Source organism: Streptomyces sp. NPDC090994, from assembly GCF_044768905.1.
GTDB lineage: Bacteria > Actinomycetota > Actinomycetes > Streptomycetales > Streptomycetaceae > Streptomyces.
Genome location: NZ_JBIVWS010000006.1, coordinates 170,300 through 284,504, shown reverse-complemented (window position 1 = coordinate 284,504; position 114,205 = coordinate 170,300). Strand labels below are relative to the sequence as shown.

At 70.2% G+C, this 114,205-nt stretch carries 101 protein-coding genes, 3 tRNA genes, 4 pseudogenes and 1 riboswitch (1 of these 109 only partly in view); of the genes and pseudogenes, 49 read left to right on the top strand and 59 right to left on the bottom strand.

What is annotated here, in order from left to right; all coding sequences use genetic code 11:
* Window positions 1-1,051: the 5' portion of a pyruvate dehydrogenase (acetyl-transferring) E1 component subunit alpha gene (pdhA, locus tag ACIQR3_RS16335; RefSeq protein ID WP_403538969.1), read on the bottom strand. It extends 152 nt beyond the left edge of the window; the window shows 1,051 of its 1,203 coding nt (coding positions 1-1,051); its start codon is at window positions 1,049-1,051; its stop codon lies beyond the left edge, outside the window.
* Window positions 1,052-1,226: 175 nt separating this feature from the next.
* Between pdhA and ACIQR3_RS16330 the strand changes: the two genes are divergently transcribed.
* On the top strand, window positions 1,227-1,934 hold the full coding sequence (locus ACIQR3_RS16330) for an Lrp/AsnC family transcriptional regulator (RefSeq protein ID WP_403538966.1): 708 nt from the start codon (window positions 1,227-1,229) through the stop codon (window positions 1,932-1,934).
* 22 nt (window positions 1,935-1,956) lie between these two features.
* Here the strand turns inward: ACIQR3_RS16330 and ACIQR3_RS16325 are convergent, their stop codons facing one another.
* A complete protein-coding gene (locus tag ACIQR3_RS16325) occupies window positions 1,957-2,547 on the bottom strand; it encodes a TetR/AcrR family transcriptional regulator (protein WP_403538963.1) in 591 nt (196 codons plus the stop codon).
* Window positions 2,544-4,130 carry a 3-hydroxyacyl-CoA dehydrogenase gene (locus ACIQR3_RS16320; RefSeq protein WP_403538961.1) on the bottom strand — a complete coding sequence of 529 codons (1,587 nt, stop codon included), beginning with the start codon at window positions 4,128-4,130 and terminating at the stop codon, window positions 2,544-2,546. The genes ACIQR3_RS16325 and ACIQR3_RS16320 overlap by 4 nt, the downstream gene beginning before the upstream one ends.
* Before the next feature lie 158 nt (window positions 4,131-4,288).
* On the opposite strand from ACIQR3_RS16320, the gene paaN reads away from it, so the two are divergent.
* The gene (gene paaN / locus ACIQR3_RS16315) at window positions 4,289-5,983 is read left to right on the top strand and encodes a phenylacetic acid degradation protein PaaN (protein WP_403538959.1); all 1,695 of its coding nucleotides are present in this window, start codon (window positions 4,289-4,291) and stop codon (window positions 5,981-5,983) included.
* Window positions 5,984-6,018: 35 nt separating this feature from the next.
* On the opposite strand, the gene ACIQR3_RS16310 is transcribed toward paaN, so the two are convergent.
* From ACIQR3_RS16310 to ACIQR3_RS16280, 7 genes are all read right to left on the bottom strand, one after another.
* Window positions 6,019-6,804, bottom strand: a complete 786-nt coding sequence (locus tag ACIQR3_RS16310) for a TrmH family RNA methyltransferase (RefSeq protein ID WP_403538956.1) — start codon at window positions 6,802-6,804, stop codon at window positions 6,019-6,021.
* Window positions 6,805-6,814: 10 nt separating this feature from the next.
* Window positions 6,815-8,053, bottom strand: coding sequence for an HTTM domain-containing protein (locus ACIQR3_RS16305; RefSeq protein WP_403538953.1), 1,239 nt, complete (start codon window positions 8,051-8,053; stop codon window positions 6,815-6,817).
* Entirely contained in the window at window positions 8,050-8,793 is a 744-nt protein-coding gene (locus tag ACIQR3_RS16300; protein ID WP_403538950.1) for a DUF5819 family protein, read from the bottom strand. Before ACIQR3_RS16300 ends, ACIQR3_RS16305 begins: the two co-directional genes overlap by 4 nt.
* 271 nt (window positions 8,794-9,064) lie before the next feature.
* Entirely contained in the window at window positions 9,065-9,394 is a 330-nt protein-coding gene (locus ACIQR3_RS16295) for a rhodanese-like domain-containing protein (protein WP_215170458.1), read from the bottom strand.
* 14 nt (window positions 9,395-9,408) lie between these two features.
* Entirely contained in the window at window positions 9,409-10,251 is an 843-nt protein-coding gene (locus ACIQR3_RS16290) for a hypothetical protein (RefSeq protein ID WP_403538947.1), read from the bottom strand.
* Window positions 10,252-10,319: 68 nt separating this feature from the next.
* On the bottom strand, window positions 10,320-11,786 hold the full coding sequence (locus ACIQR3_RS16285) for a DUF2252 domain-containing protein (protein ID WP_403538945.1): 1,467 nt from the start codon (window positions 11,784-11,786) through the stop codon (window positions 10,320-10,322).
* A gap of 226 nt (window positions 11,787-12,012) precedes the next feature.
* A tRNA-Leu gene (locus tag ACIQR3_RS16280) sits at window positions 12,013-12,099 on the bottom strand.
* A gap of 526 nt (window positions 12,100-12,625) precedes the next feature.
* On the opposite strand from ACIQR3_RS16280, the gene ACIQR3_RS16275 reads away from it, so the two are divergent.
* The 6 genes from ACIQR3_RS16275 (at window position 12,626) to pknB (ending at window position 20,825) form a co-directional block, all read left to right on the top strand.
* Window positions 12,626-13,495 carry an FhaA domain-containing protein gene (locus ACIQR3_RS16275; protein ID WP_403538942.1) on the top strand — a complete coding sequence of 290 codons (870 nt, stop codon included), beginning with the start codon at window positions 12,626-12,628 and terminating at the stop codon, window positions 13,493-13,495.
* 10 nt (window positions 13,496-13,505) lie between these two features.
* On the top strand, window positions 13,506-14,018 hold the full coding sequence (locus tag ACIQR3_RS16270) for an FHA domain-containing protein (protein WP_215170362.1): 513 nt from the start codon (window positions 13,506-13,508) through the stop codon (window positions 14,016-14,018).
* 141 nt (window positions 14,019-14,159) lie between these two features.
* Window positions 14,160-15,698: a Stp1/IreP family PP2C-type Ser/Thr phosphatase gene (locus tag ACIQR3_RS16265; protein ID WP_403539282.1), complete on the top strand. Its 1,539-nt coding sequence runs from the start codon at window positions 14,160-14,162 to the stop codon at window positions 15,696-15,698.
* A gap of 27 nt (window positions 15,699-15,725) precedes the next feature.
* A complete protein-coding gene (locus ACIQR3_RS16260; protein WP_403538938.1) occupies window positions 15,726-17,159 on the top strand; it encodes an FtsW/RodA/SpoVE family cell cycle protein in 1,434 nt (477 codons plus the stop codon).
* Window positions 17,156-18,628 (top strand): peptidoglycan D,D-transpeptidase FtsI family protein, encoded by a 1,473-nt coding sequence (locus ACIQR3_RS16255; RefSeq protein ID WP_403538935.1) that lies wholly within the window; start codon window positions 17,156-17,158, stop codon window positions 18,626-18,628. Before ACIQR3_RS16260 ends, ACIQR3_RS16255 begins: the two co-directional genes overlap by 4 nt.
* 190 nt (window positions 18,629-18,818) lie before the next feature.
* Window positions 18,819-20,825, top strand: coding sequence for a Stk1 family PASTA domain-containing Ser/Thr kinase (gene pknB / locus ACIQR3_RS16250; protein WP_403538931.1), 2,007 nt, complete (start codon window positions 18,819-18,821; stop codon window positions 20,823-20,825).
* 72 nt (window positions 20,826-20,897) lie between these two features.
* On the opposite strand, the gene ACIQR3_RS16245 is transcribed toward pknB, so the two are convergent.
* The 5 genes from ACIQR3_RS16245 to ACIQR3_RS16225 all read right to left on the bottom strand — a co-directional run bounded on the left by ACIQR3_RS16245 (window position 20,898) and on the right by ACIQR3_RS16225 (window position 24,484).
* The gene (locus ACIQR3_RS16245) at window positions 20,898-21,653 is read right to left on the bottom strand and encodes a class E sortase (RefSeq protein ID WP_403538928.1); all 756 of its coding nucleotides are present in this window, start codon (window positions 21,651-21,653) and stop codon (window positions 20,898-20,900) included.
* 13 nt (window positions 21,654-21,666) lie between these two features.
* Window positions 21,667-22,815 carry a class E sortase gene (locus ACIQR3_RS16240; protein ID WP_403538927.1) on the bottom strand — a complete coding sequence of 383 codons (1,149 nt, stop codon included), beginning with the start codon at window positions 22,813-22,815 and terminating at the stop codon, window positions 21,667-21,669.
* The gene (locus tag ACIQR3_RS16235; protein WP_215170374.1) at window positions 22,812-23,450 is read right to left on the bottom strand and encodes an aminodeoxychorismate/anthranilate synthase component II; all 639 of its coding nucleotides are present in this window, start codon (window positions 23,448-23,450) and stop codon (window positions 22,812-22,814) included. Before ACIQR3_RS16235 ends, ACIQR3_RS16240 begins: the two co-directional genes overlap by 4 nt.
* Window positions 23,447-23,608: a hypothetical protein gene (locus ACIQR3_RS16230; protein WP_019324742.1), complete on the bottom strand. Its 162-nt coding sequence runs from the start codon at window positions 23,606-23,608 to the stop codon at window positions 23,447-23,449. The genes ACIQR3_RS16235 and ACIQR3_RS16230 overlap by 4 nt, the downstream gene beginning before the upstream one ends.
* Window positions 23,609-23,704: 96 nt before the next feature.
* Window positions 23,705-24,484, bottom strand: coding sequence for a DUF881 domain-containing protein (locus ACIQR3_RS16225; protein WP_403538924.1), 780 nt, complete (start codon window positions 24,482-24,484; stop codon window positions 23,705-23,707).
* A 101-nt stretch (window positions 24,485-24,585) separates the two neighbouring features.
* On the opposite strand from ACIQR3_RS16225, the gene crgA reads away from it, so the two are divergent.
* Window positions 24,586-24,840, top strand: coding sequence for a cell division protein CrgA (gene crgA, locus ACIQR3_RS16220; protein WP_215170380.1), 255 nt, complete (start codon window positions 24,586-24,588; stop codon window positions 24,838-24,840).
* Window positions 24,841-25,096: 256 nt separating this feature from the next.
* Here crgA and ACIQR3_RS16215 read toward each other — a convergent pair whose 3' ends face one another.
* Together ACIQR3_RS16215 and ACIQR3_RS16210 are read right to left on the bottom strand one after the other, a co-directional pair.
* Window positions 25,097-25,990 (bottom strand): rhomboid family intramembrane serine protease, encoded by an 894-nt coding sequence (locus tag ACIQR3_RS16215; protein WP_403538921.1) that lies wholly within the window; start codon window positions 25,988-25,990, stop codon window positions 25,097-25,099.
* Window positions 25,991-26,141: 151 nt separating this feature from the next.
* Window positions 26,142-26,675, bottom strand: coding sequence for a peptidylprolyl isomerase (locus ACIQR3_RS16210; RefSeq protein ID WP_403538919.1), 534 nt, complete (start codon window positions 26,673-26,675; stop codon window positions 26,142-26,144).
* Between the two features lie 397 nt (window positions 26,676-27,072).
* Here ACIQR3_RS16210 and ACIQR3_RS16205 point away from each other — a divergent pair, with 397 nt between their 5' ends.
* Window positions 27,073-27,771, top strand: a complete 699-nt coding sequence (locus ACIQR3_RS16205; protein ID WP_403538917.1) for a DUF5324 family protein — start codon at window positions 27,073-27,075, stop codon at window positions 27,769-27,771.
* 99 nt (window positions 27,772-27,870) lie between these two features.
* Here the strand turns inward: ACIQR3_RS16205 and ACIQR3_RS16200 are convergent, their stop codons facing one another.
* A complete protein-coding gene (locus tag ACIQR3_RS16200) occupies window positions 27,871-28,647 on the bottom strand; it encodes an isoprenyl transferase (protein WP_215170387.1) in 777 nt (258 codons plus the stop codon).
* A 370-nt stretch (window positions 28,648-29,017) separates the two neighbouring features.
* Window positions 29,018-29,284, bottom strand: a complete 267-nt coding sequence (locus tag ACIQR3_RS16195; RefSeq protein WP_403538914.1) for a hypothetical protein — start codon at window positions 29,282-29,284, stop codon at window positions 29,018-29,020.
* Window positions 29,285-30,055: 771 nt separating this feature from the next.
* Between ACIQR3_RS16195 and ACIQR3_RS16190 the strand changes: the two are divergent.
* From ACIQR3_RS16190 to ACIQR3_RS16175, 4 genes and pseudogenes are all read left to right on the top strand, one after another.
* Window positions 30,056-31,021 (top strand): annotated as a pseudogene (locus ACIQR3_RS16190) (NAD(P)-dependent oxidoreductase); the annotation flags it as partial.
* Window positions 31,002-31,235: pseudogene (locus tag ACIQR3_RS16185) on the top strand (SidA/IucD/PvdA family monooxygenase); the annotation flags it as partial. The pseudogenes ACIQR3_RS16190 and ACIQR3_RS16185, both read left to right, overlap by 20 nt.
* Before the next feature lie 159 nt (window positions 31,236-31,394).
* A pseudogene (locus ACIQR3_RS16180) lies at window positions 31,395-31,574 on the top strand (transposase); the annotation flags it as partial.
* A 14-nt stretch (window positions 31,575-31,588) separates the two neighbouring features.
* Complete coding sequence (locus ACIQR3_RS16175; RefSeq protein ID WP_403539297.1) at window positions 31,589-31,762, top strand: hypothetical protein; 174 nt, start codon at window positions 31,589-31,591, stop codon at window positions 31,760-31,762.
* A gap of 42 nt (window positions 31,763-31,804) precedes the next feature.
* Here the strand turns inward: ACIQR3_RS16175 and ACIQR3_RS16170 are convergent, their stop codons facing one another.
* Window positions 31,805-32,845: a LuxR C-terminal-related transcriptional regulator gene (locus ACIQR3_RS16170; protein WP_403538911.1), complete on the bottom strand. Its 1,041-nt coding sequence runs from the start codon at window positions 32,843-32,845 to the stop codon at window positions 31,805-31,807.
* A gap of 142 nt (window positions 32,846-32,987) precedes the next feature.
* Here ACIQR3_RS16170 and ACIQR3_RS16165 point away from each other — a divergent pair, with 142 nt between their 5' ends.
* From ACIQR3_RS16165 to ACIQR3_RS16155, 3 genes are all read left to right on the top strand, one after another.
* Window positions 32,988-33,614: a LysE family translocator gene (locus ACIQR3_RS16165; protein WP_403538908.1), complete on the top strand. Its 627-nt coding sequence runs from the start codon at window positions 32,988-32,990 to the stop codon at window positions 33,612-33,614.
* A 137-nt stretch (window positions 33,615-33,751) separates the two neighbouring features.
* Window positions 33,752-35,098, top strand: a complete 1,347-nt coding sequence (gene lysA, locus ACIQR3_RS16160) for a diaminopimelate decarboxylase (protein ID WP_403538906.1) — start codon at window positions 33,752-33,754, stop codon at window positions 35,096-35,098.
* A gap of 60 nt (window positions 35,099-35,158) precedes the next feature.
* Window positions 35,159-36,319, top strand: a complete 1,161-nt coding sequence (locus tag ACIQR3_RS16155; RefSeq protein WP_403538903.1) for a PLP-dependent transferase — start codon at window positions 35,159-35,161, stop codon at window positions 36,317-36,319.
* A gap of 359 nt (window positions 36,320-36,678) precedes the next feature.
* Here ACIQR3_RS16155 and ACIQR3_RS16150 read toward each other — a convergent pair.
* Together ACIQR3_RS16150 and ACIQR3_RS16145 are read right to left on the bottom strand one after the other, a co-directional pair.
* A pseudogene (locus ACIQR3_RS16150) lies at window positions 36,679-36,972 on the bottom strand (Scr1 family TA system antitoxin-like transcriptional regulator); the annotation flags it as partial.
* 435 nt (window positions 36,973-37,407) lie between these two features.
* Window positions 37,408-37,480: transfer RNA gene (locus ACIQR3_RS16145), tRNA-Ala, on the bottom strand.
* Between the two features lie 183 nt (window positions 37,481-37,663).
* Here ACIQR3_RS16145 and ACIQR3_RS16140 point away from each other — a divergent pair.
* Complete coding sequence (locus tag ACIQR3_RS16140) at window positions 37,664-38,212, top strand: DNA-binding protein (RefSeq protein WP_215170393.1); 549 nt, start codon at window positions 37,664-37,666, stop codon at window positions 38,210-38,212.
* A 99-nt stretch (window positions 38,213-38,311) separates the two neighbouring features.
* Window positions 38,312-39,655 (top strand): protein kinase, encoded by a 1,344-nt coding sequence (locus ACIQR3_RS16135; protein ID WP_403538901.1) that lies wholly within the window; start codon window positions 38,312-38,314, stop codon window positions 39,653-39,655.
* A gap of 17 nt (window positions 39,656-39,672) precedes the next feature.
* Here ACIQR3_RS16135 and ACIQR3_RS16130 read toward each other — a convergent pair whose 3' ends face one another.
* Window positions 39,673-41,082 carry a hypothetical protein gene (locus ACIQR3_RS16130; RefSeq protein ID WP_403538899.1) on the bottom strand — a complete coding sequence of 470 codons (1,410 nt, stop codon included), beginning with the start codon at window positions 41,080-41,082 and terminating at the stop codon, window positions 39,673-39,675.
* A 230-nt stretch (window positions 41,083-41,312) separates the two neighbouring features.
* Window positions 41,313-41,441 carry a DLW-39 family protein gene (locus ACIQR3_RS16125; protein WP_003999697.1) on the bottom strand — a complete coding sequence of 43 codons (129 nt, stop codon included), beginning with the start codon at window positions 41,439-41,441 and terminating at the stop codon, window positions 41,313-41,315.
* Between the two features lie 337 nt (window positions 41,442-41,778).
* Between ACIQR3_RS16125 and ACIQR3_RS16120 the strand changes: the two genes are divergently transcribed.
* Window positions 41,779-42,153: a DUF6344 domain-containing protein gene (locus ACIQR3_RS16120; RefSeq protein ID WP_403538898.1), complete on the top strand. Its 375-nt coding sequence runs from the start codon at window positions 41,779-41,781 to the stop codon at window positions 42,151-42,153.
* A 94-nt stretch (window positions 42,154-42,247) separates the two neighbouring features.
* On the opposite strand, the gene ACIQR3_RS16115 is transcribed toward ACIQR3_RS16120, so the two are convergent.
* Complete coding sequence (locus ACIQR3_RS16115; protein ID WP_403538896.1) at window positions 42,248-42,442, bottom strand: ferredoxin; 195 nt, start codon at window positions 42,440-42,442, stop codon at window positions 42,248-42,250.
* A 128-nt stretch (window positions 42,443-42,570) separates the two neighbouring features.
* Here ACIQR3_RS16115 and ACIQR3_RS16110 point away from each other — a divergent pair, with 128 nt between their 5' ends.
* Window positions 42,571-43,332: a glycosyltransferase family 2 protein gene (locus tag ACIQR3_RS16110; protein WP_403538893.1), complete on the top strand. Its 762-nt coding sequence runs from the start codon at window positions 42,571-42,573 to the stop codon at window positions 43,330-43,332.
* 4 nt (window positions 43,333-43,336) lie between these two features.
* Here ACIQR3_RS16110 and ACIQR3_RS16105 read toward each other — a convergent pair whose 3' ends face one another.
* Window positions 43,337-44,284, bottom strand: coding sequence for an FkbM family methyltransferase (locus tag ACIQR3_RS16105; RefSeq protein ID WP_403538891.1), 948 nt, complete (start codon window positions 44,282-44,284; stop codon window positions 43,337-43,339).
* 323 nt (window positions 44,285-44,607) lie between these two features.
* On the opposite strand from ACIQR3_RS16105, the gene ACIQR3_RS16100 reads away from it, so the two are divergent.
* Window positions 44,608-48,807 carry a hypothetical protein gene (locus ACIQR3_RS16100; protein WP_403538889.1) on the top strand — a complete coding sequence of 1,400 codons (4,200 nt, stop codon included), beginning with the start codon at window positions 44,608-44,610 and terminating at the stop codon, window positions 48,805-48,807.
* A 179-nt stretch (window positions 48,808-48,986) separates the two neighbouring features.
* Window positions 48,987-49,334 (top strand): DUF1330 domain-containing protein, encoded by a 348-nt coding sequence (locus ACIQR3_RS16095; protein ID WP_403538887.1) that lies wholly within the window; start codon window positions 48,987-48,989, stop codon window positions 49,332-49,334.
* Window positions 49,335-49,394: 60 nt separating this feature from the next.
* Here the strand turns inward: ACIQR3_RS16095 and ACIQR3_RS16090 are convergent, their stop codons facing one another.
* A complete protein-coding gene (locus ACIQR3_RS16090; RefSeq protein WP_403538884.1) occupies window positions 49,395-49,631 on the bottom strand; it encodes a winged helix-turn-helix domain-containing protein in 237 nt (78 codons plus the stop codon).
* Between the two features lie 151 nt (window positions 49,632-49,782).
* Here ACIQR3_RS16090 and ACIQR3_RS16085 point away from each other — a divergent pair, with 151 nt between their 5' ends.
* Complete coding sequence (locus tag ACIQR3_RS16085; RefSeq protein ID WP_403538882.1) at window positions 49,783-50,001, top strand: hypothetical protein; 219 nt, start codon at window positions 49,783-49,785, stop codon at window positions 49,999-50,001.
* 71 nt (window positions 50,002-50,072) lie between these two features.
* Here ACIQR3_RS16085 and ACIQR3_RS16080 read toward each other — a convergent pair.
* The 9 genes from ACIQR3_RS16080 to dnaA form a co-directional block, all read right to left on the bottom strand.
* Window positions 50,073-50,146 (bottom strand) — tRNA-Ile (locus ACIQR3_RS16080).
* 88 nt (window positions 50,147-50,234) lie between these two features.
* A complete protein-coding gene (locus ACIQR3_RS16075) occupies window positions 50,235-50,999 on the bottom strand; it encodes a DUF3566 domain-containing protein (protein ID WP_403538881.1) in 765 nt (254 codons plus the stop codon).
* 18 nt (window positions 51,000-51,017) lie between these two features.
* Window positions 51,018-53,612, bottom strand: a complete 2,595-nt coding sequence (gyrA, locus tag ACIQR3_RS16070; RefSeq protein WP_403538878.1) for a DNA gyrase subunit A — start codon at window positions 53,610-53,612, stop codon at window positions 51,018-51,020.
* Window positions 53,613-53,655: 43 nt separating this feature from the next.
* On the bottom strand, window positions 53,656-55,707 hold the full coding sequence (gene gyrB, locus ACIQR3_RS16065) for a DNA topoisomerase (ATP-hydrolyzing) subunit B (RefSeq protein WP_403538877.1): 2,052 nt from the start codon (window positions 55,705-55,707) through the stop codon (window positions 53,656-53,658).
* Between the two features lie 430 nt (window positions 55,708-56,137).
* Window positions 56,138-56,707, bottom strand: coding sequence for a DUF721 domain-containing protein (locus ACIQR3_RS16060; protein ID WP_403538874.1), 570 nt, complete (start codon window positions 56,705-56,707; stop codon window positions 56,138-56,140).
* Window positions 56,704-57,825, bottom strand: a complete 1,122-nt coding sequence (gene recF / locus ACIQR3_RS16055) for a DNA replication/repair protein RecF (RefSeq protein WP_403538871.1) — start codon at window positions 57,823-57,825, stop codon at window positions 56,704-56,706. The genes ACIQR3_RS16060 and recF overlap by 4 nt, the downstream gene beginning before the upstream one ends.
* 34 nt (window positions 57,826-57,859) lie before the next feature.
* Entirely contained in the window at window positions 57,860-58,735 is an 876-nt protein-coding gene (gene gnd / locus ACIQR3_RS16050; RefSeq protein ID WP_403538868.1) for a phosphogluconate dehydrogenase (NAD(+)-dependent, decarboxylating), read from the bottom strand.
* 170 nt (window positions 58,736-58,905) lie between these two features.
* Window positions 58,906-60,036, bottom strand: coding sequence for a DNA polymerase III subunit beta (gene dnaN, locus ACIQR3_RS16045; protein WP_215170424.1), 1,131 nt, complete (start codon window positions 60,034-60,036; stop codon window positions 58,906-58,908).
* Window positions 60,037-60,938: 902 nt separating this feature from the next.
* Entirely contained in the window at window positions 60,939-62,906 is a 1,968-nt protein-coding gene (gene dnaA / locus ACIQR3_RS16040; protein ID WP_403539279.1) for a chromosomal replication initiator protein DnaA, read from the bottom strand.
* A 426-nt stretch (window positions 62,907-63,332) separates the two neighbouring features.
* Between dnaA and rpmH the strand changes: the two genes are divergently transcribed.
* From rpmH to ACIQR3_RS15995, 9 genes are all read left to right on the top strand, one after another.
* Entirely contained in the window at window positions 63,333-63,470 is a 138-nt protein-coding gene (gene rpmH / locus ACIQR3_RS16035) for a 50S ribosomal protein L34 (RefSeq protein ID WP_003949374.1), read from the top strand.
* A 21-nt stretch (window positions 63,471-63,491) separates the two neighbouring features.
* Window positions 63,492-63,863 (top strand): ribonuclease P protein component, encoded by a 372-nt coding sequence (gene rnpA, locus ACIQR3_RS16030; RefSeq protein WP_403538864.1) that lies wholly within the window; start codon window positions 63,492-63,494, stop codon window positions 63,861-63,863.
* Window positions 63,860-64,234, top strand: a complete 375-nt coding sequence (gene yidD / locus ACIQR3_RS16025; protein WP_215170429.1) for a membrane protein insertion efficiency factor YidD — start codon at window positions 63,860-63,862, stop codon at window positions 64,232-64,234. The genes rnpA and yidD overlap by 4 nt, the downstream gene beginning before the upstream one ends.
* A gap of 3 nt (window positions 64,235-64,237) precedes the next feature.
* Entirely contained in the window at window positions 64,238-65,575 is a 1,338-nt protein-coding gene (yidC, locus tag ACIQR3_RS16020) for a membrane protein insertase YidC (protein ID WP_403538861.1), read from the top strand.
* A 15-nt stretch (window positions 65,576-65,590) separates the two neighbouring features.
* The gene (locus ACIQR3_RS16015; RefSeq protein ID WP_215170433.1) at window positions 65,591-66,103 is read left to right on the top strand and encodes a R3H domain-containing nucleic acid-binding protein; all 513 of its coding nucleotides are present in this window, start codon (window positions 65,591-65,593) and stop codon (window positions 66,101-66,103) included.
* Window positions 66,104-66,242: 139 nt separating this feature from the next.
* Complete coding sequence (rsmG, locus tag ACIQR3_RS16010) at window positions 66,243-66,962, top strand: 16S rRNA (guanine(527)-N(7))-methyltransferase RsmG (protein WP_403538858.1); 720 nt, start codon at window positions 66,243-66,245, stop codon at window positions 66,960-66,962.
* Window positions 66,963-67,312: 350 nt separating this feature from the next.
* A complete protein-coding gene (locus tag ACIQR3_RS16005) occupies window positions 67,313-68,386 on the top strand; it encodes a ParA family protein (protein WP_403539277.1) in 1,074 nt (357 codons plus the stop codon).
* On the top strand, window positions 68,383-69,495 hold the full coding sequence (locus ACIQR3_RS16000) for a ParB/RepB/Spo0J family partition protein (RefSeq protein WP_403538856.1): 1,113 nt from the start codon (window positions 68,383-68,385) through the stop codon (window positions 69,493-69,495). Before ACIQR3_RS16005 ends, ACIQR3_RS16000 begins: the two co-directional genes overlap by 4 nt.
* A gap of 331 nt (window positions 69,496-69,826) precedes the next feature.
* Window positions 69,827-70,444, top strand: a complete 618-nt coding sequence (locus ACIQR3_RS15995) for a GNAT family N-acetyltransferase (RefSeq protein WP_403538854.1) — start codon at window positions 69,827-69,829, stop codon at window positions 70,442-70,444.
* Window positions 70,445-70,501: 57 nt separating this feature from the next.
* Here ACIQR3_RS15995 and trxA read toward each other — a convergent pair whose 3' ends face one another.
* From trxA to ACIQR3_RS15960, 7 genes are all read right to left on the bottom strand, one after another.
* Entirely contained in the window at window positions 70,502-70,840 is a 339-nt protein-coding gene (gene trxA, locus ACIQR3_RS15990) for a thioredoxin (RefSeq protein ID WP_403538852.1), read from the bottom strand.
* A gap of 38 nt (window positions 70,841-70,878) precedes the next feature.
* Window positions 70,879-71,847, bottom strand: a complete 969-nt coding sequence (gene trxB, locus ACIQR3_RS15985; RefSeq protein WP_403538850.1) for a thioredoxin-disulfide reductase — start codon at window positions 71,845-71,847, stop codon at window positions 70,879-70,881.
* Between the two features lie 211 nt (window positions 71,848-72,058).
* A complete protein-coding gene (locus tag ACIQR3_RS15980) occupies window positions 72,059-72,961 on the bottom strand; it encodes an anti-sigma factor family protein (protein ID WP_403539275.1) in 903 nt (300 codons plus the stop codon).
* Window positions 72,962-72,978: 17 nt separating this feature from the next.
* Window positions 72,979-73,674: an RNA polymerase sigma factor SigM gene (sigM, locus tag ACIQR3_RS15975; protein WP_403538847.1), complete on the bottom strand. Its 696-nt coding sequence runs from the start codon at window positions 73,672-73,674 to the stop codon at window positions 72,979-72,981.
* A 27-nt stretch (window positions 73,675-73,701) separates the two neighbouring features.
* Complete coding sequence (locus ACIQR3_RS15970; protein ID WP_403538843.1) at window positions 73,702-75,408, bottom strand: serine/threonine protein kinase; 1,707 nt, start codon at window positions 75,406-75,408, stop codon at window positions 73,702-73,704.
* A gap of 137 nt (window positions 75,409-75,545) precedes the next feature.
* Window positions 75,546-77,990, bottom strand: a complete 2,445-nt coding sequence (gene murJ / locus ACIQR3_RS15965) for a murein biosynthesis integral membrane protein MurJ (protein ID WP_403538841.1) — start codon at window positions 77,988-77,990, stop codon at window positions 75,546-75,548.
* A 43-nt stretch (window positions 77,991-78,033) separates the two neighbouring features.
* Window positions 78,034-80,433 carry a DUF6049 family protein gene (locus tag ACIQR3_RS15960; RefSeq protein ID WP_403538838.1) on the bottom strand — a complete coding sequence of 800 codons (2,400 nt, stop codon included), beginning with the start codon at window positions 80,431-80,433 and terminating at the stop codon, window positions 78,034-78,036.
* Between the two features lie 226 nt (window positions 80,434-80,659).
* Between ACIQR3_RS15960 and ACIQR3_RS15955 the strand changes: the two genes are divergently transcribed.
* Window positions 80,660-82,129: a CCA tRNA nucleotidyltransferase gene (locus ACIQR3_RS15955; protein WP_403538836.1), complete on the top strand. Its 1,470-nt coding sequence runs from the start codon at window positions 80,660-80,662 to the stop codon at window positions 82,127-82,129.
* Window positions 82,130-82,242: 113 nt separating this feature from the next.
* On the opposite strand, the gene ACIQR3_RS15950 is transcribed toward ACIQR3_RS15955, so the two are convergent.
* The 3 genes from ACIQR3_RS15950 to ACIQR3_RS15940 all read right to left on the bottom strand — a co-directional run bounded on the left by ACIQR3_RS15950 (window position 82,243) and on the right by ACIQR3_RS15940 (window position 85,388).
* Entirely contained in the window at window positions 82,243-83,505 is a 1,263-nt protein-coding gene (locus tag ACIQR3_RS15950) for an MFS transporter (RefSeq protein ID WP_403538834.1), read from the bottom strand.
* Window positions 83,506-83,583: 78 nt separating this feature from the next.
* Complete coding sequence (locus ACIQR3_RS15945; RefSeq protein ID WP_403538832.1) at window positions 83,584-84,666, bottom strand: inositol-3-phosphate synthase; 1,083 nt, start codon at window positions 84,664-84,666, stop codon at window positions 83,584-83,586.
* 44 nt (window positions 84,667-84,710) lie between these two features.
* Complete coding sequence (locus tag ACIQR3_RS15940) at window positions 84,711-85,388, bottom strand: helix-turn-helix transcriptional regulator (RefSeq protein WP_403538829.1); 678 nt, start codon at window positions 85,386-85,388, stop codon at window positions 84,711-84,713.
* A gap of 362 nt (window positions 85,389-85,750) precedes the next feature.
* On the opposite strand from ACIQR3_RS15940, the gene ACIQR3_RS15935 reads away from it, so the two are divergent.
* The gene (locus ACIQR3_RS15935) at window positions 85,751-88,417 is read left to right on the top strand and encodes a transglycosylase domain-containing protein (RefSeq protein WP_403538827.1); all 2,667 of its coding nucleotides are present in this window, start codon (window positions 85,751-85,753) and stop codon (window positions 88,415-88,417) included.
* Window positions 88,418-88,546: 129 nt separating this feature from the next.
* The gene (locus tag ACIQR3_RS15930; protein ID WP_403538824.1) at window positions 88,547-90,043 is read left to right on the top strand and encodes a glycosyltransferase family 87 protein; all 1,497 of its coding nucleotides are present in this window, start codon (window positions 88,547-88,549) and stop codon (window positions 90,041-90,043) included.
* Window positions 90,044-90,243: 200 nt separating this feature from the next.
* Here ACIQR3_RS15930 and ACIQR3_RS15925 read toward each other — a convergent pair whose 3' ends face one another.
* The 3 genes from ACIQR3_RS15925 to ACIQR3_RS15915 all read right to left on the bottom strand — a co-directional run bounded on the left by ACIQR3_RS15925 (window position 90,244) and on the right by ACIQR3_RS15915 (window position 92,945).
* The gene (locus ACIQR3_RS15925; protein WP_215169689.1) at window positions 90,244-91,275 is read right to left on the bottom strand and encodes an alanine racemase; all 1,032 of its coding nucleotides are present in this window, start codon (window positions 91,273-91,275) and stop codon (window positions 90,244-90,246) included.
* Window positions 91,276-91,332: 57 nt separating this feature from the next.
* Window positions 91,333-92,454, bottom strand: coding sequence for a peptidoglycan bridge formation glycyltransferase FemX (femX, locus tag ACIQR3_RS15920; protein WP_215169687.1), 1,122 nt, complete (start codon window positions 92,452-92,454; stop codon window positions 91,333-91,335).
* A 176-nt stretch (window positions 92,455-92,630) separates the two neighbouring features.
* A complete protein-coding gene (locus ACIQR3_RS15915; RefSeq protein ID WP_403538820.1) occupies window positions 92,631-92,945 on the bottom strand; it encodes a hypothetical protein in 315 nt (104 codons plus the stop codon).
* A 277-nt stretch (window positions 92,946-93,222) separates the two neighbouring features.
* Here ACIQR3_RS15915 and rpsF point away from each other — a divergent pair, with 277 nt between their 5' ends.
* The 4 genes from rpsF to rplI all read left to right on the top strand — a co-directional run bounded on the left by rpsF (window position 93,223) and on the right by rplI (window position 94,952).
* Window positions 93,223-93,513 carry a 30S ribosomal protein S6 gene (rpsF, locus tag ACIQR3_RS15910; RefSeq protein WP_215169684.1) on the top strand — a complete coding sequence of 97 codons (291 nt, stop codon included), beginning with the start codon at window positions 93,223-93,225 and terminating at the stop codon, window positions 93,511-93,513.
* Window positions 93,514-93,587: 74 nt separating this feature from the next.
* The gene (locus ACIQR3_RS15905; protein ID WP_403538818.1) at window positions 93,588-94,178 is read left to right on the top strand and encodes a single-stranded DNA-binding protein; all 591 of its coding nucleotides are present in this window, start codon (window positions 93,588-93,590) and stop codon (window positions 94,176-94,178) included.
* A 72-nt stretch (window positions 94,179-94,250) separates the two neighbouring features.
* Window positions 94,251-94,487 (top strand): 30S ribosomal protein S18, encoded by a 237-nt coding sequence (gene rpsR, locus ACIQR3_RS15900; RefSeq protein WP_003949403.1) that lies wholly within the window; start codon window positions 94,251-94,253, stop codon window positions 94,485-94,487.
* 18 nt (window positions 94,488-94,505) lie between these two features.
* Window positions 94,506-94,952, top strand: a complete 447-nt coding sequence (gene rplI, locus ACIQR3_RS15895) for a 50S ribosomal protein L9 (RefSeq protein ID WP_215169674.1) — start codon at window positions 94,506-94,508, stop codon at window positions 94,950-94,952.
* A gap of 142 nt (window positions 94,953-95,094) precedes the next feature.
* On the opposite strand, the gene ACIQR3_RS15890 is transcribed toward rplI, so the two are convergent.
* Entirely contained in the window at window positions 95,095-96,432 is a 1,338-nt protein-coding gene (locus tag ACIQR3_RS15890; protein WP_403538815.1) for an MATE family efflux transporter, read from the bottom strand.
* Between the two features lie 459 nt (window positions 96,433-96,891).
* Between ACIQR3_RS15890 and dnaB the strand changes: the two genes are divergently transcribed.
* Window positions 96,892-98,370 (top strand): replicative DNA helicase, encoded by a 1,479-nt coding sequence (gene dnaB, locus ACIQR3_RS15885; protein WP_403538812.1) that lies wholly within the window; start codon window positions 96,892-96,894, stop codon window positions 98,368-98,370.
* Window positions 98,371-98,446: 76 nt separating this feature from the next.
* Window positions 98,447-99,832 (top strand): serine hydrolase domain-containing protein, encoded by a 1,386-nt coding sequence (locus ACIQR3_RS15880; protein ID WP_403538809.1) that lies wholly within the window; start codon window positions 98,447-98,449, stop codon window positions 99,830-99,832.
* A 62-nt stretch (window positions 99,833-99,894) separates the two neighbouring features.
* Here the strand turns inward: ACIQR3_RS15880 and ACIQR3_RS15875 are convergent, their stop codons facing one another.
* Both ACIQR3_RS15875 and ACIQR3_RS15870 read right to left on the bottom strand, forming a co-directional pair.
* Complete coding sequence (locus ACIQR3_RS15875; RefSeq protein ID WP_403538806.1) at window positions 99,895-100,347, bottom strand: GNAT family N-acetyltransferase; 453 nt, start codon at window positions 100,345-100,347, stop codon at window positions 99,895-99,897.
* Window positions 100,348-100,400: 53 nt separating this feature from the next.
* Complete coding sequence (locus ACIQR3_RS15870) at window positions 100,401-100,865, bottom strand: MarR family winged helix-turn-helix transcriptional regulator (RefSeq protein ID WP_403538802.1); 465 nt, start codon at window positions 100,863-100,865, stop codon at window positions 100,401-100,403.
* A 139-nt stretch (window positions 100,866-101,004) separates the two neighbouring features.
* On the opposite strand from ACIQR3_RS15870, the gene ACIQR3_RS15865 reads away from it, so the two are divergent.
* Together ACIQR3_RS15865 and ACIQR3_RS15860 are read left to right on the top strand one after the other, a co-directional pair.
* Window positions 101,005-102,213: an MFS transporter gene (locus ACIQR3_RS15865; RefSeq protein ID WP_403538799.1), complete on the top strand. Its 1,209-nt coding sequence runs from the start codon at window positions 101,005-101,007 to the stop codon at window positions 102,211-102,213.
* A 106-nt stretch (window positions 102,214-102,319) separates the two neighbouring features.
* Entirely contained in the window at window positions 102,320-102,742 is a 423-nt protein-coding gene (locus tag ACIQR3_RS15860; protein ID WP_403538796.1) for a heme-binding protein, read from the top strand.
* A gap of 9 nt (window positions 102,743-102,751) precedes the next feature.
* On the opposite strand, the gene ACIQR3_RS15855 is transcribed toward ACIQR3_RS15860, so the two are convergent.
* The 6 genes from ACIQR3_RS15855 to ACIQR3_RS15830 form a co-directional block, all read right to left on the bottom strand.
* Window positions 102,752-103,624: a GNAT family N-acetyltransferase gene (locus ACIQR3_RS15855; RefSeq protein WP_403538794.1), complete on the bottom strand. Its 873-nt coding sequence runs from the start codon at window positions 103,622-103,624 to the stop codon at window positions 102,752-102,754.
* A gap of 231 nt (window positions 103,625-103,855) precedes the next feature.
* Window positions 103,856-104,338: an NUDIX domain-containing protein gene (locus ACIQR3_RS15850; protein WP_403538791.1), complete on the bottom strand. Its 483-nt coding sequence runs from the start codon at window positions 104,336-104,338 to the stop codon at window positions 103,856-103,858.
* Window positions 104,339-104,401: 63 nt separating this feature from the next.
* Window positions 104,402-105,307: a LysR family transcriptional regulator gene (locus ACIQR3_RS15845; protein WP_403538789.1), complete on the bottom strand. Its 906-nt coding sequence runs from the start codon at window positions 105,305-105,307 to the stop codon at window positions 104,402-104,404.
* A gap of 231 nt (window positions 105,308-105,538) precedes the next feature.
* On the bottom strand, window positions 105,539-106,714 hold the full coding sequence (locus ACIQR3_RS15840) for a cystathionine gamma-lyase (protein ID WP_403538787.1): 1,176 nt from the start codon (window positions 106,712-106,714) through the stop codon (window positions 105,539-105,541).
* Complete coding sequence (locus tag ACIQR3_RS15835; protein WP_403538784.1) at window positions 106,711-107,205, bottom strand: low molecular weight protein-tyrosine-phosphatase; 495 nt, start codon at window positions 107,203-107,205, stop codon at window positions 106,711-106,713. The genes ACIQR3_RS15840 and ACIQR3_RS15835 overlap by 4 nt, the downstream gene beginning before the upstream one ends.
* A 4-nt stretch (window positions 107,206-107,209) precedes the next feature.
* The gene (locus tag ACIQR3_RS15830) at window positions 107,210-107,587 is read right to left on the bottom strand and encodes a phage holin family protein (protein WP_215169649.1); all 378 of its coding nucleotides are present in this window, start codon (window positions 107,585-107,587) and stop codon (window positions 107,210-107,212) included.
* Between the two features lie 59 nt (window positions 107,588-107,646).
* On the opposite strand from ACIQR3_RS15830, the gene ACIQR3_RS15825 reads away from it, so the two are divergent.
* From ACIQR3_RS15825 to ACIQR3_RS15810, 4 genes are all read left to right on the top strand, one after another.
* On the top strand, window positions 107,647-107,964 hold the full coding sequence (locus ACIQR3_RS15825; RefSeq protein ID WP_403538781.1) for a cupin domain-containing protein: 318 nt from the start codon (window positions 107,647-107,649) through the stop codon (window positions 107,962-107,964).
* Between the two features lie 176 nt (window positions 107,965-108,140).
* Window positions 108,141-108,353: a DUF5326 family protein gene (locus ACIQR3_RS15820; RefSeq protein WP_403538779.1), complete on the top strand. Its 213-nt coding sequence runs from the start codon at window positions 108,141-108,143 to the stop codon at window positions 108,351-108,353.
* Window positions 108,354-108,665: 312 nt separating this feature from the next.
* A complete protein-coding gene (locus ACIQR3_RS15815) occupies window positions 108,666-109,391 on the top strand; it encodes an IclR family transcriptional regulator (protein ID WP_403539272.1) in 726 nt (241 codons plus the stop codon).
* Between the two features lie 98 nt (window positions 109,392-109,489).
* A complete protein-coding gene (locus tag ACIQR3_RS15810; RefSeq protein ID WP_215169640.1) occupies window positions 109,490-109,927 on the top strand; it encodes an SsgA family sporulation/cell division regulator in 438 nt (145 codons plus the stop codon).
* Between the two features lie 246 nt (window positions 109,928-110,173).
* Here the strand turns inward: ACIQR3_RS15810 and ACIQR3_RS15805 are convergent, their stop codons facing one another.
* On the bottom strand, window positions 110,174-111,889 hold the full coding sequence (locus ACIQR3_RS15805; protein ID WP_403538776.1) for a YibE/F family protein: 1,716 nt from the start codon (window positions 111,887-111,889) through the stop codon (window positions 110,174-110,176).
* A 72-nt stretch (window positions 111,890-111,961) separates the two neighbouring features.
* Window positions 111,962-112,151, top strand: a riboswitch (TPP riboswitch).
* Between ACIQR3_RS15805 and thiC the strand changes: the two genes are divergently transcribed.
* The gene (gene thiC / locus ACIQR3_RS15800) at window positions 112,144-113,991 is read left to right on the top strand and encodes a phosphomethylpyrimidine synthase ThiC (RefSeq protein ID WP_403538773.1); all 1,848 of its coding nucleotides are present in this window, start codon (window positions 112,144-112,146) and stop codon (window positions 113,989-113,991) included. It overlaps the preceding riboswitch by 8 nt.
* Window positions 113,992-114,205 lie beyond the last annotated feature (214 nt).

Below are 114,205 nucleotides of genomic sequence, written 5' to 3'. Positions count from 1 at the left end.
AGACGTGGGCGAACAGGTCCATGGGGTCCGGCCGCGGGTCCTGGTGCATCCGGGCGCGCAGGCCGGCGGCGAGCGCCTCGGCGTCCTCGCGGGCGGCCCGGACGGTGTCCTCGTCGAGCAGTCCGCGCCGGGTCAGCTCGCGCTCCAGGAGGTCGACGGGGTCGTGCCCGCGCCAGGTGGCGACCTCGGCGTCGCCGCGGTAGCGGGTCGCGTCGTCGGCGTTGGTGTGGGCGTCCAAGCGGTACGTGATCGCCTCCACCAGGACCGGGCCGCCGCCCTCGCGCGCGTGCCGTACGGCGTCGGAGAGTACCTCGTGGACGGCTGCGGCGTCGTTGCCGTCGACCAGGCGGCCGGGCATGCCGTAGCCGACGGCCTTGTGGGCCAGCGACGGGGCCGCGGTCTGCTTGGCGAGCGGGACGGAGATCGCGAAGCCGTTGTTCTGGACGAGGAAGACGACGGGCGCGCGCTGCACGGCGGCGAAGTTCAGCGCCTCGTGGAAGTCGCCCTCGCTGGTGCCGCCGTCGCCGACCATGGCGAGCGCGACCACGTCGTCGCCCTTGAGGCGGGCGGCGTGCGCGAGGCCGACGGCGTGCGGGAGCTGGGTGGCGAGCGGCGTGGAGAGCGGGGCGACCCGGTGCTCGTAGGGGTCGTAGCCGGTGTGCCAGTCGCCGCGCAGCAGCGTGAGCGCCTGGACGGGGTCGACGCCGCGGGCGATGACGGCGAGCGTGTCGCGGTAGCTGGGGAAGAGCCAGTCGCGGTCCTGGAGCACCAGCGCGGCGGCGATCTCGCAGGCCTCCTGCCCCGTGCTGGAGGGGTAGACGGCGAGCCGGCCCTGCTTGGTGAGGGCCGTGGCCTGCGCGTTGTACCGCCGGCCGGCCACCAGCCAGGTGTGCAGGGTCCGCAGCAGCCCGGGGTCGGTCCGGTCGGCCGCGTCGGTGCCGAGGACGCGGTACGGCTCGGCGTCGGGCAGCAGCGGCGCGGGGTCCGTGCGGGGCTGCCAGGCGGGCGGCGGAGCGGGCCGGTACGCGCCCCGCTGCTCCGTGACCGTCATGACGGCACCTCCTCGTGGGAGTGGTTCGCGGCACCGCCACGGGTGTGACGGGTCTCACCTACCGATTGTTCGGTCGCCGGCACATTTTGGCTACAGCGGCCCCGGGGCTGTGGACAAACGGTTCTGCACAGCCTGAGATGGACGCAGTACGTCCATGGTAGAGAGGCGGGGGCAGATGGCAGCTGAACAAATGGCCGATCTCCCGGAGGACACCCCCGGCCCGGACCGTCCCGGCCCGGACACCCCCGCCACGACCGCCTCCGCCCGGGACGCCGCCACCACCGCGATCCCCGCCCGGCGGGACGCCAACGCCACAGCCACCCCCGCCACGACGCCCCCCACGCGCGACCCCGCCCCCACAACCACCCCCACCCCCACAACCACCCCCAACCCCGCCCGCGACACCACCCGCGACCCCGCCCCGCCGCCCCCGCGCCCCCTGGACGCCATCGACCAGGACATCCTGCGCATCCTCCAGGCCGACGGCCGCGCCTCGATACGGTCGGTCGCCGAACGGGTCCACGTCTCGCGGGCCAACGCCTACGCGCGGATCAACCGGCTCGTCGAGGACGGCGTCATCCGCGGTTTCAGCGCCCGCGTCGACCACGAACGCGCCGGTCAGGGCACATCGGCGTACATCACCCTGAAGATCGTGCAGAACACCTGGCGCGCGGTGCGCGAACAGCTCCGCGAGCTGCCCGGGGCCGCCCACATCGCCCTGGTGGGCGGTGACTTCGACGTCCTGCTGCTGGTGCACACGCCCGACAACAGGGCCCTGCGCGAGCTGGTCCTGACCCGTATCCAGGCGATCCCCCAGGTGCTCAGCACCCGCACCCTGCTGGTCTTCGAGGAACAGGACCTGGAGCCCCGCCCCCGCCCCTGACCCGGCGCACGGCGCACGGCGGTCACCGCACCTCCCGCAGCCCCCCGAACACCAGCCGCACCACCGCGTCGGCGACCTCGCGCTCGCCCGCGCCCCGCCCGTCGGGCCGGTACCACTCGACGATCGAGTTGATCATCCCGAAGACCAGCCGGGTCGCCAGCCGTCCGTCCAAGTCGTCCCGTATGTCCCCCTCGGTCGCCGCCGCCTTCAGCAGTTCGGCGACCCGGTGGTCGAAGTCGCGCCGCCGCTCCAGCGCCCACCGCTCGGTGGCGGTGTTGCCGCGCACCCGCAGCAGCAGCGTCACGTAGGGCAGCTCGGCTATGAGCACCTCGACCATGCGCCGTACGACGTGCTCCAGCCGCCCGGCGGCGGGCCCCACGCGCGCGTGCTCCTCGTCGAGGATGCCGAAGAGACCGTCCAGGGCCCGGCTGACCGCCCGGCGCAGCAGCTCCTCCTTGCCGGAGACGTGGTGGTAGATCGACGACTTGGAGATGCCGGCCGCCTTGGACAGGTGCTCCATGGAGGTGCCGTCGTAGCCGCGGTCGTTGAAGACCCGCACCGCGACGGAGAGCAGGCTCTCCGGGGTGTACGTGTCGCGCTTGGCGGTGGTCATGAGGGGCGGTCCTCCCGCTGGTCGGAGGCGTGGGCGTGCAGGTACAGCGCCAGGGACGGCGCGCAGCGGCCGGAGGGGTCGCGCAGGTGCAGTGCGGAGAGCAGGTCGTGCGCCCAGCGCGGGCCGAGCGAGCGCTCCCACTCGAAGGGCCCGGCGGGGTAGTTGACGCCCAGCCGCATGGCCGTGTCGACGTCCTCCGCGGTGGCCACGCCCTTCGCGACCGCCTCGTGGGCCAGGTCGATGATCCGCGCCACGGTACGCGCGACGATCATGCCGGGGACGTCCCCGATGACGCTGACCTTCTTGCCGAGGGCCTGGAAGAGGCCGGTGGCCTCCCGCAGGGTCGCGGGCCGGGTGCCCGGGCCGGTGGAGAGGGCGACCCGGGTGGCCCGGCGGTAGTCGAGGGCGAGGTCGAAGCGGACGGCGTCGCCGGACTCCGCGCAGGTCCGTCCGTCGGCCAGGCGCAGGTCACCGCCGCCGGGCAGGACCAGCCGCGCGCCGCCCGGCTCCCCGCCCTCCCGCACCTCGGCGCCCGCCTCCCGCACGTCGTCGATGCCCGCCTCGCGCACCTCGGCGCCCGCCTCCCGCACCTCGATGCCCGCCTCCCGCACCATCGCGACCAGCTCGGCGGCCGGACCGCCCAGGTCGCCGTGCACGACGAGGTACGGGGGCGGGCCGGCCGGTGCGGCGGTGTGCGGCTCGGGCCGCTCGGCGCCGTCCCGATAGTCGTACCAGCCCCGTCCGCTCTTGCGGCCCAGGCGGCCGGACTCGACCAGGCGGCGCTGGGCGAGCGACGGGGCGAAGCGCGCGTCCTGGAAGAAGGACCGCCACACGGAGTGCGTGACGGACTCGTTGACGTCCTGCCCGATCAGGTCGGTCAGTTCGAAGGCGCCCATCCGGAAGCCGCCGCACTCGCGCAGCACCGCGTCGACGGTGGCCGGGTCGGCGCCCCGCGACTCGTACACGGCGAACGCCTCGGTGTAGAAGGGCCGGGCGATCCGGTTGACGAGGAAGCCCGGGGTGTCGGCGCAGGCGACCGGCGTCTTGCCCCAGGCGCGGGCGGTGTCGTACGCGCGCGTGGCGGACGACCCGTCGGTGGCGGACCCGGAGACCACCTCCACCAGCGGCAGCAGCGGCGCCGGGTTGAAGAAGTGCAGGCCGACGAGACGGCCCGGCACGCGCAGGGCGCCGCCGATGGCGGTGACGGACAGGGAGGAGGTGTTGGTGGCGAACAGACAGTCGTCGCCGACGACGTCCTCCAGGGCGCGCAGCAGCTCCTGCTTGACCTCCAGCCGCTCCACCACCGCCTCCGCCACCAGCGCGCAGCCGCCCAGCCCGGCCAGGTCCTCGACGGCCGCCAGCCGGCTGCGGGCCGCGTCCCGCTCACCCACCGTGAGCCGCTCTTTCTCCACCAGCCGGCCGAGCCGGGCGCCGATCGCGCCGACCGCTTCCCGGGCCCGCCCGGGAACGGTGTCGTACAGCCGTACGGGATGGCCCGCCACCAGTGCGACCTGGGCGATGCCCTGGCCCATGGTGCCGGCGCCGACGACGGCCACGGGGCTGTTGAGGTCGAGTGCTGTCATGGGCGCGATCCTCCCGCACGCGGTTGTCCACAGATGCGGCGGACCCCCTTGTCCCGACCGATCGTTCGGTTACTCTAGCCCTGTCCGGCTGTTCCCGCCCAGGTTTCGCCCAGGCCGCGGACTCGACGAGGAGCCCGCAGACGAGGAGTTGGTCCCGCATGCCCGCCGAACTCGACGCTCAGACCCTGATCGCCAGGCACCGGCCCACCCTCGACCAGGCCCTGGAAGCGATCCGCACGCGCGCGTACTGGTCCCCGCACCCCGAGCACCCCAAGGCGTACGGGGAGAACGGCAGCCTCGACCCGGCAGCGGGCAAGGCCGCCTTCGACGCCCTGCTCGGCACCCGCCTCGACCTCGGCCAGCCCGGCACCGACGCCTGGGTGGGCGGCGAGGTCTCCCCGTACGGCATCGAGCTGGGCGTCACCTACCCGCACGCCGACATCGACGTACTGCTGCCCGCCATGACGGCCGGACAGGCGGCCTGGCGGGACGCGGGCGCCGAAGCGCGCGCCGCGGTCTGCCTGGAGATCCTCAAGCGGATCAGCGACCGGTCGCACGAGTTCGCGCACGCGGTGATGCACACCTCCGGCCAGGCGTACCTGATGGCGTTCCAGGCGGGCGGCCCGCACGCGCAGGACCGCGGCCTGGAGGCGGTGGCCTACGCCTACGCGGAGCAGACCCGCGTGCCCGCCGCCGCGGAGTGGACCAAGCCCCAGGGCAAGCGCGACCCGCTGACGCTCACCAAGAGCTTCACCGCCGTCCCGCGCGGCATCGGCCTGGTCGTCGGCTGCAACACCTTCCCGACGTGGAACGGCTATCCGGGCCTGTTCGCCTCCCTCGCCACCGGCAACGCGGTCCTCGTCAAACCGCACCCGCGCGCGGTGCTGCCGCTCGCCCTCACCGTGGCCGCCGCCCGCGAGGTGCTCACCGCGGCCGGTTTCGACGCGAACCTGGTCGCGCTGGCCGCCGAGGCCCCCGGCGAGGGCCTGGCCAAGACCCTCGCCACCCGCCCCGAGATCCGGATCATCGACTACACCGGCTCCACCGCCTTCGGCGACTGGCTGGAGACCCACGCCCGCCAGGCCCAGGTCTTCACCGAGAAGGCCGGCGTCAACGCGGTCGTCGTCGAGTCCACCGACGACTACCGCGGCATGCTCGCCAACCTCGCCTTCTCCCTCTCCCTCTACAGCGGGCAGATGTGCACCACCCCGCAGAACCTGCTGATCCCCCGCGACGGCATCCGCACCGACCAGGGCCCCAAGTCCTACGACGAGGTGACCGCCGACCTCGCCGCCGCCGTCGACGGCCTCCTCGGCGACGACGCGCGGGCGAACGCGCTGCTCGGCGCGATCGTCAACCCGGACGTCAAGGCCCGCCTGGAGGCCGCCGCCCAGCTCGGCGAAGTCGCCCTCGCCTCCCGCGCGGTGCCCCACCCCGACTTCCCCGACGCCGTCGTCCGCACCCCGGTGATCGTCAAGCTGGACGGCGCGCGCAAGCACTGGGACGAAGCGGCGTACCTGAGCGAGTGCTTCGGCCCGGTCTCCTTCGCGGTAGCCGTCGACTCGGCGGCCGAGGCCACCGAACTGCTGCGCCGGGGCATCCGGGAGAAGGGCGCCATGACCGTCGGCGCCTACACCACCGACCCCGAGGTCGAGCGCACGGTCGAGCAGGTCTGCCTGGAGGAGGCCGCGCAGCTCTCCCTCAACCTCACCGGCGGGGTGTACGTCAACCAGACGGCCGCCTTCTCCGACCTCCACGGCTCGGGCGGCAACCCGGCGGCCAACGCGGCCCTCACGGACGGCGCGTTCGTCGCGAACCGCTTCCGGATCATCGAGGTGCGCCGGCCGTCCTAGGACATGGGCCTAGGACATGGGCCTGGGACATGGGCCTAGGACAGCTGCCCCGCGCTCCAGTGGTACAGCGTCATCGCCACGCTGGTCGCGAGGTTGTAGCTGGAGACCTGGGGACGCATCGGCAGCGCCACCAGGTGATCGGCCCGCGCCCGCAGCTCGCCGGACAGACCGCTGCGTTCGGACCCGAAGGCGAGCAGCGCGTCGTCGGGGAGCTTCAGCCCGCGGATGTCCTCGCCCTCCGGGTCCAGCGCGAACACCGGGCCCGGTGGCAGGTCGGGTACGGCCAGCCGCTCCACGACGGTCGCGAAGTGCAGCCCAGCCCCGCCGCGCACCACGGTGGGGTGCCAGGGGTCGAGGGTGCCCGTGGTGACCACGCCGGTCGCCCCGGACCCGGCGGCCAGCCGGATCACCGCCCCCGCGTTGCCGAGGTTGCGCGGGTTGTCGAGGACCACGACGGGCGCCGTGCGCGGGGTGTGCGCCAGCCGCCGCAGGGCCGCCTCCCGCGCGGGACGTACCGCCAGGGCGGCCACGGCGGTGGGGTGCGGACGCGGCACGAGCGAGGCGTACGCCGCCGGCGTGACCTCGGCGAGCAGGCCGGCCAGCCGCTCCCGTACGTCCGGAGCCAGCTCGTCGGCGAGCGCGAGCGCCGCTTCCCGGTCGGCGGTGACCGCCACCGGGACCTCCGCTCCGAAGCGCAGCGCGTGCTTGAGGGCGTGGAAGCCGTCGAGCAGGACACAGCCGCCGGCGAGACGACGCCAGGCACGCAGGGGGTCGCCGGTCGTCGGGACTGTCGGGCCGGTCGAGCCGGTCGGGTCGGACATGCGCCGAAGCCTACGTGCCCACGCGCGTCGGTCCGGCGTCCTCCGGAACGCGCTGGGCCGGCACCACCGCGCTCCCGCCCCGGCGCCGCACCAGCCGCCCGAGCCGCGTCCGCCCCCGCACCCGCCCCCGCGTCCGCGCCGCCGCCCCGCCCAGCCGCCGCAGGAACGCCGTCGGCAGGAACACCGCGTCGGTCACGATCATCGCCAGGGAGAAGAACGGCAGCCCGAGCACCACGGCGATCACCGCGTGCTCAACCATCATGGCGGCCAGCAGCACGTTCTTGACCCGCCGGTTGAACAGCGTGAACGGGAACGCGACCTGCACGATGACCGTTCCGTAGGTGATGAGCATCACCAGGGTGCCGCTGGCCGCCAGCGGGCCGGCGAGCTGCGGCCAGGGCGAGAAGTACTCCAGTTGCAGGGGGTAGTAGACGGCGGTGCCGTCCTGCCAGCGCGAGCCCTGCACCTTGTACCAGCCGGCGGTCGCGTAGATCAGACACGCCTCCGCCATGATCACCAGAAGCGCCCCGTTGTGCACGATGTTGGCGATCACGTCGAGCAGGATGCGCGGCTCACCGCCGGTCGCCCACCGCCCCACGGCCCACCACAGCGCCTGGCCCAGCCACACACCCCACAGCAGCGCCGGCACCAGCCACTCGGCACCGCCGAACCGGCCCGCCGGCGTCACCACGGCCAGCACCAGCCCGAGCCCGGCCCACAGCACCACCCCGGTCCGGTCCGCGGCCCGCTCCCCGCGCGCCCGCGCCTGTGCCACCCGCCGCGCCCGGCGCGCGTCCAGCGACCACACCTGCCCGCAGCGCGTGAAGACGAGGTAGACGCTCATCAGGTGCAGCACGTTGTCGCCGCCGTCACCGACGAAGACGCTGCGGTTCTGCAGCGACAGCACCCCGGCCATGAACAGCACCGACACGGTCCGGGTCCGCCATCCCAGCACCAGCAGGACGCTCGCCAGCACCGACAGCCCGTAGACCGCCTCGAACCACAGCCGGCCGTCGGACCACATCAGCGCCGTGAACGCGCCGTTGTCCGCGGTCAGCTGCCGGGCGAGGCCCCAGCTCCACGGCCCGTCGGGCCCGTACAGCTCATGGCGGTGCGGGAGCTCCCGCAGCAGGAACAGCAGCCAGGTGGCGCCGAACCCGATCCGGATCACCGCCGTCTGGTACGGGCCGAGGGCGGCCTCGGTGACCCGGGCGATGCCCCGGGAGACCGCCAGGGCGACGCGGTTCACGCCACGCCCCCTTCCGCCTCGCGGCGGGGCACCGGCCACCAGGGCAGTTCACGCCGCTCGGCCCGGTCGGATACCCGCTCGCCGCTCCAGTCCGGCGGCGGCACCGCGCGGGTCAGCGAGCGGTACTGCACCAGGTCCAGGACCTCGCCCGGCCGGGCCGCACCCGCCCGGTCCAGGCGCAGCACGGCGATGCGCCGCAGATACGTCTCGGACAGCGCCCCGCGCAGCCCCACCGGGCGGTCGTCGGAGTCATGGGTGGCGACGTAGAAGTCCCAGGCGCGGCGCAGCTCGTTCTGCTGGGTGTGGCTCGGCAGCGGGTTGCCGTCGATGGCCCGGCCGTCCGCCGCGGACAGGTCGTACCAGCCGGTGGTGCGGACCCCGCCGTCCGCCGTGCTCAGCTCGGCGCGGACCTGGACGGAGATGTTCTGCTGGAGCGGATTGGGCGCGAACAGCTTCCAGTTCTGCTCGAACTCCGGGTAGATCCACTCCTCGATCACCTCGCCGTGCTGCTTGGTGACCGTGTTGGACGGGGCGACGTGCAGGAACGTCATGCCGAGGTGGACCGAGACCACGGCGGCGACGACCGCCAGCGCGAGGGCCGCGCCGACCTGGTAGCGCGGCGAGAGCCCGGCGACCCCGGTACGGACGGCGTCCCCGGTACGGACAGCGTCCCCGGTACGGACAGCGTCGCCGTCGGCCGGTCCGTGCCGGGCATCGGGCCCCGTGTCGTACGCGTCCATCCAGCCCCCGCTCCCGCATCCGGCGTCCGTCGTCGCGCGCCCCTCTCGGCGGGACGCGCACGCGAACGGTACTCAGCGGGAAGCGCACCCCGCAGCCGTACGGACCCGGAAGCCCAACGGAAGCCGAACCGGAAGCCGACCCGCACCCGCCCCGGAACGAACCCGGAAACCACCCGCACCCGCCCCGGAACCAACCCGGAAACCACCCGCACCCGCCCCGGAACCAACCCGGAAGCCGACCCTCACCCACCCCGGAGCAGGACGGCCGCCCTCAGATCACGTGCCCCGGCTCGCCCGAGTCCGTCACCACCGGACGGCCCGCCGCGGCCCACACCTGCATGCCGCCGTCGACGTTCACCGCGTCGATGCCCTGCTGCGCCAGATACATGGTGACCTGCGCCGACCGCCCGCCGGACCGGCAGATCACATGGACCCGCCCGCCCTCGGGCGCCGCCTCGGCCAGCTCCCCGTACCGGGCGACGAACTCGCTGATCGGGATGTGCAGTGCCCCTTCGGCGTGACCCGCCCGCCACTCGTCGTCCTCGCGGACGTCCAGCAGGAAGTCGTCGTCCTTCAGGTCCGTGACCTCGACCGTGGGCACACCAGCTCCGAAACTCATGCTCCGACGCTACCGGAACCCGCGTCCGGCGCGGCCTGCCCCAGCAGCGCGGCCAGCTCCGCCTCCCGCTCGGCCACCTGCGCGGTCAGCTGCTCGGCGATCTCCTCCAGCAGCTTGTCGGGATCGTCCGGGGCCAGCCGCAGCATCCCGCCGATCGCGCTCTGCTCCAGCTCGTTCGCGACCCGCGTGAGCAGTTCCTTGCGCTCGGCCAGCCACTCCAGCCGGGCGTACAGCTCCTCGGCGGGACTCGGACCCCGCTCCTCCTTCGGCCCCGCGTCCCACTCCTCGGCCAGCCGCCGCAGCTCGGCCGCGTCACCGCGGGCGTAGGCGGCGTTGACCCGGGTGATGAACTCCTCGCGCCGGGCCCGCTCGCCCTCCTCCTGCGCCAGGTCGGGGTGGGCCCGGCGGGCCAGCTCGCGGTAGAGCTTGCGGGCCTCCTCGCTGGGCCGCACCCGCTGCGGGGGCCGTACCTCCTGCCCGGTGAGCATCGCCGTGGCCTCCGGGAACAGCCCGTCCCCGTCCATCCAGCCGTGCAGCAGTTCCTCGACCCCCGGCAGCGGCATCAGCCGGGCCCGCGCCTCGTGGGCGAGCCGCTGGTCCTCCGCGTCACCGCTGCGCGCGGCCTTCGCCTCCAGGATCCGCGCCTCCAGCTCGTCGAGGCGGGCGTAGACCGGGCCGAGCCGCTGGTGGTGCAGCCGGGAGAAGTTGTCGACCTCCACCCGGAAGGTCTCCACCGCGATCTCGTACTCGATGAGCGCCTGCTCGGCGGCCCGTACGGCCTTCTCCAGCCGTTCCTCGGGCCGCGCGGCACCGCTTTGCTCAGCTTCCGGGGTCGTCACACGCCCACCCTAGGCCCTGCCCCGGCCGGGCGGGGTCCGCCCCCGCGCCCGGCCACCCGGCACGGCTCTCACACCCCCGGCTCGGCGGCGACCCGTCCCGCCCGCACCGCCGCCACCAGCTCCGCGTGGTCGGCCTCCGTGCGGTCGGCGTAGGCGACGGCGAACGCGGCCACCGCCTCGTCCAGCTCCTCGTTCTTGCCGCAGTACCCGGCCACCCGGCGCGGGTCGGCGCTGTGCGCGTGGGCGCGGGCCAGCAGCGCGCCGGTCATCCGCGCGTAGTCGTCGACCTGGTCGGCGGCGAGCGCGGTCGCGTCCACGCTGCCCTTGCGGTTGCGGAACTGCCGTACCTGGAACGGCCGTCCGTCCACCGTCGTCCAGCCCAGCAGGATGTCGCTGACGACCTGCATCCGCTTCTGCCCCAGCACCACCCGCCGCCCCTCGTGGACCGCTTTGGGCACCTCGAAGCCGGCCGCCGCCAGATGCGGCACCAGCGCGGAGGGCCGGGCCTCCTTGACCTGGAGCACCAGCGGCTCGCCCCGGTGGTCGAGGAGCAGCACCACGTACGACCGGGTCCCGACGCTGCCCGTGCCGACCACCCGGAACGCCACGTCGTGCACCGCGTACCGGGCCAGCAGCGGAAGCCGGTCCTCCGGCAGCGTCGTCAGGTACTCCTCCAGCGCCGCCGCCACCATCGCCGCCTCCGCGTCCGGCACCCGCCGCAGCACCGGCGGGGCGTCCACGAACCGCCGCCCGCCGTCCTCGGTCGCCTCGGTCGACCGGGCCGCGAACCTCCCGCTGGTGTTGTGCCGCGCCTTCTCCGCGACCCGCTCCAGCGTGCCCAGCAGATCGTGGGCGTCGGTGTGGGAGACCAGCGCCTCGTCGGCGATGGCGTTCCAGGCGTCCAGCACGGGCAGCCGGGCCAGCAGCCGCATCGTGCGCCGGTACGCGCCCGCCGCGTCCCACGCGGCCCGCCGGCAGGTGTCCTCGTCGGCCCCGGTCTCCCGCCCCGCCAGCACCAGCGACGCCGCCAGCCGCTTCAGGTCCCACTCCCAGGGTCCGTGGACCGTCTCGTCGAAGTCGTTCAGGTCGATGACCAGCCCGCCCCGGGCGTCGCCGTACAGGCCGAAGTTGGCCGCGTGCGCGTCTCCGCAGATCTGCGCCAGGATCCGGGTCATCGGCGTCCGCGCCAGGTCGTGGGCCATCAGACCGGCCGCGCCGCGCAGGAACGCGAAGGGGGTGGCCGCCATGCGCCCCACCCGTATCGGGGTCAGTTCCGGTATGCGGCCCCGGCTGGACTCCTCGACCGCGCGCACCGCGTCGGGCCGCCCGGCGTCCAGGTCGAGCGTCGCGTGCGCGGACCGCGGCACGATCCGCCGCAGCGCCTTCCCCTCGGCCTTCGCGGCACCGCCCCAGTCACCGGCCCCGCCCCCGCTCCCGGCCCCGCTCTCGGCCCGGGAACCACCCCCGGAGCACCGGGCGAACCCCGGCACGACCGGTATCCGCCCCCCATCCGTCCCGGCCGACAGCCCGGTCATCCGGTCGCCTCCCTCGCCCGTACGTCGCGGCCCGTACGCCCTGCTCCGGCGCACGCCCGCGCACCGCCCGCACACCGCCGGCGACGCGCCTCGAAGCTACCCCCCGCCCCGCCCGGCCGGCGCCCGCGCACTGAGACCTTCCTCACAGCGGCACGGACACACGGAGAACGCACGGGAACGCACAACGCGGAAGCCCCGTAGGTCCGAGACCTACGGGGCTTCCGTCTGGTGCGCGAGGGGGGAGTTGAACCCCCACGCCCTTGCGGGCACTGGAACCTGAATCCAGCGCGTCTGCCTATTCCGCCACCCGCGCATTGGGTGTGTCCTCCGGCTCCTTGCCCCGTTTCCCGCGGCCCGGCGCCTTCCGACATGCAGAACATTAGCACGCTGGCCGGGGTGGATTCACATCCCTTTCCCGGCCCCCGTCGCCACCCCCGGGGCACGTCCCGGCGGGAAGCCGTTCACGTATCAACCTCGTACCGGTCCGGCCCGTCCCCCTGTGCGCGGGCCGGGTCCACAGCCCGGTGCGGGACACTGGTCGTCGAGCGGCTCTACGATCCTGGGCAGGAGTACGCGCGACAGCGCGTCCCGCGGCGTTCGAAGAGGAGCTCCAGCGGGAACTCCGAGAGGCAGTCGACACCCTTCGACCGGGCCGCAAGGGGGAACCAGCCGATCGACCCGCGCGTGGATACGATCAGTAAGCAGTACCAGGTAGGCAGTACGCAGGTAAGCGGTACGCGAGCAGGCAGTACGCCGGCAGGCAGTACGCAGGACAGCAGTACGCAAGGCAGCAGTACGCAGGGCAGTGAACAGGACGGCAGCGACGGAGGAGGTGCCCCATGGGAGTCCTGAAGAAGTTCGAGCAGCGTCTCGAAGGTCTGGTCAACGGCACCTTCGCGAAGGTCTTCAAGTCCGAGGTACAGCCCGTGGAGATCGCGGGCGCGCTGCAGCGCGAGTGCGACAACAACGCGACCATCTGGAACCGCGACCGCACGGTCGTCCCCAATGACTTCATCGTGGAGCTGAGCACGCCCGACTTCGAGCGCCTCAGCCCCTACTCCGGACAGCTCGGCGACGAACTGGCCGGAATGGTGCGCGACTACGCCAAGCAGCAGCGCTACACCTTCATGGGACCGATCAAGGTCAACCTGGAGAAGGCGGACGACCTCGACACCGGCCTGTACCGGGTCCGCAGCCGCACCCTCGCCTCCTCCACCTCGCAGGCCCCGGCCTCGCCCGCGGCACCCCCCGCGCCCCCGGCCGGCCGCCCCGGCGGCTACGGCTACCCGCCCGCCGCGGCACCCGCCCCGGCCCCGCCGATGCCGGCCGCGCCGCCGCCCGGCGCCCGCGGCGGCTACGGCTACCCGCCGCCCGCGAGCGCCCCCCGGCCACCGGCCGCACCGGCGCCCGCCCCCGCACCCGGCGGACGCACCCGCCACTGGATCGAGATCAACGGTGCCCGGCATCAGATCTCCCGCGCGACGCTCGTGCTGGGCCGCAGCACCGAGGCCGATGTGCGGATCGACGACCCCGGCGTGAGCCGGCGGCACTGCGAGATCCGGACCGGAACGCCCTCGGTGATCCAGGATCTCGGCTCCACCAACGGCATCGTGGTGGACGGGCAGCACACCACCCGCGCTACGCTCCGCGACGGTTCGCGGATCGTCGTGGGCAGTACCACCGTTATCTACAGGCAAGCCGAAGGGTGATCCGGGGGCAATGTCAGAGCTGACCCTCACGGTCATGCGGCTGGGTTTTCTCGCCGTACTGTGGCTGTTCGTGATCGTGGCCGTGCAGGTCATCCGCAGCGACCTGTTCGGTACGCGCGTCACCCAGCGCGGGTCGCGCCGGGACGCCGGGCGGGACCGGCAGCAGGCCGCACGACAGGCGCCCGCACCGCAGCGCCAGCAGCCGAGCGGCGGCCGCGGCCGCCGCAACGCTCCCACCAAACTGGTGGTGACCGAGGGCACCCTCGCGGGCACCACCGTGGCCCTCCAGGGCCAGACCATCACACTCGGCCGGGCACACGACTCGACGATCGTGCTGGACGACGACTACGCCTCCAGCCGCCATGCCAGGATCTACCCGGACCGCGACGGCCAGTGGATCGTCGAGGACCTCGGCTCCACCAACGGCACGTACCTGGACAGGTCCCGGCTGACGACGCCCACGCCCATCGCACCGGGCGCGCCGATCCGCATCGGCAAGACCGTCATCGAGCTGCGGAAGTAGTGCTACACCAATGAATGAGCGCGAGCGGAGCGAGCACGCGGCGGCGGCCGGCACCCCGGGCCCCGGCGCGCTCCCGACCGGAGGGTGGGCAGTGTGGCTCGACACGACCGGCTGTACCCGGAGCCGACGGGCGAGGTGCGCATGAGTCTGTCACTGCGCTTCGCCGCCGGATCGCACAAGGGCATGATCCGGGAGGGCAACGAGGACTCCGGTTACGCCGGTCCGCGCCTGCTCGCCATCGCCGACGGCATGGGCGGCCAGGCCGCCGGCGAGGTCGCCTCCTCCGAGGTGATCTCCACCATCGTCGCCCTCGACGACGACGTGCCCGGCTCCGACATCCTCACCTCGCTCGGCACCGCCGTGCAGCGCGCCAACGACCAGCTGCGGCAGATGGTCGAGGAGGACCCCAGCCTCGAAGGCATGGGCACCACGCTGACCGCCCTGCTGTGGACGGGCCAGCGGCTCGGCATGGTGCACGTCGGCGACTCCCGCGCCTACCTGCTGCGGGACGGCGTACTGACCCAGATCACCCAGGACCACACCTGGGTGCAGCGCCTCGTCGACGAGGGCCGCATCACCGAGGAGGAGGCCGGGACGCACCCCCAGCGCTCCCTGCTGATGCGCGCGCTGGGCAGCGGCGACCACGTCGAACCCGACCTGTCCATCCGCGAGGTGCGGGCCGGCGACCGCTACCTGATCTGCTCCGACGGGCTCTCCGGCGTCGTCTCCCACCAGACGATGGAGGACACCCTCGCCAGCTACCAGGGCCCCCAGGAGACCGTGCAGGAGCTGATCCAGCTCGCCCTGCGCGGCGGCGGCCCCGACAACATCACCGTGATCATCGCCGACGTCCTCGACCTGGACACCGGCGACACCCTCTCCGGGCAGCTCTCCGACACCCCGGTCGTGGTCGGCGCCGTCGCCGAGAACCAGGCGCAGTTCGGCGACAACGGCATCATGCAGACCCCGGCGGGACGGGCCTCCGGGCTCGGCCGCCGAGGAGCCGGGGGCGGCGGCGAGTTCGGCCCGCCCGGCAGCGGCGACACCACCGGCTACATCTCCGCCGACGGCCTCGACTACGGCGACGACGACTTCACCAAGCCGCGCAAGAGCCGCCGCTGGCTGAAGAGATCCTTCTACTCCGTCCTCGCCCTCGCCGTCATCGGCGGCGGACTCTACGGCGGCTACCGCTGGACCCAGACCCAGTACTACGTGGGCACCAACGACGACCACGTCGCCCTCTACCGGGGCATCAGCCAGGACCTGGCCTGGGTGTCGCTGTCGAAGGTGGAGAAGGACCACCCCGAGATCGAACTCAAGTACCTGCCGCCGTACCAGCTGAAGTCGGTCGAGGAGACCATCGCCGAGGGCGACCTCAGCGACGCCCGGCGGAAGATCGACGAACTGGCCGTACAGGCCTCCGCCTGCCAGAAGCAGGCCGAACGGCGCACCACGCAGAACGAGAGCAACGCGAAGACGGGCGAGGGCGAGGCCGGGGGCACCGGAACCGACCCTGTCTCCCTCACGTCCAAGGCGAGCCCGACGCCCACCGCGTCGGCCTCGTCCGGGGCCGCCGAGACGCCCGATCCGTCCCCGTCCACCACCGCACCCACCCCCGATGCCGGCCCCACCCTCTCGGAGGAAGAGCAGAAGGTCGTCTCGCGGTGCGGTGAGCAGTAGGCAAGCCGTGAGAGGCCCTGTCACACGATGAGCAGTACTTCCAACTCGCCGACGCACCACACGTCCACGATCGGCGCCATCGGAGCGCCGAGCCGGCGCAACACCGAGCTGGCGCTGCTGGTCTTCGCCGTGGTCATCCCGGTCTTCGCCTACGCCAACGTGGGCCTCGCCATCAACGACGAGGTCCCCGCCGGGCTGCTGAGCTACGGCCTGGGCCTCGGTCTGCTGGCCGCCGTGGGCCACCTCGTGGTGCGCAAGTTCGCCCCGTACGCGGACCCCCTGCTGCTGCCCCTGGCCACGCTCCTCAACGGCCTGGGACTCGTCGCCATCTGGCGCCTGGACCAGTCCGACCTGCTCCAGTCCATCGAGCAGGCCGGCACCGCCGCGCCCCGGCAGCTGATGTACACCGCGATGGGCATCGCCCTCTTCCTCGCGGTCCTGATCTTCCTCAAGGACCACCGCGTCCTGCAGCGCTACACCTACATCTCCATGGTCGGCGCGCTGATCCTGCTGCTGCTGCCGCTGGTGCCGGGCCTCGGCCAGAACATCTACGGCGCCAAGATCTGGATCAAGGTCGGCAGCTTCTCCATCCAGCCCGGTGAGTTCGCCAAGATCGTCCTGGCGATCTTCTTCGCCGGCTACCTGATGGTGAAGCGCGACGCCCTCGCCCTGGCCAGCCGCCGCTTCATGGGCCTCTACCTGCCCCGCGGCCGCGACCTCGGCCCGATCCTGGTCGTCTGGATCGTCTCGATCCTCATCCTGGTCTTCGAGACCGACCTCGGTACGTCGCTGCTGTTCTTCGGCATGTTCGTGATCATGCTGTACGTCGCCACCGAGCGGACCAGCTGGATCGTCTTCGGTCTGCTGATGTCCGCGGTCGGCGCCGTCGGCGTGGCCAGCTTCGAGCCCCACATCCAGCAGCGCGTGGACGCCTGGCTCGACCCGATGCGCGAGTACACGCTCTCCCAGCAGGGCGTCGTCGGCCACTCCGAGCAGGCGATGCAGGCGCTGTGGGCGTTCGGCTCCGGCGGCACCCTGGGCACCGGCTGGGGCCAGGGCCACTCCGAGCTGATCCGGTTCGCCGCCAACTCCGACTTCATCCTCGCCACCTTCGGCGAGGAACTGGGCCTGGCCGGCCTGATGGCCCTGCTCCTGCTGTACGCGCTCATCGTGGAGCGCGGCGTGCGCACCGCCCTCGCCGCCCGCGACCCCTTCGGCAAGCTGCTGGCCATCGGCCTCTCCGGCGCCTTCGCGCTCCAGGTCTTCATCGTCGCCGGCGGCGTCATGGGCCTCATCCCGCTCACCGGTATGACGATGCCGTTCCTGGCGTACGGCGGCTCCTCCGTCATCGCCAACTGGGCCCTGATCGGCGTACTGCTGCGCATCAGCGACACCGCGCGCCGTCCGGCCCCCGCCCCCGCCAACCCCGACGCCGAGATGACCCAGGTGGTCCGACCGTGAACAAGCCCCTGCGCCGCATCGCGCTCTTCTGCGGCCTCCTGGTCCTCACCCTCCTGCTCCGCGACAACTGGCTCCAGTACGTCAAGGCCGACGAGCTCAAGACCGACGACAAGAACCGCCGCGTCCTCATCGAGCGGTACGCCTCCCCGCGCGGCGACATCATCGTCGACGGCAAGGCCATCACCGGGCACGCCACCACCGAGGGCGACTTCGAGTACAAGCGCACGTACAAGAACGGCGCCATGTGGGCGCCGGTCACCGGCTTCGTCTCCCAGGCGTACGGCGCCACCCAGCTCGAAGCGATCAACGACGGCATCCTCACCGGCAACGACGACCGCCTCTTCTTCCGTAACACCCTGGACATGATCACGGGGAAGAAGAAGGAGGGCGGCAACGTCGTCACCACCCTCAGCTCCGCCGCGCAGAAGGCCGCGTACGACGGTCTGAAGGCGCAGGGCGGCAAGGGCGCGGTCGTCGCCATCGAGCCGTCCACCGGCAAGATCCTGGCGCTGGCCTCCTACCCGTCGTACGACCCCTCGTCGTTCGCCGGCGGCAGCGACGCCGACGCCAAGGCGTGGAAGTCGCTGCTGAAGGAGAACAACGAGGACGACCCGACGCTGAACCGGGCCCTGCGCGAGGTCTACCCGCCCGGCTCCACCTTCAAGGTCCTCACCGCCGCGGCGGCCCTGGAGAACGGCCTCTACGAGAGCGCCGACGAAAAGACCGAATCGCCACTGCCCTGGACCATGCCGGGCACCACGACGCCGCTGCCCAACGAGGGCGACCTCCCCTGCAAGAACGCCAGCCTGCGCGAGGCGCTGAAGGTCTCCTGCAACACCGTCTTCGGCAAGATCGGCTCCGATCTCGGCAACGAGAAGATGCTGGAGATGGCCAAGAAGTTCGGCTTCACCGAGGAGCAGTTCGTCCCGGTCCGCTCCAGCGCCTCGGTCTTCTCCGACGACATGGAGCCCTCGCAGGTGGCGCTCTCCTCCATCGGCCAGTTCAACACCGCCGCGACCCCGCTGCAGATGGCCATGGTGACCTCGGCGATCGCCAACAACGGCACGCTGATGCAGCCGTACATGGTCGACGAGCTGCAGGCCCCCAACCTCGACACCATCGAGAAGACCGACCCGAAGGAGATGAGCAAGCCGCTGTCCGCGGACAACGCCCAGATCCTCCAGTCGATCATGGAGACGGTCGTCAAGGACGGTACGGGAACCAACGCGCAGATCGACGGCGTCACCGTCGGTGGCAAGACCGGTACCGCCCAGCACGGTGTCGACAACAGCGAGAATCCGTACGCGTGGTTCATCTCCTACGCCAAGCAGAGCGACGGCAGCTCGCCGGTGGCCGTCGCCGTGGTGGTCGAGGACGAGAACGCCAACCGTGACGACATCTCCGGCGGCGGCCTCGCGGCGCCGATCGCGAAGAACGTCATGAAGGCCGTCATCGACAGCAAGAAGTGACCACCGGCTGAACGGGACGTGACTCCTGTCACGTCCCCTTCACATCGGTGCACGTTGCGATACCGGTCGTGTATCGGCTACCGGGCTTGGCCAGGTCGCACAGAGCGAGCCGGGTACGGTAGGCCGGACGGCAGCCTCCGACCGTACAAGCATGCCGGTCGGGACCGACGGAGAGGGCTGGTAGGTAGCTATGGAAGAGCCGCGTCGCCTAGGCGGCCGGTACGAGCTGGGCCCGGTGCTCGGCCGTGGTGGCATGGCGGAGGTATACCACGCGCATGACACCCGGCTCGGTCGCCAGGTGGCGGTGAAGACGCTCCGCGCCGACATGGCACGCGACCCGTCCTTCCAGGCCCGGTTCCGCCGGGAGGCCCAGTCGGCCGCCTCGCTCAACCATCCCGCGATCGTGGCGGTCTACGACACGGGCGAGGACTACATCGACGGGGTCTCCATCCCGTACATCGTCATGGAGTACGTCGACGGCTCCACCCTGCGCGAACTGCTCCACAGCGGCCGCAAGCTGCTGCCGGAGCGGACGCTGGAGATGACCATCGGCATCCTCCAGGCCCTGGAGTACTCGCACCGCGCCGGCATCGTCCACCGCGACATCAAGCCGGCCAACGTCATGCTCACGCGCAACGGCCAGGTCAAGGTCATGGACTTCGGCATCGCCCGGGCCATGGGCGACGCGGGCATGACCATGACGCAGACCGCCGCCGTCATCGGCACCGCCCAGTACCTCTCCCCGGAGCAGGCCAAGGGCGAGCAGGTCGACGCCCGCTCCGACCTGTACTCCACCGGCTGCCTCCTCTACGAGCTGCTGACCGTCCGGCCGCCGTTCGTCGGCGACTCCCCGGTCGCGGTCGCCTACCAGCACGTACGGGAGGAGCCGCAGCCGCCCAGCGTCTTCGACCCCGAGATCACGCCCGAGATGGACGCGATCGTGCTGAAGGCGCTGACCAAGGACCCGGACTACCGGTACCAGTCGGCCGACGAGATGCGCATGGACATCGAGGCCTGCCTCGACGGCCAGCCCGTCGCCGCCACGGCCGCGATGGGCGCCGTCGGCTACGGCGGCTACCCCGACGACCAGCCGACCACGGCCCTGCGCGCCGACTCCGGCGCCGGCGCCACCTCGATGCTGCCGCCGATGAACCCGGACGACGGCGGCTACGGCTACGACGAGCAGCGCCCCGACCGGCGCCGCCAGCCGCAGCGCAAGTCCAACACCTCCACGATCGTGCTGGTCGTCGCGGGCATCCTGGTCCTGATCGGCGCCATTCTGATCGGCCGGGAGATCTTCAGCAGCGGCGGCTCCGACGACGGCACGATCAGCACACCGAACTTCGTCGGCCAGACCAAGGCGGAGGCCAAGCAGCAGGCCGTCAACGCCGACCTGAAGGTGGCCTTCACCGAGGACTCCTGCGAGAAGGAGGCCAAGGGCAAGATCTGCTCCCAGGACCCGGAGAGCGGCACCGACGTCGACAAGGACACGACCATCAACCTGGTGGTCTCCACCGGCGCCCCCAAGGTCGAGGTCCCCGACGTCGAGGGGCAGAGCTACTCGGACGCGGAGGCGGCGCTGAAGGAGGCGGGCTTCGAGGTCGAGCAGAAGACCGAGGAGTCCACCGAGACGCCGGACACGGTCATCTCCCAGGACCCCGCGGGCGGCACCTCGAAGGCGAAGGGCTCCACCGTCACCCTGACCGTGGCCAAGGAGACGGCCCAGGTGACCGTGCCCGACATCACGGGCAAGACGCCGGACGAGGCGAAGTCCATCCTGGAGGCCAAGGGCCTGGTCCTCGGCAGCCAGACCACCGAGGAGTCCAGCGCCCAGGAAGAGGGCAAGATCTTCGAGCAGAGCCTCGCCCCGGGCACCGACGTCGACCGCGGCAGCACCGTCACGGTGAAGATCGCCAAGGCCCCGGCCGAGGAGACCTCGTTCGCGATGCCGAAGGTGACCGGCATGACGGTCGCCGAGGCCAAGAACGTCCTGTCCCAGGCCGGTCTCCAGCTCTCCGGCATCGCCGGCTCGCAGGAGGACGACGCCACCGTCGTCGCGAGCAACCCGACCGAGAACACCCAGGTCAAGAAGGGCGACAGCGTCAGCCTGGTCGCCACTCCGGCGACCGACGGCGACAACGGGAACGGCAACGGGAACGGCGACAACAGCAACTGGTGGGACAGCTTCGGCGACTGACGCCCGCCACCACGGCAAGAGCCCCGGTCCTGCTCGTTCGACGAGGACCGGGGCTCTTGCCGTGGCCGCCGCTCAGCGCAGTTCCTTCGGCACCGTCCGCTCGCTGTCCACCTTCTCCGTGCGCACCAGCTCGCCCCACACGATGTACCGGTAGCGGCTCGTGTAGACCGGCGTGCACGTCGTCAGCGTGATGTAGTGCCCGGCCTTCTTCTTGCCGGACTCCTTCGGGATCTTCCCGAGGACGTCGACGTTGTACTTCGAGGTCTCCGGGAGGATGCCGTAGACCTTGTAGACGTACCAGGTGTCCTTCGTCTCGAAGACGATCGGGTCACCCTTCTCGATCTTGTCGATGCCGTGGAACTTGGCGCCGTGCCCGTCCCGGTGCGCGGCCAGCGAGAAGTTGCCCTTCTTGCCGGTCGTGGGCAGCTCCGCCTCGACCGGGTCGGTGTAGTAGCCGGCGACCCCGTCGTTCAGGATCTTCATCGAGGTGCCCTTCTCGACGAGGATCTCGCCCTTGCTCATCGTCGGGACGTGCAGGAAGCCGATGCCGGCCTTGGTGTCCAGCGCCCCGGGGCCGCCTGGACCGCCGCCGTCCTGCGCCCAGGTGTCCCGGACCTTGTCGCCCTGCTTGTCGGCCTCACGGTCCGCCATGACGTTCGTCCACCACAGGGAGTAGACGACGAACAGGCCCATCACCAGGCCCGCGGTGATGAGGAGTTCACCGAAGACACTGACGGCCAGCGCGATCCGGCCGCGCGGGCGCGGCGCGGGCTCCGCACGGGGCGTCCCGGTGTGCTCTTCGTGATCGGTGTCGGTGGTCGCTGCCACTGGTCATCTGCCCTTAATCGACGAGTGCGTCCGGCTTGCCCTTGCTGCGCGGCCGTTCCTCGACCATCTTGCCCCACACGATCATCCGGTACTTGCTGGTGAACTCCGGCGTGCACGTGGTGAGTGTGATGTAGCGGCCGGGCCCCGTGAACCCCGACTGCTGCGGGACCGGGTCCAGCACACTGGTGTTGCTCGGCGACGTCACCGGCAGGATCGACGCCATCTTGTAGACGAAGTACTCGTCCTGCGTCTCCACGACGATCGGGTCGCCCGGCTGGAGCTTGTTGATGTACCGGAACGGCTCGCCGTGCGTGTTGCGATGCCCCGCGAGCCCGAAGTTGCCGGTCTTGGCGTCCGGCAACGCCGTCTTCAGCGCGCCCTCGGCGTAGTGCCCCACCATGCCCCGGTCGAGCACCTTCTCGTTGCTGATGCCCTCGGCGATCGGCACCACGACGTCCAGCTTCGGGATGTGCAGCAGCGCGAAGCCCTGACCGGGCTCGAAAGTCCCCGGGTTGCGCTTGCCGTCGGCCCAGTCGTCCTGGAGGCTGCTCGCCGCCTTGTCCGCCTGCGCCTGTGCCCGCACGTTCGTCCACCACAGCTGGTAGGTGACGAACAGCAGCATCAACACACCGGTGGTGATGAACAGTTCGCCGATCGCCCGGCTGGCGACCGTCGCCGCGCTCGGCTTGCTCGCCCGGGCGAGCCGCCGCGCCTCGACCCGTGTGAGGGGCGCTCTCGGACCCTCGTCGCCCTGCGGCGCCGTCGGGCCCGCGGGCGGCGTGGCGGTGCCGGACGCCCTGCGGGAGGCCCCACGGCCGCCCTGACGCCGTTTGGCGGCCTTCCTGCGGGCCGCCCGGCCGCCCGGGGCGGGCGCGGAGGCATTTCGTACGGCGCTCGTCCGCGCCGCCGGGTCCACGACCCGCAGCGCCACCGTCTCGTCGTCGTACCGGCCGCCGCCCCCGAGCGCGCCCTGGTCCCCGTACGGCTCCTGCCCGTACGAGGTCCCCGCCGGGCCGGCGGCACCGTGCGCCGGGGCGTCACCGTGCGCCGGGGCGTCACCGTGCGCCGGGGCGTCACCGTGCGCCGGGGCGTCCGCGAACGCCCCCCCGGACAGCCCGGCCGCCTCGGCGCCGGGCTCCCGCTCGGGGCGCAGCGCGGTCACGCCGTGGCCCTGCCCACCACCGGGGCGAGCCCCGCGGACCTCGCCACCGCGCCTTCGTCGCCGCACTCCGCCAGCCAGTTGGCCAGCATCAGGTGTCCGTGCTCGGTCAGCACCGACTCGGGGTGGAACTGCACGCCCTCGACGGGCAGTTCCCGGTGCCGCAGCCCCATCACGATCCCGTCGGGCGTGCGGGCGGTCACCTCCAGCTCGGCCGGCACCGTGCCCGGCTCGGCGGCCAGGGAGTGGTAGCGGGTCGCCGTGAAGGGCGAGGGGAGGCCGGCGAAGACGCCCTTGCCCCCGTGCTCGACCGGCGAGGTCTTGCCGTGCAGCAGCTCCGGCGCCCGGTCCACCACGCCGCCGTACGCCACCTGCATCGACTGCATGCCGAGGCAGACGCCGAAGACGGGGACGCCGGTGGCCGCGCAGTGCCGGACCATGTCCACGCAGACGCCCGCCTGCTCGGGCGCGCCCGGCCCCGGGGACAGGAGCACGCCGTCGAAGCCGTCCTGGGCGTGCGCCGTGGACACCTCGTCGTTGCGCAGCACCTCGCACTCGGCGCCCAGCTGGTACAGGTACTGGACCAGGTTGAAGACGAAGCTGTCGTAGTTGTCGACGACGAGAATCCGCGCACTCACTGGTTGTCCACCGTCACATCGTTGAAGGGAAGCAGCGGCTCGGCCCACGGGAAGACGTACTGGAACAGGACGTAGACCACGGCCACGACGAGCACGAGCGAGAGCAGCGCCTTCACCCATGCGTTCCCCGGCAGATGCCGCCAGATCCAGCCGTACATGCCGTCCCTTCCGTCGCACCACGGCACCAGAATCACGCCGTACGCCACCAGACTAACGGCGCGACGCCTCCGGTTTCCCGGCCTCGGCGGGGCCGGTCACTCCACGGGCTCGGCGTAGTGCAGGTCCACCGCTCCCGAGTAGCCGGGCAGCGTGACCGCGCCGTCCTCCTCGACCTGCCAGCCGAGTCCGTAGACGTTGACGTACACCATGTAGTTCTGGATCGCCGGGGACGCCGACAGCGCCTCCTTCAGCTTCTCCGGGTCACCGACCGCCGTGACCTTGTACGGCGGTGAGTAGACGCGGCCCTGGAGGATCAGCGTGTTGCCCACGCAGCGCACGGCGCTGGTGGATATCAGCCGCTGGTCCATGACCTTGATGCCCTCGGCGCCGCCCTGCCACAGCGCGTTCACCACGGCCTGCAGGTCCTGCTGGTGGATCACCAGGTAGTCGGGCTCCGGCTCGGGGTAGCCGGGCAGCTTGGCGGTGGCGTCCGGCGGGGCGTCGTCGAGGGTGACGGTGAGCGCCTCGCCCTTCAGCTCCTGCGTGCCCGCGCGCCGCTCCAGGGCGGCGAGCTTGTCGTCCTCCGCCTCGGTGCTGCCGTCGTCGCGCTCGGCGAGGGCCTCGATGTCGTCGCGCAGGGCGGCATTGGTCTCGTCCAGCGCGCCGTTGTCCCGGCTGCGCTCCTGGATGAGGTCGGAGAGCTTCAGCAGGGAGTCGTCGGTGCGGATGTTGGTGCCCTTGGCCGTGTCGAAGCTGGTGAAGAAGATCAGCCCGGCGAGCGCGAAGACGGCCGCGGTCAGGGCCCGTACGGGCCGGAAACGGCGTCGGCGGGCAGCACTGGAACCGGCCTGGGGGGAGTCGGCAGAATTGCTCAACGTACCCTTATCTCCTTCGGCGCCACGGAAGCACTACGCTAACGGACGCCCGGACCCAGTTCCCTGCGCGGCCACGCAGCGCATCGACAGGAGAGACCCTCGTGCCGAAGTCACGTATCCGCAAGAAGGCAGATTTCACGCCGCCGCCGGCGAAGCAGTCGACGAGCATCAAGCTGAACAGCCGTGCCTGGGTCGCCCCCGTCATGCTGGCCATGTTCCTCATCGGCCTCGCCTGGATCGTGGTGTTCTACGTGACCGACGGCTCGCTGCCGGTCGAGAGCCTGGGCAACTGGAACATCGTGGTGGGCTTCGGCTTCATCGCCGCCGGGTTCGGCGTCTCCACGCAGTGGAAGTAGCGCCCACCCGCTGGTGAACACAGCTCTGCCCACGGTTATCCACTGAGTTATCCACAGCCCTTGTCCACACGCTGGGGAAAAGAAACGACGATCTGTGGATAACTCACCGGACGTTGACGCCGGTACGACAGGCATACCGGTAACCGAAAACACGTTCGCCCCCGGCTGACCTGCGGAAACGCGGGTCGGTGACAGGGGGCGCACGCGTTCCCACGCCCTGTGCACAAGATGCGGCACCGATGTGGACAACCGGCGCTCAGGTGAGCTGGCCGGTCCTCACCAGGGCCAGCGCGAGAGTGATCATCAACACCAGCGCACAGGTCCCGTACTGGACGAGCGCCCGCCGCTCCCGCGGGGCGTGGACCATGCCGTAGCCGATCACGACACCGGCGACGAGGCCGCCGACGTGGGCCTGCCAGGCGATGTTGAAACCCGGGCTGAAGGTGAAGATCAGGTTGATCGCCAGCAGGGCGATGACCGGCCGCATGTCGTACCGCAGCCTGCGCATCAGCACGGCGGTGGCGCCGAAGAGGCCGAAGACGGCACCGGAGGCGCCGAGCGAGGGCTGGTTGGGCGCGGCGATCAGGTAGGTGAGGGCGCTGCCGGCCAGTCCGGACAGGACGTAGAGCGCGAGGTAGCGGGCCCGGCCGAGCGCCTGTTCCAGGGGGCCGCCGATCCACCAGAGGCTGAGCATGTTGAAGATGATGTGGACGGTGCTGCCGTGCAGGAAAGTCGCGGTGAGCAGGCGGTACCACTGACCGCCGGCGACGCCCTCGACGGAGCCGAGCAGCGGTACGTAGGCCTGGCCGATGAGTTCGAACCGCGCGGTGAAGCGGTCGCCGGCGGCGAGCTGGACCAGGTAGAACGCGACGTTGAGGCCGACCAGGATCTTGGTGAGCAGCCGGGGGTCGGCCACCACGGTGCCGCCCGCCAGGGTGCGGGGCCGGCTCGCGGCGGGGGCGTGGCCGGTGCCGGAACCGCCGCGGACGCAGTCGGGGCACTGGAACCCGACGGAGGCGTCGATCATGCACTCCGGGCAGACCGGGCGTTCGCAGCGGGTGCAGCGGACACCGGTGGCGCGGTCCGGGTGGCGGTAGCAGGTCGGCGGGGTCCCGGCGTCCTGTGGCGTGCCTCCCGCTGCCTGGTCCATGAGGTGTCCCCTTGTCCCCTCGATCGTCGTGTGCTCGATCGTCGTGTGCTCGATCGTCGTGTGCAATGCACCCGCCCCGCCCATCCCTACGGATGAGCGGGGCGTTCGGTTCCCGTGGCGGCCGGCCGCGGCCGGTGCCGGCCGGGGTGGATCAGCCCTCGCGGGTCTCCACGACGACCGTCTCGATGACGACGTCCTTGACCGGACGGTCGGTGCGCGGGTTGGTCTGCGTGGTGGCGATGGCGTCCACGACCTTCTGGCTGGCCTCGTCGGTGACCTCACCGAAGATGGTGTGCTTGCGGTTCAGCCACGTCGTCGGGGCGACGGTGATGAAGAACTGCGAGCCGTTGGTGCCCGGACCGGCGTTGGCCATGGCCAGCAGGTAGGGCTTGTCGAAGGCGAGGTCCGGGTGGAACTCGTCCTCGAACTGGTAACCGGGACCGCCGGTGCCGTTGCCCAGCGGGTCACCGCCCTGGAGCATGAACCCGCTGATCACCCGGTGGAAGACCGTCCCGTCGTAGAGCTTGTCCGTGGACTTCTGGCCGGTGGCCGGATGGGTCCACTCGCGCTCGCCCTTGGCCAGCTCGACGAAGTTCTTCACCGTCTTGGGGGCGTGGTTCGGCAGGAGCCGGACGTTGATGTCCCCGTGGTTGGTCTTCAGGGTGGCGTAAAGCTGCTCAGCCACGATCTGCCTTCCGTTGTCTTCCTTGTGACTCCCCGATCCTCGCACGGACCGCCGCGCACGTCGCCCAGCGGCCGATCGTTGTCCCTCTTCAGCGCGTGTCGCTTGCGGAAATCCGGCCGAGTACTCCCGAGCCGGGGGCGCTGCGTGCCGATCCGTGGCATTGTCGACGACAAGCTCCCGTTGCCCCGTATTCACCCGCTATACCAGTCGATCATCCAGTTGATCACCCAGCTGATCACCGAGTCGATCACCGAGTCGATCACCCATTGATCGCCTTTCGATACGACTCGTCATGACCCGGATGCCCGCCCTCGCATGCCTGACGGTGTGCCGGCAGGCATGATCCGTAAAAGGGTGGAAAGTCGAATTACCGTACGCCACCGAGGAGGAGGAACCCGTGACCCGCATCGACAGCGTGCGCGCCGCGACCGGTTCGGCGAAGGACAGCGTGCTGCACGCCGCGGAAGTGGTGGCGCCCTACGCCGACACGGCCAAGGACAGGGCCGCGCACTACGCACACGAGGCGCGCGTACGGCTGGCGCCCAAGGTGTCCCTCGCCGCCGACCAGGCCCGGCTGCAGTACGGCGCGCATGTCGCGCCGCGTCTGGAGCAAGCCCTCTCGCACATGCCGCCCAAGGTGGACCTGGCCGCCCATGAGGCCGCCCTGCGTGCCCGTATCGCCGCCCGGCAGGCGGCCGAGTACTCCCGGCCCAAGCTGGAGCAGGCGGTGGCGGCGGCCGGTCCCGTCCGGGACGAGGCGGCGCTGCGCGGTGCCGCGGCGCTGGCGGCGCTGCGCGGTCAGGTCTCGGCCAAGGAGATCCAGAAGCTGGTCCGCAAGCGCGAGCGGCGGGCGAAGGCCGGCCGTGCCGTCCGGGTGCTGGCGGTCCTGGGTCTCGTGGCGGGCGGCGCCTTCGCCGCGTGGAAGTGGTGGGACAAGCAGGCCAACCCGGACTGGCTGGTCGAGCCGCCGGAGGCGACGGAGGTCCCGGAGCCGGGCCGGCTGTCGTCGGTGGACGGCAGCGGGGCCACCCTCGACCCCGAGGTGGAGGCCAAGCAGGCCGAGGACGAGGCCGCCAAGGGCGACGACCAGCGCTGACGCCCCGGACCGGGGCCGGACCCGACGCCGCGGGGCGGGAGAGCCCGACTCTCCCGCCCCGCGGCGTTGTTTCACGTGAAACCGTGCGCTTCCGCTCCCTCACCGTCCGTAGCGGCGCTCCCGCAAGGAGTACGAGCGCAGGGCGCGCAGGAAGTCGATCTCGCGGAAGTCCGGCCAGTACGTCTCGCAGAAGTACATCTCGGCGTACGCGGACTGCCAGAGCAGGAACCCGGAGAGCCGCTGTTCGCCGGAGGTGCGGATGATGAGGTCGGACTCGGAGCGCGCCTTGGAGTACAGGTGCTTGGAGATGTGCTCCATGGTGAAGGACTCGATGAACTCGTCGATGTCCCCGCCCTGGGCGCTGTGCTCGGTGAGGGCGGACCGGACGGCGTCGACGATCTCGCGCCGGCCGCCGTAGCCCACGGCGACGTCGACCTTGGTGCCGCCCTGGCGGCCCTGGGTGGCGGCGGTGGCGGTCTTGAGGCGGCCGGCGGACTCGGCCGGCAGCAGGTCCAGGGCCCCGACGACCTCGACGGGCCAGGGGTTGCCGGGGGCGGCCAGCCGCTCCACCACCTCGGCGATGATGTCGATGAGCGGGGTCAGCTCTTCCTCGGGCCGGTGCAGGTTGTCGTCGGAGAGCATGTAGAGGGTGACGTGCTCGATCTCGGCCGAGTCGCACCAGCGCAGGAAGTCCAGCACCTTCGCGCCGCCCGCGCGGTAGCCCTCACGCGGGTCGTTGATGCCGGACATCTTGGCCCACCGGCGGTTGCCGTCGAGCATGATGCCGATGTGCTGAGGGCGTGGGCGTCCCTCCAGCTCCCTGACGAGTCGCTTCATGTAGAGCGCGTCGAGAGCGGCCCGTACCTTCGCCCGCATGGTCTACCCCTTCCACCTCGCCGACGCGGCCGACGGCCCACGGCGGCGATGAGTCACGTGGCACCGCCCCGCAGGGGTGGGGATGCCGGTGCCTTGTGAAGTGACGATATCAAGAGCCGACACGCCCTCCTCCGCCCGAACCGTGGCTTGCCCAACCCCCTTCAAGATCATCAATTTCCGCCGCGTACAGGTGAGTTGGTGCGGGGGAGGCCCCGGTGGCGCGGTCCTGCGCACGGCCCCTCAGTCGTCCGCTCCACCGTCTTCGGAGGCGACGGGCGGGAGGTCGTGGACCACGAAGGACCCCTTGCGCGGCAGGGTCTCGATGAGTCCCCGTTCCCGCAGGTCCTGGAGCGCCCGCCGGACGGTTCGGTCAGCCCAGGTCCTGGGCCACGAGCAGCCTCGTGCCGTGCCGAACCATGTCCGTCACCTCGTCGACGACATGGCGCAGCAGCTCCTCCCCGAGGCAGAGGAAGATCCCGAACATCAAGGACAGGATGCCGCGGTTGGTGGTCTGCCCGACGTCGATCGGGTGCAGACAGACGCCCGCCCGGGGCGGCTTGCCGCGGTCCGGACGCTTGTCGGTGACGAGGTCGGGACGCAGGGCGGAGCATGAGTCTGGTTTCGGTGACCCCGGCAAGCCCACCGCCGCTCTGCTGCAGGACCGGGTGCGTGCGGGGCGCGAATGGCGCATGTGGCGCCCGGCCCGCCCTGTCTGTGTGTCCAGGCGCTCCCGGGCAGCACCGGGGATCACGGTGATGGTGAGCCGTGACACCACGGACAGCAGTTCACTCGGGTGTGGGTCACCCGAGGGGCCGGGTGGCGACTGTCGGCCAGACACGTAGTCGCAGGGCTCCGCGATGTGTACGGCCACGGCAACTGAGGGTGCCGGCGAAGCAATGGGGAAGCCACTCATGGCCTGACCAGTGAAGAAATCGGGATAGTTGGGCCCTACACCGAAAGAAGTGCGGCTGCTCGCGGCGTCGATAAAAAATCTGTTCGCCGTTGAATGCCGTCTAGTGAATATCTCCTGCACGTCAGGTCGAGGAGAGTGATTAATTGCCCCAGTATGCCCGGATCTGTACACCCGTCTCTGCATGCTGCTTGCGGTTTACGACAGGTGATCTTTCTGTTACGTGGAGTTGCGGGATGGCAACATGATGGATTGTTCGACTGCGGAAATAGTCGGTCGCATACCAAAGGAGGAGAAATGCAGCACTTTACCGTCTGCCTGATTTCCGCGCTGACGCTCGCGATTTCGGCGTCCTTGGGGAGCGCGCTCGAATCCGGACAGTCGAGTTCTGATTCGTTTGCAGCGTCCGCCGCCCCGCTGGATCTCGGCTGGGGCTAATCGCTGCTGAAAGTCACGACATACTTCGCGCCTCGCAGGAAACGAAAGGTTGTCTCGGACATGTCTTATGCCCGCCTTCCGGTTGTTCTCATCGCGGAAAATCTCAGCCCGGCGACCATCCACGCCTTGGGGCCCGACTTCGTGGTCCGGCACTGCGACGGAGCCCGTCGTGACGAACTGCTTGCCGCCGTTGCCGACGCCGACGCGCTCCTGATCCGCTCCGCGACTCAGGTGGACACCGAGGTCCTGAAGGCCGCCAAGAAGCTTCGCGTCATCGCCCGCGCGGGAGTGGGACTGGACAATGTGGACGTTCGCGAGGCCACCCGGGCCGGCGTGCTGGTGGTGAACGCCCCCGCCTCCAATGTCGTCAGCGCGGCCGAGCTGGCCGTGGGCCTGCTGATGGCCACAGCACGCAACATTGCGTCGGCCAACACCGCCCTCAAGGGCGGACAGTGGGCACGCTCGCGCTATGGCGGCGTGGAACTCAGCGGCAAGACGGTCGGCGTGGTGGGGCTGGGCCGCATCGGTTCCCTGGTCGCGGAGCGGCTACGGGCATTCGGAATGACGATCGTGGCCTACGACCCCTACGTGACGGACGAGCGCGCCGCGCAGCTCGGTGCCGAGCGGCTGGACCTCGACGAGCTGCTGCACCGCTCGGACTTCATCACGATTCACCTGCCCCGCACTCCGGACACCGTCGGCCTCATCGGTGAAGAGGCCCTGCGCAAGGTCAAGCCCAGCGTCCGCATCGTCAACGCGGCGCGTGGCGGCATCGTGGACGAGACCGCGCTGGCCTTGGCCTTGAAGGAGGGCCGGGTGGCCGGCGCCGGCCTGGACGTGTTCGAGCTCGAGCCCACCACCGAGTCTCCGCTCTTCGACTTCGACTCGGTCGTCGTCACCCCGCATCTGGGGGCCTCGACGACGGAGGCGCAGGAAAAGGCCGGAATATCGGTTGCGCAGTCGGTCCGTATGGCGTTCTCAGGTGAACCAGTTCCCGACGCGGTGAATGGAACGGTCCTTAAGGAGCGCGCCCAGTGAGCAGCGCCGAGGCGCTCGGCACCGCACTATCCACTTCGGTTCACGACATTCTCGGCTAGTCGCTCTCGGTCCTTCCGATCTCGCTCTCGCCATCGCCGTCCGGGAACACAACGAGCAGGCTCCGGACGCCGATCGCATCAGCTTCGTCTTGATGGAGAAGCAGAATAGTTTCGGATGGCACGGAGAAATGTTGATCGACAGCGCCACGATGCGGAAACCGGGGAAGATAGTACGGGTTTCTGGCCTCCCTCCACGACCAGCGGTGCCTAATCTATTTCATCAAATCACCAGAGCTTCTTTCCGAGCCGCGCGGAATTTAGACGCCATTTCACTTGGCGTGATCTTGCGGCAGTCTGGGGTGATGACTGCTGCGCTTGTCGAGCGGATGGCGCCGGAAGATCTGTGGACCGTGTTCCAGCGGGCGGTGCAGCCCGCGCCGGTTCGCCAGCAGGGCGGAGGGCATCGCCGGCGAGGGGACCGCGAGGTGCTGGCCGCGATCATCTTCGTGGCCACCTCGGGCTGTACCTGGAACCAACTGCCACTCAGCAGGAGGCCGTGCACGGGCCCCGGCGGCTGCGGATTCTCAACATGTCGCGGGTCGAGGCGGCCGACGACCTCGGCGACCACGTCGGTCTCACCGTGCGCGAGCTGTCCTCCGGCACGGTCACCACGCTCACCGCGGCCGCCGTCGTGTACGCGACCGGGCCCCGGGTGACCGGGAGCAGATGACGAGACGCGGCAGGACGGCCCGGGGGCCGGTGTCCTGCCGCGTCAATCGTTCCCGGAGCGGTCCGGGCCGTCGAAGATCCCCAGGTTCCCCCCGCACTCGCGCAGCAGATAGCCCGCGTGCACCCGGCTCTTGGCGCCGATCCGCTCCATGATCTTCGCGATGTGGCGCTGGCACGTCCGTACGGTCATCCCCATGCGCCGGGCGATGACCTTGTCCGACTCCCCCTGGACCAGGAGCCGGATGATGTCCCCCTTGGTCTTGTCGGAGACCTGGATGGCCTGCGCCCGGCCGAGATTGACCGGAAACGGGTCCGCCTGCATCCACATGAGCTCGAAGGCGGCCACCGCGAAGGAGACCACGCTGGGCTCCCGGACCACAAGTGCGGCCTTGGGATTGTCCTTCTGCTCGATCACGAGAATCTCGCCGTCGAACGCGATCATCCGCATGAAGCCTTCGCCCAGCGTGCGCACCTCTGCCCCGAGGCCGCTCACGATCTCAACGTATGCGGTGGTGCCCGGGTTGTACTGAGCAGTGTGCTGATAGAGCGTCCGCATGGAGACGCCTCGCTGGAGCATCGCCTCGGTGCGCTCCATGGCCTCGCGCAGGACCTCCTCCTTGCGTCCGCCCCCCGGCTGCGAGGTGAGCACTTCGCGCTGTGTCTCAGCGGCGAACCGGTCCAACGCCCGTCGCACGCTGGCGACATCGGGCAGTACCTCGAACAGGGGCTGACGGAGACGCCGTTCGAGAGCGCTCTCGTAGACGGGCACGAGTTCGCGGCGCAGACGGTCGGCCGCTTCCTGCGCCCTGCGCGCCTGCTGGACGACTGGGCGGATGAGGGCCTCCACCGCGGCATCGGGAGGAGCCGCCGCGTAACGCCTGTTCTCCGCGCTCACCGGCAATAGCAACCGACGTTCCACGAGGCCCCAAAAGGCTGCCGTGATGTCCTCGTCGCCTACGTCGTCGACCTTCGGCAGCTCGTCACGGCTCACATCGGCGTGTTCCACGGCAAAGGTATACAGCGCGATTTCCACCTCAGAGAGGGGAGAAAGATCTTCATTGTGCTGTATGTCCATTTTATCCATCCGTCCAAATGTGCGTTCGCCTAATAAGTATGCGTCTGGTCGATCATCGATCCGCTCTTCGATGGCAGACTGGAGGTGTCTCCACGGAAGGCACGCGGCAAAAATGCGCCGCCAGTGGAAGGCGGGGAGCGGCTTACCTGTCATGGATATTCAGAGCGCGTCATTCGTTTCCTTCCTCGCGGCGGCCGCGATTGTGTGCTTCACTCCCGGGCCGGACATGCTTTACGTCATGTCGTTCGGGGTGTCGCAGGGTCGCCGGGGTGGTGTCTCGGCGGCAGCCGGTGTCGCCGCCGGCATGTTCGCGCATGCGGTGCTCTGCGCCTTTGGTGTGTCCCTTCTCGTTTCCCGCTACCCGGTGCTTCTGTCGGGTTTCAAGGTCCTCGGGCTCTGTTATTTGATCTACCTGGGTGTCTCGATCATCCGGGACAAGTCCGATCTGGCGGTCAGTACGGCACGGGCACGTCAGAACTACGGACGCATCGCCTACCGCGCGATGCTCGTCAACCTGGCAAACCCCAAGGTGATCGTCTTCTACGTAGCCTTCCTGCCCCAGTTCACCTCGACCTCCGGCTGGCCCGTACCCGCCCAGCTCCTCACTCTAGGCGTGATCTTCGTGGCCATCGGGTTTGCTGCCGATGCAGGCGTCGGACTGGTCAGCGGGGCCCTCGCCGAACGCTTCACCAGGGACAAGAGACTGGCCCGCAAGGTCAACATCGGTTGCGGGGTCGTGATGTTCTTCCTGGCCGGCGTGCTCGCCTTCGACATCTGAGCCACCGTCTCTCCTGTACCTGGGCGCGCACCGAACGGCCGGGTTCCCAGCCGCACCTTCCCGTCCGTGTTACCCACCACCTTCGGGCCCCCGCCCACGGATCTGCCCCGACCACGCCGCACGACCAGAGGATTGCCGTGCCCGCACAAGAGTTTTCGACAACCCCTGCCGCCGACCGCCTTTCCCTCTCGTCCGGCATATGGCCGACCACCGCCGCCGTGGACGAACAGGGAACTCTGACGATCGGCGGGATACCCGTCACAGAAATCGCCGAACGTCATGGCACACCGGTCTATGTGTTCGACGAGACGGATTTCCGGCAGCGATGCGCAAGTTTCCGCAATGCTTTCGAAGGCTTCGACGTCTATTACGCAGGAAAGGCTTTCCTGAGCCGCGCCACGGCCCGGATGGCCGAAGAAGCTGGTCTGAGCCTGGACGTGTGCACCGAAGGGGAACTCGCCTTCGCCAAGGCGGTCGGATTTCCCGCCGACCGCATCCTGATGCACGGCAACAACAAGTCCACGGAGGAACTCGCCGCAGCGCTCGACTACGGCGTGGGCCGCATCGTCGTCGACTCCTTTGCCGAACTAGACCGGCTCCGTGACCTGTTGCCCCGTTTCCGCGGCGTTCGGCCCAACGTCCTGCTGCGCGTGACGGTAGGCGTGCACGCCGACACGCACGCCTACATCGCCACCGCACATGAGGACCAGAAGTTCGGATTCTCACTGGTGAGCGGCGAGGCGGCGGCCGCTGTGCAGCGGGTGCTCGACGACGGAGTGCTGGAACTGCGTGGATTGCACAGCCACATCGGCTCCCAGATCCTCGGAGCTGCCGGGTTCGAGGCCGCCGCGAAGCGGCTACTGGAACTGCGTGCGCAGTTCGTCCGTGAAGGTGTCCTGTTGCCTGAACTCGACCTCGGCGGTGGCTTCGGCATCGCGTACACGCCCGAGGACGATCCCACTGAGCCGGGGGAGATGGCCGACATCCTGCGCACGGTGGTGGCGAAGGAATGCGCCGCGCTCGGCGTCGACGTCCCCCGGCTGGCGATCGAGCCGGGGCGGGCCATCGCCGGCCCTTCCGGCGTCACCCTGTACACGGTCGGCACGGTCAAGCACCGCGAGGGCATCCGCACGTTCGTCGCTGTCGATGGCGGCATGAGCGACAACGTGCGTACGGCCCTCTACGACGCCACCTATTCGGTCCGCCTGGCCGGACGCACCTCAGACGCTCCGCCCCAGCTGGTGCGGGTCGTGGGCAAACACTGTGACGCCGGTGACGTCGTCGTACGCGACGACCACCTGCCCGCCGACGTCCGGCCGGGCGACCTGCTCGCCGTACCGGGCACGGGCGCCTACTGCCGCAGCCTGGCGCACAACTACAACCACGTACCCCGGCCGCCCGTCGTCGCCGTCGCCGACGGCGCGTCCCGGGAGATCGTCCGCCGGGAGACCATCGACGACCTCCTGCGCCTCGACATGGGCTGAGCGTCCAGACACGGCCCGCCGCCCGTTCTTCGATGACCGAAACCAGTCAAGGAGTGAAGAGTGACGAAGCTGCGCCCCGACGACGCGTACCGCAACAGCATCGAGTCGCCCACGTACCAGAGCGCCTCCTACTACTTCCGCGACGCCGAGCATGTGAAGACCGGACTGCACGACCTGTCGGTACCGGCTGGCCGCTACGGCCGCTACTCCAATCCGACGTGGATAGAGGTGGAGGCCCGGCTCACCGAGCTGAGTGGAGCTGACGCCTCCCTGGTCTTCGCCTCAGGCATGGCCGCGCACACGACGGCCTTCCTCGCCCTGCTGGAGGCCGGCGACGAGGTCGTCCTGCCGTCCGAGTCGTACCGCCAGGTGCGCAACGTCTTCCACCACATCCTGCCGAAGTTCGGTGTCACGGTGCATGAGTTCTCCATCCGTGACCCCGAAGAGTTCATCGAGAAGGTGCGGTCCCTCAAGGGCAGGCTGAAACTCGTCCACCTGGAGATGCCGTCCTCCCCGCACATGTACCTCATCGACGTGGCCCGGGTACGCGAGGCCCTCGGCCCCGACGTGATCATTACCCTCGACAGCTCCTTCTCGCCACCCCCGAACTTCTACGCCCTCCAGTGGGGCGTGGACCTGGTCCTGTTCAGCGCGACCAAGTACCTCAGCGGGCACGGTGACATCGTGGCGGGCGTCGCATCGGGCCGGCAGGACCTCATCGACAAGCTGCGCTGGTACCGCGACACCACGGGCCCGATCATGGACGGCAACACGGCCTTCCTGCTCCGCCGCAGCCTGTACACGCTGCGTCTGCGCATGGAGCGCGTGAACGCGATGGGTCTCGAAGTGGCCCGCTATCTGGAGAGCCACCCGCAGGTCGACCGTGTCTACTACAACGGTCTGGAGAGCCACCCGCACTTCAAGATGGCCCAGCAGTACCTCAACGGCTGCGGCGGTGTCATCACCTTCGAACTCGACATGAGCGAGGCGGAGGTCGCCGAGGTTGTGGACCGCCTGAAGGTACCCTTCATGGCCTCCAACTTCGGCGCGCCGCACACCCTGGTCGAGCAGAGCACTTTCTTCACTTACTTCGAGTACTCCGACGAGGAGCTGAAGAGCATCGGCGTCCCGCGCGGCACCGTCCGCCTGGCGCTCGGCTACAGCAACGACACCCAGGTCGTGATCGAAGATTTGGATCAGGCGCTGTCGTCGGCCCGGTGAACCCCGCCGTCTGCGACCGTCGAAGGCTTCCGACTCCCGCTTACCGTTCCGCGCTCCCCCTGCGCGCCGGCGGACGACGAACGAGGGGCCCCACCCCGTCGCTCCTCGGTTCCGGTGTGCCTCGGCATGGCCGAGGGGCCGAGGCGTACCCGCTCCGGACGATCCGGATGCGCTGGTGTGCCGCCGCGACGGCGCACCCACCGGGGGCGGCCAGGACCCGGAGACGACACCGCTCGCTGTGGCCCTGGACCCGCAACGCGGGCAGTACCCGTGACTACGGCAGTACCCGTAACCACGGTCCCGCTCTCTTCCGGGACGGCGGGACCTTTGCCGTCATGCCCGGCGTCAACGGAGGTTCCGATCGCCCGGAGGATCAGGGCCCGCGCATCGGCGCCGTACACCGCCGTTCCGCGCAGCTGCTCGAATGCGCGCAGGTACATCTCCATCTCGGACGGCCGGGTGACGCGGACCCTGGCCGTCATCGGCTCCACAGACACCAGCTGGTCGTCGTAGACGTGGAACAACTCCTGCGGCCAAAGCGCCCGCTGCCGTGTGGCCGCGGGAACGATGCCGAAGGAAACCGAGGGCAGGGCGCCGGCGGTGAGCAGGTAGCCAGGCTGCGCGGCCATCGTGCCGGCGTCGCCGAGCTGGTGCGTCACCCGCATCCGCGACGGCAAGGTCATCGAGGAGCGACCCGAGGTCGAGATCACGTCCAGCAGCGAGCTGGACCCCGACCTCGTCCACGTGGCCGCCCTGCCGGTGCCCACGCCACCGCGGCCTCACCCGGCCCCCGCCGGCACTGTTACGCCGACGGCGGCGCCAGCGGGAAGGACGGCCGCCCCTGCTAACCCGTCAGGGGCGGCCGTCACCGCAACAGGTCGGGGAGGGGTATGCCGAGGGCGTCGGCCAGGAGCAACAGATCCTCCGGGTTCGGCACCCAGTCGGGCAGGGGATCGAGTGGCACCCGATCACGCTCTAGTGATCATCACCGGTTGTCTGTGCCCGGCTGGGCAGATGTGGACGCTATGCGGACTCTGATCATGAGAACGCCCTCCGAGACGGGATCTCGGAGGGCGTCTGACCTGCTGTGGAGCCTAGGGGAGTCGAACCCCTGACATCTGCCATGCAAAGACAGCGCTCTACCAACTGAGCTAAGGCCCCGGAACCGTGGCGTCCGGCCGGCGGGAACTCCGTCCCGGCGGGCGCCGCAGACAAGAGTACCGGGTGGTCCCCCCTATCTCCCAAACAGATTGGGGGTCCCGGTGAACAACCACTCTCCGTAAGATGCTCGGCGTGGTTCGCTGGAGCGAACTGCGGTTTTTGGGGAAGCGATGGGGAGACGCAATGGACGCCGCACAGCAGGAAGCCACCGCAAGAGCGCGGGAACTGCAGCGGAACTGGTACGGGGAGCCACTGGGGGCGCTCTTCCGCAGGCTGATCGACGATCTCGGGCTCAACCAGGCGCGTCTCGCGGGGGTCCTGGGGCTGTCCGCGCCGATGCTGTCGCAGCTGATGAGCGGTCAGCGGGCGAAGATCGGCAATCCGGCGGTGGTACAGCGGGTGCAGCTGCTGCAGGACCTGGCGGGGCAGGTCGCGGACGGCAGTGTCAGCGCGGCCGAGGCCACCGAGCGGATGGACGAGATCAAGAAGTCCCAGGGGGGTTCGGTGCTGAGCAACACTACGCAGACCACGAGCAGTTCCGGTGCGCCCACGGTGAAGCGGGTGGTCCGTGAGATCCAGTCCCTGCTGCGCTCGGTGGCCGCCGCCGGCGACATCATAGAAGCCGCCGACACCCTCGCCCCGACCCACCCGGAGCTGGCAGAGTTCCTCCGGGTCTACGGCGCCGGCCGCACCTCGGACGCGGTCGCGCACTACCAGTCCCACCAGAGCTGACCCCGCCGGGGCCCGACCGCCGAGGGGGTACGGCAGCCGGGCCCGCGCAGGTGCCGTGGACGCGGGGCGGGAAGGACAGGGGGAGGGGCGCGCAGGGCGATGGGTGAGGTCTTCGCCGGACGGTACGAACTGGTCGACCCGATCGGGCGTGGGGGAGTCGGCGCGGTGTGGCGCGCCTGGGACCACCGCCGCAGACGGTACGTGGCCGCCAAGGTGCTCCAGCAGCGCGACGCCCACTCCCTGCTGCGGTTCGTGCGGGAGCAGGCGCTGCGGATCGACCATCCCCATGTGCTGGCCCCGGCCAGCTGGGCGGCCGACGACGACAAGGTCCTGTTCACCATGGACCTGGTCACCGGCGGCTCACTGGTCCATGTGGTCGGGGACTACGGTCCGCTGCCGCCCGGGTATGTCTGCACCCTGCTCGACCAGCTGCTGTCCGGGCTGGCCGCGGTGCACGCCGAGGACGTCGTCCACCGGGACATCAAGCCCGCCAACATCCTGCTGGAAGCCACCGGCACCGCCCGCCCCCGGCTGCGGCTGGGGGACTTCGGGATCGCGATGCGCCTGGGCGAGCCCCGGCTGACGGAGGCCGACCTGGTGGTCGGGACGCCCGGCTACCTCGCGCCCGAGTCGATGATGGGCGCGGAACCGGACTTCGCCGCCGACCTGTTCGCCGTAGGGCTGGTCGCGCTGTATCTGCTGGAGGGCGCCAAGCCGGACACCAAGGCGCTGGTGCAGTACTTCGCCGAGCACGGGACGCCGCCGGCGCCCGCGAACATTCCGGAGCCGTTGTGGCAGGTCGTGTCGACGCTGCTGCAACCGGATCCGCAGGCCCGGTTCCGCACGGCCACGGGGGCGCGCAAGGCACTGGCCGCGGCCGTGGAGCTGCTGCCGGAGCCGGGGCCCGACGACGAGCTGATCGAGATATTCGAGCAGGTGGGACCGTTGCCGGCCGGGTTCGGCCCCGACGGTCCGGTCACGGTCGCGAACCACGGCGCGTCGCCGCGCTCCGCCGCGCCCGCCGGTACGTCCGCCGGTACGCCCGCCGGTACGTCCGCCGGTACGGAGGACCCGCCCACCCCGCCCCCGCTGCCCGGCATGTCGGACACCGGCAGCTTCCATCTGCCGCCTCCGCACTCCACGGTCGCCCTGCTGGGTCAGCCCCAGCCCTCGCCGCAACCGCAGCCACAGCCGCCTCACGCATCCCCTGCGGTCCCGTACCAGCCCTCACCCCCGCAGCTCCAGAACCCGCACACGCCTCCCCCCACCGCCGCCTACACCGCGCAGGGCGCCCACACCCGGCAGCCCCCGGCCCCACCCGCCGCACAGCACCGCGCCCCCCGGCGCCGCCGCCCCGGGCCCCCTGCGGCGGTGGCGCTCCCGCTGCTGTTCTTCGCGCTGGTCTGCTACGCGGTGGGGTTCTGGGCCCTGACCCGTATCTGAGCCGGGGCCCCGCTCCGCTACGCCCCCCTGCGCCGCGCCACGACCGTCCACACCCCGAGCCCGGCCAGCAGCACGCTCCCCGTGCCGATCCCGCCGACCGCAACCGCCCTCATCGCCGGGTCCGCGGCACCGTCCCCGGCGCCGCTCCCGGCCTCGCTCCCGGCCGCGTCGTCGGACGCCGCCGCCCGCAACGGCTCCGTCGCCTCGAAGACACCGCGCGGCACCGGCTCCCCCGCGTAATCGGGCCCGGTCCGCTCCGCGCCCGTCAGCCGGACGCGCAGGACGACCTCGAACGGCCCGTCGCCGAAGCGGTCGGCGACCTGTTCCGCGAGGTGCACGACCAGGTAGTACGACCCGGCGAACCGCATCGCGCTCTGCTCCTCGGCGACGGCGTACCGGTTGCCGTACGCCACCGGCGGCACGGGTCCCAGGTCGACGGTGGCCCGGCGTCCGGTGTAGCCGGTGCCGGCGCTGTCGACCTGGCCGCGGACGGGGTTGAGGAGGGACAGCGACAGGGCCCCGGTCGCGTAGCCGGAGCGGCCGTCGGCGCCGCCCAGCTCGGCGGTGGCGTACAGCTGCCGGCCCCAGTCGAGGGGCACCTTGTAGTAGAGGGTCTGTCCGGGCTCGGCGTCGGCACGCCAGGCGCCCGGGCCGATGGACGCGGCGTCGGCGAAACCGGCGCCGCCCGGGCGGTTCTCCGGTTCGCCGGTGAGGGGGGCGGGTGAGGCCGAGTCCCAGGTCTGCGGGGCGTCCGTGGCCGCCGTGCCCTTCACCGCCGGCTCGGAGACGGTGGTCAGCTCCAGGTCCCAGGCGTCCGGCGGGGAGTCCTGCGGCCGGACGCGTTCGACGACCACGTAGTAGCGGCCGGGGTCCTGGCACCGGGTTCCGGTGCGGGTGATCTCGCGTGCTCCCCAGGCGGTGACGGGGCGCGGGCTGCGGGCGGCGCCGAAGGTGGCGCTGTCCAGGGAGCAGGAGCCGCCGTCGGCGTCCTGCACGGAGACGCGGACGCCGTCGACGGCGACGACCTCCTCGCCGGGGCGCGGTACAGCGGTGACGGAGACGTAGGCGTCGGAGGCGGCGTCGAGTTCCAGGCCGTAGTAGGCCCTGGCGTCGCGGGCCAGGGAGCTTCGGTAGGTGACGCCCGCCTCCAGGGGCGTGGCGTCGGCCGTGCCGTCGGCTCCGTCGACGCGCCGGGCGTCCTCGGCGAAGGCGTAGCCGCCGGCCGACCCCGCCGAGGCGTGGCCGCTCGCCGAGCCGGCCACCAGGGCCAGGTCCGCGCCGCCCGCTGCGGCAGCCGTCCCACCGAACGCGGCGGTCACGGCGGTCACGGAGCCCACGGTCACAGCGGTCACAGCGACCAAGCGCCGGAACGCCCGTGTGCGCCCGCTCCTGCCCCTGGGCCCCGACGTACGCCGCCGCCACCTCATCGCCCGCCACCCCTCCCGCTCACCGGACCCGGACCCGGACCGACCGGACCGACCGGACCGACCGGACCGACCGGACCGACCGACCCGACCGTGGCCCATCCTGCCCCGCCGCCCCGCCCGCCATCCGCCGGTTCCGCGGATCGGGTCGGTCCCCTTACGGTCCCGGGCAACACAAAACCCCGACCGTGATACGGCCGGGGTCTGTTCTCAGGACCGGTTGCCGGTCGTCCTCACGAACCCGTGGGCACGGAGTCAGTCGCCTCCGTCCACAGATCCTGCTCGGCGCGATCCGCCTGGATCTGGCGGTACACGAGGAGCCCGCCGATGGCGGCCAGTGCGACCAGGAGAAGCTTCTTCACCGCGCGACCTCGTCTTTCCTTGACGTAGGGGACCTCTGCCGCCCGACTATACACACCGGCCGATATCGATCGGTGACCTGCGCCCGGCGTCAACTCACCACCGCCGGAGCCCAGTAGAGGGGGGCCGGACCGATCCGGCCGGAGGGTGATCACATCCCCACGGACGGTGAATTTTGCTCCCCCTTTTACCTCTTACGTACTTTTCGCACCTCTTGCGCCCATCCGTGTGATGTTGATCTGAAGATCGACGCGCCACGGGCGTCGCTCCACCACTTCGCGGCGCTCATACACATCATGAGGAAAGTACGCAAATCGCCCGACCCGAAAGTGAGGGGCCATGGCCCGGAACAAGGTCCTCAGCATGTGGACCGCCTTCGTCACCGCCTTCCTGGCGCTGTGCACGGCGCTCGGACTCGCCACGACGACCGCCGCGGCGGCGGTACCGCAGACCGAGACCGCGCGCAACAGCGAGCGCGCCGTACCCGCGGCGACGGCCCCGGCGATGTCCCCGCGGTCCTGGCCACGGGCCGGCGCCCTGCCGCCCACGATGAAGCAGCGCATCCGGGCCGAGGCCCACGGGACGTCCCCCAGCTGCCGCCACCGCCCCGCCACCGACGCGGCCGCCACGGCCCACTCCGCCGCCCTGTGCGACACGGCCGGACCGACGGAAGCGGAACCTCTGGCTCCGGCCGACCCACCGCTACAACGCTGAGGGTCACCCCGACAGGACCCGGCATCAGCGGCGAAAAGGCCCGACGCTCCCCGAGCGCCGGGCCTTTTCGCGTCGTGCTACCGCCTTCCTGCCGCTACCGCCCGTCCGTGATGCTGATCGCCTGCGACGGGCACTGCTCGGCCGCCTCCCGCACGCGCGGGTCGTCACCCGTGTCCTCGCGCCCCGGGATGACGGCGCCGAACCCGTCCACCGTGGTGAAGACGGAGCCCACCCGGTACACGCAGTCGGCGGAGCCGTAACAGAGATCCTGATCGACGGTAACCCTCATACGCGCGACTCCCTCCCCGTCAACGTCCCCTCTCACCAGGCTAGTAGGGCCCCACGGCCGACGGAACAAGCCGTGGGAGCCGTATCTTGAGCGGGCACGACGAACCTGAACGAGAGGTGGTGAGCCGGATGAGCCGCCGCGTCACCGTCGTCACGGCCGTCCACGCCCCGTCCGCCCCCTTCCTCCAGGACGCGTACGACTCCCTGCGCGGCCAGGAGTTGCCCGACGGCTGGGAATGGCAGTGGCTCGTCCAGGAGGACGGGCGGACGGACGACGTACGCCGCCGTGTCCCGGACGATCCCCGGGTGACGTTCCGGCAGGGCCGCGCGGACCGGCCGGGGGGCCCCGGTGTGGCCCGGACCCTCGCGCTGGCCCGCGCGGAGGGCGAGTACGTGAGGATCCTCGACGCCGACGACCGGCTCACCGCCGGGGCGCTCGCCCGTGACCTGGCGGTTCTGGAGGCCGACGCCACGATCGGGTGGGTGACCTCCCGGGTCCTGGACCTCATGCCCGACGGTTCGACGGCCGGCTTCCCGGGCGACCCGGACCCCGGTCCCATCGAGCGGAACTCCCTCCTCGCCGCCTGGCGAGCCGGCGGCTTCCGCGCCCCGGTCCACCCGGCGAGCCTCTGCGTCCGCCGCGACCTGCTCCTCGCCCTCGGCGGCTGGATGGCCCTGCCCGCCTCGGAGGACACGGGCCTCCTGCTCGCCCTGAACGCGGTCAGCCGCGGGTGGTTCACCGAGGAGGCGGGCCTGCTCTACCGCAAGTGGGAGGGGCAGGTGACCGGCCAGGCGGCGCACGTGGACCCGGCGGAGCGGGAAGCCCGCATGCGGGTGATCGAGGCCCGCGCCCGGGCACTGGCCGGCCTGGGGTGGGGACACACCACCTGACCGGCTACGGCAGCGTCTCGGCGTCCACCCGGGAGAAGACCAGCTCCGTCTCCCCGGCGAGCGGCCCCCGCCACCGCACCGGGGCGGCGGGCCCCTCCCGGAGCGCCCTGAGGAAGTCGGCGGGCGTGTAGCCGTTGGTCATCCGGTAGGCGTGGAAACCCGCCGCGGCGAACGTGCTCATCAGCTCCCCGGCACAGTCGCCGAGCCGCGCCATCCGCTCCGGCGTCACCTCGACACAGACCTCGGCATCCGGCCGCAGCGCGCCGAGCAGCGGCGCCAGGCCGCGTACGACGCTCCCCTCCGCGCCCTCCACGTCGATCTTGACGACCCGCGCACCGGCGACCTCCCGGTCGGTCAGCAGTTCCGTCAGCGGCACCGCCTCCGTCTCGAAGACCGACTCGGCCGGACCGTCGTACGGAACGATGCTGTTGGCCCCCATGTTGTGGGAACTGGCCAGTACGAAGGTGAGCCGCTCGCGCCGGTCGGCCACCGCCGAGTTCACCGCCCGGACGTTGGCGCAGCCGTTCAGCCGGAGATTGCGCAGCAGGTGCCCGTGGAACGCGGGCGAGGCTTCCACGGCCACCACCCGGCCCGTACCGCCGACGAGCCGCGAGGCGAGGACGGTGAAGACGCCGATGTTGGCCCCGACGTCGACGAACGTGTCGCCCGGCCCGAGCCGGCGCCGGAGCCACCCGGTCAGGTGCGGCTCCCAGACACCGAAGAGATAGAGGTACCGCTGGATCAGGTCGGTGGTGTCCACCGCGAACCGGGCTCCGAAGCGGTCCTCGACGACGCGCCGCCGGGGGTGCTCGCGCAGATACGGGTCGAGGAAGCGGCCGGCCAGCGCCGCCTTGCCGAGGAAACCCGGGGCGTCCCGCACGTACCGGCGTCCGAGGGTCACCGCGGTCTCCAGGGCCTCCGTGCTGCCACCGCTCGTCCGCTCACTGCTCATCCGCTCCCCTTCGCGCGCATCGGGGCGATCGGCGTCGCGCCGTCCGGTACCGGTCCCTCCCCTCGTGCGGACCGGTACCGAACGGTGCGAACGGGATCGGCCCGTCCCGTACGGGCATGGGCCGAGGTCTGGCCGAGTTCGCGAGATGCCGCTGCCGCGATCCCCGTGGGGGGGGCGGCGCCGCGGTCCTGCGATCCTGCCAGCGATCGCTTCCGCCGGGGAGGGTCCGGATCCGGATTACCCCCTTCGTCGCAGGTCAGATGTATAGAGTGGGTTTTCCGGTCCGGACGTCCAGACGGCGGGGGAGGTAAAGGGGTGGGACCTTGAACTCCGACTCGGGGACACGTACGGCCTTCGCCGAGCGCCTCGCGCTGCTGTACAGGGAAGCCGGCAATCCGCCCCTCAAGCGGGTGGCCGAGGCGGTCGACCGGTTGCGGCGGGTCGACGAGCGCGGCCGGCCCGTGCGCGTGTCGGCGCAGCGGATCAGTGACTGGCGGCGGGCGAAGAACGTACCCGCGCAGTTCACCGCGCTCGCGGCCGTGCTGCACGTCCTGATCCCCGCGGCCCGGCGCGCACGGCCCACCCCGGTGTCCAAGGGCCTGTACGACCTGGCCCAGTGGCAGCGCCTGTGGGAGCACGCGCTGGCCGATCCGGCCGGCGACCGCCCCGAGGCCCCGGGCGAGGCGGCGGACGGCCGTACCGCCGAGACCGCGGACATCGGCGGCGTGTGCCCCTACCGGGGGCTGGCCGCGTACCGGCAGCAGGACGCCCGGTGGTTCTTCGGCCGGGAGCGGAGCAGGGACGACCTCGTCGCCCAGGTCCGCGCGGCGGAGCGGACGGGCGGCATGGTCGCGCTCGTCGGCGCGTCGGGTGCGGGCAAGTCCTCGCTGCTGAACGCGGGCCTGATGCCCGCCTTCCAGACCGGCGGAGCCGATGCCAGGAAGGTGCTGTACCTGGTGCCCGGGGGGACGCCCCTCAAGGAGCTGACCCGCCGGATTCCCCAGCTCGCCGAAGCCGTCCCGGCACCGGCACCGGCACCCCCGGCGGACGCCACCGGCCCGGCCGAGCCCGCGGCCCCCTCGGACGCGGCGGAACAGGTCACGAGTACAACGGACCCGGAAACCGGAACCCCCGCCTTCGCGCACGCCGTACGGCAGGCCGTCACCGCGTGGGCGACGGCGGACGGAAGCGAAACCTCCGCACCCGCCACACGGGCGGCGGCCGACGGAAGCGAAACCTCCGCACCCGCTACACGGACAACGGCCGACGAAAGCCAAACCTCCGCACCCGCCGCACGGACGACGACCGACGGAAGCAAAGCCTCCGCACCCGGTTCCGGTTCCGGTTCCGCCCGCCCGCTGATCATCGTCGACCAGTTCGAGGAGACCTTCACCCTCTGCCCCGACGAGGCGGAGCGGCGCGCGTTCATCCAGACCCTGCACGCGATGTGCTCCCGCCCCGACTCCGGCGGGCCGCCCCCCGCCTGCGTCCTCATCGGCGTCCGCGCGGACTTCTACGAGCAGTGCCTCGGCCACCCCCAGCTCGCCGACGCCCTCCAGCACCGCCACATGGTGCTCGGCCCGCTGACCACGGCGGAGCTGCGCGAGGCGGTGGCCGGTCCGGCCAAGGCCGTGGGCCTGGAGATCGAACCGGGCCTGGTGGAGCTGATCGTCCGGGAGGTCGGCGCCGACGGCCCGCACGGCGTGCACCACGCCGGCGTCCTGCCCCTGCTGTCCCACGCCCTGCTCGCCACCTGGCAGCGCCGCAAGTCGGGCCGGCTGACCCTGGCCGGCTACCGCGCCGCCGGCGGCATCCAGCAGGCCGTGGCGACGACGGCGGAGCACGCCTGGGCCGGCCTCGACCCGGCCGCCCGCACCGCGGCACGGCAGTTGCTGCTCAGGCTGGTCCGGCTGAGCGAGGACACCCAGACCACCCGCAGACGGGGGACGCGCCGCGGGCTGGCCGAGGAGTCGAAGGACCCCGGCAAGACCGAGGAGTCCCTCGAAGCGCTGGTCCGCGCCCGGCTGGTGACGCTCGACGCGGAGTCCGTGGAGATCACCCACGAGGCGCTGCTGCACGCCTGGCCCCGGCTGCGCGGCTGGATCGACGAGGACCGCGGCGGCCACCTGCTGCGCCAGCGGCTGGAGGAGGACAGCCGGGCCTGGGAGGACTCCGGCCGCGACACGTCCCTGCTCTACCGGGGCTCGCGGCTGGAACAGGCCCACACCTGGGCGAAGTCCGCCGACGCCGTCTTCCTGACGCGCGGCGCGGCGGAGTTCCTGGCCGCCTCCGTACGGCTGCGGCGCCGCACCGTCCGGCTCAGCCGCGGCGCGGTCGCGGCGCTGATCGTGCTGGCGGTCGTGGCCGCGGCGTCGGCGGTGACCGCCTTCCAGCAGCGGGACGACGCGGTGTTCGCGCAGGTGTCCGCCGAGGCCGACCGCTTCCAGTACTCCGACCCCTCCCTCTCCGCCCAGCTCGACCTGGTGGCGCACGACCTGCGCCCCGGCGACGAAAGCACCCGCAACCGCCTCATATCCATCGTCAACGCCCCCTTGGCCACCCCCCTCACCGGCCACACCGGGGCCGTCTACCTCACCTCGTTCAGCCCGGACGGCCGGCTCCTGGCCACCGCCGCCTACGACCGCACGGTCCGCCTGTGGGACGTGGCGGACCCCGCCCGCCCCAAGGCCCTGGGCAAGCCGCTCACCGGCCACACCAGCTGGGTGAGCACCGCCGTCTTCAGCCCCGACGGCACGACCCTCGCCAGCGCCTCGGACGACGGCACGATCCGCCTGTGGGACGTACGGGACCCCGCCCGCCCCCGCCCCCTCGGCGCGCCCCTGACCGGCCACACCGGCACCGTCTACCTGCTCGCCTTCCGCCCGGACGGCCACACCCTCGCCTCCGTCGGCAACGACCGCACCGTCCGCCTGTGGAACGTCACCGACCCCGGCCGCGCCCGCCCCCTGGCCACCCTGACCGGCCACACCGACGCCGTACGGTCGGTGGCGTTCAGCCCCGACGGCCGCACCCTCGCCGCGGGCGGCGACGACGACACGATCATGCTCTGGGACACGGCCGACCCGCGCCGCCCGCACCGTACCGGCAAGACGCTGACGGGCCACACGGCCACCGTGCACTCGGTCGCCTTCAGCCCCGACGGACGCACTCTCGCCAGCGGCAGCGCCGACGACACCATCCGCCTCTGGAACGTCACCGACCCCGACCGCCCCACCGCCCTCGGCACCCCCCTCACCGGCCACACCGGCCCTGTCTGGTCCGTGGCCTTCAACTCCGCCGGGACCATGCTCGCCGCGGGCAGCGCCGACTCCACGGCGACCCTGTGGAACGTGCGCAACCCGGCGTACCCGTCGCAGGTCGGCGAGCCGCTCGCGGGCAGCAGCGGGGAGATGTACGCCGTCGGCTTCAGCCCCGACGGACACACCCTGGCCACCGGGAGCGGCGACAACACCGTCCGGCTGTGGTCGATCCCGACCTCGGACATGGTCGGCCGGACAGGAGCCTTCCGCCCGGACGGACGGGTGCTCGCCACCGCGGCGCGCGACGGGACGGTACGGCTGTGGGACGTCACGGACCACGACCGTCCCCGGCCGCTGGGCGAGCCGTTCAGGCCCGGAGAGGGTGACGTGCGCTCCGTGGTCTTCTCCCCGGACGGCCGCACCCTCGCCGTCCTGACGGGCAGCCGCGCCGTCCAGCTGTGGGACGTCGCCGACACCGCCCACCCCGCCGCCCACGCCCCGCCCGTGCGACTGCGCACCCGTTTCGCGGGCCCCGGCGCGCTCGCCTTCAGCCCGGACGGCCACATGCTCGCCACCGCCCGGGACGACCGCACCGTCCAGCTGTGGGACGCGCACGACCCGTCCCGCATCCGCCCCCTGGGCACGCCGCTCACCGGCCCCACCGGTTACGTCAACTCCCTGGTCTTCAGCCCGGACGGCCACACCCTCGCCGGCGGGTCCGCTGACGGCACCATCCGCCTCTGGAACGTCTCGGCCGGCGGCCGGACCGGACGCGTCCTCGGCGAGCACATCGGCCCGGTGAACACCCTCGCGTTCAGCCCGGACGGCCACACCCTGGCCAGCGGCAGCGACGACAGCACCGTCCGCCTGTGGACGCTCGACGACGACACGGAGCAGCCGGTCGCCGCGCTCACCGGCCACACCGAGGCGGTGGTCTCGCTGACGTTCAGCCCGGACAGCCACACCCTGGCCAGCGGGGGCAACGACAACACGGTCCGCCTCTGGGACGTCACCACCCCGTCCGACGCCACGCCCATCGGCCAGTCCCTGTCCCCCAACGCCAAGACGGGCAACTTCCTCTCCTTCAACCCCCGCAGCAGGATGCTCGGGGTGTCGAGCGGCGTGGACACCGTGCGGCTGTGGAGCCTGGACGTCGACGAGGCGGTACGCCGCATCTGCTCCGCCACCCGCGACGTCCTCACCCCGGCCCGCTGGCACGAGTACCTGCCCCGCCTCTCCTACGACCCGCCCTGCGACACCTGACCCCTCGGCATGACGCCGGTCACAGTGACCCGCGAGGAACGGGGAGTTGGCCGCACGGGACGCGGGGTGTTGTTACCCTGGCCACAGCCCGATCGCTGGTGCATCCCCCGTCGCCAGCGATCGGGCGTTTGCGTTGCCATGCCCCCGCCGTACGGAGTTCGCCCGACCGGAAGGACGCCATGCCCGCCTACGTGATAGCTCACCTGCAGGACGCCGCCCCGCACCCGGACATCGCCGAGTACATCGAGCGCATCCCCACCACCTTCGAGCCGTACGGCGGACGCTTCCTCGTGCACGTCACACCGCACGAGGTGAAGGAGGGCAGCTGGCCCGGCGCCGTCGTGATGATCGGCTTCCCCGGCATCACCGAGGCACGGGCCTGGTGGGACTCCCCCGCCTACCAGGAGATCGCCCCCCTGCGCTCCCGGCACATCAAGGGCGACATCATCATGGTCGAAGGCGTCCCCGACGACTACGACCCCACCGCCACGGCAAAGGCGATGCGCGCGACCCTGCCCACCGACTGATCCCCCACGCCGGCTCCACGGGCCCCGGTCCTCACCGGGGCCTTTCTGTCTGCGTCTGCGTCACGGCTCGGGCAGCTCGGTGACGAACGTCCCGATGCCCGGCTGCATGTACGCCAACCCCGCCTTGCGCAGCTCCGTCAACACGCGCTTCGCCGTCACCTGGCTGATTCCGAACTCGTCACAGATGTCCATCGCGGACGGAAGTCTGCCCTCGGGCGGATAGGTGCCGTCCATGATCCGCTCCGACATCACGGCGTAGACCTGCCGCCACCTCGGCACATCCGGCTCCCACTTCATGATCCTGAAGTTAGGCGGGCTCACCTGTACACGCGAGATCAGACGACCCATACGACCTATACCGCCTATCCCGCATCGGTACCCTGCACATGCAGGGCCCCCGCGACCGCGCGAACGATCCGGGGGCATGGACGACTGACAAGGAGTCGACGTGAACGAGGGTACGCAGGACCAGAACGCCCCGAACAGCCAAAGCTCGGCCACGACCGAACCCCTGACCTACGGCTACTGCTCATGGCACCGCGGCTACAGCACCGGCATCAGGGTCATCGAGGTGGTGGAACAGGCTTCCGGACCCGGGGGCGTGCAATCGGCGTGCGGCCCCTGCCGCGAGGAACACGACGTGGTCCCGTACGCCGACCAGCCGTAACCGCCACCACCGCTGCCGGCCGCAGACAGGCGAAAACCCCCGGCCCTGTCGGACCGGGGGTCTTTTCGCTGTGGGGCTAACAGGATTTGAACCTGTGGCCTCATCCTTATCAGGGATGCGCTCTAACCAACTGAGCTATAGCCCCGCCGCGCTTGCGGTGTGTGTCCCGCGCGCTGACTCCTGAAGATTAGCGCACGACGGGGGCAGGCCCAAAATCGGTTACCCGCGTGACCTCACTCGTCCTCGGCGAGGGTCAGCTCCACGCCGCCGACGAAGCCGGCGGAGAGGTTGTAGATGAACGCGCCGAGCGTGGCCAGGGCCGTCGCCAGGACGACGTCGATGACCGCGATGATGGTCGTGAAGAGGAGGACGTTGGGCAGCGACAGGAACGACTGGAGGTCGAAGCCGTTCGACTCGTTCGAGCCGGTCGCCTCCGAGATCGTGCCGCCGACCGTCGAGAAGACGCCCATCGCGTCCATGACCATCCACAGCACGGTCGCCGCGACGATCGTGCACACGCCCAGTGCGATGGAGAGCAGGAAGCTCACCTTCATCACCGACCACGGGTCGGCCTTCGCCACCCGCAGCCGCGCCTTGCGGACGCGGGGCTCGGTGTGGCCCGCGCCGGTGCGCGGGCGGCGTACCGCGCCCGACGGGGTGCCCGCCGGGGTCTGGTACGCCTGCGGCGGGTGGTAGGGCCCGCCGGACTGTTGCTGCTGCCGTTCGCCCGGCAGCGGGGAGGCCGACGGCTGGCCGCCCTTCGGCTGGGAAGCGGGCTGGGCGCCGGATGCGGCCGGGCCCGCGCCAGCGCCGTACTGCTGGGTCTGCGGACCTCGGGTGTCCGTCACAGTTCCCCCCTGGGATCCATGAGTCTCGTACGAGGATGAGGACGCGTCTTCGCGCCGGTCCGTTCCCTGCGCGGCGGAGCCACGGGCGCCGCCGTCCGTTTCCGTACCCGTCGAGGTACCGGCCGATCCGGCGCCCGTGGCTCCGCTCACGATGACTCTCTCCTCGTGCTACTCGGCCGAGGGCGCCTCGCCCTCGTCCGTGCCGGCGGTCGCGGCATCCTCGGCGGTCTCGTCGACGACCACGTCGCCGTCGACTTCCTCCGCCTCGCGCCCCGCCTCGGCGTTGCGTGCGATGCCGACCACGGCATCGCGCTTGCCAAGATTGATCAGTTGGACGCCCATGGTGTCACGGCCCGTCTCCCTGACCTCGCTGACGCGCGTGCGAATCACACCGCCGGAGAGGGTGATGGCGAGGATCTCGTCGGTCTCCTCGGTCACCAGCGCTCCGACGAGCTCTCCGCGGTCCTCGACGATCTTGGCGGCCTTGATGCCGAGGCCGCCACGGCCCTGGACGCGGTACTCGTCGACGGAGGTCCGCTTCGCGTACCCGCCGTCGGTGGCAGTGAACACGAACGTACCCGTTCGAACAACATTCATCGACAGCAGTTCGTCGCCGTCACGGAAACTCATGCCCTTGACGCCCGAGGTGGCACGGCCCATGGGCCGCAGCGTGTCGTCCGAGGCGGTGAACCTGATCGACTGCGCCTTCTTGCTGATCAGCAGAAGATCGTCGTCGGCCGAGACCAGCTCGGCGCCGATCAGTTCGTCGTCCGATCCGTCTTCCCGCTCGCGCAGGTTGATGGCGATGACGCCACCCGAGCGCGGGGAGTCGTAGTCCTTCAGGGAGGTCTTCTTGACCAGGCCGCCCTTGGTGGCCAGCACCAGGTACGGCGCCGCGTCGTAGTCGCGGATCGCGAAGATCTCGGCGATCGCCTCGTCCGGCTGGAAGGCCAGCAGGTTGGCGACGTGCTGCCCGCGCGCGTCGCGGCCGGCGTCGGGCAGCTCGTAGCCCTTGACGCGGTAGACGCGGCCCTTGTTGGTGAAGAACAGCAGCCAGTGGTGGGTGGTGGAGACGAAGAAGTGGTCGACGATGTCGTCTTCCTTGAGCTTCGCGCCCCGTACGCCCTTGCCGCCGCGCTTCTGCGCCCGGTAGTCGTCGGTCTTGGTGCGCTTGATGTAGCCGCCGCGCGTGACGGTGACGACGATGTCCTCTTCCGCGATCAGGTCCTCGATGGACATGTCGCCCTCGTAGGGGATCAGCTTCGTCTTGCGGTCGTCGCCGAACTTGTCGACGATCGCGGTCAGCTCCTCGCTGACGATCTGCCGCTGGCGGGCGGGGGAGGCGAGGATCTCGTTGTACTCGTTGATCTTCGCCTGGAGTTCGTCGTGCTCCTGGACGATCTTCTGGCGCTCCAGGGCGGCCAGCCGGCGCAGCTGCATCTCCAGGATGGCGTTGGCCTGGATCTCGTCGATCTCCAGCAGGTCCATCAGGCCGCCGCGGGCGATCTCGACCGTCTGGCTGCCCCGGATGAGGGCGATGACCTCGTCGATCGCGTCCAGCGCCTTGAGCAGACCGCGCAGGATGTGGGCGCGCTCCTCGGCCTTGCGCAGCCGGAACTTGGTCCGGCGGACGATGACCTCGATCTGGTGGTTCACCCAGTGGCGGATGAACGCGTCCAGGGAGAGGGTGCGCGGCACACCGTCGACCAGGGCCAGCATGTTGGCGCCGAAGTTGGTCTGGAGGTCGGTGTGCTTGTAGAGGTTGTTGAGGACGACCTTGGCGACCGCGTCCCGCTTGAGGACGATGACCAGGCGCTGGCCGGTGCGGGACGACGTCTCGTCGCGGACGTCGGCGATGCCGCCGATCTTGCCGTCCTTCACCAGGTCGGCGATCTTCTGCGCGAGGTTGTCGGGGTTGGTCTGGTACGGCAGCTCCGTGACCACCAGGCACTGGCGGTTCTGGATCTCCTCGACCTCGACCACCGCGCGCATGGTGATGGAGCCGCGCCCGGTGCGGTACGCCTCCTCGATGCCCCGGCGGCCGACGACGAGCGCGCCGGTCGGGAAGTCGGGGCCCTTGATGCGCTCGATGAGGGCGTCGAGCAGCTCCTCGTGCGAGGCCTCGTAGTTCTCCAGGTACCACTGGGCGCCGGCCGCGACCTCGCGCAGGTTGTGCGGCGGGATGTTGGTCGCCATGCCGACCGCGATGCCCGCCGAGCCGTTGATCAGCAGGTTCGGGAAGCGGGCGGGCAGGACGGTCGGCTCCTGGGAGCGGCCGTCGTAGTTGTCCGTGAAGTCGACGGTCTCCTCGTCGATGTCGCGGACCATCTCCATCGACAGCGGCGCCATCTTGCACTCGGTGTACCGCATGGCCGCCGCCGGGTCGTTGCCCGGCGAGCCGAAGTTGCCGTTGGAGTCGACGAGCGGCATCCGCATCGACCACGGCTGGGCGAGGCGGACCAGCGCGTCGTAGATGGAGGAGTCGCCGTGCGGGTGGTAGTTGCCCATGACGTCGCCGACGACGCGGGCGCACTTGTAGAAGCCGCGCTCGGGGCGGTAGCCGCCGTCGTACATGGCGTAGAGCACGCGGCGGTGGACGGGCTTGAGGCCGTCACGGACGTCCGGCAGCGCGCGGGACACGATGACGGACATCGCGTAGTCGAGGTAGGAGCGCTGCATCTCCGTCTCGAGCCCGACGGGCTCGACGCGCTGGGCGATGACGCCGCCCTCTTCGGAGGTGACGGGAGTGTTCTCGTCGGTCATTGCTGGTGAAGGTCCTTCCTGGTGCGGTCAGCGACAGACCGACTCAGATGTCGAGGAAGCGGACGTCCTTGGCGTTGCGCTGGATGAACTGGCGCCGTGCCTCGACGTCCTCGCCCATCAGCACCGAGAAGAGGTCGTCGGCCTGGGCGGCGTCGTCGAGGGTGACCTGGCCCAGGACGCGGTGCTCCTGGTCCATGGTGGTGATGCGCAGCTCCTCGGCGTTCATCTCGCCCAGACCCTTGAAGCGCTGCACCGAGTCCTCGCGGATGCGCTTGCCGGCCTGGCGGCCCAGCTCGATCAGCGCGTCGCGCTCGCGGTCGGAGTACGCGTACTCGAAGTCGTCCCGGCCCCACTTGATCTTGTAGAGGGGCGGACGGGACAGGAAGACGTGACCGGCCTCGACCAGCGGCCGCATGAAGCGGAACAGGAACGTCAGCAGCAGGGTGTTGATGTGCTGGCCGTCGACGTCGGCGTCCGCCATCAGGATGATCTTGTGATAGCGGAGCTTCTCGATGTCGAAGTCCTCGTGCACACCCGTGCCGAACGCGGAGATCATCGCCTGGATCTCCTGGTTCTGCAGGATGCGGTCGATGCGCGCCTTCTCGACGTTGAGGATCTTGCCGCGGATCGGGAGGATCGCCTGGTACTGCGGGTTCCGGCCGGACTTGGCGGAGCCGCCGGCGGAGTCGCCCTCGACGATGAAGATCTCGCACTTGGTCGGGTCGTTCGACTGGCAGTCGGACAGCTTGCCCGGCAGCGACGCCGACTCCAGCAGGCCCTTGCGGCGGGTCAGGTCGCGCGCCTTGCGGGCCGCCACGCGCGCGGTGGCCGCCTGGATGCCCTTGCGGATGATGTCCGCGGCTTCGTTGGGGTTGCGGTCCAGCCAGTCGGCGAGGTGCTCGTACACCACCTTCTGGACGAAGGTCTTCACCTCGGTGTTGCCCAGCTTGGTCTTGGTCTGGCCCTCGAACTGCGGCTCGCTCAGCTTCACCGAGATGATGGCCGTCAGACCCTCGCGGATGTCGTCGCCCGTGAGGTTGTCGTCCTTCTCGCGCAGCAGCTTCTTGTCGCGCGCGTACTTGTTGATCAGCGAGGTCAGCGCGGCGCGGAAGCCCTCTTCGTGCGTACCGCCCTCATGGGTGTGGATGATGTTGGCGAACGAGTACACGCCCTCGGTGTAGCCGCCGTTCCACTGCATGGCGACTTCCAGGGACAGGAGCTTGTCCTTGTCCTCTGCCTCCAGGTCGATCACCGTGGGGTGGACGACCTCCCCCTTGCGGGAGTTGAGGTACTTCACGAAGTCGACGATGCCGCCCTCGTAGTGGTACGAGACGGACTTGACCTCCTGCTTCTCGTCCTCGCCCGCCTCGTCCGCGCCGGCCGTGGCCTTCGCCGACTCGCGCTCGTCGGTGAGGTTGATCCGCAGGCCCTTGTTGAGGAACGCCATCTCCTGGAAGCGCCGCGACAGCGTCTCGAAGGAGTAGTCGGTGGTCTCGAAGATGTCGCCGTCGGCCCAGAAGGTGACCGACGTACCGGTCTCCTCGGTGGCCTCGTGCTTGGCCAGCGGGGCCGTCGGCACGCCCAGCTTGTACTCCTGCGTCCAGCGGTGACCGTCGGTCTTGACCTCGACGGCGACCCTCGTCGACAGGGCGTTGACGACGGAGACGCCCACACCGTGCAGACCACCGGAGACCGCGTAGCCGCCGCCGCCGAACTTGCCGCCCGCGTGCAGCACGGTCAGCACGACCTCGACGGCGGGCTTGCCCTCGGAGGGGACGATGCCCACCGGGATGCCGCGGCCGTTGTCGACGACACGCACGCCGCCGTCGGCCAGGATCGTGACGTCGATGGTGTCCGCGTGGCCGGCCAGCGCCTCGTCGACGGAGTTGTCGACGACCTCCTGCACCAGGTGGTGCAGTCCCCGCTCGCCGGTCGAACCGATGTACATACCGGGCCGCTTGCGGACCGCGTCCAGGCCCTCGAGCACGGTGATGGCACTGGCGTCGTACGACGGGGAGCCCTCGCCCGGGGAGGGCGGGGGCGCCTCGGTGTCGGTGGACGGGATGTTCTCGTTGGGGTTGCCGGAATCGGCCACGAAGCGCCCTTTCTGGCACAGCACGAGCCGGGCTCGTCGGCGTTTGCCGGAGCGGCTGCGGCATGTTGCGTTGGTAAGCCTTGATCAGCGTTGCTCAGCTTTTCCCGGGCTCCCCACGACCGGGGCGGGATTGTCTTCCAGTCTACCGGTACCACTGACACTGATGGGGGTTTGCCGGTACCTGAGTCCGCATGTGCCGCCCTGAGACGTCCTCTCCCGACTCCCGATATGCGGAAGGGGGCTCCAAGAGGCTCACGGAGGCACTCAGCGCTTCCGGCCGTCAACCCTTGGCTACTTCGGAGTCAGGTCGTGATGCGCAACCGTGTGCGGTTGTACGACAAGAGGGATGCCGCCGCCTCGAACCCGCGATTGAGCGGCCTCGATGTGATGTCAGTCACCTTTGAGACGGGCGGCACGAAAGGGGATGTACTCACCCGTACGTATCGCCGGGCCCGGTGCTGCCGGGGGCGCGCAGCGGCCCGTAGCGGCGCGGGGAGCCGCCGGGGCCCTGCACCTTGATCACGCGGACCGAGCCGTGGCCGAGGTCCTCGTTGAGCCGGGCCACCAGGGTCGGCGCCAGCAGCCGCAGGTTCGTCGCCCACGCCGTGGAGTCGCAGCGCACCACCAGGACCCGCTCGTCCTCGTCGTACCGCTCCGGGACGCAGTGCTTGGCCACGTCCTCGCCGACGATCTGCGGCCAGCGGCCCATCACCCCGCCCACCGCGGCCGGCGTCTCCCAGCCGCGCTCGGTGATCAGCCGGTTGATCGCCGACCCGAGCGCCATCGGATCGCGCCCGTCGGCCCGCGCGCCCGAGCGCAGGCCGACCCGCCGCGCCTGCTTCTTCTGCTGCGCCGCCTCGCCACGCGCGCGTGCCGCTTCCTTCGCCGCGCGCAGCGCCACGCGCGCGAGGTCGACGCCGGAGGGCTCGGGTCCCTTGCGCGCGGGCTCCTGCTTCGCGGGCTCCCTCATGGCCGGCCGGGCCGGCTCGTCGGCGCTCATACGCGCTGCACCGCCCCGTCGGCCACCGCGAACCGCGCCCCCGCCAGCACCCGCGGTACGTCGTCGTCGACGGCGGCGGTCACCAGCACCTGCTCGCCGGGCGCCACCAGCTCGGCCAGCCGCTCCCGGCGGCGCGCGTCCAGCTCGGCGAAGACGTCGTCCAGGACCAGCACCGGCTCGTTGCCCTCGGCCCGCAGCAGGTCGTAGGAGGCCAGCCGCAGCGCCAGCGCGTACGACCAGGACTCGCCGTGCGAGGCGTACCCCTTGGCGGGCAGTTCCCCGAGCTTGAGCAGCAGGTCGTCCCGGTGTGGACCGACCAGGGTGACGCCCCGCTCGATCTCCTGCTTGCGGGCCTCGGCGAGCGCGGCGATCAGCTGCTCGAACAGTTCCTCGCGGGCGTGCGCCGCACCGGGCGCCGACGGCTTGTACTCCAGGGCGACCGGCCCGCCGCTGGGGGCGAGCTGCTCGTACGCCTTGTCGGCCAGCGGCTGGAGCGTGGCGATCAGGTCCAGGCGCTGGGCCAGCAGCTCGGCGCCCGCGCGCGCGAGGTGCTGGTCCCAGACGTCCAGGGTGGACAGGTCCAGGGTGCGACCGCCGTGCCTGCGGGCCAGCGCCGCCGACTTCAGCAGGGTGTTGCGCTGCTTGAGGACCCGGTCGTAGTCGGAGCGGACGCCGGCCATGCGCGGCGACCGGGCGGTGATCAGCTCGTCGAGGAAACGGCGCCGCTCCCCGGGGTCGCCCTTGACCAGCGCGAGGTCCTCGGGCGCGAACAGCACGGTCCGTACGATGCCCAGGACGTCGCGGGGTCTGACCTGCGAGGACCTGTTGACGCGGGCGCGGTTGGCCTTGCCCGGGTTCAGCTCCAGTTCGATCAGCTGCCGGCGCTCGCCCTGCCGGACCTGGGCGCGGATCACCGCGCGGTCGGCGCCCATGCGGACCAGGGGTGCGTCGGAGGAGACGCGGTGGCTGCCGAGGGTGGCGAGGTAGCCGACGGCCTCGACCAGGTTGGTCTTGCCCTGGCCGTTGGGGCCGACGAACGCGGTGACGCCGGGGTCCAGCGGGACCTCGGCCCTCGCGTAAGAGCGGAAGTCGGCCAGCGACAGATGCGTGACGTGCATGGTCGTGCGCCGACCTCCACCCTTCGGGTCCTGCTTACTTCTTCTCGACCGCGTGGCCGCCGAACTGGTTGCGCAGCGCCGCGATCATCTTCATCTGCGGCGAGTCCTCCTGACGGGAGGAGAAGCGCGCGAACAGCGACGCGGTGATCGCCGGCAGCGGCACCGCGTTGTCGATCGCGGCCTCCACCGTCCAGCGTCCCTCACCGGAGTCGGCGGCGAAACCGCGGAGCCGGTCCAGGTGCTCGTCCTGGTCGAGGGCGTTCACGGCGAGGTCGAGCAGCCAGGACCGGATGACCGTGCCCTCCTGCCAGGAACGGAACACCTCCCGGACGTCGGTCACGGAGTCGACCTTCTCCAGGAGCTCCCAGCCCTCGGCGTAGGCCTGCATCATCGCGTACTCGATGCCGTTGTGGACCATCTTCGCGAAGTGGCCCGCGCCGACCTTGCCGGCGTGCACCGAGCCGAAGTCGCCCTCGGGCTTGAGGGCGTCGAATATCGGCTGCACCTTGGCGACGTTCTCCGCGTCGCCGCCGTACATCAGCGCGTAACCGTTCTCCAGGCCCCAGACGCCGCCGGAGACGCCGCAGTCGACGAAGCCGATGCCCTTGGCGGCCAGCTCCTCGGCGTGCTTCTCGTCGTCCGTCCAGCGGCTGTTGCCGCCGTCCACGACCACATCGCCGGGGGCCAGCAGCCGGGCCAGCTCGTCGATGGTCGACTGGGTGGCCGCGCCGGCCGGGACCATCACCCAGACCACGCGCGGGCCGCTGAGCTTGCCCACCAGCTCTTCCAGGCTGTGGACATCGGCGAGGTCTGGGTTGCGGTCGTATCCGACGACGGTGTGGCCCGCGCGGCGGATCCGCTCGCGCATGTTGCCGCCCATCTTGCCGAGGCCGACGAGACCGAGCTCCATCAGTTGCGTTCCTTAGGTCGCTGTGGCGTGTCAGGCACGTGTCGCCGTGTGAGGCGCATGCGCACCGGCGCCGAGCCTAAACCCGGACGCCCACGCACAGCTGTGGGCATACGCGCTCATCCGTACGCCCACCTGCGGCTTCATCCACCGGCTGTGGACAAGTCGGCCGCTCAGCCGCTCAGCCGCACCGGCATGATCAGGTACTTGTACGCCTCGTCCGCCTCCGCGTCCAGCGCCGGCCTGCCGCTGAGCAGGGCCGGCTTGGTGGAGGTCGTGAAGGACAGCTGGGCCACCGGGGAACCGATGGCGCTCAGCCCCTCCAGCAGGAAGGTCGGGTTGAAGGCGATCGAGATGTCGTCGCCCTCCAGCTGGGCGTCGACCCTTTCCACAGCCTGTGCGTCGTCGCTGGAGCCCGCCTCCAGGATGAGCACGCCCTGCTCGAAGCTGAGCCGCACCGGGGTGTTCCGCTCGGCGACGAGGGCGACGCGCTTGACGGCCTCCACGAAGGGGGCGGTCTCGATCACGGCGACGCTGTTGAACTCGGTCGGGAACAGCGTCTTGTACTTCGGGAGGTCACCCTCCAGCAGCCGGGTCGTGGTCCGGCGGCCGGCGCCCTCGAAACCGATCAGGCCCTCGCCCGCGCCCGAGCCGGACAGCGCCAGGATCACCTGGTCACCGCTGGTCAGCGCCTTGGCGGTGTCCTGGAGCGTCTTGGCGGGCACCAGGGCGACCGCGGAGACGTCCGGGTTCTCCGGCTTCCACAGGAACTCGCGGACCGCGAAGCGGTAGCGGTCGGTGGAGGCCAGCGTCACCGTGTCGCCCTCGATCTCGATGCGCACACCGGTGAGGACGGGCAGCGTGTCGTCGCGGCCGGCCGCGATGGCGACCTGCTGCACGGCGGAGGCGAAGACCTCGCCGGGGACCGTGCCCGTGGCGTTCGGCATCTGCGGCAGCGCCGGGTACTCCTCCACCGGCAGGGTGTGGAGGGTGAACCGCGAGGAGCCGCAGACCACCGTCGCCCGTACACCGTCTGTGGAAATCTCCACCGGCCGGTTGGGCAGGGCGCGGGAGATGTCGGCGAGCAGGCGGCCGGAGACCAGCACCGTGCCCTCCTCCTCGACCTCCGCGTCGACCGACACCCGCGCGGAGACCTCGTAGTCGAAGCTGGACAGGCTCAGCTGCCCCTCCTCGGCCCTCAGCAGCAGGCCCGCGAGGACCGGCGCCGGCGGACGGGCCGGGAGGCTGCGTGCCGCCCAGGCCACTGCCTCCGCGAGTACGTCGCGTTCCACCCGGATCTTCACCGTTGCCGCCTCCTGCTGTTGCCGGCGCTCTCGCCCTGCTTCGCCTCAGTCGTCTGACTCGGTGTCGCCCGCCCCGCAGCGGGGCAGGAACACCGGGACCAGTCTGACGCACCGCACTGACAGTAGGTGCCCATCGGGGTCAAGTCGTGCCGAGGGGCGGTCGGGCACGAGAGGGCGAGTTGTGCACAGGTCCCGCTTCGAAACGAGTTCCGGGCTCTCTCTAGTCGTTGGTAGTAGTAGGGCCTGTGGATACCGTGGATAACCACGTTTGCGCAGGTCAGCCCAGGAATTTTGTCCACGGGGCCTGTGGGCGGGACCGGTGGACAAGTGGGCCCCGCTGTGGAGAACGGAAAGTTCTGCACACTCCGTGCACAGGGAGAGGCGACTTCTCCCCAGCGCCGTCCCCAGGTTTACCCGTCTTTCCCACAGCCCAACCCGGCAGCTTTGTGTGACGCCTTTCACTCCGAGCGGTGAGAGGCCGCGTCGGGTTGCCGAACAGTGGACAGCGGTGTGGAGAAGCCGCCGATCGCTGGGGACAACCGGGTCTGACCTGTGGGTCGACGGTGGACAACCTTGTGCACAGGGTGTGGACCGATTCGTTGTCCACAGTCTGTGGATATCGTTCGTCCACCGATCCACAGGCAAGTGACCTGGCTCGATGATCTCCCAACACCCTGGCCTGTGGACAGGATCGGGACAACTCGGCGGTCCCCAAGGTGTGGACGGAAAAAAGTGCCCGGATCTGTGGACAGCGGCCGTAACCCCGGCGCGGATTCGAACAGCGAGTGCGTCCGTGCCCGTGCCCGTGCCCGTGCCGCGTCCGCGGCCCTCGGTCCCGGACATGACGAAGGCGCCCCCCGGATCTCTCCGGAGGGCGCCCAGAACGCCGTACAGGGGTGCTGTCAGCCGTTCTTGATGCGGTTGGTCAGCTCGGTCACCTGGTTGTAGATGGAGCGCCGCTCGGCCATCAGATTGCGGATCTTGCGGTCGGCGTGCATCACGGTGGTGTGGTCCCGGCCGCCGAACAGCGCGCCGATCTTCGGCAGGGAGAGGTCCGTCAGCTCGCGGCAGAGGTACATGGCGATCTGCCGGGCCGTCACCAGCGCGCGCCCGCGCGAGGTGCCGCACAGGTCCTCGACGGTGAGGCCGAAGTAGTCGGCGGTGGCGCTCATGATGGCGGTGGAGGTGATCTCGGGGGCCGAGTCCTCACCGCCGGGGATCAGGTCCTTCAGGACGATCTCCGTCAGCCCCAGGTCCACCGGCTGCCGGTTGAGCGACGCGAACGCCGTCACCCGGATCAGCGCCCCCTCCAGCTCACGGATGTTGCGCGAGATGCGGGAGGCGATGAACTCCAGCACCTCCGGCGGGGCGTTGAGCTGCTCCTGCACCGCCTTCTTGCGCAGGATCGCGATCCGCGTCTCCAGCTCGGGCGGCTGGACGTCGGTGATCAGACCCCACTCGAAACGGTTCCGCAGCCGGTCCTCCAGCGTCACCAGCTGCTTGGGCGGCCGGTCGGAGGAGAGCACGATCTGCTTGTTGGCGTTGTGGAGCGTGTTGAAGGTGTGGAAGAACTCCTCCTGCGTCGACTCCTTGTCCGCCAGGAACTGGATGTCGTCGACGAGCAGGATGTCCATCTCGCGGTAGCGCTTGCGGAAGCTGTCGCCCTTGCCGTCGCGGATGGAGTTGATGAACTCGTTGGTGAACTCCTCGGAACTCACGTACCGCACGCGCGTGCCCGGATAGAGGCTGCGGGCGTAGTGCCCGATGGCGTGCAGCAGGTGGGTCTTGCCGAGGCCCGACTCCCCGTAGATGAAGAGCGGGTTGTACGCCTTCGCCGGCGCCTCGGCGACGGCCACCGCGGCGGCGTGCGCGAAGCGGTTGGAGGCGCCGATGACGAAGGTGTCGAAGAGGTACTTCGGATTGAGGCGCGCGGTCGGCTCGCCGGGGCCGGTGGCCGGGGCGGGCTGTGCGGCCAGGGGCCCGGGGGCGCCGGTGGCGGGTCCGGGCCCCACGGGGCCGCCGCGGTGGACGTGGCCGGATCCGGCGGGCGGCTCGGGCGCATCACGCCGGCCGCCCCGCTGGTCGTAGTCGCCGCGCGGCTGCTTGTAGTCCGGGCCGGACTGGTCGTAATCGGGGCGGGACTGCTCGTAGTCCTGGCGCTGCGACTCGTACGGCGGGCGCTCGGACTCGTACGGCGGACGCTCGGACTCGTACGGCGGGCGGTCGGGCGACTGCGGGCGGTAGTCCTGGGAATAGCCGTACGGAGACTCCGGCGGCGAGGCGTACGGGTCGCGGTCGGGGAAGCCGAGGCGCTGCTGCTGCCAGCCGTAGTCGTCCTGCTGGGGCGGGCGCGGCCAGGAGCCGGGTTCGGGACGCTGGTACTCGGACGGGTAGGCGGGGCGGGCCGTGGGGAGCGGGTCGGGGCGGTGGCGGCCGTAGCCCTCGTAGTCGTCCCGGCTGTCGCGTGCGTCACGGGAGTCCCGCGTATCACGGCCGTCTCGGCTGTCCCGGGCGTCCCGGCTGTCCCGGGTGTCGCGGCCCTGCTGGCCGGCGGACGGGAGGTCGGGTTCCTCGTAGCGGTGCTGGGGGCGCGCGTGCGGCGCCGGGGGCGTGGGGGGTTCGCCGGCCGAGTCGTCGACGGTGATCGCGATGCGGATCGGGCGGCCGCACTCCCTGCTCAGCGTCTCGCTGACGACGGGGGCCAGGCGGCCCTCCAGTACGCCCTTCGCGAACTCGTTCGGTACGGCGAGCAGGGCGGTGTCGGCGACCAGGGCGAGGGGCTGACAGCGCCGGATCCAGTGCTCGTCCTTCGACTCGACGCCCTGGCCGCGTCCGTCTCCGAGGAGCTGCTCCAGTACGCGTGGCCACACTGCGGCAAGATCGGCAGGTACGTCAGCCACAGGGCACGCTCTCTCATGGGTCCCTCGAAGGTGTGATCCGAGGGAGGGGTCGGTCGGTACGGGGCGGGCGGGTCGGAACGAATCAGATGCGCCGGTGGGAAGGGAACGAATCGGAGTCCGGCCACGGTAGTCAGCGTGGCAGGTAGCATTCAAGTTGTTGTCCCCAGCCTGTGGACAAGTGTCTCCCGGCGGCCGTCGGTTTGACCGAATGGCGCAGCCGCGCGTACCGTGACCAGGTCGAGTTGTCGATGGCTGCTGCCGCCTGCCTCCGATGGGCACAGATCGCTTCAGGTGATCGGAAAGCGGTGCACACGGGCGTAACGCGAGCTACTCGTGGGCGCACGGTGACAGCCAGGACGGCACCCCGCCACCACCGATTTCTTCTGGAGCCCCCGAGTGAGCAAGCGCACCTTCCAGCCGAACAACCGTCGTCGCGCGAAGACCCACGGCTTCCGGCTGCGTATGCGCACCCGTGCCGGCCGCGCGATTCTCGCGTCCCGCCGTGGCAAGGGTCGCGCCCGTCTGTCCGCCTGATCCCGATCAGGTCATGACGTCGTGCTGCCCACCGAGAACCGGCTGAGGCGGCGCGAGGATTTCGCGACCGCGGTACGACGAGGTCGCCGGGCAGGCCGCCCGTCCCTCGTCGTCCATTTTCGTAGCGGTGCAACGGACCCGCACGCGCCTGGGGAGAGCGCTCCCCCGACGCGTGCGGGTTTCGTCGTCAGCAAAGCCGTCGGCGGTGCGGTCGTACGCAACAAGGTGAAGCGCAGACTTCGCCATCTGATGCGCGACCGAGTCGATCTGTTTCCCCCCGGTAGCCTGGTAGTCGTACGAGCGCTACCCGGAGCGGGTGACGCCGACCATGCACAGCTGGCCCAAGACCTGGACGCCGCCCTCCAGCGGCTACTGGGAGGGGGCGCGCGATGAAGTACCCGCTGCTGGCTCTGATCAAGCTGTACCAGTGGACGATCAGTCCTCTGCTGGGGCCGGTCTGCAAGTACTACCCGTCGTGTTCCCACTACGGCTATACGGCCATCGACCGGCACGGCGCCGTCAAGGGCACGGCACTCACCGCCTGGCGCATCCTGCGGTGCAATCCGTGGTCGCTGGGCGGGGTGGACCACGTTCCGCCGCGCAAGCGTCCGCGGTGGCACGAGATGCTGCGGAACGCCTGGCGGGCACGCAAGGGCGGGCCCTCCGCCGCCGAACCGGCCACCGAAGGACAGGCTGCTCAGCCGAGTCCGTCCGGTCCTTCGAGCCCGGCCGCAGAGACCCAGTCCCATGCCCAAGGAGCATGATTAGTGGACACGATTGCCAGCCTCTTCGAATTCATCACGACGCCTGTCTCCTGGGTCATCGTCCAGTTCCACAGCTTGTACGGCGCCATCTTCGGACCCGACACGGGATGGGCCTGGGGCCTCTCCATCGTGTCCCTGGTGGTGCTGATCCGGATCTGTCTGATCCCGCTCTTCGTGAAGCAGATCAAGTCGACTCGGGCCATGCAGGTCCTGCAGCCCGAGATGAAGAAGATCCAGGAGCGCTACAAGAACGACAAACAGCGCCAGTCCGAAGAGATGATGAAGCTGTACAAGGACGCGGGCACCAACCCGCTCTCCTCGTGCCTTCCCATCCTGGCGCAGTCCCCGTTCTTCTTCGCCCTGTACCACGTGCTCAACGGCATCGCGACCGGTGACACCATCGGCGTGATCAACGAGCGGCTGCTGGAGAGCGCCCAGAAGGCCCACATCTTCGGTGCGCCGCTCGCGGCGAAGTTCACCGACGGCGCCTCGAAGGTGGACGCCCTCGGGTCCTCCATCACCGATGTGCGGGTCGTCACCGCCATCATGATCGTCCTGATGTCGGCGTCCCAGTTCTTCACCCAGCGCCAGCTGATGACGAAGAACGTCGACACCACGGTGAAGACGCCGTTCATGCAGCAGCAGAAGATGCTGATGTACGTCTTCCCGGTCATGTTCGCCGTCTTCGGCATCAACTTCCCGGTCGGTGTCCTCGTCTACTGGCTGACCACCAACGTGTGGACCATGGGCCAGCAGATGTACGTCATCCGCAACAACCCGACGCCGGGTTCCAAGGCCCAGTCCGCCTACCTGGACCGCCTGTACAAGCACGTCTCGGGCACCGGCAAGGTCCGCCGCCGCAGCGAGCGCGCCATCGTCAAGGCCATCGTCGCCAAGGGGCGGGACCGCAACGAGTTCGAGCGGAAGTTCATCAACGGCCTGACCAAGGCCGGCCTCGCGGCCCAGGCCGACGGCACCGTCGTGAAGAGCGACACCGCGGCCGCCGCCGAGACCGAGGACGGTACGCCGACCACGGGCGCCCCCAAGCGCCAGCAGCCCAAGCGGCAGTCGAAGTCCCAGCGCCAGGCCGGTGCGACGAAGACCGCCGGTGACGCCGAGTCGTCCTCGTCGTCCTCGTCGTCCTCGTCGTCCTCCTCGTCCACTTCCTCCGCGTCGGCCACGTCGAAGCCGACGTCGCTGAGCAAGTCCGACCAGCCCCAGGACGCCAAGCCCGCCGCCGCCAAGAAGGCCGCGCAGAAGCCCGGCTCCGGTACCCGCAGCAAGGCCCAGTCCGGGCAGCGCAAGGGACCGCAGCGGCCCAAGTCCCCGTCGAAGAAGTAAGAAGGAGTCCATCCCGTGACGGAAGGCACCATCGCCGCCGCTGCCGAGGGCGCAGACACCCTGACCCGCCTGGAGCAGGAGGGTGAGATCGCGGCGGACTACCTGGAGGGTCTGCTCGACATCGCCGACCTCGACGGCGACATCGACATGGATGTCGAGGCCGACCGTGCCTCTGTCTCGATCATCAGTGACACGGGCGGCCGTGACCTGCAGAAGCTGGTCGGTCATGACGGTGAGGTCCTGGAAGCGCTCCAGGAGCTGACCCGCCTGGCCGTGCACCGGGAAACCGGTGATCGCAGCCGTCTGATGCTGGACATCGCCGGCTACCGGGCCCGCAAGCGTGCCGAGCTGTCCGAGCTGGGCGCCAAGGCCGCCGCCGAGGCCAAGAGCAGCGGTGAGCCGGTGCGCATGCAGCCGATGACCCCGTTCGAGCGCAAGGTCGTGCACGACGCGGTCAAGGCCGCAGGGCTGCGCAGCGAGTCCGAGGGCGAGGAGCCGCAGCGGTTCGTCGTCGTACTGCCCGCCTGATCGGTCCCCGCGTTCTCTCGGCCCCGTCTGTTGAGCAGACGGGGCCGAACTTTGTCAGCCTGGTAGTTCCGGCTGATAGTTCTGATGGTTCTGGTGTCGGCGCGCGAAGCGCCGACGCGGTACGGAAGGACGGTCCCCCGTGACGGAGGCAGCGGAGCTTCCCCCCGCGCCCGAGCAGGCACGTGAGGTGTTCGGCGATCGCTACGCGGATGCGGTGCGCTACGCCGAGTTGCTGGCCGAGGCGGGTGTGCAGCGCGGCCTGATCGGCCCGCGCGAGGTGCCCCGGCTGTGGGAGCGGCACCTGCTGAACTGTGCGGTGCTCTCCGAGGTCGTGCCCGCGGGCGTGACGGTGTGCGATGTCGGCTCGGGCGCCGGCCTGCCCGGCATCCCGCTCGCACTGGTCCGGGACGACCTGAAGATCACCCTTCTCGAGCCGCTGCTGCGGCGCACCAACTTCCTGACCGAGGTCGTGGAACTTCTGGGCCTGGACCACGTGACCGTCGTGCGGGGCCGGGCCGAAGAAGTCATGGGGAAGCTGCCGCCCGTCCATGTGGTGACGGCCCGTGCCGTGGCGCCGCTGGACCGGCTGGCCACCTGGGGGGTTCCGCTGCTGCGGCCGTACGGAGAGATGCTGGCGCTCAAGGGCGACACGGCCGAGGAGGAGTTGAAGAGCGCCGCGACGGCGCTGAGCAAGCTCGGGGCCGTGGAGACGTCGATCCTGCATGTGGGGGAAGGCGTGGTGGAGCCCCGGTCCACGGTGGTGCGGGTGGAGGTCGGGGAGAGTCCGGGCGGTGTGCGGTTCGCGGCCAAACGGGCCAAGGCTGCCCGCACCGGACGGACCCGTCGGCGTCGTGGATAGCGCCGGGCCGGAGTGTCGCGGCAGTTCGGCTTCGGCCGCTGTGCATCGTGTTTCACGTGAAACGTCGCTCACTGCTGCACGGCATCATCAGTCGCGGCCGCGCTGCGGCCGAACCCCGCGACCGCAAGCCTCTCGGCTCACTCGATGAGGGAGCTTTCGCAGAGGGAAGGGACTTCTCTCGCAGAAACGCCTCTGGCGGAGACTCCTCGGGTGGAGGTTTCTTCGGTGGAGGCTCCTCCGGTGGAGGCTCCGCTGAGGGCGCTCCGCCACTCGTGAGGGGCACGGAGTTGTCCACAGAGGTGGATTTCTCCACAGAACAACAGGCCTCACTGGTTCGCGACCCCGAAGGCATGGGAGGCTCTGTTCATTGCGAGCCTGAAGTCGAGGAGAGTGAATCCTTGCGGTCCGACGCCAATATCGCGGGCCCGATGACCGACCCGGTCCCCGGTCCCCGTGCCGAGTCCATGGGGGCGGATGTTTCACGTGAAACACCGCCGCCGATGGACGACACTCCGATCGGTCGCGCGGCCCAACTAGCGGTAGAGGCTCTGGGGCGCGCCGGTGAGGGTCTGCCACGGCCTGAGCAGACCCGCGTCATCGTGGTCGCCAACCAGAAGGGCGGGGTGGGCAAGACGACGACGACCGTCAATCTCGCCGCCTCGCTGGCCCTGCACGGTGCCCGGGTCCTGGTGATCGACCTCGACCCCCAGGGAAATGCCTCCACCGCTCTGGGCATCGACCACCACGCCGAAGTCCCGTCGATCTATGACGTGCTGATCGACAGCAAGCCCCTGTCCGAGGTTGTCCAGCCTGTCCCCGACGTCGAGGGTCTGTTCTGCGCGCCGGCCACGATCGACCTCGCTGGTGCGGAGATCGAGCTGGTGTCCCTGGTCGCCCGTGAGAGCCGTCTCGAGCGAGCCATCCAGGCGTACGAGCAGCCTCTGGACTACATCCTGATCGACTGCCCGCCCTCTCTCGGCCTGCTGACGGTGAACGCGATGGTCGCGGGCCAGGAGGTGCTGATCCCGATCCAGTGCGAGTACTACGCGCTGGAGGGGCTGGGACAGCTGTTGCGTAACGTCGACCTGGTGCGGGGCCACCTCAACCCCGCGCTCCATGTGTCGACCATTCTGCTCACGATGTACGACGGCCGGACGCGACTGGCGTCCCAGGTCGCGGACGAGGTGCGCAGTCACTTCGGTGACGAGGTGCTACGGACGAGCATTCCTCGCTCGGTCCGTATCTCCGAGGCGCCGAGCTACGGGCAGACGGTGCTGACCTACGATCCGGGGTCGAGCGGTGCTCTGTCCTATCTTGAGGCGGCACGAGAGATCGCACTGAGGGGCGTGGGCGTCGGCTACGACGCGAGCCAGGCTCACATCGGTGCCCAGAACGATCCGAGCACGGTGGAGGGGATCCAGTGAACGAGCGACGGAGGGGGTTGGGCCGAGGTCTGGCTGCGCTGATTCCGCCGGCTTCGACGGAGAAGCCGGTGGCATCGGCCGCCTTGGGGACTGCTGCTCCGGCGGCTCCCACGGGTGTTCCCGGGCTGACGACCGACCGCGGTGTGGCGGCGGCGAGGGTGACCACACTGCCGCCTGTTTCACGTGAAACGTCGCCTGAAGCAGAGGAGCTGTCGGCTTCTGGCGCGGTGGAGACACTGGTGTCCCCCATGGGGGCTCACTTCGCCGAGATTCCGCTGGACTTCATCAAGCCGAATCCGCGGCAGCCGCGCGAGATCTTCGACGAGGACGCGCTCGCCGAGCTGGTCACCTCCATCAAGGAGGTCGGTCTGCTTCAGCCGGTCGTCGTCCGACAGCTGGACGCCGAGCACTACGAGCTGATCATGGGCGAGCGGCGCTGGCGGGCCTGCCGGGAAGCCGGTCTGGAGGCCATTCCGGCGATCGTGCGGGCCACGGAGGACGACAAGCTCCTCCTGGACGCGCTGCTGGAGAACCTGCACCGCGCTCAGCTGAACCCGCTGGAAGAGGCCGCGGCCTACGACCAGTTGCTGAAGGACTTCAACTGCACGCACGACCAGTTGGCGGACCGGATCGGCCGGTCCCGTCCGCAGGTCTCCAACACACTGCGGTTGCTGAAGCTCTCGTCGTCCGTGCAGAAGAGGGTGGCGGCCGGGGTCCTCTCCGCGGGCCATGCCCGGGCGCTGCTCTCGGTGGAGGACTCGGAGGAGCAGGACCGGCTGGCGCACCGGATCGTGGCCGAAGGGCTTTCCGTGCGGGCGGTCGAGGAGATCGTGACCCTGATGGGGTCCCGGCCGCAGAAGGCTCCCCGGTCCAAGGGACCCAGGGCGGGAGCCCGTGTCTCCCCGGCCCTGTCCGATCTCGCCACCCGGCTCTCGGACCGCTTCGAAACCCGGGTGAAGGTGGACCTGGGTCGGGAGAGGGGAAAGATCACCGTCGAGTTCGCCTCGATGGACGATCTGGGCCGCATCCTCGACACGCTGGCCCCGGGCGAAGGCTCGGTGCTGCAGAAGAGCCTCGTGGAGGGCGAGACGGAAGAGGACGATTCCTGAGTCCCGACGGCGGAGTACCTGGTCAGGTGCTCCGTCTAGGCGGGAGGGCGGGCCGTGTCCGGTGTGTGCCGGAACGCGGTCCGCTCTTTGCTTTACACCGGTATCGGGGCAATCGCATCGTGGATACGATGCGATCAGGCAGGGCGGTTTCACCTGGCGGTTACCTCTGAGAGCGAGGCAGAGCCATGCGAACGACGAGCCGCACCGGGTTGGTGAGCGCAGGGCTGGGGCTGGGAGCGATCGGTGGGTTCATCGGCAGTCTGCTCAAGGAGCGGAGTGCTCTGACAGCCGCTCTGGAAGCGCAGGGCGAAGGAAGCGAGGAACAGCTTTCATGGGGCGCCGGCTCGTACCGCTCACGCTGGACAACCTTGAGGACCTCCCCCAGAGCTGTCGCTCGTGCGTCTTCTGGGAGCTCGACCCCGTCAGCGGGGAGGCCGCGGTAAAGGCGGGCACAGCCGCTCCGGAGAAGGAAGCCTGGATCTCCGCCGTTCTGCTGGACTGGGGGTCCTGCGGCCGGGTCGTCTACGTCGACGACGTACCGGTCGGCTTCGTCCTCTACGCCCCTCCCGCCTATGTACCGCGCTCCGCGGCGTTCCCCACGAGCCCTGTCTCACCGGACGCGGTGCAGCTGATGACGGCGTTCATCGTGCCGGGGTACCAGGGGCAGGGGCTGGGCCGGGTGATGGTCCAGACGGTGGCCAAGGATCTCCTGCGACGGGGCTTCAAGGCGATCGAGGCCTTCGGGGACGCCCACTGGAAGCAGCCCTCGTGTGTGCTGCCGGCCGACCATCTGCTGGCCGTGGGGTTCAAGACCGTACGGCACCACCCCAGCCATCCCCGGCTCCGGCTGGAGTTGCGGTCCACGTTGTCCTGGAAGGAGGACGTGGAGATGGCGCTCGACCGGCTGCTCGGCGCGGTGCAGAAGGAGCCGGCGCTCAGACCGCTGTGAAACACGAGTGGGCCGACCCTTCCGAAGGGTCGGCCCACTCGTGTTTCACGTGAAACGTCACTTCGCAGCCGTGATGAACTCCTCCAGGTCGCGGACGATCGCGGCCTTCGGCTTGGCACCGACGATGGTCTTGGCGACCTCGCCGCCCTGGTACACGTTGAGGGTCGGGATGGACATGACGCCGTACTTGGCGGCCGTACCCGGGTTCTCGTCGATGTTCAGCTTGACGATCTCGATCTTTTCACCGTACTCGGCGGCGATCGCTTCGAGGGACGGCGCGATCTGGCGGCACGGGCCGCACCAGGCGGCCCAGAAGTCCACTAGGACGGGCTTGTCGCTCTTGAGAACATCCTCTTCGAAGGAAGCGTCGGTCACATGCTTCAGGGTGCCGGCCACGGCGGGCTCCTTAACTGGTTGGTGCGTGGGGATGAGGGTCAGACAGTGGTCTTCTCGGGCTCGGCCTTGTCCTCGTCGGACAGGGCAGCGAGGAAGCGCTCGGCGTCGAGGGCGGCGGAGCAGCCCGTGCCCGCCGCGGTGATCGCCTGGCGGTAGGTGTGGTCGACCACGTCACCGGCGGCGAAGACACCGGTCACATTGGTCCGGGTGGAGGGCGCGTCGACCTTCAGGTAGCCCTCCTCGTCCAGGTCGAGCTGGCCCTTGAAGAGCTCGGTGCGCGGGTCATGGCCGATCGCGATGAACAGGCCGGTCACGGCCAGGTCGGAAAGCTCGCCGGTCTTGAGGTTGCGCAGCTTCAGCCCCGACAGCTTCGGGTCGCCCTGGATCTCGGCGACCTCGCTGTCCCAGACGAACTTGATCTTCGGGTCGGCGAAGGCACGCTCCTGCATGGCCTTGGAGGCACGCAGGGTGTCGCGACGGTGGACGATCGTCACGGACTTGGCGAAGCGCGAGAGGAAGGTGGCCTCCTCCATCGCGGTGTCACCGCCGCCGATCACGGCGATGTCGTGGTCCTTGAAGAAGAAGCCGTCGCAGGTGGCGCACCACGAGACGCCGCGGCCGGACAGGGCGTCCTCGTTGGGCAGGCCGAGCTTGCGGTGCTGCGAGCCGGTGGTGACGATGACGGCCTTGGCCCGGTGGACCGTGCCCGCGGTGTCCGTGACGGTCTTGATCTCACCGGTCAGGTCGACGGACACGATGTCGTCGGGGACGAGTTCGGCGCCGAAGCGCTCCGCCTGGGCGCGCATGTTGTCCATGAGCTCGGGACCCATGATGCCGTCCTGGAAGCCGGGGAAGTTCTCCACCTCGGTGGTGTTCATGAGCGCACCACCGGCGGTGACGGCACCTTCGAACACCAGCGGCTTCAGCGACGCGCGCGCGGTGTAGAGCGCCGCCGTGTAGCCGGCAGGCCCGGATCCGATGATGATCACGTTACGGACGTCGCTCACGGCTTGTTTCCTCGTCTCTGGACTGCGTCTTCATGACCGGTGAAAGCGTTTCTCAGAGCTCTCACCCCACCCAACGGATCCTACGGGGCGCGCATTCCCGCTGTGTCCGGGCACACTGCGGAGGCGGCACGCGCGGCTCAGGGGCGGCCGCATGAGGCGTGGGACCGGGCAGGGGCGGCAGACGGCCGGGACGGACACGGGGCGTCGGTCGTCAGGGCCGCGGGTAGGAGCTTTCGAGTAGTACCTCGCCTGCTCCGAGCGAGGGCTGGGCGACACAGGCCGTCTCCACGAGATAGGCCGTGACCTGACCGGCGTCGGCGGCGTCCGGAAGGATGACCAGCAGCACTTCATGGCCCTGGTAGATGCCCTCCTCCGTGGCCAGCGCCGCGTCCTCGCGGCCGATGCCCTGGCGGATGCACGACGGCACGGCGGGCTGGGTGAAGACGCGGTTCTCGGCGCCGGTCTCGGACTCCGCGCGGAAGCTCTGCGCCGAGGACGTCTCGGTGCTCTGCCCCGGCTGGTCGTCCGCCAGGAGATCGGCGACCTTCGGCCCCAGCTTCCCCTCGGAGAAGGTGTCCGCGAGGGCGGACGGCTGTCCGGCGTCCCCGGGCGCGTCGCCGCTGTCGAGAGAGGACACGATCACGGAGCCGAGCCCCAGGGCGGCCACCGCGAACACGGCCCCGAGGGCGGCGATCCTGCGCCGCCCGTCCCGGGTGCGCTTCTTGCGTCCCGGACCGGTGGTGGAGGTGGCGGCACGGCCTGCGGGACGGTCCACGGCGACCGATGTTTCACGTGAAACACGCGAGCGGTCCTCACTCCCCTCGGAAAGGGGAACAGGGGCGCCGTGTGCGTCCGGGTGCGTCGGCTCGGGCGCCGTAGCGGCCAGCAGGGCTTCGGCGGCGAGCGCGGCGTCGATGCGGCCGGCGACGTCGTCCGGCATCCGCGGCGGACCCGGCAGTGTGCCGAGCAGGCCCTGGATCTCCTCCAGCGACGCGTAGACGTCCGCACACAGCTCGCAGGCGTCCAGGTGACGCCGTACGTCCGCGGTCTGGGCCGGCGGGAGCAGGCCTTCGGCGAGGTCGGAGATCTCCGCGACGTCCGGATGCCGGGCCATGTCTGTCGTCGACGACGTCACGCTCGTCCACCTCCGCCCTTCACTGCGGCTGAATCGCTCGGCCCCGCTGTGGGTGGGACGGGCGTCCCCCGGGTCCGGTTCCGTCCCGCGCCCGGTTCACTCTCGCCGCCGCCGCTGTCCGGGCGCAGATGAGTGAGCAGCGGCAGGAGTCTGGCTCTGCCGCGGGCGCACCGGCTCTTCACCGTGCCGGTCGGTACGTCGAGGATGCGGGCGGCTTCGGCTACGGGGTAGCCCTGCATGTCGACCAGGACCAGGGCGGCCCGCTGGTCCGGCGGGAGGGTGCCCAGGGCCTCCACGAGTTGCCGGTGCAGATCGTTGCGCTCGGCGGGAGCGGACGCCGACTCGTGCGGCTCCAGCAACTGTTCCAGGCGCTCGGTGTCGTCGACCGGGGCGGTCTTCCTGGAGGCCGCCTTGCGGGCGCGGTCCAGACACGCGTTCACCGTGATGCGGTGCAGCCAGGTCGTGACGGCCGACTGTCCGCGGAAGGAGTGGGCGGCACGGTACGCGGAGACGAGGGCGTCCTGCACGGCGTCAGCGGCTTCCTCACGGTCCCCCAGGGTGCGCAGGGCGACCGCCCAGAGCCGGTCCCGGTGCCGCCGGACGAGCTCACCGAAGGCGTCGGGGTCGCCCCCCACATGGCGGGCGAGGAGGTCGTGGTCGTCGGTGTCGGCGTACCCGGTGCCATCTGTCATCGGACCCCCTCCGTCATGGCAGACGACTCAGCTGGTCACCTTGATGTCCGCCAGCCTGCCGCGCCACTCCCCGTTCGACTGCATCGGCAGGTCGGTGAGCCACACCAGAAGGTAGCGGCTCTTGAGGGTCTTGTCGGGCTTGAGCTCCACGGTCGTCCCCTTGCCGTCGGCCACCTTGGAGTAGGCGTCGAAGGAGGTCGGCTCGGAGCCGGCGTCCGCGCTCGCGCTGCGCAGTTCGACCGAGGTGCTGCCGACGAAGGTGACGGTCACCTTTCCGACCTGCTGCGCCTTGCCGAGGTCGAGGATGACGCCGACGCCGGACTTCAGCCGGCCGAAGTCGCTGCTGTAGTAGTGGTCCGTCTGCCAGTACGTCGAGGTGTCACCGTCGTAGACGTTCCCTATCTCGGACGGCTTCTCGGACTGGTCGGAGCCGAAGGGGTCGAAGTCACGGGCGCCGCTGATGGTGATCGGCTTGCCGGATTCCGGCTTGCTCGACGCACCCTTGTCGTTGTCGTCCGTCGTCTGCGTCTGGTTCTGGTCGTCGGAGGTGCCGCCCCGGTGCATCAGGGCGTCGGCCAGCTGCCAGCTGCCGAGGCCCAGGGCGGCGATGAGCAGAGCGGAGACGCCCCACTTCAGGGCCTTGCCGGTGCGGCTCTGCAGCGGGGGCGGCGGGGTCGGCGCCGACTGCGTGACGCCGGGATGCGGGGCTGGGCGGCCACGGCCGTACGAGCCCTGCTGATAGGCCGTGCGCTGGTACTCGGGCGGTGTCGTGAAGGCCGGCTCCGGCGGGCGGATGCGGGGCATCTCGCCGATCGCCTTCACCAGCTCCTCCGGCGTGGTGCACGGGGACTCGTGGCGGGACGCGGTGGCGCCGTCGTTGGCGAGTGCCCGCATGGCCAGCTCCGACAGCCCCCGGTGGACACCGGCGCGCACCTGGTCGGGCGGGATCAGACCGAGGTCCTTGGGCAGCCCGGAGAGCCCGTAGGCGTCGTCCTCGTACGGCCAGCGCTGCGTGAGGGACGCGTAGAGCAGGGCGCCGATGGCCTCCGTGTCGGTGCGCTGCGGGGAGTCGGAGGTGATGCCGCGCAGCGCCGCGTTCACGGCCAGCCCCCGGATGCGCCACTGCCCGGTCGACGTGCGCAGCACGGCGTTGGGGTTGAGGCGGAGGTGGGCAAGTCCCTCACGGTGGGCGGCGGCCATGGCGGACGCGATCTGGGTGACCATCTGGTAGGCGTCGTACGGCTCCAGCGGGCCGGCGGCGAGGAGTGCGGTCAGTTCGGTGGCGTCGGGGAGCCACTCGTGGACGACGTAGACGAGGTCGTTGTCCTCGACGGCGTCCAGCACCTGCACGAAGCGGGGGTCGCCCAGCAGCGCGGAGGAGCGGGCGGCGGCCAGCACGGACCGGGCGCGGCTGTGCTCCGCCGGCAGGACGTGGACGCCGACGGCGCGGCGGAGTTTCTCGTCCACGGCACGCCAACTGCTGAAGCCGTCCAGACGGGTGACGCATTCCTCGAGGCGGTAGCGTCTGGCGAGTTTGTGACCGCTGTGCAGTTCGGGAGGCGATGCCTTCCCGGACTCGTTGGTGCCGGCGCTCGCCTGTGCCTCGTCGCTGTCCGTGTCCCGCTCCCGGTTGTTGGCCACCCCGTCGGCCGTGGACTGGTCCGCCTCCGCGGTCAGCGACTCGTCGTCGCTGTTGTCTGCCACGTCGACGGCAGCTGTGCTCCGTTCCGCCACCGTCGTCCCTGCCTCCCCATTCATTGCGCGCCGGACACCCGTTGCGCGCCGTCCGACGCCGAAACCAATTGTGCCCACAGACCGCCGCTATGCACGACACACGGCGGTGAACGATGGTTGTGCGCCTACCCCCTGTCTCAGCGTCCCAGGCGTCCGCGGACCATACCGACCAGCGAGTTGAGCTCTTCGATCCGCATCCGGCGGGCGGCGAGGTAGAAGACGCCGAGCAGCACCGCGCCGCCGGCCAGGAGAGCGGCGAAGGAGCCCACGACGCCTTGGCCGAGCGTGTGGCCGATGCCGTAGCAGGCCGCGCCGCTGAGCAGGGCGGCCGGGACCGAGGCGATGGCCAGCCGGGCGTAGGTCCGCAGCACACGGGAGCCGTCCAGGTCCCCGCCGAGCCGCTTGCGCAGCCGGCGCCAGGCGATGCCGACACCGATGGCGTAGGCCAGTCCGTAGGCGGCGGCCATGCCGACCACGGCCCAGCGCGCCGGGATCACGAAGTAACAGACGGCCGAGGCGCCGGCGTTGACCGCCGCCACGATGACCGTGTTGTAGAAGGGGGTCCGGGTGTCCTCGTAGGCGTAGAAGGCGCGCAGGACCACGTACTGCACGGAGTACGGGATCAGGCCGAGGGCGAAGGCCATCAGCATGTAGCCCATGTTGGTGGCTTCGCTGGTGCCGGAGGAGCCGAAGATCAGGGTGCACATCGGGATGCCGAGCGCGACGAAGCCGAAGGCGATCGGCACGATCGCGACGGCCGTCGTGCGCAGCCCCTGGGAGATGTCGTCGCGGACGGCCCCGGCGTCGTCCTCGGCGGCGGAGCGTGAGAGGCGGGGCAGCAGCGCGGCCATCAGGGAGACGGTGATGATGGCCTGCGGCAGACCCCAGATCAGCTGGGCGTTGGCATAGGCGGCGAAGCCGGTGCCGTCCACGGGCGAGACCTTGCCCGCGGCGGTGGACAGCTGGGAGACGACGATCGCGCCGGCCTGGTTGGCGAGGACGAACAGGAAGGTCCACTTGGCGAGCGTGACTGCCTTGCCGAGGCCGTGGCCCTTCCAGTCGAAGCGCAGCCGCATCCGGAAGCCGGTCTCGCGCAGGTACGGGATCATCGCCAGCGCCTGCACGACCAGTCCGAGCAGGATGCCGACGCCGAGGAGCCGCTGCCCCTCCTCCGGGATGCTGGTGACCTTCATCCCGGAGTCGGCGGCGGTGCCGTACACCCAGATGAACATGCCGAGCGTCACGATGATGACGATGTTGTTCAGGACCGGGGTCCACATCATCGCGCCGAACTTGCCGCGGGCGTTGAGGATCTGCCCCATCACCACGTGGACGCCCATGAAGAAGATCGAGGGCAGAAAGTACTGGACGAAGGTGATGCCGACCTGGTTGGCCGCCGGGTCGCTGGCGACCGGGTCGGACAGCAGGCGGATGAGGATCGGCGCTCCGAGGACCGACAGCACGGTGAGCGCGCCGAGCGCCACCATGACCAGGGTCAGCAGCCGGTTGGCGAAGGCCTCGCCACCGTCCTCGTCCTCCTTCATCGCGCGGACGAGCTGCGGCACGAAGACGGAGTTGAGTCCGCCGCCGACGGTGAGGATGTAGATCATCGTCGGCAGCTGGTAGGCGACCTGGAAGGTGTCACCGAGCAGACCGACGCCGAGGGCGGAGACGATCAGCGCGGAGCGGATGAAGCCGGTGAGGCGGGAGACCATCGTGCCCGCCGCCATCACGGCACTCGACTTCAGCAGGCCCGCCGCACGACCGCCCTTCTTGGCCGGGACGGCGGCGGCCGGCGGCGGCACCGCGTCGGTCCCCTGTGCGGGGGTCTCGGCGGCCGGCGGGGGCGCGGTCAGGTACTGCCCGGGCGGGGGCGCCGCGTGCTGGCTCTGGCCGGGCTGGGGAGCCGGGTACTGGGACGGGCCGGGCTGAGGGGCCGGGTACTGGCTCTGGGCCGGCGGCTCCGCGCCGTACGGGCCGGGTGCCGGGGCCGCTCCGTACTGGCCCTGCGGGGTGGCAGCGTACTGGCCGTACGGGCCGGGTGCGGTCCCCTGCTGGTGCGGCGCGGGCGACGGGCCCGGCACCGAGGGGTTGCCCTGGTACGACGGGTGGCCGCCGCCCTGCTGCTGGTCACGGAAGAGATGGGCGAAGGCGTCCGGCTCGTGGCGCTGCTCGCCGGCCTGGGTGACGAGGTCGTCCACGCCCACGAACTGGGTCGTCCGCGGATCGTCGCCGTACGGCAGGTACTGGGTGGGGCCCTCCGGCTCGGGCGCCGGGGGCCGCGCCCAGACCTGCGGATCCGGGGCGTACGGCGACTGGGCCGGCGGTCCGTAGAGCGGCTGCTGCGGCGGATACGTGCCGGGGGGCGGCGGGGGGTGCGCGGCGCGGTCGTAGAGCGCCTCGTCGACCGGGTCCTGCGCGGAGAGGTCCTGCGCCCGGTAGGGGTCCTGGTCGTAGGCGTCCTGGAGGTACATGTCCGCCGGCGGCTGCGACGGCGCCCGGTCGTGCTCGGGTGGCGGGCCCTCGGGGTAGCCCGAGCTGCCCGCGGCCTGGCCACGGTCACCGTCGTACGGCGCGTTCATGGTTACCCCACCTCATCGTCCCGGGCCCACCGGCCACGACATCTCAACGGTCCACTCTCTCACCCGTCCCGGACGGGTCGGCGCTTTCCGCTGCGGTGTCCGCTCCGGGGTCACTCGGCTGCTCCGGGTCGCCTGTCCGGGAGTCTGCCCCGGACTGCTCGGTGAGACGGCCGGCGGGCCCTTCCGGGTTCTCGGGACCGTCCGCGCCGTCCCTGCCGTCCTCCCCGGCGTCGGGGCCCTCGTCGGCCGCGCTGCGGGCGGCGGCACGCTTGCGCTGCTGGTACATGCGGTAGCCGGCGAGGACGAGGAGGAGGACGCCGCCGCCGATGACCAGCATCACGGTGGCCGTGATCTCGGTGACCTTCACGTCGAACGTCACGGGTGCGCCGTACTTGCGGCCGTCCGCCGTGTACAGCTGGGCGATCACCGTCGCCCGCCCGTTGGCGTTGGCGGACGTGGTGAACTTCACCGACTGGCTGTGCCCGCCGGAGACCGAGACGGGCTGCTCCTGGTAGGCCTCACCGCCGATCTTCAGACGCGTCGGGTTGGTCGAGGTGAGCCGGAGCACCAGGTGGTCGGCGTCCTGGACGAGGTTGTTCTGGACGGTCACGGGGATCGTGGCGCTGCGCCCGGACAGCTTGGTCTCCGACTTGTCGATCAGCCGGACCTGGCCGGTCAGCCCGTCGAGGTAGGTCTCCACGCCGTTGCGGAAGGTCTGTCCTTCGGAGGCGCGGCCACGCCAGGACGTGGACATCTCCCGGTTCATGGCCCGTCCGAAGGGGGTCACCACCCGGGACTGGTCCGACAGGACGGCCTTGAAGTGGTCCAGCTTGTCCTGCGTCCGGGCGATCTGCTCGAACACCGAGTACGCCAGCTCCTGCTTGCGCAGCGAGGAGGGGTACGAGGAACGCGACGGCACCTTCGTCGTGGCGCCCGGGTCCGGTTTGGCCGAGGCGGCGTCGGACAGGTCCTGGGACTCGGACCAGTTGCCGTCCTGCAGGGCGGTCAGGGCCTCGGCCATCGCCCGGGCCTGGCTGCCGGTCGGCGTGCGCTGGGGGGCGACGACGATGCTGCGCTGCTTCCCGGTCTGCAGGTCGAGGGACAGGCTCTGCGCGAGGAACCGCTGGACGGCCGCCGTGGAGGTGGACGCCTTGGTCAGGTCGCCCTCGAACGCCGTGGACAGGCGGGCGTCCGCGACGACCGCCGTCGTACCGCCCCCGATGGGCCGGGCCGCGGAGGGCGTGTACGACAGGCCGCTGCCCTCCTGGAGGCTGTCGCTGCGGGCGATCACCTTGTCGGCCCCGGCGGAGGTGGCGACCTTGACGATCGACGGGTCGACCGCGCCCTCCACCGGCCAGGCGAAGTCGGTGGTCGGTTTCACGTGGAGGATCGGCTCCACCGTGTTGGCGACGACGTCGGTGGCCTCCTTCAGCTGGCTCAGCGAGCCGGTGAAGTCCGTGCCGTTGTGCGCGAGGGAGGCCAGGTCGGGGTCGGCGAAGGGCAGCGCGACGACCTCCTTGTCCGCCACCGCCTTCTGGAGGTCGGCGAGCCACTGCTTGGCGACGGCCTGGTGCGTGCCGGCCGAGGTGTTGCCGTCCGCGTCCCGGACCTCGTAACTGCGGGTCATCGCGTCGACGGAGGCCAGCAGGTCGGGGTCGACGACCCAGGTCACGTCGAGTTCCTTGCCGAGCGTCACCATCTGGTTCAGGCGGCCGCCGGGGGAGATCTCCTTGGCCAGGTCGTCATTGAGGAAGACCGGGGTCTGCTGCTCGTTCGACCCCGTCTCCGCGGCCACGTGCGCGGTGGAGACCAACGGCCACAGGAACGTCGTCCGCGTCTTGGTGCCGGCCTCGCCCGGCTGCCACGGCAGGAAGGTCCGCTGCACGCCGAGAAGCCGTTCCCAGGGCTGCGCGGAGGTCTGCCCGGAGAGCGTCACGGCGAACTCGTAGACGCCGTCCTCACCGAGGTCCAGCGCGTCGACCGGGACCGAGATGTTGAAGTGCTCGGCGACCCCCGGAGTGAGCTTGGCGTACTCCTCCGCGTACTTGTCGTCGATCTGCGTGCCGAGCGAGGCGTCGAGGTCGTCGCTGTTCTTGGCGACCGTGTCGATGGCGGACCGGGTGCCGAGCTGCTCGCCCACCCGCAGACCGACCTGGGCGTCGGTGACCGCCTGCTTGCCGTTGTTGGTCACCGTGCCCGACACCGTGACGGTGTCGCCGTCCGTGGGGGCGGCGGGGGTGAGCGAGTCGACGGTCACGGAGACCCCGTCCGACCCGGCCGCGGTCCGGGCGCCGGTCTGCTCCCCCGCCTGGGCCGGACCGGCGGCCGACACCTGTACGAGGCCTGCCAGCAGCGGTGCGGAGGCGACCAGCGCCACGGTGCGCCGTACCCAGCGGCGGGCAGGTGAGGGATGGGTCCCCTGGAAGTCTGCCGCCTCGGCCACGCGCTCGCCCGTCCCTCGTCGTCGTCAGTGGTCGTCGGATGTGCGTCCACGCATGGTAACGATGCCCGCTGAGGGGAAGTGCCGCGGAGTGGCCCACAAGATCGGGCTCGGGGCCGCCGGCGGGAACGAGTACGAGACCGGGCCGCCGCGTATATGCCCGTATAAAGGGGAGCGTCCGAACAAGTGGTGCGCTCGCCTCCGCTCGGGGCACGTACCCTTTTCTGTTGTGCCGAACGCCAAGGAAGTCAACCCCAGTGCCCTGAGTCAGGCGCAGCACCGCGCGGTGAGCGAACTGCTGCGCGTCTCGCCGGTCGCCGACGATCTCGCCCGCCGTTTCCAGGAGGCCGGGTTCTCCCTCGCCCTGGTCGGTGGCTCAGTGCGCGACGCGTTGCTCGGGCGGCTCGGCAACGACCTGGACTTCACCACCGACGCCCGTCCCGAGGAGGTCCTAAAGATCATCCGTCCCTGGGCGGACGCCGTCTGGGAGATCGGGATCGCCTTCGGAACCGTCGGCGCGCAGAAGGATGCCCGCGTCGGAGACGCTGACCGAAGCCTTCAGATCGAGGTGACCACCTACCGGTCGGAGGCCTACGACCGCACCTCGCGCAAGCCCGAGGTGTCCTACGGCGACTCCATCGAGGAGGACCTCGTCCGGCGGGACTTCACCGTCAACGCGATGGCCGTCGCACTGCCCGAGAAGGAGTTCATCGACCCGCACCACGGACGGGACGACCTCGCGGCCCGGGTGCTGCGTACGCCGGGAACGCCCGAGGCGTCCTTCTCCGACGACCCGCTCCGGATGCTGCGGGCCGCGCGTTTCGCCGCGCAGCTCGACTTCGAGGTGGCCCCCGAGGTCGTCAAGGCGATGAAGGAGATGGCCGGGCGTATCGAGATCGTCTCGGCCGAGCGGGTCCGGGACGAGCTGAACAAGCTGATCCTGTCCGCGCACCCGCGCAAGGGGCTGACGCTCCTGGTCGAGACCGGCCTGGCCGAGTACGTTCTGCCCGAGCTTCCCGCCCTGCGCCTGGAGAGCGACGAGCACCACCGCCACAAGGACGTCTACGAGCACTCGCTGATCGTGCTGGAGCAGGCGATGGCCCTGGAGCAGGACGGCCCCGACCTGACCCTCCGGCTGGCCGCGCTGCTGCACGACATCGGCAAGCCCCGCACCCGCCGCTTCGAGAAGGACGGGCGGGTCTCGTTCCACCACCACGAGGTGGTCGGGGCCAAGATGACGAAGAAGCGCATGCTGGCGCTGAAGTACTCCAACGAGCTGGTGAAGGACGTCTCGCGGCTGGTCGAGCTGCATCTGCGGTTCCACGGGTACGGCACCGGGGAGTGGACCGACTCCGCGGTGCGCCGGTACGTCCGGGACGCGGGACCGCTGCTCGACCGTCTGCACAAGCTGACCCGGTCCGACTGCACGACCCGCAACAAGCGCAAGGCGACCGCGCTGTCGCGTGCGTACGACGGCCTGGAGGAGCGGATCGCGCAGCTCCAGGAGCAGGAGGAGCTGGACTCGATCCGCCCGGACCTCGACGGCAACGAGATCATGCAGATCCTCGGTATCCGCCCCGGCCCCGCTGTCGGGCAGGCGTACAAGCACCTGCTGGAGCTGAGGCTGGAGAACGGGCCGATGGAGCACGAGGCGGCGGTCGCGGCGCTCCGGGAGTGGTGGGCCCGCCAGCAAGAATGAGCGGGAGCATGTTTCACGTGAAACATGCCGCCGTTTCACAGATGGGGAGGGGCGGTGTTTCACGCGGTGTTTCACGTGAAACACCGCCCCCGTACGCCGATACCGGCTACCGGCTACCGGCGTACGGGGCGGACCATGGCCGCCGCGACCACCGCGTAGACCAGGGACACGGTCACGACGAGCGGTACCGAGCGGCCGTCCGGCGGCAGCATGAGGGCGGCGACCCCGGCTGCGCCGACGAAGGCGACGTTGAACAGCACGTCGTAGACGGAGAAGATCCGGCCCCGGAAGGCGTCCTCGACCGAGGACTGCACGATGGTGTCGGTCGCGATCTTCGAGCCCTGGGTGATGAGCCCCAGGACGAACGCGGAGGCGATCAAGGGCGCGGTGGCGAACGGAAGGCCGAGGGCGGGCACCAGGACCGCGGCGGCCGTGGCGCACAGGGCCATCCAGCGGCCGGGGCCGAGCCGGCCCGCCGTCCAGGGGGTGAGGACCGCCGCCGCGAAGAAGCCGGCGCCCGAGACGCCCAGCGCCAGTCCCAGCAGGGCGAGGCCTTCGTCCGTTCCTGAGGTCAGGGCGTACCGGCACAGCATCAGCAGCATCACCAGCAGGGCGCCGTAGCAGAACCGCATCAGCGTCATGGCGGCCAGCGACCAGGCGGCCTCCCGGCGGACCGGCGCGGCGAGGTGCCGGACCCCCGCCATCAGGTCGCGTGCGGTGCCGGTGAGGGCGGTGGCCAGCCGGGGCCGGATCAGTGCCCGGTCGGGTCCCAGCAGGTCCGCCGCCATGCGCAGTGAGGCCAGGGCGCCGCACAGGTAGAGCACGGCTCCCAGCACCACCACCGCGGCGTCGGTGTCGGCGATCACGATGCGGACGACGAAGGCGAGACCGCCGCCCGCCGTCGCCGCCAGGGTGCCGGCGGTCGGGGAGAGCGAGTTGGCGATCACCAGGCGGTCGGCGTCGACCACCCGGGGCAGCGCGGCGGAGAGTCCGGCCAGGACGAAGCGGTTGACGGCGGTGACGCACAGGGCGGAGACGTAGAAGAGCCAGTCCGGGACCGAGGCGATCATCAGCAGGGCCGTCACCGAGGCCATCAGGGCACGCAGCAGGTTGCCGAAGAGGAAGACCTGGCGTCGGCGCCAGCGGTCGAGCAGGACGCCGGCGAAGGGTCCGACCAGCGAGTACGGGAGCAGCAGCACCGCCATGGCGGAGGCCACCGCGGCCGGCGAGGTCTGCTTCTCCGGGGAGAAGACGACGTAGGTGGCGAGTCCGACCTGGTAGACGCCGTCGGCTCCCTGGGAGAGCAGGCGCACGGCGAGCAGGCGCCTGAACCCCTTCAGACGCAGCAGGACGCGCAGGTCACGGACGACGGCCATGGGGCACAGCCTCACATACGGGGAGGGCCCCCGGGCGTACTGCCTCGGGGGCCCTCCTCCGTTCGCGATCGGAGCGGTCTAGCGCTCGACCTCGCCCGCGATGAACTTCTCGACGTTGGCGCGGGCCTCGTCGTCGAAGTACTGGACCGGCGGGGACTTCATGAAGTAGCTCGACGCCGACAGGATCGGGCCGCCGATGCCGCGGTCCTTGGCGATCTTCGCGGCGCGCAGGGCGTCGATGATCACGCCGGCCGAGTTCGGGGAGTCCCAGACCTCGAGCTTGTACTCCAGGTTCAGCGGGACGTCACCGAAGGCACGGCCCTCCAGGCGGACGTAGGCCCACTTGCGGTCGTCCAGCCAGGCCACGTAGTCGGACGGGCCGATGTGGACGTTGTCCGCGCCGAGGTCCCGGTCGGGGATCTGGGAGGTGACGGCCTGCGTCTTGGAGATCTTCTTGGACTCCAGGCGCTCGCGCTCGAGCATGTTCTTGAAGTCCATGTTGCCGCCGACGTTCAGCTGCATCGTGCGGTCCAGGACGACGCCCCGGTCCTCGAACAGCTTCGCCATGACGCGGTGCGTGATGGTGGCACCGACCTGCGACTTGATGTCGTCGCCGACGATCGGGACACCGGCCTCGGTGAACTTGTCCGCCCACTCCTTGGTGCCGGCGATGAAGACCGGGAGGGCGTTGACGAAGGCGACCTTGGCGTCGATGGCGCACTGGGCGTAGTACTTCGCCGCGTCCTCGGAGCCGACGGGCAGGTAGCAGACCAGGACGTCGACCTGCTTGTCCTTGAGGACCTGGACGATGTCGACCGGCTCCTCGGCGGACTCCTCGATGGTCTGGCGGTAGTACTTGCCGAGACCGTCGAGGGTGTGGCCGCGCTGGACCTGCACGCCGGTGTTCGGCACGTCGCAGATCTTGATGGTGTTGTTCTCGGAGGCGCCGATGGCGTCCGCGAGGTCCAGGCCGACCTTCTTGGCGTCCACGTCGAAGGCGGCGACGAACTCGATGTCGCTGACGTGATAGTCGCCGAACTGGACGTGCATCAGGCCGGGGACCTTGGCCGCCGGGTCGGCGTCCTTGTAGTACTCGACGCCCTGCACCAGCGATGCGGCGCAGTTGCCCACACCGACGATGGCTACGCGAACCGAACCCATTCCGGTTGCTCCCTGTGTGTACGAGTGAGGCCCTGGCCGGGCGCTCACGTGGCGGTGTCGTCGGGCGTATCCGGTCGCGGGTCGTCCCCGGACCGGGGCAGACCGCCCGGCGCTCCATGTGTGGTGTCCTGTCGAGCGGACCCCTCGGGGCCGGAACCGCGCAGGTCCCGTCCCGCCCGCTCGCTCTCGATGAGCTCGTTCAGCCAGCGCACCTCGCGCTCCACGGACTCCATGCCGTGGCGCTGGAGCTCCAGCGTGTAGTCGTCCAGACGCTCCCGGGTGCGCGCCAGCGAAGCGCGCATCTTCTCCAGGCGCTCCTCCAGCCGGCTGCGGCGCCCTTCCAGTACGCGCATGCGTACGTCACGCGACGTCTGTCCGAAGAAGGCGAAGCGGGCGGCGAAGGTCTCGTCCTCGTACGCGTCGGGACCCGTCTGCGAGAGGAGCTGCTCGAAGTGCTCCTTACCTTCTGCCGTCAACCGGTAGACGATCTTGGCTCGGCGTCCCGCCAGAGGGGCGGTGGCCTCGGGGGTGTTCCCCGGTTCCTCTATCAACCAGCCGTTGGCGACCAGCGTCTTGAGACAGGGATACAGCGTTCCGTAGCTGAAGGCCCGGAACACACCCAGTGACGTGTTGAGCCGTTTACGCAGCTCATAGCCGTGCATCGGGGACTCGCGGAGCAGGCCGAGGACGGCGAACTCAAGGATGCCGGAACGCCGGCTCATCGTCGCCTCCCCTTGGTCGCCTGGGTCCTTATGCCGAGCTGATGTATCGACTCGATACATCCAGACGATAGAACGGCCTCTCGTGTGCGACAAGAGGGAAACCCGTGAACGGGATCACATCGTTGATTCATGGAAAGCAAGTTGCCTGATTTGAGGTGAACTTCGAAGCTCGGGGGTTTCGCTGGTGCGTAGTCTGTGCGCCATGCAGACCACCGGGAACCGAGTGATGCCCGGGGGCGTCCCTGTCCCTGGTGCAGTACGGGTGAATACGGCAGGGGCCGCATCCGTACTTCGGGGGGACCGGAAACCAGCCGCCGTTGCCAGGCGCGCAATGGTGCGCCTGCCCGAGGAGTAGTCGTTCGATGAGCGAGCACCGTCGCAAACCGCCGCAGCCGCAGGGAGGCGGACGTGCCGCGGCCCGACGCGGCCAGTCCGGTTCGTCCTCCGGCCGCCGTGCGGCACCGCGAGGCGCCACAGAGTCTCCGTCCGGCTCGCACGCGCCGGGGGGTGAGGAACAGTACGGGAGTCGCGCCGAGGCCCGCCGTGCGGCCCAGCGCAGCGGTGGTGGCCGTCGCCGAGCGGCCGAACCGGGCCGCGGCGGACGGCGCGCGGGCCCGCCGGGGCGCGGCCGGGCGCCTGCGCCAGGCAAGAAGCGGATCATCGACTATCCGCGCTTCGACAAGTACGGCTGGCGCCGCTGGGTGCCGTCCTGGAAGCTGGTCTCCGGCCTGTGCGTCGGGTTCTTCGGCGCCATGGTCGCCGCGGCGGGCATCGCGTACGCGATGGTGGGCATCCCCGACGAGGCGAAGACCGCGACGGCGCAGAACAACGTCTACTACTGGGCCGACGGCACCCAGATGGTCTCCACCGGCGGTGAGCGCAACCGGCAGATCGTCGACCTCTCGCGGATCCCCAAGGCGATGCAGAACGCCGTGATCTCGCAGGAGAACAAGACCTTCTACGACGACAGCGGCATCGACCCCAAGGGCATCGCGCGCGCCGTGTACAACATGGCGATGGGCGGCGACACCCAGGGCGGCTCGACCATCACCCAGCAGTACGTCAAGAACGCCATGCTGGACGACCAGTCGCAGACGATCTCCCGCAAGGTGAAGGAGATCTTCGTCTCGATCAAGGTGGGCAGCAAGCTCGGCAAGGACGAGATCCTCGCGGGCTACCTCAACTCCGCTTACTACGGCCGCGGCGCCTGGGGCATCCAGGCGGCGTCACGGGCGTACTTCGACAAGGACTCCGAGGACCTGAACCCCGGGGAGTGCGCCTTCCTCTCGGCGATGCTGAAGGGCGCGACCTACTACGACCCGGCCGGAGCGACGTCCATCGACTCGGCCGCCACGCCGAAGGCCAACCAGAAGCGGGCCCTGCTGCAGATGCAGGACACCCTCGACAAGATGGTCGAGTACGAGCACCTGAGCGCGACGGAACGCGCCAAGTACACCGAACTCCCCAAGTGGGAGAACCCGCGATCGAACACCCAGCTGAGCGGGCAGATCGGTTACCTGGTCGACCTGGCCAAGGCGTCGCTGGTCAAGAACGACGTGGTCACCACCAACCAGCTCGAACAGGGCGGGTACTCGATCTACACGACCTTCGACAAGAAGAAGGTCGAGGAGCTCGAGAAGGCGGTCACCAAGGTCTACAAGGAGAACATCGACCCGAAGAAGCGCCCCGACAAGGACACCGACGTCCAGTTCGGCGGTGCCTCCGTCAATCCTGAGACCGGTGCCATCGAGGCCATCTACGGCGGTCAGGACGCGACCACGCACTTCACCAACAACGCCGATGTGACCGGTGCCCAGGTCGGTTCGACGTTCAAGCCGTTCGTGCTCGCCGCCGCGATGACGTACGGCGTCCGTGATCCGGACCTCGGCGAGGTGCAGTCGGAGGACGAGCGCACGGTGGTCTCGCCGAAGAGTTTGTACAGCGGCAAGAACAAGTGGAAGGTCAAGAACTACGACGGGAGCGTCTGGCAGAACGAGAAGGGCGAGGAGTGGCTGCAGACCAATGACGGCGGTGCCGACGCCACCGCTGGTGAGGCGCCGGACTTCATGATCGACCTTCGCGAGGCGATGCGGGAGTCGATCAACTCCGCCTTCGTCCAGCTCGGCATGGACGTCGGCCTGGACAAGGTGAAGGACTCCGCGATCAAGGCCGGCCTTCTGGAGGACAGCCTGGCCGGCACCACGTTCCCCTCGTTCTCCATCGGTATCTCCGACCCGAGCGCGATCCGGATGGCAGGCTCCTATGCCACGTTCTCGGCCAGCGGCAAGCAGCGTGACCCCTTCTCCGTGACGAAGGTGACGGACAAGGACGGCACGATCTACACGCACAAGGTCGAGACCAAGCAGGCGTTCACCGCCAAGGTCGCGGACAACGTCACTGACGTCCTGAAGACCGTGGTGGAGAAGGGCACGGGTACCAATGCCCAGCTGCGAGGCCGGGAGGTCGCGGGCAAGACCGGTACGACCGACGGCAACAAGTCGGCCTGGTTCGTCGGCTACACCCCGCAGCTCTCCACCGCGATCAGCATGTTCCGCTACCCGGACGACGAGAGCGTCAAGAACCGTCAGTTCCTGGAGATGTACGGGACGGGTGGCCAGGAGGAGATCCACGGTGCCTCCTTCCCGTCCGAGATCTTCAAGGACTACATGGAGGACGCGCTCAAGGGCGAGCCGGCGGTGAAGTTCCCCAAGCCGGAGGCCATCGGCGAGGTCGTCAACGACGAACCTTCCCCGTCGGCCACCGCCTCGGCCACGGAGACCGAGGAGGCGGAGTCGGAGAGCCCCTCGCCGACCCCGACGCAATCGGAGACGCAGGAAGAGACCTCGCCGTCGCCCACCACCAGCGAAACCTGCGGAGCCTGGGACTGGGGCTGCGAGGAGGGGTCGGACGGCGGTACCGAGACGGGCGACGAGGGCGATGACGACGCCAGCGAATCCCCCACGTCGTCCGCCACGGAGTCGGAGGAAGCCGGCAACTCACGAGGCAATGACGGGGGCATCTTCGGATAGCTGCCGGATCGCCCGGCATGGGTGTTTCACGTGAAACACCCGTATGTTTCACGTGAAACAGGGCCGCCGCACCGACCTGGTGCGGCGGCCCTCGGCGTTTTCAGAGGTACGTACGGCAGGATGTGCCCCATGCCCAGTGCAGAATCGACGCAAGCGAGCACCCGGCCGGACCCGGTGCGGCCGACCCAGGAGGACCAGGTCGCGGCGGCCGGCAGCGAGCTGATCGGCGGTCCCCTCGGCCGACGGGCCCTGCTCGGTACGTCCTGGTGGACACCGGTACGGGTGATCGCACTCGTGGCGATCGGCATGTTCGCCCTCGGCCTGGTCCAGAAGGCGCCCTGCTACAACGGCGGATGGTTCTTCGGCGCCGGTTCGCAGTACACGCACGCCTGCTACTCGGACATCCCGCACCTCTTCACCGGACGCGGGTTCGCGGACGGGCTCGTCCCGTACTTCGACAAGATCCCCGGTGACATGCAGTACCTCGAGTACCCGGTGCTGACGGGCGTGTTCATGGAGGTGGCCTCCTGGCTCACGCCGGGCGGCGACAGCATCCAGGACCAGCAGCAGTGGTACTGGCTGGCCAACGCGGGCATGCTGATGATCTGCGCGGTGGTCATCGCGGTCTGCGTGACCCGTACCCACGGACGGCGACCGTGGGACGGCCTGCTGGTCGCCCTGGCGCCTGCCTTCGCCCTCACCGCGACCATCAACTGGGACCTGCTGGCGGTCGCTCTGACGGCCGCGGCGATGCTGATGTGGTCCAGGAGCCGCCCCCTCGCCTTCGGCGTCCTCCTGGGGCTCGCCACGGCCGCCAAGCTCTACCCGTTCCTGATCCTGGGACCGCTGCTCGTCCTGTGCTGGCGGGCGGGCAAGTGGCGGGAGTACGGGACCGCCCTCGGCGGCGCCGCCGTCTCCTGGCTCGTGGTGAACCTGCCGGTGATGCTCTTCGCCTTCGACGGCTGGTCGAAGTTCTACACCTTCAGCCAGGAGCGGGGTGTCGACTTCGGATCCTTCTGGCTGATCCTGGCGCAGAACTCGGACGACCCGCTCAGCACCGAGACGGTCAACACCCTCGCCATGCTGCTGATGGTGCTGTGTTGCGGCGGCATCGCGGCACTCAGCCTGACCGCGCCCCGCCGGCCGCGCTTCGCCCAGCTCGCTTTCCTGATCATCGCGGCCTTCATCCTCACCAACAAGGTCTACTCGCCCCAGTACGTCCTGTGGCTGGTGCCGCTGGCGGTGCTCGCCCGGCCGAAGTGGCGGGACTTCCTGATCTGGCAGGCGTGCGAGGTCGCCTACTTCCTGGGCATCTGGATGTACCTCGCGTACACGACCAGCGGAGACGCCCACAAGGGGCTGCCGGCCGACGGCTACCACTGGGCGATCGGACTGCATCTGCTGGGCACGCTCTACCTCTGCGTGATGGTGGTGCGCGACATCCTCATGCCGGACCGGGACCCGGTGCGCAGGGCCGGTGACGACGATCCCTCCGGCGGGGTGCTCGACGGCGCCGCCGATGTCTTCGTCCTCGCCCGTGGGGCGGGTCCGGGGCGGGACGCGGAGGAGTTCGGGGGACCGCACGTGGAATGGGGCACCGAGCGGCACGGAGACGGGCCGCGCTGAGCGGATGCCCGGGGAGCGACTGCCTCCCCGGCACGCGGAAGGCCGTACCCGGTGATCGCGGTACGGCCTTCGTGCTGCGGGAGGGCCTCGGTGAGCCGGTGGGCCTGAGTGAGCTGATCGGGGCCGAGGCGGGCGGTCAGGCCGTCGAGGTCCGGGCCGGGCCGACCAGACCGTCGTCGCGGGTCGGCCGGGCCCGGCTGTCAGCGGTCGAGGAGGCGGTCGAACTGCGTCGTGGTGTGGCGCAGGTGGGCGACCAGCTCGTCGCCGACCTTCGGCTCCGGCGCGTCCGAGGGCACGAACAGGATCGAGACCTGCATGTGCGGCGGCTCGGCGAACCAGCGCTGCTTGCCGCCCCAGACGAACGGCGACAGGTTCCGGTTGACCGTGGCCAGACCGGCCCGGGCCACGCCCTTGGCGCGCGGCATGACGCCGTGCAGAGCCTTCGGCGCCTCCAGTCCCACGCCGTGCGAGGTGCCGCCGGCCACGACCACCAGGAAGCCGTCCGAGGCCGCCTTCTGCTGCCGGTAGCCGAACCGCTCCCCCTTGACGACCCGGGTGACGTCCAGGACGGCCCCGCGGTACTCGGTGGCGTCGTGGTCACCCAGCCACAGCCGGGTGCCGATCCGGGCGCGGAAGCGGGTCTGCGGGAACTGCTGCTGGAGGCGGGCCAGTTCCTCGGCCTTGAGGTGGCTGACGAACATGGTGTGCAGCGGCAGCCGGGCCGCGCGCAGCCGGTCCATCCAGCCGATGACCTCCTCGACGGCGTCCGAGCCGTCGGTGCGGTCCAGCGGCAGGTGGATGGCGAAGCCCTCCAGCCGGACGTTCTCGATGGCGGCGTGCAGCTGCGGCAGTTCCTGCTCGCTGATGCCGTGCCGCTTCATCGAGGACATCACCTCGATGACCACCCGCGCGCCGACGAGGCCGTAGACCCCGTCGATCGAGGAGACCGACCGGATGACCCGGTCGGGCAGCGGCACCGGCTCCTCACCGCGCCGGTACGGCGTCAGGACCAGCAGGTCGCCGCCGAAGAAGTCCTTGATCCGGGCGGCCTCGTACGTCGTGCCGACGGCCAGCACGTCGGAGCCGAGCCGGGTGGCCTCCTCCGCCAGCCGCTCGTGCCCGAAGCCGTAGCCGTTGCCCTTGCAGACCGGGACCAGTGCGGGGAACTGCTCCTGCACGTGCTTGTGGTGCGCCCGCCAGCGCGCGGTGTCGACGTAGAGCGTGAGCGCCATGGCCGGACCTGGAACCTTTCTCGTGGCAGCGTGTGTCGGGGGTGGGGAAACGCGGCGTCAGCGACGCGACATGTAGAGGTCGAGTGCCTTGTGGAGCAGCTTGTTGAGCGGGAAGTCCCACTCGCCGAGGTACTCCCCGGCCTCGCCACCGGTGCCGACCTTGAACTGGATCAGGCCGAAGAGGTGGTCGGTCTCGTCCAGGGAGTCGGAGATGCCGCGCAGGTCGTAGACGGTGGCGCCGAGCGCGTAGGCGTCGCGCAGCATCGTCCACTGCATGGCGTTGGAGGGCCGCACCTCGCGCCCGATGTTGTCGGAGGCGCCGTAGGAGTACCAGACGTGTCCGCCGACGACCAGCATCGTCGCCGCCGAAAGGTTCACGCCGTTGTGGCGGGCGAAGTACAGCCGCATGCGGTTGGGGTCCTCGGTGTTGAGAGCCGTCCACATGCGCTGGAAGTAGGAGAGCGGGCGGGGCCGGAAGTGGTCGCGCACGGCCGTGATCTCGTACAGCCGCTGCCACTCCTCCAGGTCGTGGTAACCGCCCTGGACGACCTCGACGCCGGCCTTCTCGGCCTTCTTGATGTTGCGGCGCCACAGCTGGTTGAAGTTCTTGTGGACCTCTTCCAGCGACCGGTTGGCCAGCGGGACCTGGAAGACGTAGCGCGGCTGCACGTCGCCGAAGCCGGCGCCGCCGTCCTCGCCCTGCTGCCAGCCCATCTTGCGCAGCTTGTCGGCCACCTCGAAGGCGCGCGGCTCGATGAAGTCGGCCTCGATGTCGCGCAGGCGCTTGACGTCCGGGTCCTGGATGCCCTTCTTGATGGACGCCGCCCCCCAGCGCCGGATGATCACCGGCGGGCCCATCTTGACCGAAAAGGCACCCTGGCGCTTGAGGTGCGCCAGCATCGGTTCCAGCCACTCCTGGAGGTTCGGCGCGAACCAGTTGATGACCGGGCCCTCGGGGAGGTAGGCGAGGTACCGCTTGATCTTGGGCAGCTGGCGGTAGAGGACGAGGCCCGCGCCGACCAGTTCGCCGGTCCGGTCGTCGAACCAGCCGAGGTTCTCCGAACGCCACTCCGCCTTGACGTCCGCCCATGCCGGGACCTGCATGTGACTCGCCGACGGCAGACTCTGGATGTACGCCAGATGCTGCTCACGGCTGATGGTCCTCAGGGTCAGGCTCATTCGGGGCGCTCCTCGGGCTGGTTCGTCCCCATGGGTACAGGGGCTCCGGCTCTCGCGCGAAGCCTACTGCGCCCGCGGCGCGCCCCGACTGGGCCCACGGCTCCTTTGCCCGGGCCGGGCCGAGACCCGCCGGAGACCGGAGCGTCACCCGGTGTTCGATTGTGGTGTCCCTGGCGTCAGTCGATGACCCCGCCGAACAGGCCGCCGTGCGCCATGCCCAGGAGGAGGCCCACGCCCGCCGCTCCCATGCCCACGATCAGGCCGAAGCGCTCACGGGTGGTCACCGAGACCCACAGGCCGTACGCGCCCGCGACGATGCCGAGCAGGCCGGTCCAGGAGCTGAGCAGGTGCAGATGGTGGAACATCGCGGTGATGAACGACGTGATCCCCAGCACCAGGGTCACGGCCATCAGGGCGTCCTGGAGCGGATGGGGCTTGCCGTCCGAGGCGAAGAGGCCGCCGGCGGTGTCGGTTCGCATTACCTGTGCCATGGGGCACCTCCTGCGATAGGCGGCGCATGGTAGCGCCCTACACACCCTTTGTGTACAGATTGTCTGCCTCTCCGGCCGGATTTCAACCGGAAGCCGAGGTGCGGGTACTGTGTACCGTCTGCACCGGTGTCTGCTCAGTCGCAGCCTTGAGAGCCCTCGACGATCGTCCTGATTGTCAGTGGCCGCTGCTCTACTGACAGGTACCGAGGCGAACGCATCACAACCCTCCTGCCACGGAACGACCGTGGCCGCTGAGTCCAAAGGAGGTGGGTTCCACATGCGTCACTACGAGGTGATGGTCATCCTCGACCCCGATGTCGAGGAGCGCGCTGTCTCTCCGCTGATCGAGAACTTCCTGTCCGTCGTCCGTGACGGCGGCGGAAAGGTCGAGAAGGTCGACACCTGGGGCCGTCGTCGTCTCTCGTACGAGATCAAGAAGAAGCCCGAGGGCATCTACTCGGTCATCGACCTGCAGGCCGAGCCTGCGGTCGTCAAGGAGCTCGACCGCCAGATGAACCTGAACGAGTCGGTCCTCCGGACCAAGGTCCTCCGTCCCGAGACCCACTGAGCTTCCGCTCAGCCGGTCCGGGATTCGAGTAGCAGCACAAGCAGCCAGCAGCAAACCCGCCGAGAGGTTCCCCCATGGCAGGCGAGACCGTCATCACGGTCGTCGGCAATCTTGTCGACGACCCCGAGCTGCGCTTCACCCCCTCCGGTGCGGCCGTCGCGAAGTTCCGTGTCGCGTCCACTCCCCGCACCTTCGACCGCCAGACCAACGAGTGGAAGGACGGCGAGAGCCTCTTCCTGACCTGCTCGGTCTGGCGTCAGGCGGCGGAGAACGTCGCCGAGTCGCTCCAGCGAGGCATGCGCGTCATCGTGCAGGGCCGGCTGAAGCAGCGGTCCTATGAGGACCGTGAGGGCGTCAAGCGCACGGTCTACGAGCTGGACGTCGACGAGGTCGGCGCCAGCCTGCGCAACGCCACGGCCAAGGTCACCAAGACCTCGGGCCAGGGCCGCGGAGGCCAGGGCGGCTATGGCGGCGGTGGCGGTGGCGCCCAGGGTGGCGGCGGCTGGGGCGGCGGCCCCGGCGGCGGCCAGCAGGGCGGCGGCGCTCCGGCCGACGACCCGTGGGCGACCGGCGCTCCCGCCGGTGGCCAGCAGGGCGGCGGCGGTGGCTGGGGTGGAAACTCCGGCGGCGGTGGCGGCGGCTACTCGGACGAGCCCCCCTTCTAGGACGCCCCTTCCAGGGACGTCCGCCAGGGACGGGTTCGTACCCACACTTCTTGATCACACAGGAGAATCACCATGGCGAAGCCGCCTGTGCGCAAGCCGAAGAAGAAGGTCTGCGCTTTCTGCAAGGACAAGGTCACGTACGTGGACTACAAGGACACGAACATGCTGCGGAAGTTCATTTCCGACCGCGGCAAGATCCGTGCCCGCCGCGTGACCGGCAACTGCACCCAGCACCAGCGTGACGTCGCCACGGCCGTGAAGAACAGCCGTGAGATGGCGCTGCTGCCCTACACCTCCACCGCGCGATAAGGGAAGGGTGACCGACTCATGAAGATCATCCTCACCCACGAGGTCTCCGGCCTCGGTGCCGCGGGCGACGTCGTCGACGTCAAGGACGGTTACGCTCGCAACTACCTGATCCCGCGGAAGTTCGCCATCCGCTGGACCAAGGGCGGCGAGAAGGACGTCGAGCAGATCCGTCGTGCTCGCAAGATCCACGAGATCCAGACCATCGAGCAGGCCAACCAGGTGAAGGCCCAGCTCGAGGGCGTCAAGGTCCGCCTGGCCGTCCGTGCCGGCGAGGCCGGTCGTCTCTTCGGTTCCGTCACCCAGGCCGACATCGCCTCGGCGATCAAGGCTGCCGGTGGCCCCGAGGTCGACAAGCGCCGCATCGAGGTCGGTTCGCCGATCAAGACGCTGGGCGCCCACGAGACGTCCGTGCGTCTGCACCCCGAGGTCGACGCCAAGGTCAACCTCGAGGTGGTCGCGGCCTGAGTGCCGTACCCGCTCAGCGGTGAGTGAGGGGGCCGTGTCCTTCTGGGACGCGGCCCCCTCCTCGCGTACGGAAGACTTCGCGCTGACGTGCGCGGCGACAGCGCGTGGTGCGGGCTGTCGCCCGTTGTTTCACGTGAAACGGTCAGCGCGTGGCACCCGTCACGACCCAGCGGCCGGAGCGTGTCCGCAGCCACAGCGTGGCCAGGCGGACGGTCATCATCAGTGTCATGGCCGCCCACAGGGCGGTGAGCCCGCCGCCGTAGACGGGGACGAGCAACGCCACCGGGGTGAAGACCGCCAGGGTGACCAGCATCGCCCAGGCGAGGTACGGGCCGTCGCCCGCGCCCATCAGGACGCCGTCCAGGACGAAGACGACGCCGCAGACCGGCTGGGACAGCGCTACGACCACCAGAGCGGGCAGGGCCGCGTCCTTGACCGCGGAGTCACCGGTGAACAGAGGCAGGAAGGCCGGCCGGGTGACCACCACCAGCACGCCGAGCACGACTCCTACCGCGACGCCCCACTGGACCATGCGCCGGCAGACGTCCCGGGCCCCTTGTCCGTCACCGGCTCCCAAATAGCGTCCGATGATGGCCTGACCGGCGATGGCGATGGCGTCGAGAGCGAAGGCGAGCAGGCTCCACAGGGACAGGATGATCTGGTGAGCCGCGATGTCGGCGTCACCGAGGCGGGCCGCCACGGCCGTCGTGATCATCAGGATCGCCCGGAGCGAGAGCGTACGGACCAGCAGTGGTACGCCGGCCTGGGCGGAGGCCCTGATCCCGGCGAGGTCCGGGCGCAGCGAAGCGCCGTGCCGACGCGCGCCGCGGACGACGACCACGAGATAGACGGCGGCCATCGCGCACTGGGCGATGACCGTGCCCCAGGCCGAGCCCGCGATGCCGAGGCCGGCACCGTAGACCAGTCCGGCGTTGAGGGCGGCGTTCGCGACGAAGCCTCCGACGGCGACGTACAGGGGAGTCCGGGTGTCCTGGAGGCCGCGCAGGACACCGGTCGCCGCGAGCACGACGAGCATGGCGGGGATGCCGAGCGAGGAGATGCGCAGATAGGTGGTGGCGTAGGGGGCCGCGGTGTCGGAGGCGCCGAAGAGTTCGACGAGTGACGGAGCCGTGGGCAGGACCACGGCGATGACGGCGGCGCCGAGCAGCAGGGCCAGCCAGATGCCGTCCATGCCTTGCCGGATGGCGGCCTGGAGATCGTCCGCGCCGACGCGCCGGGAGACGGCCGCCGTGGTGGCGTAGGCGAGGAAGACGAAGATGCTGACGGCGGTGGTCAGGAGGGCCGAGGCGACGCCAAGACCGGCGAGTTGCGCGGTGCCGAGATGGCCGACGATCGCACTGTCGGCCATCACGAAGAGCGGCTCGGCGACGAGCGCGCCGAAGGCGGGGACGGCCAGAGCGATGATCTCTCGGTCGTGCCGGGCCCGGGTGGGGCGGGAGCGCGCGGAGGCCTGTGTCATGAGCACCAATCCAATCTTCCACAGGTAAGAGATGCAAAGCTATTGTGACCCTTACTTTATGTCTCAGTGTGTGTATATCCGTGTACGGTCCACATCGATCTTGATCCGACCGGGCAAGTTTTTCTTCTGCACAGCCGGTGGATGGTGAAAGTGCTGGTCACGGCTGTCATCGAGGGGATGGCGAGGGCTTGTTCACAGGGCTGTCCACCGGGTCGTGCACAGGTTTCGCGGAGTTCTCCACAGCATCTGGGCCGTCGTCCACATGGCCTGTGGATAACCAGATTGGCTGACGGTGCCGACGGGCCTACGGTGGTCCGGCGCCCGCTCCGTCCACCGGTTCGCGAAACGGTATAAATCCGCCGCGCCGGAACCGGAGTTGGGCCTCTTATTTGTCAGTGCCGTGCCGTAGAACTGAGGGGCACGGCGAGGTCCGCACCGCGGACGGGAGGAGGTGGCTCGGTGAGTATTTCCGAGCCCTTGGACGAGCCGTGGGCCGACAGCGGTCCAAGCGATCGTCTGCCCGCCTCCCGCCGCCGCGGTGACGGGGCGCGCGGCCGCGACGACCAGCACGAGCGCGGCCGGGAGAGCGGTGTCTGGGACGGCGCGGGTCCGGCGTTCGAGCGGGTTCCCCCGCAGGACCTGGACGCCGAGCAGTCGGTGCTCGGCGGCATGCTGCTGTCCAAGGACGCCATCGCCGACGTGGTGGAGATCCTCAAGGGCCACGACTTCTACAAGCCGGCCCACGAGACGATCTATCAGGCGATCCTCGACGTCTATGCCAAGGGCGAGCCCGCCGACCCGATCACGATCTCCGCCGAGCTGACCAAACGGGGCGAGATCAACAAGGTCGGCGGGGCGTCGTACCTGCACACCCTCGTCCAGACCGTACCCACGGCGGCCAACGCCCCGCACTACGCCGAGATCGTCCACGAGCGTGCCGTCCTGCGCCGCCTGGTCGAGGCGGGCACGCGCATCACGCAGATGGGATACGCGGCCGACGACGACGTCGACGAGATCGTCAACCGGGCGCAGGCGGAGATCTACGCGGTCACCGAACAGCGGACCAGTGAGGACTACCTGCCGCTCGGCGACATCATGGAGGGCGCGCTCGACGAGATCGAGGCGATCGGCTCGCGCAGCGGCGAGATGACCGGGGTGCCCACCGGTTTCACCGACTTCGACTCGCTGACCAACGGGCTGCATCCCGGGCAGATGATCGTCATCGCGGCACGTCCCGCCATGGGTAAGTCGACGCTGGCGCTGGACTTCGCACGGGCCGCGTCGATCAAGCACAACCTCCCCAGTGTCGTCTTCTCCCTGGAGATGGGGCGCAACGAGATCGCGATGCGCCTGCTGTCCGCCGAGGCGCGCGTCGCCCTGCACCACATGCGGTCGGGCACCATGACCGACGACGACTGGACGCGGCTGGCCCGCCGGATGCCGGACGTCTCGGCGGCTCCGCTCTACATCGACGACTCCCCCAACCTGTCGATGATGGAGATCCGCGCCAAGTGCCGCCGCCTCAAGCAGCGCAACGACCTGAGGCTGGTCGTCATCGACTACCTCCAGCTGATGCAGTCCGGCGGGTCCAAGCGCGCCGAGAGCCGGCAGCAGGAGGTCTCGGACATGTCCCGTAACCTCAAGCTGCTGGCCAAGGAACTGGAGATCCCGGTCATCGCGCTCTCCCAGCTCAACCGTGGTCCCGAGCAGCGCACGGACAAGAAGCCGATGGTCTCCGACCTGCGTGAGTCCGGTTCCATCGAGCAGGACGCGGACATGGTCATCCTGCTGCACCGCGAGGACGCCTACGAGAAGGAGTCGCCGCGCGCGGGCGAGGCCGACCTGATCGTGGCCAAGCACCGAAACGGTCCGACCGCGACGATCACGGTCGCCTTTCAGGGGCACTACTCGCGCTTCGTGGACATGGCGCAGACCTGATCCAGGCTCGTCGAGTCGCCTCGACCCCTCCCTTAATGAGCTCGACTCGGGGAGTCCGGGCGGGTGGACTGGGGCCATGACGTCACCTGAGGAAGATCTGCTCCCCGCCACCCGCCGGGCGCTGCTGCACCGGATCGCCGTGGCCCAGTCCGAGGGCCGCGCACCGTCCCTGACCGCTGCGGTCGTCCGCGGCGGGCGGACCGTCTGGCACGGTGCGCGGACATCGGTGGACGGGCACGCCCCGGACGCGGACGTGCAGTACCGGATCGGATCGATCACCAAGACCTTCACGGCCGTTCTCGTCCTGCGCCTGCGTGACGAGGGCCTGCTCGACCTGGGGGACCCGCTGGAGAAGCACCTGCCGGGTACCGGGGCGGGGGAGGCCACGATCGCCGGGCTGCTCGCCCACACCGGTGGCCTGGCGGCCGAGTCGCCGGCGCCCTGGTGGGAGCGGACCCCCGGTTCCCTCCGGCCCGAACTCGCCGATGTGCTGGGCGAGCAGCCCCTCCTGCACCCGGTGGGCCGTCGGCACCACTACTCGAACCCGGGCTACACCCTGCTCGGCGCGTTGGTCGAGGAGGTGCGCGGGGCGCCCTGGGACGACGTACTGCGGCGGGAGGTCCTCGAACCGCTGGGGCTGACGCGTACGAGCCCGCGTCCCCGTGCGCCGCACGCGGGCGGCTGGGCGGTGCACCCGTGGGCGGACGTGATGCTGGCCGAGCCCGTGGAGGACCTGGGGCGGATGGCGCCGGCCGGTCAGCTCTGGTCGACGGCCGGGGACCTGGCGCGGTTCGCCGCGTTCCTGACGTACGGGGACGACAGGGTGCTGAGCTTGGAGAGCGTGCGGGAGATGCGGGCGCCGGCGGCACCAGCCGAGGCGGCGGACGTCGCGGACGGTATGACGTACGGCCTCGGTCTGCAGATCATGCACGGGGGCGGACGGATGCTGGTGGGGCACTCCGGCTCGCTGCCGGGTTTCCTGGCCAACCTCACCATCGGTGTCGAGGACGACGTCGCGGCGGTGGTGCTGGCCAACTGCACCTCGGGCCCGCGGCTGTCCGTGGTGGGGGCCGATCTGGTCCGTATCGTCGCGGAGGCCGAGCCGCGGATTCCCGCGCCGTGGCGGCCGTTGCCGCAGGTCGACGCGTCCGTACTGGAACTGGCGGGGCCGTGGTACTGGGGGACGAACGCCTTCGTCCTGCGTCTCACCGCCGACGAGGGTGTCTCCCTGGAGCCGTTGGCGGGCGGTGGCCGGCGCTCGCGGTTCCGGGCCAACGGCGACGGCACCTGGCGCGGCCTGGAGGGCTACTACGCCGGTGAGCTGCTGCGGGCCGTGCGGCGCCCGGACGGAACCGTGAGCCACCTCGACCTCGGGTCGTTCGTCTTCACACGGCAGCCGTACGACGAGGACGCTCCCGTGCCGGGCGGGGTGGACCCGGAGGGGTGGCGGGGGATCGGCTGACTGGCCGGAGTGCCCCGTTTCACGTGAAACAGGGCACTCCCGGTCGACCTTGCCCGGCCTTGTCAGAGCTGGAGCTTGAAGCCCACGTGGGACGCCGAGAAGCCGAGCCGCTCATAGAAGCGGTGCGCGTCGGTGCGGCTGGCGTCGGAGGTCAGCTGCACCAGGGCACATCCGAGGCGACGTGACTCGTCGATCGCCCACTGGATGAGCTGTGTCCCCAGGCCGCTGCCGCGGTCGTCGGCGTGGACACGTACGGCCTCGATCACCGACCGGGTCGCGCCGCGCCGGGACAGGCCGGGGATGACGGTGAGCTGGAGCGTGCCCACGACCCGTCCCGCGCGGACAGCGGTGATCAGTCGCTGGTTCGGGTCGGTGCTGAGCCGCTCGAAAGCGGCCAGGTACGGACGCAGATCGCCGGGCGACTCGCGCTGGGCGCCCAGCGGGTCGTCGGCGAGCATGGCGACGATCGCGGCGATGTCGTCCTCGACGGCCGGCCTTATTTCAAGATCTCCCATGTCCCGCACCCTACGCAGGGGGGCGGCGGCATCGGCGGCGGTTCCGAACGGGTTCAGGCGGGGACCGGTGCCTTCAGGGTCTCGATGGCCCGGACCAGCGGGGCGATGTCGGGGTTCCGCGAGGCTTCGTCGAGGGCTTCACGGAGCGCGGTGTCGTTGGTGGGCCGGGCCTCGTTCAGCAGCTTCAGACCGTCCTCGGTGACGTTGGTGTAGATGCCGCGACGGTCGGTGGGGCAGAGGTAGCGCTCCAGCAGGCCGCGGTCCTCAAGACGGGTCACCAGGCGGGTGGTGGCGCTCTGGCTGAGCACCACCGCGTCGGCGACCTGCTTCATCTGCAGATGCCCTCCGTCGCCGTCGTGCTGGCGGCTGAGTACGTCGAGCAGGGAGTACTCGCGCACGCTGAGGCCGTGACCGGCCTGCAGGGCGCGCTCGATGTGGGTCTCGATCCTCCCGTGGAGCAGGGAGAGTGCGCACCATCCCTGGGCGAGGGCGGTGAGTGCGGGGTCTGTCGCTGTCATGGCGTTCCTCCGTCCCGGAGCGGCTGAGACAAGGGTAAGCCAGGAATGCAATAGAGGGCGTTTGCTGTTAGCTAGCGTGTGCAACTATTGTGGGCGCGGTTCAAGCGCTCCTGCAAACTCTGGAAAGGTGTACCTACCCATGCCTCTCGCGCTCCTCGCCCTGGCGATCGGGGCCTTCGGGATCGGAACGACCGAGTTCGTGATCATGGGGCTGCTGCCCGAGGTCGCCGGTGACTACGGGGTCTCCATTCCCACTGCCGGTTTCCTGGTGACCGGCTACGCCCTCGGTGTCATGTTCGGCGCCCCGCTGATGACCGTTCTCGGCACCAGGGTCCCCCGCAAGCGGATGCTGATGCTGCTGATGGGGCTGTTCGTCGTCGGCAACCTGCTCTCCGCTCTCGCCCCCTCCTTCTGGGTCATGGTGACCGGCCGGGTGGTGGCCTCGCTCGCCCATGGCGCCTTCTTCGGGATCGGCTCGGTCGTCGCCGCCGATCTCGTGGCTCCCGACAAGAAGGCCGGGGCCATCGCCATGATGTTCACCGGGCTGACCGTCGCCAACGTGGTCGGCGTTCCGCTGGGCACCCTCGTCGGTCAGTCCGTCGGCTGGCGGGTCACCTTCGGCCTCGTCGCCGCACTCGGTGTCATCGGGCTGGCCGGCATCGCGAAACTGGTCCCCGACCTGCCGAAGCCCGAGGGAGTGCGGCTCCGGCACGAGCTGGCCGCCTTCCAGAACGTCCAGGTCCTGCTCGCGATGGCGATGACCGTCCTCGGATTCGGCGGGGTCTTCGCGGCCATCACCTACATCGCGCCGATGATGACCCACGTCGCCGGCTTCGCCGACACCTCGGTCACCTGGCTGCTGGTGCTCTTCGGCCTCGGCATGGTCGGCGGCAACCTGGTCGGCGGCCAGCTGGCCGACCGGGCCACGATGCCCCTGCTGTACGTCTCCCTGAGCGCCCTGGCCGTGGTGCTGGCGCTGTTCACGCTCACCGCGCACAACGAGATCACGGCAGCCGTGACCATCGTGCTGATCGGCGCCCTCGGTTTCGCCACCGTTCCGCCGCTGCAGAAGCGTGTCCTCGACCAGGCACACGGGGCCCCGACCCTGGCCTCCGCCGTGAACATCGGTGCCTTCAACCTGGGCAACGCGCTGTCCGCCTGGCTCGGTGGTCTCGTCATCGCCGCCGGATTCGGCTACACCGCCCCGAACTGGGTGGGTGCCGTCCTGGCCGCGGCGGCCTTGGTCCTCGCTTTCCTCTCGGCAGCCCTGGAGCGGCGCGACGGTGCGCCCAGCACGATCGTCACGGGCTCTCTGTCGACCGGGCAGCGGACGACCGCCGTTCACTGAGGGCACCCCCGCAGAAGCCCCACGCAGACCCCCCGCAGAAACCCCCCGCAGAAACCCCCCGCAGAAACCCCCCGCAGAAACCCCCCGCAGAAAAGGGAGAACCCTGATGAGCACCACCATCGCCCCCGCCCCGCTGACCACCCAGGACGCCGAAGCCCTCGTCACTGTCGCGTCCCGCGCCGCCGAGGACGCCGGGGTCCGGGTCAGCGTCACCGTCCTCGACGCGGGCGGTCACCTGATCGCCTTCCGGCGCGACGACCGTGCCGTGCTGATCTCCGGGGAGACGAGCACCCGCAAGGCCTACACGGCACTCCAGCTGGACACGCCCACCGCCGACCTGGTCGAGGCGGTCCAGCCCGGTGGCGTCTTCCACACGCTGCCCACCGCGCTGGACCGGCCCCTGCTGTTCATCGCGGGCGGCGTGCCGGTCCACCGCGACGGCCGGCTGATCGGCGCCATCGGTGTCGGCGGCGGGGCTCCGGAGCAGGACCACGCCTTCGCCTCGGCTGCCGTGGAGTCCCTGGGCTGAGGGACCGGGTCAGCCGGCCGCCACCGTCAGCGGAGCGAAGCGGCGGCTCCAGTCCCCCGGCAGCGCGGTGATGCCATGGGTCATCACCGCGTTGTGGCCGACGGACGACAGGCCACGGTCCTTGACCCAGGCCAGCAGCTCCTCGTGCCGTACATCGATGTCCGTACGCAGCGGGCCGTCGGTCTGCGCGGCGAGGGAGGAGAGCAGAGCCTTGGCCGTCTCCGTGTCACGGGCGATGAGCGGGCCCACGACATGGCTGTCCGTGTTGGGCCAGGCCGCGGCGTAGCCGATGAGCCGGCCGTTCTCCTCCGCGACCCGGAACCGGTCGGCGAAGGCGGGCAGCCGCGCGAGGATGTGCGTGCGATCCGTCCCGAAGACCTCGCCGTCGAGTCGCACCACCGTGGCCAGGTCATCGGCCGTGGCCGCCCGCGTGGCAATCCGGGATGCGGGGCCGCCGACGCCCGGCGAGAAGTGTCCGCGGACCATCTCCACGCTGCCGGTGACCTTGAAGCCCAGCTCTTCGTAGAGCGGCCGGCCGTTCGGGGTCGCGTGCAAGGTCAGTGGCGTGGGACCCGTCGTCGACATGACGTGGCGCATGAGCCGGCGTCCGACTCCTCGGCGGGCGTGCCGCGCGGCGACCAGCACCATGCCGACGGCCGCGAGAGCCGGGCGCCCGGGAGGGCCGTACTCGGTGACGGTGCACGCGGCGACCAGTCCGCCACCGGGGTCGTCGATGCCGTAGCCCTGCCCGGCCGTGAGGAGCAGGCCCCACTTGTGTTCTTCGCGGAGCCAGCCGCGGTCCTGGGACAGATCGGCGCACGCGGCGAGATCGCGGAAGGTCAGGCGTCGGATCGGCAGAGCGGCGAGGGAAGGAGTCGGCACGCGGGTCAGGCTGTCTGACGGCGGCCCCCGCCGTCCACCCGTTTCCGGGGAGACGTACGGGCTTTTGGACATGTCATCGATGACGGGCGCGGCATGGGGTCCCGCAGTGGTGTTTCACGTGAAACGGCGGCGAACGCGGAATGCGGGCCCAGAAGGCTGACGGGTCGGAGATGGGCGGGCAGAGCGTCGCTGGACGCCCTCCTCGTCCGCCGCACCTTGAGCGCCTCGGTCTCAGCCCAGGTCACGGGCGTGCAGGGCCCGTACCCCCTCGATGTTGCCGTCCAGATAGTGCCGCAGCGACAGCGGGACGAGATGGACCGAGGCGATACCGACCCGGGTGAACGGCACCCGGACGATCTCGTACTCGCCGGCCGGCTCCTCGACCTCGGGGCCATGCCGCTGGGCCGGGTCCATGGACTCCAGACGGCAGACGAAGAAGTGCTGCACCTTCACACCCGTCGTGTCGGCGTCCTCGCCGATGTGTTCCACCGTGTCCACGAAACAGGGGACCACATCGGTGATCTTGGCACCGAGTTCCTCGTGCACCTCGCGGTGCAGCGCGTCGACGACGGTCGAGTCCCCCGGCTCGACTCCACCGCCGGGGGTGATCCAGTAAGGATCCACACCGGGCTTGGTGCGCTTGATCAGGATCAGGTCGGCGCCGTCCAGGAGCACGGCACGGGCGGTGCGCTTGACCACGGGTCGGTCGGTCATGGGGGAAATGTGGCCCGGTTGGTTCCACGTGAAACATCGTGGAACGTCCCCGGACGGGCGTGCTCAGTCCCAGTCGGCAGCGGCCTGCAACAGCCACTCATGGGCCCGTGCGATGTGCGGCATCGCCAGTGTGCCGGTGCGCACCGCCAGGAAGTACGTCCTCAGCGGCGGCACCGCCGGGTCGTGCAGGCAGACCAGGTCGCCGCGCTTCAGCGCCTCGGCGCCGAGGTAACGGGGCAGTACCGCCAGCCCGGCACCGGCGACGGAGCAGGCGAGCACCGCCCGCAGATCGGGGACGATGATCGTCCCCGGGGTGGTCGGGCACGCGTCGAAGACGGAGGCCCAGTAACGGGCCACGAAGGGCAGCGACTCGTGCACCTCGACCACGGGGACGCGTTCCAGCGCGGACGCTCCGGCGCCGGCCCGCTGTGCGGCACCGATCTGCTTGGCCCAGCGAGGAGCGGCGACCAGGACGTGCTCCTCGTCGCAGAGCGGAGTCGCCGTGAGCAGAGCGCCGCGCGGACGGGCCGTACTGATGGCCAGATCATGATGTCCGGCGGCCAAGCCCTCCAGCGTCTCGTCCGCGTTGCCGAAGGAGGCGCGTAGGGCGAAACCCTGGCTGTCCTCGCCGGTGAGCTCCGTGAGCGCGGGCAGGGCCCGTTCGGCGGTGAACTCAGGGGGCCCGGCCAGATGCAGCGTCCGTAAGGACGACTCGTCGTCGAGGCCGGTCTCGGCTATCTCGACCAGGGCGTCGAGGTGGGGCGCGGCTTTGTGCGCCAGTTCGTCGCCGATGGTCGTGGGGGTCACGCCGCGGGCCTGGCGCAGGAACAGCGGCCGGCCCAGTTGCCGCTCCAGCGTGCGGATCTGGGAGGTGACGGCGGGCTGGGAGAGGCCGAGCAGAGCGGCGGCACGGGTGAAGGAACCAGCCCGGTGCACCGTCACGAACGTCCGCAGCAAGGCCAGATCCACGAAAACCCTTCCCCTCTTCCGCCTTTCCCCCGACCCCCTCGGCACCGCCCAACTATAAATATGTCGATAGGACCCTGTCGCTACTGTGATTGGACACTGACACAGAGTCAACTAGCCTTGTGCACGCGGTTCTTCGCGCGCGGAACCGAGGGCGGTCCGAGCCACGAGGGGGGAGGCTCGGACCGCCCGACCTGCCAGGAAACGCCCGCCCTGCCGGGGGACGCGGTCAGGTCAGTCCGCCGACGCGTCCAGTGCCCGCAGCAGATCGGCCACCAGGTCCTCCGGGTCCTCGGCACCGACCGACAAGCGGACAAAGCCCTCCGGCACCGCGTCGCCGCCCCACCGCCCGCGCCGCTCCGCGGTGGACCGCAGGCCGCCGAAGCTCGTCGCGTCGTCCACCAGGCGCAGCGCCTCCAGGAAGCGATCGGCACGCGCGCGCGTGGGCAGCGTGAAGGAGACGACGCACCCATAGCGGCGCATCTGCCGCGAGGCGATCTCGTGCGACGGGTCGTCGGGCAGCCCCGGGTACCGCAGCCCGGTGACCTCAGGGCGGGTCCGCAGGACCTCGGCGACCTTGAGCGCGGTGGCGTTCTGCCGGTCGGCGCGCAGCTGGAGGGTGGCGAGCGAACGGTGGGCGAGCCACGCCTCCATGGGTCCGGGGATCGCACCGACGATCTTGCGCCAGCGCCGTACCGCGGTCATGGCCTCGCCGCCGCGGCCGGCCACGTACCCGAGGAGGATGTCACCGTGGCCGGTGAGCTGCTTGGTGCCACTGGCCACCACGAAGTCGGCGCCCAGTTCCAGCGGGCGCTGCCCCAGCGGTGTGGCGAGGGTGTTGTCGACCGCGACCAGTGCGCCACGCGCGCGTGCCGCCTCGGCGAGCCGCCGGATGTCGCAGACGTCCAGGCCGGGGTTGGAGGGCGACTCGATCCACAGCAGTTTCGCCCCGTCCACCACGTCGAGCTGGGCGTCCCCGCCGGTCGGCGCGGTGCGCACCTCGATGCCGTACGCCTCCAGCTGCGCGCGCACCAGGGGCAGCGCCTGGTAGCCGTCGTTCGGCAGCACGACCGCGTCGCCGGCGCGCAGCTGCGAGAAGAGCACCGAGGAGATCGCCGCCATGCCGGAGGCGAACACGAGCGTCTCCACGTCGTCGCGCCCCGGTGCCTCCAGCCCTCCGATGGCACGCTCCAGCAGCGTCCAGGTGGGGTTCTCGTCGCGGCCGTACGTGTACGGACCCGTGGGGTCGCCCGGCAGATGGAAGTGCGCGGCGAACACCGGACCGGGCAGGGTCGGCTCGTGTTTGACCGGCTCGGGCAGCCCGGCGCGCACGGCGCGCGTGCCGTCACCCGCGTCCTGCGGAAGCGCTGCCTCCGCGGAATCGTGCCCCTGGATAGCGGAATCGTTCATGCCGCCTGTCCTTCCACTTGCTCACGTACGGCGGCGAGCAGGCCGTCGCTCGCCGCCTCCACCATCTCAAGGCACTCCTCGAAGCCGTCCATGCCCCCGTAGTACGGGTCGGGCACGTCGAGGTCGTCGGCGTCGGCGGTGGGATCGTAGGACCGCAGCAGGCGCACCTTGGCCGCGTCCCGCTCGGTGGGCGCCAGCCGGCGCAGCGCCCTGAGGTGGCCGGAGTCGAGGGCGATGACGAGGTGCAGGCGGGAGAACCAGGAGGCGTGGAACTGCCGGGCCGTGTGGTCGAGGGCGTAACCGCCGGCCGCCAGGACGTCCAGGGTGCGCGGGTCCGCGCCCTCGCCCTCGTGCCAGCCGCCGGTGCCGGCGCTGTCGGCCTCGACCAGGCCGTCGAGCCCGGCGTCCGCCACGCGCGCGTGGAAGACGGCCTCGGCCATCGGTGAGCGGCAGATGTTGCCGCTGCAGACGAAACAGACGCGGTAGGTCATGGGGTCAGTCCTTGTCGGGCAGGACCATGTTCAGGGCCCAGGAGACGATCGAGATGATCAGTCCGCCGAGGACGGCGGTCCAGAACCCCTCCACATGGAAGCTGAGATCGAGCGCGTCGGCCAGCCATGAGGTGAGCAACAGCATCAGCGCGTTCACCACCAGGGTGAACAGGCCGAGGGTCAGGACGAACAACGGAAACGTCAGCACCTGGACGATCGGCTTCACCAGAAGGTTCACCAGGCCGAAGACCAGGGCGACGAGGATCAGCGTGGCGGTCTTCTCGCCGGTGCCGCCCCCGGTCAGTGTGATCTTGTCGATGAGCCATACCGCGACCGCCAGGGCCGCCGCGTTGGCGATCGTCTTGACTACGAAATTCTTCATGTGTCTGATCGTGGCAGACACGATCGGCACCCCATGGTGAAGCAGGAGCGGACGAGGCGATGAAGGCATTCCGGCTGGACGAACTGGAGGCGGAACGCGTCGCCAACGACGGTGCCTACCTGCAATTCCTGCGGGAGCGGAACATGTCGGTCGGGCTGTACGCGCTCGACGCCGGCACCTCCGACCCGCAGCAGCCGCACGCGCAGGACGAGGTGTACTTCGTCGTCAGCGGCCGGGCCGCGATCACCGTCGGCATGGAGACGACCGAGGTGGCCCGCGGCAGCGTGGTGTACGTGCCGGCCGGGGTCGCCCACAAGTTCCACCACATCAGCGAGGACCTCAGGGTGCTGGTGGTCTTCTCGCCGCCCGAGGGCTGACCCGGACGGCCCGGATGCCTGGCGCGGTCTCCGGATTCCCTAGGGGATCGGTCAGGGAAGGACAAGGGCTGCCGGGCACCCGTACCGGACACCCGCCGCCTAGCATCGAGGGCAGGACATCAGGATTCCCGGACACCGGGCGATTCCCGGGAACGGGAGAGACGAGGACGAGGGCGATGCGTGAGATCTTCACGGGACTGCCGTGGTGGGTGAAGTGGATCGCGGTGCCGGTCATCGCCCTGGTCGTGTTCGGCGGCATGATCGTCAGCGTGGCCACCTTCGTGATCGGGCTGCTCTTCAAGGTGCTGGTCTTCGTGGCCCTGGTCGGCGGACTGATCTACATCGTCCGCAAGTTCATGTCGAACTCCTCCTCGCGGAGCGACTGGTGAGGCCGGCGGGGCACCGGTGGGGGTAACAGAAACCGCCGGTTCCCTCGCGCGAGGGACATTTCCCGGGCAGGCCGCCTGCGAGCGGTGACAGGCGGTTAAAGTCCGGAACTCCAGGCGGGGGCGACCCCGCAGCGGCGTACACCCCCACCCGTGTTCCCCGCAACGGCTGCCCCCTCGCTCCGGGAGTGACCCTTGGCCACGGCTGACACCGCACCAGTCCATCCGCCCGCGCTCCCCGCACAGCCCCGCTCCACGGCACCCACCGCGGACGCCCCGGCCCCGGACCCTCCCTCCGGGACCCTCATCGGCTCCGTGCAGCGGGCGCTGCGCCTGCTGGAGTGCGTGGCCGGGCACCGGTACGGCGCCCCCGCCAAGCAACTGGCCCGGGAGACCGGGCTGGCGCTGCCCACGGCGTACCACCTGTTGCGCACCCTGGTGCACGAGGGTTATCTGCGCCGCGACAAGGGTCTGTTCTTCCTCGGGGAGGCGTCCGAGCGACTGAGCAGCAGCGGAACGCAGCAGAAACGTCGCAGCGCGCTGGCGGAGGCCCTCGCGGGGCTGAGCGAGACGATCGGCGCCCCCGTGTACTACGCGATGTACCGCGACGGGGAGGTCGACATCGTGTGCGTCGCCGACACCCCGGGCGCTCCCGCGGTCGAGGAATGGGCGGACTTCCGTGAGACGGCGCACGCGCACGCCATCGGGCAGTGCCTGCTGGCTCAGCTGGACGAGGCGGCCCGTCGGGACCACCTCGACCGCCATCCGGTGCGGCCCGTCACCCGGTACACCGTGCGCGACGAGCACAGCCTGCTGAAGCGGCTGGAGCGGGTGGGCCGGACCGAGCCGGTGACCGAGTACCAGGAGTACGCGCTGGGCACGGTGTGCGGGGCGATCCCGCTCACCGTCGGCAGTACGGCGGCGACCGTGGCCATCTCCCTGCCCGTGCGCCAGGCCGACCGGCTGCTGCCCGCGCTGCGTCAGTTGCAGGGCGAGGTGGGGCGAATCCTGGGGTCGCTTTCGCCCTCTATCAGTATGTGAAAACTAACTCCTTGTGATCTGGTGTGTACGTTCAGCAAGATGCCACCAGTGTTAGAGGTTGATTCCCGGCCAGTCGACGGCGAATGACGGGGTATGCGATGCGTGAGTCCGTACAGGCAGAGGTCATGATGAGCTTTCTCGTCTCCGAGGAGCTGTCCTTCCGTATCCCGGTGGAGCTGCGCTACGAGACCAGCGATCCCTACGCCGTGCGACTGACCTTCCACCTGCCCGGTGACGCCCCGGTGACCTGGGCCTTCGGGCGTGAGCTGTTGATCGACGGGGTGGGCCGGCCCTGCGGTGACGGTGACGTGCGCATCTCGCCCGTCGACCCCGAGCCGCTGACCGAGGTGCTGATCCGCCTTCAGGTCGGTGCCGACCAGGCTCTGTTCCGCTCCTCGGCGGCACCGCTCGTGGCCTTCCTCGACCGCACCGACAAGCTGGTGCCGCTGGGCCAGGAGGGGATGCTCGCCGACTTCGACGCTCACCTGGACGAGGCGCTGGACCGCATCCTGGCCGAGGAACAGAGCGCGGGCTGAGGCGTTCCGGCGGCCTCGTGGAGGTGGCGTAACGCTTCGCCGGACGGTGGCTACCGTGCCGGAACGATCCTGCGGGGCCTTCGCCGGAGCGGACCGGAGCGGACCGGAGCGGACCGGAGCGGACCGGAGCGGACCGGAGCGGACCGGAGCGGTCCGGAGCCTTCCCGGTACGCCGTCACGGTCGAGGCACCGCCGGTGCTTCCGGCGCTCACCGGTCCCGCGGCAGCGCGACCGCTTACGGCAGCGCTACCGCTTACGGCGGCGGCCCCGCCCCCCGCGGGCCGCGGCCGGGGCGGCCCCCGGGGCGGCACCCGCAGGAGCCTCGCCGGGGCCCGGTCGGTCGGCCGAGACGACCAGCGCGGCGAGAGCCGTCGTCACCGGTACCGACGCCACCAGGCCGATCGAGCCGACCAGCGTGCGCACGATCTCCTCCGCCACCAGCTCGCTGTTGGCCACCGAGCCGACGCTGCTCTGCGCGATGGAGAACAGCAGCAGCAACGGCAGGGCGGCACCCGCGTAGGCGAGGACGAGCGTGTTGACGACGGACGCGATGTGGTCCCGGCCGATCCGGATGCCCGCGCGGTACAGGCCCCGCCGGCCCATCGTCGGATTGGCCTCGTGCAGCTCCCAGACCGCCGACGTCTGCGTCACCGTCACGTCGTCCAGCACACCGAGCGAACCGATGATGACCCCCGCCAGCAGCAAACCGCTCATGTCGATCGACGGGTACAGGCCGTGGATCAGGCCGGTGTTGTCGTCCGTGTCCCCGGTCAGCGCGGCCCAGCCGATGAAGAGCGAACCGAGGACGCCGATCAGCACCAGCGAGACCAGGGTGCCGAGCACCGCCACGGACGTACGGGCCGACAGCCCGTGGCACAGATACAGGGCGATCAGCATGATGGCGCTCGACCCGATCACGGCCACGAGCAGCGGGTTCGAGCCCTGCAGGATCGCGGGCAGGATGAAGAAGTTGAGCACCAGGAAGCTGATGGCCAGTGCGACCAGCGCCATCACGCCCCGCAGCCGTCCCACGACCACGACGGCGAGCGCGAAGATCCCGGCGAGCAGAGCCATCGGGAATCCGCGGTCGATGTCGGAGACCGAGTACTGCAGGTCCTTCGGCGCGGAGGGCTCGTAGGAGACCACGACCTCCTGGCCCTGGCTCAGCTGCCGGGACTGATCGGGCTGCACGACCTCGGTGAACGTACGGCCCTTGTCCTTGCCGGTGTCGACCCGGATCGTCGCCTTCTTGCAGGTGCCGTTCTCCTGCTGCTGCGCCTCGGAGCCCTCCGCGGTGGAGGTGTCGCCGGTGGAGGGGATGGTGGAGCCGTTCACCTCCTGGCAGCTCATCGCCTGCACCTTGGTGACCGTGGCCTGCTGCGTCTGCCGGTCGAACCCCACCCCGGTGCGTTCGTGCGCCGGAGCCCCGCCCGGCCACAGCAGGGCGAGCCCTACGACGACAGCGGCGGCGAAGGGGACCAGGACCGCCGCGATGACCTTGCGCAGGTGCAGGGAGACGGGGGCCGCCGGACCATGACTGTGCGAGTGCCCGTGCCCGCCGCCGAGGGGACCGTGCCCGCCGTTCCCAGGACCGTGCCCGCCGTTCCCGCCACCGGAGCTGTGTCCGCCGCCGGAACCATGACCACCGTCCCAGGGGCCGTGTCCGCCCCCGCCGTTCCCGGGACCGTGTCCGCCGCCCGGCCCCGCGTTCGCATCCCCCTGCCCGTATCCCTGCCCCTGACTGTGCCCCTGCCTGTGCTCATGCCCCGGCCCGTGCTCATGCCCCTGGACGTGCCCGCGGCCGCGTTCCTGTCCCTGCTCCCACCCAGAGCTCTGTCCCTGCCCGTGGTCGCTGGAGCGGGAGCCGTCAGCGGGAAGGGAACGGCTGCCGTCACCGTCTCCCGTGCCCGGTCCGCGGCGTGGTTCGGGCGGGGGGAAGGGGGGATGCTGCGTCGTGGTCACGGCCCGATCATCGCAAGAACGAAGGGGGCCATCTGTTCACCGCGCCCGAATTGACGCTAGCGTGGAGGCACCTTTTGTACACGCGGGAGCTCGGAGCACCGGGCTGAGAGGGCGCTGACCTCCGTCCCAGCGATGTTTCACGGGAAACATCACCGAAATCGAGTGATGTTCCCCACGAGGCGTCGGAGGACGGACACCGCTGCGTCGACCGCCGAACCTGTTACCGGGTAATGCCGGCGTAGGGAGTAGGTCTCATGACCAACAAGGACGCACGCACGCCTGCCTCCGCGCAGAACCTCGCGCAGAACTCCGCGCAGAACCTCGCGCAGAACTCCGCCCAGGAGGAGCCCGCGGAGGCCGGGAAGTCCATCGGCTGGCACAAGGCGTACGTCGAGGGATCACGCCCCGACCTGCGCGTGCCGGTCCGTCAGGTGCACCTCACCAACGGTCAGTCGGTCACCCTGTACGACACCTCGGGTCCGTACACCGATCCGCTGGTCGACACCGACGTGCGCAGTGGGCTGCCCCCGCTGCGCGAGAACTGGATCATCGCCCGTGGCGACACCGAGGAGTACACGGGCCGCCCCGTCCGCCCCGAGGACGACGGCATCAAGCACACCTCTCCGCGCGGCGGACTGCGCAACCTGGACGCGGTCTTCCCCGGACGTCCGCGCCAGCCCCGGCGCGCTCGCGGCGGGCAGGCGGTGACGCAGCTCGCGTACGCGCGCCGTGGGGAGATCACCCCCGAGATGGAGTACGTGGCCGTCCGGGAGAACGTCTCACCGGAGGTCGTACGCGAGGAGATCGCGGCGGGCCGGGCGGTCCTGCCGGCCAACGTCAACCACCCGGAGATCGAGCCGATGATCATCGGCAAGCGGTTCCTGGTGAAGGTCAACGCCAACATCGGCAACTCGGCGGTGACCTCCTCCATCGAGGAGGAGGTCGAGAAGATGACCTGGGCGACCCGCTGGGGCGCCGACACGGTCATGGATCTCTCCACCGGCCGCAACATCCACACCACCCGCGAGTGGGTGCTGCGCAACTCCCCCGTGCCCATCGGCACGGTCCCCCTCTACCAGGCCCTCGAAAAGGTCGACGGCAGGGCGGAGGAGCTGACCTGGGAGATCTACAAGGACACGGTCATCGAACAGGCCGAACAGGGCGTGGACTACATGACGGTCCACGCGGGCGTGCGCCTGCCGTACGTACCGCTGACCGCCAACCGCAAGACCGGCATCGTCTCGCGCGGCGGCTCGATCATGGCGGCGTGGTGCCTGGCGCACCACAAGGAGTCGTTCCTGTACGAGCACTTCGAGGAACTGTGCGAGATCCTCGCCGCCTACGACGTCACGTACTCGCTCGGCGACGGTCTCCGGCCGGGGTCGATCGCGGACGCCAACGACGAGGCGCAGTTCGCGGAGTTGCGCACGCTCGGGGAACTCAACCGGATCGCGAAGCGTTTCGACGTACAGACCATGATCGAGGGCCCGGGGCACGTCCCGATGCACAAGATCAAGGAGAACATCGACCTTCAGCAGGAGATCTGCGATGAAGCTCCGTTCTATACGCTCGGCCCGCTGACCACCGACGTCGCGCCGGCCTACGACCACATCACCTCCGGCATCGGCGCCGCGATGATCGCCTGGTGGGGCACGGCCATGCTCTGCTACGTCACGCCCAAGGAGCACCTGGGCCTGCCCCACCGCGACGACGTCAAGACCGGTGTCATCACCTACAAGATCGCCGCTCATGCCGCCGACCTCGCCAAGGGGCACCCGGGTGCGCAGGAATGGGACGACGCGCTGTCCGACGCCCGGTTCGAGTTCCGGTGGGAGGACCAGTTCAACCTCGCCCTCGACCCGGACACGGCACGGGAGTTCCATGACGAGACGCTGCCGGCGGAGCCCGCGAAGACGGCCCACTTCTGCTCGATGTGCGGGCCGAAGTTCTGCTCGATGAAGATCAGCCACAGCATCACCGAGCGGTTCGGTGGCGCGGCGGCCGAGGGGGCGTCTCCCGAGGAGGTCGCGGAGGGGATGCTCCAGAAGTCCAAGGAGTTCGCGCAGGCGGGCAACAGGGTCTACCTGCCCATCGCGGACTGAGAGACGACTGGGTGGCTCCGACGCTGAGCGGCGCCACCCAGTCCTCGCCGGCCGGGTCTCCGACCTGGACGACGGCATCCTGGCGGCGTTCGGCTCCCTGCTTCCGGAAGGCGACTGCCTTCGCCTGCTGCTCCGTGTCGAGCCGCGGTTGGTCGCTCCGGGGCAGCAGGGCGACGGGTGCCAGTAAGAGACGGCCACCAGGGAGCCGTCCGAT

Excerpts from the sequence above, each read along its gene's own strand:
- ACIQR3_RS15825 (WP_403538781.1), top strand. The coding sequence starts at position 107,647 with ATGAAGGCATTCCGGCTGGACGAACTGGAGGCGGAACGCGTCGCCAAC.
- ACIQR3_RS15860 (WP_403538796.1), top strand. The coding sequence starts at position 102,320 with ATGAGCACCACCATCGCCCCCGCCCCGCTGACCACCCAGGACGCCGAA.
- thiC (WP_403538773.1), top strand. The coding sequence starts at position 112,144 with ATGACCAACAAGGACGCACGCACGCCTGCCTCCGCGCAGAACCTCGCG.
- ACIQR3_RS15830 (WP_215169649.1), bottom strand. The coding sequence starts at position 107,587 with ATGAAGAATTTCGTAGTCAAGACGATCGCCAACGCGGCGGCCCTGGCG.
- ACIQR3_RS16005 (WP_403539277.1), top strand. The coding sequence starts at position 67,313 with ATGGGAGGCTCTGTTCATTGCGAGCCTGAAGTCGAGGAGAGTGAATCC.
- recF (WP_403538871.1), bottom strand. The coding sequence starts at position 57,825 with ATGCACGTCACGCATCTGTCGCTGGCCGACTTCCGCTCTTACGCGAGG.
- ACIQR3_RS16105 (WP_403538891.1), bottom strand. The coding sequence starts at position 44,284 with ATGAGCAGTGAGCGGACGAGCGGTGGCAGCACGGAGGCCCTGGAGACC.
- ACIQR3_RS15980 (WP_403539275.1), bottom strand. The coding sequence starts at position 72,961 with ATGGCCCGGCATCCGGACGTCGCGGAGATCTCCGACCTCGCCGAAGGC.
- ACIQR3_RS16320 (WP_403538961.1), bottom strand. The coding sequence starts at position 4,130 with ATGACAGCACTCGACCTCAACAGCCCCGTGGCCGTCGTCGGCGCCGGC.
- ACIQR3_RS16285 (WP_403538945.1), bottom strand. The coding sequence starts at position 11,786 with ATGACCGGGCTGTCGGCCGGGACGGATGGGGGGCGGATACCGGTCGTG.
- ACIQR3_RS16310 (WP_403538956.1), bottom strand. The coding sequence starts at position 6,804 with ATGTCCGACCCGACCGGCTCGACCGGCCCGACAGTCCCGACGACCGGC.
- ACIQR3_RS15840 (WP_403538787.1), bottom strand. The coding sequence starts at position 106,714 with ATGAACGATTCCGCTATCCAGGGGCACGATTCCGCGGAGGCAGCGCTT.
- ACIQR3_RS16110 (WP_403538893.1), top strand. The coding sequence starts at position 42,571 with ATGAGCCGCCGCGTCACCGTCGTCACGGCCGTCCACGCCCCGTCCGCC.
- gyrA (WP_403538878.1), bottom strand. The coding sequence starts at position 53,612 with ATGACCGACGAGAACACTCCCGTCACCTCCGAAGAGGGCGGCGTCATC.
- ACIQR3_RS15880 (WP_403538809.1), top strand. The coding sequence starts at position 98,447 with ATGACGTCACCTGAGGAAGATCTGCTCCCCGCCACCCGCCGGGCGCTG.
- ACIQR3_RS15875 (WP_403538806.1), bottom strand. The coding sequence starts at position 100,347 with ATGGGAGATCTTGAAATAAGGCCGGCCGTCGAGGACGACATCGCCGCG.
- ACIQR3_RS15870 (WP_403538802.1), bottom strand. The coding sequence starts at position 100,865 with ATGACAGCGACAGACCCCGCACTCACCGCCCTCGCCCAGGGATGGTGC.
- pknB (WP_403538931.1), top strand. The coding sequence starts at position 18,819 with ATGGAAGAGCCGCGTCGCCTAGGCGGCCGGTACGAGCTGGGCCCGGTG.
- ACIQR3_RS16135 (WP_403538901.1), top strand. The coding sequence starts at position 38,312 with ATGGGTGAGGTCTTCGCCGGACGGTACGAACTGGTCGACCCGATCGGG.
- ACIQR3_RS16215 (WP_403538921.1), bottom strand. The coding sequence starts at position 25,990 with ATGGACCAGGCAGCGGGAGGCACGCCACAGGACGCCGGGACCCCGCCG.
- rpsF (WP_215169684.1), top strand. The coding sequence starts at position 93,223 with ATGCGTCACTACGAGGTGATGGTCATCCTCGACCCCGATGTCGAGGAG.
- ACIQR3_RS16140 (WP_215170393.1), top strand. The coding sequence starts at position 37,664 with ATGGACGCCGCACAGCAGGAAGCCACCGCAAGAGCGCGGGAACTGCAG.
- ACIQR3_RS16060 (WP_403538874.1), bottom strand. The coding sequence starts at position 56,707 with ATGAGCGCCGACGAGCCGGCCCGGCCGGCCATGAGGGAGCCCGCGAAG.
- ACIQR3_RS15940 (WP_403538829.1), bottom strand. The coding sequence starts at position 85,388 with ATGAGCCGGCGTTCCGGCATCCTTGAGTTCGCCGTCCTCGGCCTGCTC.
- ACIQR3_RS16095 (WP_403538887.1), top strand. The coding sequence starts at position 48,987 with ATGCCCGCCTACGTGATAGCTCACCTGCAGGACGCCGCCCCGCACCCG.
- ACIQR3_RS15905 (WP_403538818.1), top strand. The coding sequence starts at position 93,588 with ATGGCAGGCGAGACCGTCATCACGGTCGTCGGCAATCTTGTCGACGAC.
- paaN (WP_403538959.1), top strand. The coding sequence starts at position 4,289 with ATGCCCGCCGAACTCGACGCTCAGACCCTGATCGCCAGGCACCGGCCC.
- ACIQR3_RS16325 (WP_403538963.1), bottom strand. The coding sequence starts at position 2,547 with ATGACCACCGCCAAGCGCGACACGTACACCCCGGAGAGCCTGCTCTCC.
- ACIQR3_RS15950 (WP_403538834.1), bottom strand. The coding sequence starts at position 83,505 with ATGGCCGTCGTCCGTGACCTGCGCGTCCTGCTGCGTCTGAAGGGGTTC.
- gnd (WP_403538868.1), bottom strand. The coding sequence starts at position 58,735 with ATGGAGCTCGGTCTCGTCGGCCTCGGCAAGATGGGCGGCAACATGCGC.
- murJ (WP_403538841.1), bottom strand. The coding sequence starts at position 77,990 with ATGAACGCGCCGTACGACGGTGACCGTGGCCAGGCCGCGGGCAGCTCG.
- ACIQR3_RS16265 (WP_403539282.1), top strand. The coding sequence starts at position 14,160 with ATGAGTCTGTCACTGCGCTTCGCCGCCGGATCGCACAAGGGCATGATC.
- ACIQR3_RS15935 (WP_403538827.1), top strand. The coding sequence starts at position 85,751 with ATGAGCGAGCACCGTCGCAAACCGCCGCAGCCGCAGGGAGGCGGACGT.
- ACIQR3_RS16120 (WP_403538898.1), top strand. The coding sequence starts at position 41,779 with ATGGCCCGGAACAAGGTCCTCAGCATGTGGACCGCCTTCGTCACCGCC.
- ACIQR3_RS16260 (WP_403538938.1), top strand. The coding sequence starts at position 15,726 with ATGAGCAGTACTTCCAACTCGCCGACGCACCACACGTCCACGATCGGC.
- sigM (WP_403538847.1), bottom strand. The coding sequence starts at position 73,674 with ATGACAGATGGCACCGGGTACGCCGACACCGACGACCACGACCTCCTC.
- ACIQR3_RS16270 (WP_215170362.1), top strand. The coding sequence starts at position 13,506 with ATGTCAGAGCTGACCCTCACGGTCATGCGGCTGGGTTTTCTCGCCGTA.
- ACIQR3_RS16165 (WP_403538908.1), top strand. The coding sequence starts at position 32,988 with ATGGATATTCAGAGCGCGTCATTCGTTTCCTTCCTCGCGGCGGCCGCG.
- ACIQR3_RS16300 (WP_403538950.1), bottom strand. The coding sequence starts at position 8,793 with ATGGACGCGTACGACACGGGGCCCGATGCCCGGCACGGACCGGCCGAC.
- yidD (WP_215170429.1), top strand. The coding sequence starts at position 63,860 with ATGAAGTACCCGCTGCTGGCTCTGATCAAGCTGTACCAGTGGACGATC.
- rplI (WP_215169674.1), top strand. The coding sequence starts at position 94,506 with ATGAAGATCATCCTCACCCACGAGGTCTCCGGCCTCGGTGCCGCGGGC.
- ACIQR3_RS16090 (WP_403538884.1), bottom strand. The coding sequence starts at position 49,631 with ATGAAGTGGGAGCCGGATGTGCCGAGGTGGCGGCAGGTCTACGCCGTG.
- ACIQR3_RS15865 (WP_403538799.1), top strand. The coding sequence starts at position 101,005 with ATGCCTCTCGCGCTCCTCGCCCTGGCGATCGGGGCCTTCGGGATCGGA.
- femX (WP_215169687.1), bottom strand. The coding sequence starts at position 92,454 with ATGAGCCTGACCCTGAGGACCATCAGCCGTGAGCAGCATCTGGCGTAC.
- ACIQR3_RS15925 (WP_215169689.1), bottom strand. The coding sequence starts at position 91,275 with ATGGCGCTCACGCTCTACGTCGACACCGCGCGCTGGCGGGCGCACCAC.
- ACIQR3_RS15820 (WP_403538779.1), top strand. The coding sequence starts at position 108,141 with ATGCGTGAGATCTTCACGGGACTGCCGTGGTGGGTGAAGTGGATCGCG.
- ACIQR3_RS16200 (WP_215170387.1), bottom strand. The coding sequence starts at position 28,647 with ATGCGGGCGAAGGTACGGGCCGCTCTCGACGCGCTCTACATGAAGCGA.
- ACIQR3_RS15810 (WP_215169640.1), top strand. The coding sequence starts at position 109,490 with ATGCGTGAGTCCGTACAGGCAGAGGTCATGATGAGCTTTCTCGTCTCC.
- ACIQR3_RS16130 (WP_403538899.1), bottom strand. The coding sequence starts at position 41,082 with ATGAGGTGGCGGCGGCGTACGTCGGGGCCCAGGGGCAGGAGCGGGCGC.
- ACIQR3_RS16170 (WP_403538911.1), bottom strand. The coding sequence starts at position 32,845 with ATGGATAAAATGGACATACAGCACAATGAAGATCTTTCTCCCCTCTCT.
- ACIQR3_RS16275 (WP_403538942.1), top strand. The coding sequence starts at position 12,626 with ATGGGAGTCCTGAAGAAGTTCGAGCAGCGTCTCGAAGGTCTGGTCAAC.
- ACIQR3_RS16230 (WP_019324742.1), bottom strand. The coding sequence starts at position 23,608 with ATGTACGGCTGGATCTGGCGGCATCTGCCGGGGAACGCATGGGTGAAG.
- rpsR (WP_003949403.1), top strand. The coding sequence starts at position 94,251 with ATGGCGAAGCCGCCTGTGCGCAAGCCGAAGAAGAAGGTCTGCGCTTTC.
- ACIQR3_RS15850 (WP_403538791.1), bottom strand. The coding sequence starts at position 104,338 with ATGACCGACCGACCCGTGGTCAAGCGCACCGCCCGTGCCGTGCTCCTG.
- ACIQR3_RS15945 (WP_403538832.1), bottom strand. The coding sequence starts at position 84,666 with ATGGGTTCGGTTCGCGTAGCCATCGTCGGTGTGGGCAACTGCGCCGCA.
- ACIQR3_RS15890 (WP_403538815.1), bottom strand. The coding sequence starts at position 96,432 with ATGACACAGGCCTCCGCGCGCTCCCGCCCCACCCGGGCCCGGCACGAC.
- ACIQR3_RS15915 (WP_403538820.1), bottom strand. The coding sequence starts at position 92,945 with ATGGCACAGGTAATGCGAACCGACACCGCCGGCGGCCTCTTCGCCTCG.
- ACIQR3_RS15930 (WP_403538824.1), top strand. The coding sequence starts at position 88,547 with ATGCCCAGTGCAGAATCGACGCAAGCGAGCACCCGGCCGGACCCGGTG.
- ACIQR3_RS15995 (WP_403538854.1), top strand. The coding sequence starts at position 69,827 with ATGGGGCGCCGGCTCGTACCGCTCACGCTGGACAACCTTGAGGACCTC.
- ACIQR3_RS16115 (WP_403538896.1), bottom strand. The coding sequence starts at position 42,442 with ATGAGGGTTACCGTCGATCAGGATCTCTGTTACGGCTCCGCCGACTGC.
- ACIQR3_RS15835 (WP_403538784.1), bottom strand. The coding sequence starts at position 107,205 with ATGACCTACCGCGTCTGTTTCGTCTGCAGCGGCAACATCTGCCGCTCA.
- ACIQR3_RS16330 (WP_403538966.1), top strand. The coding sequence starts at position 1,227 with ATGGCAGCTGAACAAATGGCCGATCTCCCGGAGGACACCCCCGGCCCG.